The sequence below is a fragment of the Neisseria sp. genome, from assembly GCF_030530745.1.
Taxonomy (GTDB): Bacteria; Pseudomonadota; Gammaproteobacteria; order Burkholderiales; family Neisseriaceae; genus Neisseria.
Genome location: NZ_JAUMUI010000008.1, coordinates 1 through 90,555, shown reverse-complemented (window position 1 = coordinate 90,555; position 90,555 = coordinate 1). Strand labels below are relative to the sequence as shown.

Below are 90,555 nucleotides of genomic sequence, written 5' to 3'. Positions count from 1 at the left end.
TTTCTTCCATCAGGTGCAGCTGCGTGGGCAGGCGGCCGGCGGTGTCGGCCAGCACGATGTCGATGCCGCGCGCTTTGGCGGCTTCAACGGCGTCGAAGCACACGGCGGCGGAATCGCCGGTGGTTTGCGAAATCACGGTAACGCCGTTGCGCGCGCCCCATTCCTGCAGCTGCTCGCGGGCGGCGGCGCGGAAAGTGTCGCCCGCAGCCAGCAGCACCGATTTGCCCTGCGATTGGAAATATTTGGCGAGTTTGCCGATAGAGGTGGTTTTGCCCGCGCCGTTGATGCCGGCCAGCATAATCACGAAAGGTTCGCCTCGGTTTTCGGGCAGGATTAAGGGCTGCTCCAGCGGTTTGATGAGGTCGTAAAGCGCGTCTTTGAGTGCACCGCGCAACTCGTTGCCGTCTTTCAGGCCTTTGAGCGAGACGCGGTTGCGCACGTCTTTCATCAGTGCCTCAGTGGCTTCCATGCCCATATCGCCGGTGATCAGCACGGTTTCAAGCTCTTCGTATAAATCTTCGTCGATTTTGCCGCCGCCGAACACGCCCGCCAGAGATTTAGCCATTTGGTCGCGCGATTTGGTAAGACCTTTCTTCAGGCGCGCCGCCCAGCCGGGTTTGGCGGGTTCGCCCTCTTCGGCGGTTGCGGCAGCAGCTGCGGCGGCTGGCACGGGCGCAGTAACGGTGTCGGTGTTGTCGGGCTGTTTCAGGATTTCAGCCGCTTCGGCAGGCGCGGCTTCGTTTTCAGACGGCCTGATGTGGATTTTGTCCGCCGGCGCGTCCGGATTATATTGATCGGGCAGGCCGGCTTCGGGGTTGACAGTGTTTGCCGCCGGTCGGCCGACAGGGTTGTTTTGCAGGTGTGTTTCAACCGCATCGGGTTGCGCTTCGGCGGGAGGGGGCACTGCCAACGGGGAGCCGCTTTCCGCCTCGGGTGCGGCCTCCTCTTCTTCGGGCGCGGCAGGCGTTTGCACAGGCTCGGCGGCGGGTTCGGCGTTATCCTGCTTTTTTTTGCGTTTAAAGAAACTGAACATGGGTTTGCCTTGTTTTGAAAATGGTTGCAGGGGCGGATTGTAACGTATTTTCAAATAATGGCTATGCCCCTAAAGTACAAGATGCGGCGGGAAGAAACACTGTTTCGTCAGGCCGCCTGAAAACAAGTGCCGTTGCCGCTGAAAAAAGTACGCACGTCATACTCGGGCTTGACCCGAGTATCTCATGTTGCTGGAAACCAAGATACTCGGGTCAAGCCCGAGTATGACGAAGCTGTTGTTGGGGAAGCGGTTTAACTGCAAAAGCGTTCAGACGGCCTTAAACCTTGTTTAATCAGCGGGCAAAAGTTATCATGCCCCGCAACCCGTTTTTTTAAGGAGCCAGCCATGTTGCACCGAACCGTTTTCCTGATGCTGCTCGCCGCCGCCCCCGCGTGGGCGCAAACGCTTTCGCAAACGCTGCCCAACGGCATGAAGGTTATTGTGAAAGAAGACCGCCGTGCGCCTGTGGCCGTGTCGCAGCTTTGGTATAAAGTGGGCAGCGTTGACGAACAGCAAGGCAAAACCGGTCTGAGCCACGCGCTCGAGCACATGATGTTTAAAGGTACGCCTTCCGTTCCTTCCGGCGAATTCAGCCGCCGCGTGTCGGCTCTGGGCGGCCAGAACAATGCCTACACCAACCGCAGCGAAACCGTTTATTTCGAAAACGTGGCAGCCAAAAACCTGCCCGAAGTGCTGAAAATGGAGGCCGACCGCATGGCCAACCTCAATTTCAGCGACAAAGAATTTACCAATGAAATGAGCGTAATACGCGAAGAGCGCCGCCAGCGCACCGAAGATACCCCCATCGGCAAGCTGTGGGAGCACGTTTACCTCAACAGCTACCAAACCCCCGCCCTGCGCGCGCCCGTTATCGGCTATATGAACGATTTGCACACGCTCAAAGCCGACGATTTGCGCCAATGGTACCGCCAATGGTATGCCCCCAATAACGCCGTGCTGGTAGTGGTGGGCGACGTTGACGCACGGCAGACCCTCAAAACTGCCGGTGAGCTGTTCGGCGCGGTTCCCGCCAAGCCCCTGCCGCCCCGGAATACCGTAAGCGAGGCCGCCGAAACCCGCCCCGTAAGTGCGCAAACCGAATCGGCCGTAACCCGCCAGCCCATACTCGCCCTTTCCTACCGGGTGCCCAAACTTAACCGCATCAGCGACAAAACGCCTTATGCGCTCGACGTGCTGTCCGACGTGCTCGGCGGCAACGCCTCCAGCCGCTTCCATAAAAACCTGGTGCGCGGCAAACAGGCTGCGCTCGACATCGGAGTGAACTACGATATGTTCAGCCGCGAGATGCCCCTGTTCAGCATTATCGCCATGCCGGCCGGCAGCACGGACGATAGGCAGCTGCTGGAGCTGATACGAGGCGAAATCGACGACATCGCCCGAAACGGCATCAGCCGTGCCGAATTGGAACGGGTGCGCACGCAGGCGGCCGCTTCCGAAATCTATGCCAAAGATTCGATGAGCGCCCAAGCCTCGCTGATGGGCAGGTTGGAAACCCGCGGCTTCCGATACGGCGATGAGGCAGAGCTGCGCCGCCGCCTGCAAAGCGTTACCGCCGCCGACGTACAGGCCGCCGCCCGCCTGCTCACCCCGGAGCGTTCCAGCACAGTGGTGGTGCAGCCTGCACAGGCACATCAGGGATATGTGAAGAAGCCTTAGCCTGCCGTGCAGGGTTTGTTCCGGAAACCGTTAAAATTGAAAGGCCGTCTGAAATGCTCCAGACGGCCTTTTTGTATCGGTTATCTTTGTATCAAACAAACTATTTATTGCTGCCGACTTTGGTTAAATCGCGCTGTAAAAGCTCTTCCAGCGGCATTTCAAGCGCATCGGCAATCCGCCCCATAATATCGATGGATACCGCCCTGCTGCCTCGTTCGATTTCACAAACATAGGTTTTGCTGATGCCTGCCGAAAATGCAAGCTCTTCTTGGGAGATTTCTTGCAGACGGCGGATTTGGCGCATGTTTTGAGCAAAAATCAAACGGTAGGGGTGTGGTGTGTTTGTTTTTTCCATAGTGGGCAGTATGGAAAAGCACCGTTCACCAAACAATTAATTATAATGGTATATTTATCAACTATAGTTGAATATTATTTAATTTTAATATATATTTGTTTTTCCTTTTCAGGAATTTTTTCAACAACCGATATTAAGGAGATAATGATGTCGACAGGTAGTACAAGCAATCCGAATCCCAATTGGCCGAGCAAAACAGGTAATCCGTCGGGAGGCGGAAGAGGTAATAATCCGCCGTCCGGCAAGGGCGGCTCAAATAAGAAGTAAATTTCCGATTAATTTGAAATTGCGATGAAAACCATGAAAGTTATCCTTTCCGTTTTCTCTGCCGTTGCGCTGGCCTCATGTGCAGTCCCGCAACCGCAGCCGAAACAGCAACCACAGCGGCAGTTGCAGGCATACCGCTACTGGGGTAAAGAGGGCGTATCCAGGCAGGCTGCTAAAGATCAGTTGGGCTTTTGCCGCCATGAAGTCCGTGCCAGCGATTTGTCGCAAGCGCAGGCTGCCAAGCTGATAGGGTACTGTATGCGGTCTAAGGGCTATGTTGTCATGACCGGTTACCGTTAATCGGGAGAGTAAACATGATTGAAGGCCGTCTGAAACAAATCGTTTCAGACGGCCTCAAAGCATTCGACCGTTGTTATTTAAACCACGATTTGATTTTTTGAAACAGCGACATGCTTTGCCTTTCAAAACCATCGTCCAAATCCTGCGAAGCGGGCGGCGGGGCTTCGCGGTGTACGGGCAGCGCGCCGAAGCTCTGCGCCACCGGCATGATTTCGATGCTGTTCACATTCATATGGGCGGGGCGCCGGTAGAGCCACAAAGCCGTGTCGGCGATATCCTGCGGGCGGATAAACTGCACGTTTTCATACAGCTTGGCCGCGCGTTCGCCGTCGCCCTTAAAACGCACGTTGGAAAACTCGGTATCGCCGCACAAGCCCGGCTCGATGTTGCTCACGCGCACGCCCGTGCCCGCCAAATCGGCGCGCAGGTTGAGGCTGAACTGGCGCACATAAGCTTTGGTGGCGCCATACACATTACCGCCCGGATAAGGGTAAGTGCCCGCAATCGAGCCGAGGTTGATGATATAGCCGTTTTTGCGCGCCACCATCTGCGGCAGCACTTGGCGGGTTAAATAACTCAAGCCGATGATATTGGTTTGGATCATGGTTTCCCAATCGTTGAAATCGGCTTTGTCGGCCCCGTCGAGGCCGAGCGCCAAACCGGCATTGTTGATCAGGCAGTCGATTTCGGCGAAGTTTTCCGGCAGGCTCTGCAAAGCATGATAGATGGATTCGGTGCGGGTCATATCCATTTCCAGCGGGTAGAAACGCTCGCCCAACTCCGCCTGCAAGGCTTCCAGCTTGTGCAGCCGCCGCGCGGCGCCTACCACTTTGTAGCCCGCCGCAACAAAGCTGCGGCACATGGCTTCACCGAAACCGGCCGATGCGCCGGTGATTAAAATCGTCATATCCTTCTCCTCGATAAAATGCAAACGGTTTGATGCACGCCGCTTGCAGAACACCCGCCGCCGCGCGGTTTCGGGTATGATAACGGAACCATTAAGAACCATAGTAGCATAAGGAAACACCGGCATGAAAACCAAACTGACTGCGGCTTGGGCCGCCGCCGCATTGGCTCTCGCTTCCTGTGGCGGCGCGCCCGCCGATGCGTCCAAAGGGCCGCTGTCCGAAGCGCGCACCACCGCGTTCAAAACCATGATGCCCAATTTCAGCAGCATGGGCAAAATGGTGAAAGGCGACGAGGCTTACGACATTGAAAAATTCAAAGCCGCCGCCGCCGCGTTTGCCGAAGAGAGCAAAAAACCGTTTGAATATTTTCAGAAAGACGGACAGGGCGACGGCGACACGCTGCCGGTAACGTGGGAAAAACCCGATGCCTTTAAAGCCGAACAAGAAAAATTCTACGCCGCCGTGGCCGAACTGAACGCACAGGCGCAAACCGGCAAACTTGAAGCCATTAAAACCGCTTATGACCAAGTGGGTGCAAGCTGCAAATCCTGCCACGATACGTTCCGCAGGCCGAAATAGGCGGGATTTTTACATCCGGCCCCTGCTCGCGTCAGGCAAACAGTTGTCTGACTTCATCCAGATCAAACGATTTCTTTTCTTCGTCTACGCTGACAATGCTGTCGGCAATGCTTTGTTTCTTCTGCTGCAAAGCAAGGATTTTTTCTTCGATGCTGTCGCGGCAGATTAGGCGGTAGGCCATAACGTGTTTGGTCTGGCCGATGCGGTGGCTGCGGTCGACGGCTTGGTTTTCGACTGCAGGGTTCCACCACGGATCAACGATAAACACATAATCGGCTTCGGTGAGGTTCAGTCCGGTGCCGCCCGCTTTGGTGCTGATCAGAAACACACGGATGTGCCCGCTGTTTTGGAAATTTTCCACTTTTTCCTGCCGTTTTCGGGTGCGGCCGTCGAGGTATTCGTAGGCAATGCCCTCGTCTTTCAGACGGCCTTCAATCAGCGACAGCATTTTGACAAAGCTGGAAAAAACCAGGATTTTATGCTTTCCGGTTTTTTCTTTAATGTTTTCGATCAGGATATCGAGTTTGGCCGACTCTCCGCTGTAGCCGGAATCCTCAAGCATGGCCGGGCTGTTGCAGATTTGGCGGAGCTTGGTCAGGCCTTCGAGAATCGGAATTTGCGATTTTCCGATGCCCTCGGTGCCGATTTTGTCCAACAAATACTCGCGGTATTCTTTTTTCACCGTTTCATACACTTTGCGCTGCTTTGCGCCCATTTCGCAATAAATCACGCTTTCGGTTTTCGGCGGCAGCTCGGCTGCCACCTGCCCTTTGGTTCGGCGCAGAATAAACGGATTGACGAGTTTGGCCAGCAGCGCGGCGCTGCCGGCATCTTTGTTTTTATCGACGGCGTCGGCAAACTCTTTTTTGAAACGGGCACTGCTGCCCAGCAGCCCGGGGTTGAGGAAGTTAAATTGGGCGTATAAATCAAAGGTATTGTTTTCGATCGGCGTGCCGCTCAAAATCAGGCGGTTGTATGCTTTTAACAGGCGGCAGGCTTTATAGCGTTGCGACAGCGGGTTTTTAATTGCCTGGCTCTCATCGAGTATCACATAATAAAAATCGTATTCTTTCAATAAATCAATATCTTGAACCAGCGTGCCGTAAGTGGTCAGCACCACGTCGCAGGCGGCGGAGGCCGCACTGCCTTTCAGACGGCCCTGCCCGGTGTAGTCCAGCACTTTCAAACCGGGGCAGAATTTGGTGATTTCGGCCTGCCAGTTGAACACCAAGGTGGCCGGCGCCACAATCAGGCTGGGAAGGCCGGGTTGCTGCGTGGTTTTCAGATAATGCAGAAACGCAATGGTTTGCAGGGTTTTTCCCAAGCCCATGTCGTCGGCCAGACAGCCGCCCAAACGGTTTTGATGCAGAAAGACAAGCCAGTTGAGGCCGTATTGCTGGTAGGGGCGCAAGGTGGCCTTGAGGCCGTCTGAAAGTTTGACGTCGGGCTGTGCCGACAGGTTTTGCAGCCGCTGTTTGCGTTCGTACATTTCTTGCAGGAACCTTGGCTTTTCTTCCAAATGTTCATACAGCCGGTCGATGATGCCGAATTGAAGGCCGTTCAGGCGGATGCGGTCTTTTCTCACCTCGCCGGCCTGTAAATAGGGGGCGATTCCGGCCAGCCAGCTTTCAGGCAGCATGCCGATGCTGCCGTCGGAGAGGGTAACGAAATCCTGTTTTTTCACCAAGGCCTGCCGGATGTCTTTCAAGGCGGCGGTCTGACTGCCGTAGTGCAGCTCGATTTTCAAATCAAACCAGTCTGCCCCCTCTTCGGTGTTCATGCTCAGTTTGGGCTTGTTGAGGTTGTAGTGCCATGATTTCAAGCTTTTCGCACCCAAAAGCTCGATGCCCTGACGTTTTAATGCATCGGCAAATTCGATAAACCAGAAATCTTCGGCCAACTGTTCGGGCGCAAGCAGGTAAAGGCCGTCTGAAACATTTTGAAAATCAGGATGCAGGCTTTCAAAAAATGCTGCAAACTCCCGCTCCGCCGCTTCATTGCGCGGCAGCTTGGTAAAATTGCCCGCCCCGTCTGTCTGCAGGCGCAGGGCGCGGCTGCCGATAGCGATGAGCTGTCCGGAATACTGCGCTGCAGGCAGAAAGCGCACCATGCCGCCTTCTTCGCGGACATACACCTGTTTTTCAAAAGAAATATCAGTTTCAGACGGCGTTGCCGCCTTTGCGAAGCTGCGGCTTTCGATTTCATAATGCTCGGCCAGCGGCGAGACAATGTTTTGCCGGAAAATTTCGGCATGGCGTTTGAGCACGGCCAGATCCGGCCGTACCACTGCGCGCATGATGTCGGCCGCCGTTTTCGCATCGGGGTAGCGCGTAACTGTGTCGGAAAGGTAAATGAAAAACGGGTTGGCCGTGCGGCGCAGGCGTTCGGGCTTCACTGCCTTGCCGTTTAAAACAACAGACGCTTCAAGGAGGTGGAGCGCACCTTTGCTTTTGAGGCGGTAGCGCAACTGCGCCGGCCGGTCAGACACGCTGATTTCATATAAGTGGTTCAGGTTAAGGTTGGCGGCATGGAGGCCTTCTTCACTTTTATCGGCAAACAGCGGCAAATCGGGAAAGCTGTCGAGCAGGCGGTTGAACGCATCCACCGTTTTTCCCAAGCCCCCCGCATCCTGCTGCCGCACGAACCGCCGGTATTGTGCCGATAAATCCTGCACTGCATACCATATGTCTTTGGCGTTGTCGGGCAGCATGCCGTCAAACAGAATATCGCCCGCATTGTAAATATCCACCGCTTTCAAATTTGCCGCAGGGGCGCCGTTTTTCTTGCGCTTGGCATAATAAAGGCCGAAGCCGGCAAAAATGCCTCCGGTAAAGTGCAAAACCAACACCACATCCGCTTTCGCCCCTTCTGCCTTGCCCGGTCGGGCAGGCTGCGGTATGGTGCGGTTTGCCAGCGAAAAAGAAAGCGGCACCAAGCCGGGCTCTTTCAAAGTAATCTGAAGGCCCTGCCCTTCAAAGCCAAACTCAAAAAATGCCGCGTAATCGTCTTGCAGCGTCATTCCGTAATCGGCCAAAACCTCAGATATGCGCCGTTCGGAATAATCCGGCAGTAGGCAGTCCGCCCCCAGGTTTTCTTCCGCCAGCTTTAACACTGAAAGCAGATGGGCGCAATAATGCTTTGCCTGTTTGCTTTTGCAGTTGCACGATAATTCGGCTTCATATTCAGACGGCCTCGTTAAACTTTGGCGCGAACGCCCCTGCCAGTCGTGCGTTTCAAATGTCCATGCACCCGCCTCAAAACCGATAATGCGGCTTTCCATGCCGTAAACCGAAAAATGCTGCCGCCGCCCGATATCTGCCTTCATCGCGTCAAAGTCCAGCAAACCGTCTTCCGGCAAAGCATAACGCAAAGGGCGGGCCGCTGTTTCGGCCGGTTTTTTGGCAGCCCCGGCCGGTGTTTTCCGAGCAGGTTTCCGCCGGACATTTTCCAACCCTTTGTCTCCCAAATCAGCCAAAACCCGCAAAGCCGCCACTATGTGCTTGCAGATGCCGCCCCTGTTATACGGGCAGGAACACGAAGCCGCCACCGGCGCGGCATCATCAAACACCACTGTCTGCCGGTATACCGCCCCGTGCGATCCGCCGCAAAGAAATCCGGCCCGGCCGTCCCCCGATTCCACCAATTCCGCCCTATACTTACGCGCCCGTTCCACACTGGCAGGCAGTGCATTGCGGGCGATAAAGGCTTCAACGGCATCACGTGGCGGAATCATGGTAAATCCAGTGTTTATCGGGGTAATGATGGGAATGACAGCAAGTTTTGCAAACGGATACGGGTTTCTCAACCCCCTCCTAACGGCGCTTTATCGGGCGGTAGCTTCCCGCTGAGGCTGCGCCCTGTTCCGCACCTACCACCACGATATTCATGTTTTCCACTTTCACGCGCCGCTGCCAGGCCGATTTAACCTGTTCGGCGGTGAGGGCGGAAACGGCTTTCGGATAGGCTTCGAGATAATCGTCGGGCAGGTTGTAGAAACCGATCAGGCTCAGATAGCCCAACAGCTTGGCGTTGGTGTCGAAACGCAGCGGGAAGCTGCCGGTGATATTGGCTTTGGCCTGTTGCAGTTCTTCTTCGGTGGGGCCTTCCGCTGCAAAGTCGGCCAGCACTTTGCGGGCTGCGGCCAGTGCGGCGGCGGTGTTGGCTTTTTGGGTGGAAAGGCCTATGGTCAGCGGTCCGGCTTCAGAGGCAGGGGCGAGGCTGCTGGACGCTCCGTAGGTGTAGCCGTGTTTGTCGCGCAGTTCTTTCATCAGGCGGCTGTCGAAACCGCCGCCGCCGAGGGTGTAGTTGCCGACTACCAGGGCGTAATAATCGGGGTCGTGGCGTTTGATCAGGGGCATGCCCATCACGATTTGCGCCTGTTCGCCCGCAAACGGGATATTCTGATGCTCTGCACGGTGCGCGGGCACGGCGGGCACGGCACTGCTTTGGCCGCTGCGGGCCGGCAGTCCGTTTAACGCCTGCCGAACCAGAGCTTCGGTTTGGCGGCGGTTGAGGTCGCCCACCACGGCTACGACGGCGTTGTTTTTACCGTAGCGGCTGCGGTAAAACGCGCGGATGTCGTCGAGCGTTACGCGGCGTATGCTTTCCACGCTGGTTTGCGCGGGGCGGCCGTAGGGGTGGCCGCCGTAGTTCAGGCGGGTGAGTGCGCGGCCGGCGATGAAGCCGGGATCGGTTTCCTGCTGCTGCAGCGCGGTGATGCTCTGTTTGCGTATGCGCTCGAATACGGCGGTATCGAAACGCGGCTGCGTGAGTGCCTGATTGAGCAGGTTGACGGCGGGTTTGAGTTTTTCGGGGCTGCTCAGGCTGCGCAGGGTAACCGATGCGCCTTCGTCGCTGCTGTTGCTGCTGATGCTGGCGGCCAGGCCGTCAACCCGCTCCTTAAAGGCTTCTTCGTCGAGCCGTTTCGTGCCGCCTGTCAGCAGCGCGGCGGTAAATTCGGAAACTTCGCCTTTGCCTTCGGGGTTGAAAGCGCTGCCGGCACCTTTAAAGCTGATCTGCACATCGACAATCGGGTTCTGGTGCCGTTCCACCAACAGCACCCGGGTGCCTTCCGGCATCTGCCAGCGCTGGATATTCACGGCGGCGCGGGCGGCAAGCGGCAGCAGGGTTAACATAATCAGGATTGCGGTCGTTTTCAAAGGCATGACATACTTTCTGATCGGGTGGAAAACCCAAGGTTAAACGTTTTTGAATGCGGCTGTAAAGGCAGAGGCCGTCTGAACATGTTTTCAGACGGCCTCTGCGGGTTTGGCTATGCCGCTTCTTTGCGGCGGTAATACGCGTGTTTCAAACCCAGCAGCACAGCCACGGCGGCGGCGGGCACGGTCAGGGCGGCGGCCACGGTGGCAAAACCCCAACCGAGGTTCAGCATCCACGCGCCAACGAAAGCGGAAAGAATCGCGCCGATGCGCCCCAGCCCGTGCATCCAGCCGTTGCCGGTGGCGCGGGCGGAGAGCGGGAAAAACATGCTCGACAAGGCGTTCATGCCCGTGCCGCCGCCGTTGAAGGCTGCGCCGACCACAAATGCCAACACGCACAACAGTATATATTGCTGGCCGGCATTGCTGACGGCCACCAACACCACCGCGCCGGTGAGATACGACAAACCCAGCACGCGGTGCGGCTCGAACCTGTCCATCAGCCAGCCCAACATCACCGAGCCGAGCGGGCCGCCGAGCTGGAACATGGCCGAAATAATGCTGGCCTGCGAGGCGGTCATGCCCGATTCTTTAATCATGGTGGGCATCCAGCTGCCCAAAAGGTACACCAAAAACAGGTGCATGAAATAGCCCGACCACAACATGATGCTGCCGAAGCGGTAATGCGGGTTGAGCACGGTTTTAACCGATGCTTCTCCGGCGGCGGCTTCAGCGGGCAGCGGTAATACGAAAGTGCTGTGTTCGTCGGTGGAGCCGGGAGCACAGCGCTCCACCAGTTTGCGTATGCGTTCGGGCTTGTGTTTTTTGTGCGCCAGAAAACCGATGGATTCGGGCAGCACCCAAACCAAAAGAATGCTCAACACAATCGGCGCAATCCCGCCCACCCAAAACACGCTGTGCCAGCCGTAATGCGGAATCAGTGCGGCGGCCAGAAAGCCGCCGCCCGCCGCGCCCACGGTAAAGCCGGCAAACACCACCGTTACCAGAAACGCGCGGCTGCGGGCGGGCGAAAATTCGGCAGCCAGCGTGGCCACACTCGGCATAATGCCGCCCATCGCGCAACCGGCGATAAAACGGTAAACAATCATATGGTTGAGAGAGTTTGCCGAGGCCACCAGCAGCGTGAACAAGCCGAAAGTAAACACATTGGCAATCAACACTTTGCGCCTGCCGAATTTATCGGCCAGCGGGCCGGTAATCATCGCCCCCACCGCCAGGCCCGCCAGCGCGGCACTCAACACGGGCGCCAGCGCGTTATTGCTCAGCTGCCAGTCTTCTTTCAGCGAGGGCGCCACAAAGCCCATAATGGCCACATCGAAGCCGTCCATCACCACAATCAGAAAACATAAAAAAACCACCAGCTTCTGATAGGCGCCTACGGGGCGGTGGTCGAGCAGTTCGCGCACATTGATTTCGTTGGTTGTTGTCATAAGCAGTTACTCTGATCGGGTTGTTTTCAGACGGCCTGCCGCCGCCGCAAGGTTGTTTGGGAGGAATACGGGTTTTCAATCCGACTGTGCCAGACGGCGCAGGTTTTCGGGCGTGGTTGGGGGCAGGCCGAAATATTCGAGATAGGCGGGAATCTGCTCGAACAGCATGTCTTCTCCCGCAAGCACAGTGCAGCCCGATTTCTGCGCCGCACGCATAAACGGCGTGGTTTCGCGCAGCACCACTTCGCCCACAAACGTTTTGGGCGACAGGTGCGATACGTCGGCAGGCAGCGGGTCGCCGTCATACATACCCAGCGGCGTGGCGTTAACCACCAGATCGAAACCGCGCACATCGTTGCCGCCGGTTTCCACCGCCAGTGCCGGATAATGCTTGTTCAGACGGCCTGCCAGCGCTGCGGCCGATTCCGCGCGCGTGTCGGATAGTGCCAGCCTTGCCGCCCCCGCTGCGGCCAGCGAAGCCGCAATCGCCGAGCCTACGCCGCCGCAGCCCAAAATCAGCGCCGACTTTCCCTGCGGCGCAAAACCTTTGCGGCGTATGCCGCGCACAAAGCCCTCGCCGTCGAACATGTCGCCTTCGAGCCTGCCGTCCGCCCCCAGCCGCACGGCGTTGCACGAGCCGGCGATTTCCGCCGCCGGCGCAACGCGGTCGATTAACCCCACGGTGGCCACTTTATGCGGCATGGTAATCAGCGCCCCTGCGGTGTTGGTATTGCCGAACACAGCTTTCAAAAACGCCGGATAGTTGTGCGCCTCGCACGAAAACGGCACTACCACCGCATTGATGCCCGCATCGGCGAAATAAGGGTTGTAAATCATCGGCGATTTAAAGGTTTGGGTGGGGAAGCCGATATGGGCGATGACACGGGTTAGCCCGTTGATGGTTAAAGAAGACGGCATAAGGCGGTTTCCGGCAGAAAAAACGGGCTTATTCTAACCGATGTTCCCCCGCCCGCCCTGCCGCCGCCGCAACGGGCGGCGGGAAAAGCAGGATTATGGGCAGGTTTGCAAGAGTGTTGGAAGTTTGCGGCTTAAATTTTACTGTTTAAAACATTTATATTTTATTTTTATATTATTTTAATAATAAATTGTGAATTTTCGACAATCGGTTTTTTGGCAGCCTGATTTTTGCAAGATGTTGCAGGGGAGGGATAGATGAGGCCGTCTGAAAACGGGGTTCGGCTTTCAGACGGCCCGATTGTTTTTCTAATCCCAAAGAACTAGCCCGCTAATTCAAACGCCCTCTTTTTCCTAGCCTTTTGCTGCGGCGGCAAACCCTTTCGGTGCATATTTTCCGGCGAGAGGCTGTTTTATATTCCAAAGCGTAAAAAATTATTTTTCAGAGAGGCGCCGCCTGTCTGAGACGACAAGCTAAAGGAATACATCATGAGCCACTTTTTAGACCGCCTGAAATTCTTCAGCAAACAACACGAACCGTTTGCCAACGGGCACGGTGTGTTAACCACGGAAGATCGCAAGTGGGAAAATGCCTACCGCAGCCGCTGGCAGCACGATAAAGTGGTGCGCTCCACCCACGGCGTGAACTGCACCGGTTCGTGCAGTTGGAAGGTGTATGTGAAAAACGGCCTGATCACTTGGGAAACCCAGCAAACCGACTATCCGCGTACCCGCCCCGACCTGCCCAACCACGAGCCGAGGGGCTGCCCGCGCGGGGCTTCTTACAGCTGGTATGTGTATTCCGCCCAGCGCGTGAAATACCCGATGATGCGCGGCGTGCTGGCCGAAATGTGGCGGCAGGCGCGCAAAACCATGAACCCGATTGAAGCGTGGGCGTATATCGTGGAAGACGAAGCGCGCGCCAAATCCTATAAAACCCAGCGCGGCTTGGGCGGCTTCGTGCGCGCTTCTTGGGAAGAGGCCAACGAGATGGTGGCGGCGGCCAATGCCTACACCATTAAAAACTACGGCCCCGACCGCGTCATCGGCTTCTCGCCGATTCCGGCGATGTCGATGGTGAGCTATGCGGCGGGCGTGCGCTACTTAAGCCTGCTCGGCGGCGTGGCCTTATCGTTTTACGACTGGTATTGCGACCTGCCGCCCGCCAGCCCGCAGATTTGGGGCGAACAAACCGACGTGGCCGAATCGGCCGACTGGTATAACTCGAATTATCTGATGGTGTGGGGTTCCAACGTGCCGATGACGCGCACGCCCGACGCGCACTTCTACACCGAAGTGCGCTACAAAGGCACTAAAACCGTGGCCGTTTCTTCCGATTTCGGCGAAATGGCCAAGTTCGGCGACATCTGGCTCGCCCCCAAACAAGGCACCGACGCCGCTCTGGCGATGGCGATGGGCCATGTGATTCTGAAAGAATTCCACCTCGAAAACCCCTCGCCCTATTTTACCGACTATATCCGCCGCCTCACCGATATGCCGATGCTGGTGCGCCTGGAAGCCGACGGCAAAGGCTATGCGCCCAAATATTTCCTGCGCGCCTCCGAATTGAGCGGCAATTTTGGCGAAGAACAAAACCCCGAATGGAAAACGCTGGTGTGGGACGAGCTTTCAGACGGCCTCGCCGTGCCCAACGGCTCCATCGGCTTCCGCTGGGACGGCAGCCGCAAATGGAACCTCGAAACCCAGGCGCAGGGCAGTGAGGTGAAAGCCGCGCTGTCGCTGAAAGACAGTGCTGATGAAACCGCCAGCGTAGGTTTTACCTATTTCGGCGGCGAACACGACGACATGATCTACCGCAAAGTGCCCGTCAAACGCATTCCGCTGGCCGACGGCGAAACCGCGCTGGTGGCCACCGTGTTTGATTTGATGGTGGCCAACTACGGCATCGACAACGGCTTGGGCTGCGAAAACTCGGCCAAAGACTACAGCGAAGACAAACCCTACACCCCCGCCTGGCAGGAAAAACACACCGGCGTAAACCCCCGCCTGGTGGTTCAGGTAGCCCGCGAGTTCGCCCAAAACGCGCACGACACCGAAGGCCGCAGCATGGTGATTGTGGGCGCCGGCCTCAACCACTGGTATCACATGGACATGACCTACCGCGGCATCATCAACATGCTGATGATGTGTGGCGCCATCGGCAAATCCGGCGGCGGCTGGTGCCACTACGTGGGGCAGGAAAAACTGCGCCCGCAATCCGGCTGGATTCCGCTCACCTTCGCCACCGACTGGCACCGCCCGCCGCGCCAGATGAACGGCACCTCGTTCTTCTATGCCCACACCAGCCAATGGCGGCATGAAAAAGTGGGCGTCGACGAAATCCTCGCCCCCAATGCCGACGGCGGCATTGGCAGCATTTCGATGATCGACTACAACGCCAAAGCCGAACGCATGGGCTGGCTGCCCAGCGCGCCGCAACTGGGCGCCAACCCGCTCGACATTGCCGACGAAGCCGCGCAAGCCGGCGCCGATGCCGCGCAATACGTGGCAGGCCGTCTGAAAGACGGCTCGCTCGACATGGCCTGCAACGACCCCGACAACCCGAAAAACTTCCCGCGCAACCTGTTTGTGTGGCGCTCCAACCTGCTCGGCTCATCAGGCAAAGGCCACGAATATTTTCTGAAATACCTGCTCGGCACCCAAAACGCCGTGTTGGGCGACGAAAACGACGAAGACTGCATCAGGCCGTCTGAAATCACCGTGCGCCCCGCCGCCGAAGGCAAGCTCGACCTGCTCACCGTGCTCGACTTCCGCATGTCCACCACCTGCCTCTACGGCGACATCGTCTTGCCCACCGCCACCTGGTATGAAAAAGACGACCTCAACACCTCGGATATGCACCCCTTCATCCACCCCTTAACCGAAGCCGTGCAGCCCCTGTGGCAGAGCAAAACCGACTGGGAAATCTACAAAGGCTTCGCCAAAAAATTCAGCGAGCTGGCCAAAGACTACCTCGGCGTGCGCAAAGACATCGTCTTAACCCCCCTCATGCACGACAGCCCGCAGGAACTCGGCCAGCCCTTCGACCCGAAAGACTGGAAACACGGCGAATGCGACCCCGTTCCCGGCAAAACCATGCCCGCCGTTACCGTGGTTGAGCGCGACTACGGCGCCGTTTACGAAAAATTCACCAGCATCGGCCCCCTGCTCGAAAAAGTGAACAACAACGGCAAAGGCATGGCGTGGGACACCAAACACGAAGTCGAATTTCTGCGCAAACTCAACGGCGTGCGCGAAGAAGGCGTGGGCAAAGGCCAGCCGAAAATCGACACCGCCATCGATGCCTGCGAAATGGTACTGACCCTCGCGCCCGAAACCAACGGCCACGTGGCCAAAAAAGCCTGGGAAGCCTTGGGCAAAACCACCGGCCGCGACCACACCCACCTGATCAACAGCAGCGAGCACACCGCCATCCGCTTCCGCGACATCGTCGCCCAGCCGCGCAAAATCGTAACCTCGCCGATCTGGTCGGGCGTGGAAAGCGAAGAAGTGTGCTACAACGCCGGCTACACCAACGTGCACGAACTGATTCCGTGGCGCACCCTTACCGGCCGCCAGCAGTTCTACCAAGACCACAAATGGATGCGCGATTTCGGCGAACACCTGTGCGTGTACAAACCTGCCGTCGATTTCAAAACCACCCAAAAACTGCTGGGCAAATACCCCAACGGCAACAAAGAAATTACCCTTAATTTCTTAACGCCGCACCAAAAATGGGGCATACACAGCACCTATTCCGAAAACCTGCGTATGCTCACCCTCTCGCGCGGCGGGCCGCACGTTTGGATTAGCGAAATCGATGCCAAAAAAGCCGGCATTGTCGATAACGACTGGGTGGAAGTGTTCAACGCCAACGGCACCATCGCCTGTCGTGCCATTGTGAGCCAGCGCATCCCCGAAACCATGATTTTGATGTATCACGCGCAGGAAAAAATCGTCCACACCCCTGCGGCCGAAGTGTCCAAAAAGCGCGGCGGCATCCACAACTCGGTAACCCGCGCTATTCTGAAGCCCACCCACATGATCGGCGGCTACGCCCAATTGGCCTACAGCTTCAACTACTACGGTACGGTAGGTTCTAACCGCGACGAATGGGTGATTGTGCGCAAAATGAAAAACATCGATTGGATGGATACGCCGGTGAAATAAGGCCGTCTGAAAAACAGGCGCCTGTCTGGAAAGGATTTCAGACAGGCGCCTGTTTTTCAGACGGCCCGAATGGTTTTACCAAGGCTTCGGGCTGATCGGGATGCGCGTGCAAGGTTTAATGTGTTTCTACAAAATCTGTCAACAACCGTGCAAACTCCCCGGCCTGAGTGAGAAACGGCGCATGGGCGGCTTTTTCTATAATATGCAGCTCGCTTTGCGGCAGGTGGCGGTGCAGGTATTCGCCCATACGGGGAGGGGTGATGGAATCTTTGGCACCGAAAATCAGCAGGGTGGGGGCATGGATGTGCGGCAGGAAGGAGCGGGCGTCGGCGACTGCAACGGCATCGAGCGCGGCCTGCATGGCGGCGGGTGCGCCGTGTTTCACGATGTCGGGCAGCACTTTTTCTAAAACCGGGTGTTGGTCTTTTGCATACAAAAATTGCAACTGAAGAAACTGTTTCATATATTTGTGATAGTCTTGCTCAAACAAAACAATCATTTTCGCCAGCGCGGGGTTGCTCAACCCTTCGGGATAGTCGGGTGCGGCCTGAAAGCGGGCGAAGCTGGCGGTCAGGCACAGTGCGCGCACTTTTTCAGGGTGGCGGTGCGCGAGATAAAGCGCCACCAGCCCGCCGAGCGACCAGCCTACCAAATAGGCGGGTTCGCTGATTTGTCCGGCGAAAGCGTCGGCTGCGGCGGCCACGTCGAAACCGCCGTTAAACGGCGCACCGCCGTGGCCGGGCAGGTTGAGGGCGCGGATATGCCAGTTTGCAGGCAGGCGCGGGGTTAAATCGTCGAAAATATGGCGGTTGGCCGCCCAGCCGTGTATCAGATAAACATTTTTCGGGGAATGCGTCATGAATGTGCTTTCTTGGTGGCGGAAACGCCGGGACGAAAAAGACTGCCTATTATGCCACGGCCCGGCGGCTTCAGACGGCCTGTGTGCAGGCTGTGCGGCCGATTTGTCGGTTTTGCATACCGATGCCGGCCATGTCTGCCCGTGTTGCGGTGAAATCAGCGCGGGCGGCACGGTATGCGGGCGCTGCCAGAAAACACCGCCGCCGTTCGAGCGGTTGTGGGCTTCGGCATATTATGAAGCACCCGTCAGCAATATGCTGCATGCATTCAAACACCGTGCCGACAGAAGTATGCTGCGGCCGTTGTGCGCCGTGATGCTGAACCACCCGCCGCCGTGGCTGGAAAGTGCAGAAGCTGATTGTGTATTGGCCATGCCTTTGAGCAAACGGCGGCGGTTGTTCCGCGGTTTCAATCAAAGCGACGGCTTGGCCGAAGCAGTGGGAAAACGCTACAGTTTGCCCGTGCTGCCGCACACGGCCGTTTTCAGACGGCATCATGCGCCGCAAAGCACGCTGAAACAGAACGAACGGCGCAAAAACGTAAAAAATGCTTTTGTATTAAATAATCAATATGTTAAGAACCGTAAGATATTACTGGTTGACGACGTTACTACCACGGGCGCAACGTTTGAAGAATTGGCACGAACGCTAAAACAGGCGGGCGCTTCAGCGGTTTTCTGCTGGGCGCTTGCACATACTCAATTGAAAAAATAACGAAATTTTTTTGACGCACGCCGCTGCTTACGGCATAGTGCGCAGGTTAGGGCAAACAATCCATATGTTTACCGTAGTTTTATACCAACCCGAAATTCCCCCCAACACGGGCAACATTATCCGCCTCTGCGCCAACACCGGCGCCGATTTACACCTAGTGAAACCGCTCGGTTTCCCGTTGGATTCGAGCAAAATGAAGCGGGCAGGGCTGGATTACCACGAATTTGCCGAACTGACCGTGCATGAAAACTTTGCAGACTGCCTGAAAGCCTTGGCGGGCCGGCGCATTTTCGCGCTTACCACCAAAGGCAGCGCCCGCCCGGATGAGGCGGCGTTTCAGGAAGGTGATGTGTTTCTGTTCGGCCCCGAAACCCGCGGCCTGCCTGCGGAAATTCTGGCAAGCCTGCCGGCGGAACAGAAACTGCGACTGCCCATGCTGCCCGGCAGCAGAAGCATGAACCTTTCCAACACTGTTGCCGTGATGTTGTTCGAAGCATGGCGGCAAAACGGTTATGCAGGCGGTGTTTAACCGTTCCATCAATATAAATTGTTTGTTTATATGAGTTGATATTGATGAAATGGTTCCGGCCGTCTGAAAATATTTTTTATTCACTCAAGAACTGGAACCTGTTTTGACACAAGCCAAACGAAATTTCTTTACCGCCGCTTTCGCCGCCCTTGCGCTGGCCTTCGCCGCCGCGCCTGTTCAGGCCGACGCCGTAGTGAAAGCCGAAAAACTCAGCCCTTCGGCCAATCTGAGCTACAAAGTGGCCGGCAAGCGCTACAACCCTTTGAAAAAAGTTTCATCGTTCAGCCAAACCGGCAGTGCTTCATGGTATGGCAGCCAGTTTCACGGCCGCAAAACCGCCAGCGGCGAGCGCTACAATATGCACGCGATGACCGCCGCCCACAAAACCCTGCCGATTCCCAGCTACGCCCGCGTAACCAATCTGGCTAACGGCAAAAGCGTGGTGGTGCGCATCAACGACCGCGGCCCCTTCCACGGCAGCCGCGTGATGGACGTGTCGAAAGCCGCCGCCGCCAAGCTCGGCTTTATCAACAAGGGCACGGCCAAAGTGCGCGTCGAGCAAATCGTGCCGGGCAGCGGGCCTGCCGAGAGCCCGGCTCAAAACGAAGCCCGCAATATTTATGTGAACCTGAAAAGTTTCGGCACCAAGGCCGAGGCGCAGCAATACCTGAAACGCACGGGCAATCATTTGAAGTCGTCCGATATCGACCAAAAAGTATCTGTGGTGAAGCAAGACGGCAATTATGTGGTGAGAATGGGCCCGTTCCAACGTCAGGAACACGCCGATACGGTAAAAGGCCGTGTGCTGACCGCCATTTGATTAAAACCGTTCGGTTTGTTTCAGACGGCCTGCCTGAGTGCAGGCCGTTTTGTTTTGGGCGGGAGATGTGATGAAGGGTTATAATGCAGGCCGTCTGAAAAATAACGAAAGAATGCCATGATTAGCAGGCTCAGCGGCAGGCTGGTTGAAAAAGCCCCGCCGCAGATCGTGATTGACGTGAACGGTGTGGGGTATGAGGTGGATGTGTCGATGCAGACCTTCTACCTGCTGCCGCCGCCGGGTGAAACCGTGCAGCTTTACACGCAGCTGGTGGTGCGAGAAGACGCGCACCTGCTGTTCGGCTTTGCCACCGCCGCCGAGCGTGCTACCTTCCGTCAGTTGGTAAAGGTAAGCGGTATCGGCGCTAAAACCGCGCTGGGCATTTTATCGGCCATGAGCGCCGACGAATTGGCGCAGGCGGTGGCGCAGGAAGACGTGAAACGCCTCTCGTCCGCCCCGGGCATCGGCAAGAAAACCGCCGAGCGCATGGTATTGGAGCTGCGCGGCAAGCTGGTGCCGGAAAATGCGGCCGCCGGTCTGCCGGCACCTGCCGCCGATAATGAAACCGACGATATCGTCAGCACGCTGCTGGCGCTGGGCTATAACGAACGCGAAGCCAAAGCGGCGGTAAAAGGCATTCCCGCCGGCACCGACGTGGGCGAGGGCGTGCGTTTGGCATTGAAGAATTTGTTGAAATAAAAGCGTTTCAGACGGCCTGCAAATGTTTTGCAATAAATGAGGCCGTCTGAAATGCTTTGCAGCCGAAAAGTCAGAGTAACCGATATGATTAACCGAATTTTCAACTGGTTTGAATCGCGCATCGAGCCGTATCCCGACGATGCACCGAAAACGCCCGAAAAAGGGCTGTTCCGCTTCATTTGGAGCAACCTTAACGGTATGCGCGGCTGGATTGCGGCGCTGGCCGTGTTTACCGCCGGTATCGGCATCATGGAAGCGCTGGTGTTCCAGTTTATGGGCAAAATCGTCGACTGGCTGGGCAAATACACCCCTGCAACGCTGCTGGCCGAAAAAGGCTGGGCGCTGGCCGCCATGCTGGCGATGATGCTGTTTGCGGTGTTGTGGCAGTTTGCCGCCTCGAATTTGCGCCTGCAAACCCTGCAAGGCGTGTTTCCCATGCGCCTGCGCTGGAATTTCCACCGCCTGATGCTGGGGCAGAGCCTGGGGTTTTATCAAGACGAATTTGCCGGCCGCGTATCGGCCAAAGTTATGCAGACTGCACTGGCAGTGCGCGATGTGGTGATGACCATCGCCGATATGGTGGTGTATGTGATAGTGTATTTTATTACCTCGGGCGTGATTCTGGTGGCGCTGGATTCTTGGTTGCTGCTACCGTTTGTCGGTTGGATTGTCGGTTTTGGTGCGGTGATGGTGATGTTGATTCCCAAGCTCGGCAAAACCGCACAGCGGCAGGCCGATGCCCGCAGCCTGATGACCGGCCGCATCACCGATGCCTATTCCAACATCGCCACCGTCAAACTGTTTTCACACGGTGCACGCGAAGCACGCTATGCCAAGCAGTCGATGCAGGAATTTATGGTTACCGTGCACGCGCAGATGCGGCTGGCGACCTTGCTGCAAACATGCAGCTTTTTGGTGAACACCTCACTCACCGTTTCCACCGCCGCCCTGGGGATTTGGCTGTGGTACAACGGCCAGGTGGGCGTGGGCGCGGTAGCCACCGCCACCGCCATGGCGCTGCGCGTGAACGGCCTGTCGCAATATATTATGTGGGAGTCGGCGCGCCTGTTTGAGAACATCGGCACGGTCAACGATGGCATGGTAACGCTGTCGAAACCGCACACCATCGTCGATAAACCTCAGGCGCTGCCGTTGAAAGTGGAAGAGGGCGACATCCGTTTCGAGCATATTGATTTTTCTTACGAAACCGGCAAACCGCTGCTCAACGGCTTCAACCTGCATATCAAACCCGGCGAAAAAGTCGGCCTGATCGGCCGCAGCGGTGCGGGTAAATCCACCATCGTCAACCTGCTGCTGCGTTTTTACGAGCCACAGAGCGGCAAAATCCTTATCGACGGCCAAAATATCAACGACGTTACCCAAGAAAGCCTGCGCGCCCGAATCGGACTGGTTACGCAGGATACCAGCCTGCTGCACCGCTCGGTTCGCGACAATATCGTTTACGGCCGCCCGGATGCCACCGAAGAAGACATGATAAACGCCGCCGGACGCGCCGAAGCCGCAGGATTTATCCCCGATTTATACGACGCCAAAGGCCGCCGCGGTTATGATGCCCATGTGGGCGAGCGCGGCGTAAAACTTTCAGGCGGCCAGCGCCAGCGCATCGCCATCGCCCGCGTGATGCTGAAAGACGCGCCGATTCTGCTGCTCGACGAGGCTACCAGCGCTTTGGATTCCGAAGTGGAAGCCGCCATTCAGGAAAGCCTCGATAAAATGATGGAAAACAAAACCGTGATTGCCATCGCCCACCGCCTCTCTACCATCGCTGCGATGGACAGGCTGATTGTGCTCGACAAAGGCCGCATCGTCGAAGAGGGTAGTCATGCAGAGCTGTTGGCAAAAGGCGGTCTGTATGCCAAATTGTGGGCGCGTCAGAGCGGAGGTTTTTTAAACAGCGAAGGCTGAAAATGGCGGCACGGCACAAACTTGCCGTCTGAAAATCACCGCAGCCTAAATGTAGTTTGATGTAATGATTGAGTGTGATAATGAACTGCTGCAGGAAAAACAACCGGCCTTTTATGATTCGGCTAAGGCGTATTTCCGGCACTGCTCAATTAATGAGAATCGTTCTCTAAAATGATTGAAATTATTGGTTTTTTTTCGACATTTTGGGCGGGCGAACTTTAAAACGCGTCTTAAATTGGATAAAATCATCAAATATTTATCGGTATTTTATGTTAACGGAACCAGGTGCAGCTAATGTTGGCAAACTATTTCCCCGTATTGGTATTCATCCTTGTCGGCCTGACAGCGGGTATTGTGTTCTTGGCGCTGGGCAACCTGCTCGGGCCAAAACGCCATTATGCAGAAAAAGACACGCCTTTCGAGTGCGGTTTTGAGGCTTTTGAAAACGCACGCATGAGGTTTGACGTGCGCTATTATTTGGTGGCGATTCTGTTTATTCTGTTCGATTTGGAAGTAGCGTTTATGATTCCGTGGGCGGTGGTGTTTAAAGATCTGGCTGCCGAGCACGGACAGTATGCTTTCTGGTCGATGTTTGTGTTTATTGCGGTGCTCACCGTAGGCTTTGTTTACGAATGGAAAAAGGGTGCGTTGGAATGGGAATAGAAGGTGTTTTGAATAAAGGCTTCGTAACCGCCAGCGCGGATACGGTGCTCAACTATGTGCGAACAGGTTCTTTGTGGCCGGTAACCTTCGGTTTGGCCTGCTGTGCGGTTGAAATGATGCAGGCCGGTGCCGCACGTTATGATTTGGACCGCTTCGGTATCATTTTCCGCCCCTCGCCGCGTCAGTCGGATCTGATGATTGTGGCCGGCACGCTGTGCAACAAAATGGCGCCTGCGCTGCGCCGCGTATACGACCAAATGGCCGAACCGCGCTGGGTGCTTTCTATGGGCTCTTGTGCCAACGGCGGCGGTTACTACCATTATTCTTATTCGGTGGTGCGCGGCTGCGACCGCATTGTGCCGGTAGATGTTTACGTGCCCGGCTGCCCGCCCACTGCAGAAGCCTTGATTTACGGCCTGATCCAGCTTCAAGGCAAGATAAGGCGAACCGCCACGATTGCACGGGATTAGGAGGACACTGTGGCCGATATACAGACATTGCACGAAACCGTTGCCCGCATTCTTTGGGACAAAGCCGCCAAAGTAATTTCAGCCTTGGGCGAAATCACCGTCGAATGCCTGCCTGAAAACTATCTGGAAATTATGACCACCCTGCGCGACCATGCCGATTTGCATTTCGAATCTCTGGTTGATTTGTGCGGCGTGGATTACAGCACCTATAAAAACGAACCGTGGGAGGGCAAGCGCTTTGCCGTGGCGAGCCAACTGGTTTCCGTGAAAAATAACCAGCGCATCCGTGTGCGCGTATGGTGTCAGGACGACGACTTTCCCGTGGTGGATTCCGTAACCGAAATCTACAACAGCGCCGACTGGTACGAACGCGAAGCCTTCGATCTTTACGGTATCCTGTTCAACAACCACCCCGACCTGCGCCGCATCCTCACCGATTACGGTTTTGTCGGACATCCTTTCCGCAAAGATTTTCCGATTTCCGGTTATGTCGAAATGCGTTACGACGAAGCCGAAAAACGCGTTATCTACCAACCTGTAACCATCGAGCCGCGCGAAATCACCCCGCGCATCGTCCGCGAGGAGAACTACGGTGGCTAACAAATTAAGAAACTACACCATCAACTTCGGCCCGCAACACCCCGCTGCCCACGGCGTATTGCGCATGATTCTGGAATTGGACGGCGAAACCATCGTCCGCGCCGATCCGCATATCGGCCTCTTGCACCGCGGTACTGAAAAACTGGCCGAAACCCGCACTTATCTGCAAGCGCTGCCTTATATGGACCGCTTGGACTACGTTTCCATGATGGTGAACGAGCAGGCTTATTGCCTGGCGGTGGAAAAGCTAACCGGCATCGAAGTGCCCATCCGCGCCCAATATATCCGCGTGATGTTCGCCGAAGTTACCCGTATTTTGAACCACCTGATGGGCATCGGTTCGCACGCGCTTGATATCGGTGCGATGACCGTATTCCTGTATGCCTTCCGCGAGCGCGAAGAGCTGATGGACTTGTACGAAGCCGTATCCGGTGCCCGTATGCACGCGGCTTATTTCCGCCCCGGCGGCGTGTACCGCGATTTGCCCGACTTTATGCCCAAATACGAATCGAGCAAATTCCGCAACGCCAAAGTGCTGAAAAAACTGAACGAATCGCGCGAAGGCACCATGCTCGACTTTATCGAAGCCTTCACCGAGCGCTTCCCAGGCTGCGTGGACGAATACGAAAGCCTGCTCACCGACAACCGCATCTGGAAACAGCGTACCGTCGGCATCGGCGTGGTTTCGCCCGAGCGCGCCCTGCAAAAAGGCTTTACCGGCGTGATGCTGCGCGGTTCTGGCGTGGAGTGGGATATCCGCAAAAAAGCCCCTTATGATGCTTATGCCAACGTAGATTTCGATATCCCCGTCGGCGTGAACGGCGACTGCTACGACCGCTACCTGTGCCGCATCAACGAAATGCGCGAATCCAACCGCATCATCAAACAATGCGTGCAATGGCTCAAAGCCAACCCCGGCCCCGTGATTACCGGCAACCACAAAGTCGCCCCGCCTAGGCGCACCGAAATGAAAATGGGCATGGAAGACCTGATCCACCATTTCAAACTGTTTACCGAAGGCATGCACGTGCCCGAAGGCGAAACCTATACCGCCGTGGAACACCCCAAAGGCGAGTTCGGCATCTATATGATTTCAGACGGCGCCAACAAACCCTACCGCCTGAAAATCCGCGCCCCCGGCTTCGCCCACCTGCAAGGCATGGACGAAATGGCGCGCGGCCACATGCTCGCCGACGTGGTGGCCATCATCGGCACGCAAGACATCGTATTCGGGGAGGTAGACCGCTAATGTTATCCGCTGAATCTTTAAAACTGATTGATGTCGAGCTGACCAAATACCCGGCCGACCAGCGCCGTTCGGCGATTATGGGCGCGCTGCGCATCGCGCAGACCGAATTGGGCTGGCTGAGCGCCGAAACCATCGAGTATGTGGCCGACTATGTCGGCATCGCCCCTGCCGCCGCCTACGAAGTCGCCACGTTCTACAATATGTACGACCTCGCCCCCGTCGGCAAATACAAACTCACCGTCTGCACCAACCTTCCCTGCGCCCTGCGCGGCGGCGTGGACGCGGGCGAATACCTGAAGCGGAAACTCGGCATCGGCTACGGCGAAACCACTTCAGACGGCCTCTACACGCTGGTAGAAGGCGAATGCATGGGCGCATGCGGCGATGCTCCGGTAATGTTGGTAAACAACCATAAAATGTGCAGCTTTATGACCGAAGAGGCGATTGAAGCGAAACTGGCGGAGTTGAGATAAAGGCCGTCTGAAAAACGCGTAGGCCGGGCATTGATGCCCGACGATAATGGTTCAGGATATTTTGTCGGGCATCAATGCCCGACCTACAAGCAAAAGCAAGAGTAGGTTGGATTGAAAACCCAACACAAATCCAGGCCGTCTGAAAACAAAGAAAGGAAGCAGCAATGGAAGCAAAATGCCTGTGCGGTGCCGTATCGCTGAAAGTCGAAGCCGAGCGCAAACTGCATGCCTGCCATTGCGGCAAATGCCGCACTTGGGGCGGCGGTGCGGGCTTTACCCTAACGGCCAAAACGCCTGAAATCAGCGGCGGCGGACACATCGGCCGTTACCGCTCGTCCGAGTGGGCGGAGCGCTGTTTCTGCAAACAATGCGGCACGCATTTGTTTGTGCAGGTGGGCGACGATTATTACATCAACGCCGGATTGTTTGCCGACAATGCCGGTTTCGAGTTGGAAAGCCAAATTTTTATCGATTGCAAGGCACCTTATTACGAGTTGGCCAACGATACGCCCAAGCTGACCGAAAGCGAATTTTTGGCGATGGTAGGTGGGCAAGAGTAGGTAGGGTTGAAAACCCAACACAAATACAGGCCGTCTGAAAACAACAGTAGGTCGGGCATTGATACCCGACGAATGGTTAGAGATATTTTGTCGGGCATCAATGCCAGACCTGCGAAACCGAATAAAACCGAGATAGATTAAAGCAAAAGTTAACCGACAGGGCACACAAATGGCTATTTACCAATCAGGCGTCATTTTTGACCGAGTGGACACCCAAAACCCGAACTGCTGGACGCTGGAAGAATACGTGAAGCGCGGTGGCTATCAGGCCTTGCGCAAAATCCTCAGCGAAAAAATCTCGCAAGACGACGTGATCGCCGAAGTGAAAACGTCCGGCTTGCGCGGCCGCGGCGGCGCAGGCTTCCCCACCGGCCTGAAATGGAGCTTTATGCCCCGTTCGTTCCCCGGCGCCAAATACGTTGTCTGCAACACCGACGAAGGCGAACCCGGCACGTTTAAAGACCGCGACATCATCAACTTCAACCCGCACGCCCTGATCGAAGGCATGATTATCGCCGGCTACGCCATGGGCGCCGAAGCAGGTTACAACTATATCCACGGCGAAATCTTCGAAGGCTACCAACGCTTTGAAGCCGCGCTGGCCGAAGCGCGCCAAGCCGGTTATCTGGGTAAAAACATCATGGGCTTGGGCTTCGATTTCGAGCTGTTCGCAGCCCACGGCTACGGCGCCTACATCTGCGGCGAAGAAACCGCGCTGTTGGAGAGCTTGGAAGGCAAAAAAGGCCAGCCGCGCTTCAAACCGCCGTTCCCCGCTTCATACGGCCTCTACGGCAAACCCACCACCATCAACAACACCGAAACCTTCGCCTCCGTGCCGTTTATCATCCGCGACGGCGGCAAAACCTTTGCCGAACAAGGCATCGAAAACGCCGGCGGCACCAAGCTGTTTTCCATTTCCGGCCACGTTAACCGCCCCGGCAACTACGAAGTGCCGCTGGGCACGCCGTTTGCCAAGCTGCTGGAAATGGCCGGCGGCATGAAAGACGGCAAAAAACTCAAAGCCGTGATTCCCGGCGGCTCGTCCGCCCCCGTGCTGCCCGCCGACATCATGATGAGCCTGAATATGGACTACGATTCCATCGCCAAAGCCGGTTCCATGCTCGGCTCCGGCGCAGTGATCGTGATGGACGAAGACGTGTGTATGGTGAAAGCGCTGGAACGCTTAAGCTATTTCTACCACGAAGAATCCTGCGGCCAATGCACCCCCTGCCGCGAAGGCACCGGCTGGCTCTACCGCATCGTGCACCGCATCGCCAGCGGCAAAGGCAAACCCGAAGATTTGGAACTGCTCGATTCCATCGGCAATAACATGGCCGGCCGTACCATCTGCGCCTTGGCCGACGCCGCCGTGTTCCCCGTGCGCAGCTTTACCAAACACTTCCGTCATGAGTTTGAACATTATATTGAGCATGGCAAGCCGGCTAAAGAGCATAAGTGGTGTTGAGTTTCAGACGGCTTTGGGGTCGAATAGGCCGTCTGAAAAAGATAATAAATTAATTAAGATAAAATAATAATTTGCATCACAGGGGCATTTAACGGTGGAAAGAAATAAGCCCAATATTTTTAATATTGCCACTAAAGAGCTTAGCCAAGACGCTTTTATTACTTGGTTGTTATTATTTGGTGATGAAGCGTGGGAAGAAGATTATCCTGAGCTTAATCAGTGTAGCTGTGAGTTTATTACTGCATTATTGCGCAAACATCATCCTGATTTTGACGGCATCATTACTTCCGTTGAAGCGAAACGGCAGCATGAGGGTATTGATATTTGGGTATTAGTTAATCAACATTACCGTTTGATTATTGAAGATAAAACCAATACAGCGCAACACAATAACCAGTTGAGACGCTACCGTGAAATTGCGGAAAAAGATTGCCTTAAGCATAACTATGCCAATCCGGTATGTATTTATCTGAAAACAGGCAATCAAAGTGCAGGCAGTTTGGAATATGTCAAACGAGATGGTTTCCATACATTTTTACGGCAAGACTTTTTAAAAATTTTAGAAAAATACCAACAGATTGAAAATGATATTTTTCAAGATTTTTTAGTACGTTTGCGTATGCTCGAAGGTAGAAATCAAACATTTAAAGACAAAGAAATCGGTAAATGGAATAAGTATGATTGGCAAGGTTTTTTTGTTTTTTTAGATGAAAGAGAATTGTTAAAAAATTGGAATTATGCTGCCAATGCGGCAGGCGGATTATGGTGGGGTGTTTTGGCAGCTCATCAGTTGGTTTATGTGCAGATTGAAAGTAAAAATGCGAAATTGTGTTTCAAAATAAGAGATACAAACCAACAATCTAGCAAAGCTAAATCATATTTTAAATATTTATCAGAGAAAGCTCGAGAAAGTAATTTTTCTCTTCACAAGCCAAAAAGATTCGGTTCAGGTAAAACCATGACGGCTGCTGTTATTGCTTGCGAAGATTGGCTTGGAAATAAAGAAGATAAGTTAAATCCTGAAGATGTGGTATTGAGGTTAAAGAAGGTTATTGCCTTTTTTGAACAAACTGCCCAACAATTCAGCGAGTAGTTAAGAGTAACAAGCGTAGGGTGTGTGCCCCCGGCACGCACGCGTTGCTTGAACTTAAACCGCACAATCCCGTGCGTGGCTGCGCCACACACACTACAACGGGCGGATATAAGCTAGCTGCATAAGAATGAAGCAACGGAAACGGTGCAGTAAACATTAGGCTACCTGAAAGTAACAAAATGCCTGTCTGAAAAACTTTTTTCAGACGGCCTTAAGCAAAAACCTTTAAAAATCCGTAACTAGGAAACACACCATGTTACAAATCGAAATCGACGGTAAACAGATTGCAGTCAAGCAGGGCGCGACTGTGATGGAAGCGGCGCACGAATTGGGCACCTATATTCCGCACTTCTGCTACCACAAAAAATTGTCTATCGCCGCCAACTGCCGCATGTGTTTGGTGGAAGTGGAAAAAGCCCCCAAACCGCTGCCTGCCTGCGCCACGCCGGTAACCGACGGCATGGTGGTGCACACCCATTCGGCCAAGGCCAAACAGGCGCAGGCCGGGGTGATGGAGTTTCTGCTCATCAACCACCCGCTCGACTGCCCGATTTGCGACCAGGGCGGCGAATGCCAGTTGCAGGATTTGGCCGTGGGCTACGGCAAATCGGCCAGCCGCTACACCGAAGAAAAGCGTTCGGTGGTCGGCAAAGACATGGGGCCGCTGGTTTCCGCCGTCGAGATGAGCCGCTGCATCCACTGCACCCGCTGCGTGCGCTTCACCGAAGAAATCGCGGGCGTGCAGGAAATCGCCATGGCCAACCGCGGCGAGTTTTCCGAAATCATGCCGTTTATCGGCAAAGCGGTGGAAACCGAATTGTCGGGCAACGTGATTGATTTGTGCCCCGTCGGCGCGCTCACCAGCAAACCGTTCCGTTATGACGCCCGCTCGTGGGAATTGAGCCGCCGCAAATCGATTTCCGCCCATGACGCGCTGGGCAGCAACCTGATCGTGCAAACCAAAGACCACACCGTGCGCCGCGTGCTGCCGCTGGAAAACGAAGCCATCAACGAATGCTGGATTGCCGACCGCGACCGTTTCGCCTATGAGGGCCTGTATCACGAAAGCCGTCTGAAAACGCCGAAAATCAAACACGGCGGCGAATGGCACGAAGTGGACTGGCAAACCGCGCTGGAATATGTGAAGAAAACATTGGAGTGCATCGCCAAAGAAGACGGCCAAGACCAAATCGGCGTCTGGGCCAACCCGGCGAACACCGTGGAAGAGCTGTATCTGGCGAAAAAACTGGCTAACGGCTTGGGCATCAAACATTTCGACACCCGCCTGATGCAGCAGGACAACCGCCTTGCCGGCAGCCTGCAAGGTGCACAATGGCTGGGCCAGAGCATCGAAGATTTGGGCAACGCCGACGCCGTATTGGTGGTGGGTGCCAACCTGCGCAAAGAACAGCCGCTGCTAACCGCCCGTTTGCGCCGCGCCGCCAAGTCTTATATGGCTCTGAGCGTGATTGCCAGCAGCAGGGAAGAGCTGCATATGCCGCTGTTCGCGCACGAAGTATTGCATCCCAACGATTGGGCGGACTTCTTGAGCAAACTGGCGCAAGACACGCAAAGTGCCGTTTCAGACGGCCTCAAGCAGGCTGAAAAAGCCGCCGTGATATTGGGCGCGGAAGTGCAGAACCATCCCGATTACGCCGCGATTTACGCCGCCGCGCAACAACTGGCCGCAGCCACCGGCGCCGTTTTGGGCATCCTGCCGCAGGCTGCCAACAGCGTGGGCGCAGACGTGTTGGGCGTGAACGGCGGCCAAACCGTGCAGGAAATGCTGGCACAGCCGAAAAAAGCCGTGCTGCTCTTGAACGTGGAGCCGGAAATCGACGTGGCGGGCGGCGCCAAAGCCGTGGCCGCGCTGAAACAGGCGCAAAGCGTGATGGCGTTCACTCCGTTTGAAAGCGAAACCTTGCGCGAAGTGTGCGACGTGATGCTGCCGGTTGCGCCGTTTACCGAAACGTCGGGCAGCTTTATCAATATGGAAGGCCGCCTGCAATCGTTCCACGGCGTGGTGAAAGGCTTGGCCGACAGCCGCCCCTTGTGGAAAGTATTGCGCGTGTTGGGCAATGTGTTCGGCTTGGACGGTTTTGAATACGACAGCAGCGAACAGGTGCTGAAAGAAGCCGTTGGGCAAGAAGGCCTGTCTGAAAAATTAAACAACCAAAGCACTTGGCAGGGCGCAAGCGTTTCCCGACAGGGACTTTCTGCGGTCGCAGACGGCAATCATGTACTGATGCGCGTGGGCGGCGTCGGCATTTACCACACTGATGCGCTGGTGCGCCGTTCGGCACCGCTGCAAGCCACCAGCCATGCGCAAACCCCCGCCGCCCGTGTGCATCCGAACACGCTGGCTGCGCTCGGCCTGCAAGACGGCGAACGTGTGCAGGCCGTGCAAGGCGGTGCGCGCGTTGACGTGAGCGTGGCGGCCGATGTGTACCTGCCCGAAAACGTGGTGTATCTGCCGCTGCATACCGTAAATGCCGCGCTGGGTGCGTTAATGAACCGCATTGAATTGGAAAGGGCATAATCATGCAAGAGTGGTTCCAAGCCTTGTTTGCCATGCAGCTCGGAATGGGCGCGCTGGGCAACGATGTCGGCCTGGTGGTGTCGATTATCGTAAAAATTGTGATTATCCTGATTCCGCTGATTCTCACTGTGGCCTACCTCACTTATTTCGAGCGCAAGGTAATCGGCTATATGCAGTTGCGCGTCGGCCCCAACGTAACCGGCCCGTTCGGCCTGATTCAGCCGTTTGCCGACGTGTTCAAACTGCTGTTTAAAGAAGTAACCCGCCCCAAGCTGTCGAACAAAGCCCTGTTCTATATCGGCCCGATGATGTCGCTTGCCCCTGCGTTTGCCGCATGGGCGGTGATTCCGTTCAGCAGCGAATGGTGGCTCACCAACGTTAACGCCGGCCTGCTGTTTATTCTGATGATTACTTCGCTGTCGGTGTACGGTGTGATTATCGCCGGTTGGGCATCCAACTCGAAATATTCGTTTTTGGGCGCGATGCGTTCTTCGGCGCAAACCATTTCCTATGAAATCGCCATGGGTGCGGCTTTGGTGGGCGTGGTGATGGTGTCGGGCAGCCTGAACTTTATCGACATCGTAGAGGGGCAGAGCGAGGGCATTGCCGGCGGCTCGATTTTTTCTTGGAACTGGCTGCCGCTCTTTCCGCTGTTTATCGTTTACCTGATTTCCGCCGTGGCCGAAACCAACCGCGCCCCGTTCGACGTGGCCGAGGGCGAATCGGAAATCGTGGCCGGTTTCCACGTGGAATATTCCGGCTTCGCGTTTGCGCTCTTCTTTTTGGCAGAATATATTTTCATGATTCTGATTGCTGCGCTCACTTCGCTGATGTTTTTGGGCGGCTGGCTCTCGCCTTTTCCGCAAAGTTGGGGTTTTATCGGCACGCCGGGCGCATTCTGGATGTTTGTGAAAATGGCCTTTATTCTTTACGGCTATTTGTGGATACGCGCCACTTTCCCGCGCTACCGCTACGACCAAATCATGCGTTTGGGTTGGAAGGTGCTGATTCCTATCGGCTTTGTCGGCATCGTGGTGATCGGCTTGTGGATGATTTCGCCGCTGAGTTTATGGAAATGACAGGCCGTATGAAACCCCGGACAAACAGTTAATAAACACAAACCCCTATCCAAAAGGGTAATCGATATGGCAAACCTAGTAAAAACCTTCCTGCTCGGCGAATTGGTAAAAGGCATGGGCGTAACGCTCAAAAACTTCTTCGCCCGCAAAGAAACGATTATGTTTCCCGAAGAGAAAACGCCGCAGTCGGTGCGTTTCCGCGGCCTGCACGCACAGCGGCGGTATCCCAACGGTGAAGAGCGCTGCATCGCCTGCAAACTGTGCGAAGCGGTTTGTCCGGCGATGGCCATCAATATCGAATCGGAGCAGCGCGAAGACGGCACCCGCCGCACCACGCGTTACGATATTGATTTGACCAAGTGCATTTTCTGCGGCTTCTGCGAAGAAGCCTGCCCGGTGGACGCGATTGTGGAAACCCATATTCTCGAATACCACGGCGAAAAACGTGGCGATCTGTATTACACCAAACCCATGCTGCTGGCCATCGGCGATAAATACGAAAACGAAATCGCCAAACGCAAAGCGGCCGACGCGCCCTACCGATAAGGATAAGAGCGATGACTTTTACTGCAATCCTGTTCTATATTCTGGCGGCCATCGTGTTGTTCGGCGCGCTGAAAACCGTAACCGTAAAAAACCCCGTACACGCGGCGCTGTATCTGGTGCTTACTTTCTGCGTGAGCGCGCTGATGTGGATGCTGATGCAGGCCGAATTCTTGGGCATCACGCTGGTGTTGGTGTATGTGGGCGCGGTGATGGTGCTGTTCCTGTTTGTGGTGATGATGCTGAACATCGACATCGAAGAAATGCGCGCGGGCTTTTGGCGTCATGCGCCGGTAGCCGGTTTGGTGGGCGTGTTGATGTCGGTGGCGCTGATTCTGATTTTGGTGAACCCGAAAACCAATCTTGCCGCGTTCGGCGCGATGAAAGAGATTCCCGCCGATTACAGCAACGTGCGCGATTTGGGCAGCCAGCTCTACACCACCTACCTGCTGCCGTTCGAGCTGGCGGGCGTGTTGCTGGTGTTGGGCATGGTGGCGGCGATTGCGCTGGTGCACCGCAAAACGTTTAACCCCAAAACCGTCAACCCTGCCGATCAGGTGAAAGTCAATGCCAAAGAAGGCCGTTTGCGTATGGTGAAAATGGAAGCCGTCAGGCCGTCTGAAACGGCAGACGAAACGGATTCGGACGGCAAAGAGGAGGGCAAAGCATGATTACCTTAACGCATTATCTGGTTTTGGCCGCACTTCTGTTCGGCATCAGCGCCATGGGTATTTTTATGAACCGCAAAAACGTGCTGATTCTGCTGATGTCGATCGAATTGATGCTGCTGGCGGTAAACTTCAACTTTATCGCGTTTTCGCAATACTTGGGCGACACGGCCGGGCAGATTTTCGTGTTTTTCATCTTAACCGTGGCCGCCGCAGAATCCGCCATCGGCTTGGCGATTATGGTGCTGGTGTTCCGCAACCGCAATACGATTAACGTGGCCGATTTGGATACGTTGAAAGGCTGATTTTCAGACGGCCTGCGTGAATATCAGGCCGTCTGAAAGCGGATAAACCATGAAATCGATAGACGGAAAAAGCCTGCAAAATGCCTACCGCCTGTTTGAAAGCGGCGACATTCACCAAATCGAAGTAGGCACCACGCGCGGCCTGCAACAGATACACGCTTATCTGTTTAGCGGTTTGTATGAATTTGCGGGCGAAATCCGCGAGCAGAATATTTTCAAAGGCGGTTTCCGCTTTGCCAACGCGCTCTATTTGAAAGAAGCACTGGCAAAAATCGAGCAGATGCCGGAAACCACGTTTGAAGAAATCATCGCCAAATATGTGGAAATGAACATCGCCCACCCGTTTTTAGAGGGCAACGGCAGAAGTACACGCATCTGGCTGGATTTGGTGTTGAAGAAGAATTTGAAAAAAGTGGTGAACTGGCAACACGTCGACAAAACCCTGTATTTGCAGGCGATGGAACGCAGCCCGATTAACGATTTGGAATTGCGTTTCCTGCTGCAAAAACACCTCACCGGCGATGTGGACAACCGCGAAATCATCTTCAAGGGCATAGAGCAGTCGTATTACTACGAAGGTTATGAAAAAGGCTGAAAGGCCGTCTGAAAACGTCAAGCCTCATGAAAAACGCCAAATTATTTTTATTTCGGGAGTTTCATCATGGCAGAAGTAACACACAAAGTTGTATCGGGCGACACCTTATCGGCATTGGCGAAAAAATACGGCACGACCGTGGCAGGGTTGAAATCGCTTAACGGTTTGAAGAGCGATTTGATTAAAGTCGGGCAGGTGCTGAAAGTTTCCGTATCGGCGCATACCGTCGTATCGGGCGATACCCTTTCGGGTTTGGCGAAGAAATACGGTACGACCGTGGCAGAATTAAAATCGCTCAACGGCTTGAAGAGTGATTTGATTAAGGTTGGGCAGGTGTTGAAGCTGCCTGCCGCGAAATACGGTGCGGCCTTTGTTTTGCAAGACGAACAAGGAAACCCGCTGAAAAACCTTGCCTATGAAATAGAGCTTTCAGACGGTTCCGTTTACAGCGGTACAACCGATGCGGCGGGCAGCACTTTAAACATCGAAAACGACAAACCTTTACAGGTAAGCGATATACGGGTATTTGCCGCGCTGGAAATAGCCTGTTGTGCTGCGCCTACCGTGTCGGCCGCAAAAAACAATGCTGCCAACCGTTTTGCCGACTTATTGAAGCTGCCCGGCCTGCCGAATGATGTGGTCACTTATTTGAAAGAGATGGCGGCAAACTATGTGAAAGACCAAACCAGACGTACGGTTGTGTCATTTAAAAATAGTTTGAAGCAGTCGGCATCCTCATTCTCATTGGTTAAAAATGCCCAAGGGAAAATCACGTTGAAGAGAATCGTGCAGACACGTTCTTTAACGGCAGGGGAAAAGAAAATTGTACAGGCGGTTTTTAAAAATGCGGTAAATCCGGATTTGGTTAAAGTACACGAAGGGGAGTTTCTCGGCTGGCTTCAGGACAATACAACCGCGATGACACCGGACGGCACCATATATTTCCCTTCGGAAATTTATCGGGCTGATTTTTCGGATATTAAAAATAGTAATATGGAAAAAGATTTAGTAAATCTACATACGTTTGTTCATGAAATGGTACATGTTTGGCAGTATCAGATGGGATATGCCGTAAAAACTGCAGGTGCGGCAATTTCAGGACAATTGGGGTATTTTCAAGGATATGCGTATGAATATAAGTTTGTAATAAATAAAAGAAAAGAATTATCTGATTTTAATATGGAACAACAAGGTAATATTATTGCTGATGACTATATGTATACAACACATGGCCGTAACTATAGGCAAGATTATGGAAGGGATATTTATATACATTGGCTAAGGATATTGAAGGATTTTAAAAATAATCCTAAAAACTCTAATTTGATGCCCAAAAGTTCTAATTTAAATTTGACAGTATTAGGTGTGGATAACAAAAATTTTCCTGAGTTTTTGAAATGAGGTATAGGAAATGAAAAGAATAATTTTACCTCTTGTTTTATTGGTATTTTCATTCCCTGCATTTTCTGTTTCTACCGTTAGGGAAGGTAGGGATGGTATCGGACGTGTTACGCTGAAAAATGGCTTTCCTTGTCTTTATGTGAGTCATGGTAAAAGAATAGTAAATATTCAGTTTTCAGGCCAAAAAAAACCTGAAGGTTTTGCTCCGCAAGAGCCTGATGGCAGCAGTAGAGATAAATGTGTTCCATTTTTTGATGGAAATAACGGAGAATTGAAGTATAACGAACCCATAAGTGCTTCTATAATAGATGAAAGTACCCGTGGTGGGTTAAAGAATGCACACCATATTTATTTCTGTTTGGAAAAGCAAGAAGGAAACTTGCGCTTGGTTCAAACGGGGCAGGAAGGCGGCTGTTCCACAGAACCTTGGAAACCCGTGAAAAAATACGGCAGCGGATTTTTCGGTAAACTCGAACAGATGTGGGACAAATTTTTTAAGTTAAACGGTTATACGGAAGAAGCGTTTTAACCATATGAAGGCCGTCTGAAAAGGCCGGAAACATTTTTAAATTAAAAGGTTCGTTTCTATGAACGACATGACTCTATATCTCGCCATCGCGTTGGCTCCCTTGGCAGGCTGCCTGCTGGCGGGCCTGTTCGGCAAGCAGATCGGCCGTGCGGGCGCGCACACGGTTACCATTTTGGGTGTGGCCGTTTCCACCGTGTTGTCGGCCTATGTGCTGTGGGGCTTTATCGACGGCTCGCGCGCCAAGTTCGACGAAAACGTGTATACCTGGCTCACTATGGGCGGTTTGGATTTCTCGGTGGGCTTTCTGGTTGACAGCCTAACCGCCATGATGATGGTGGTGGTAACGTTTGTGTCGCTGATGGTGCATATCTACACCATCGGCTATATGCACGATGAAAAAGTGGGCTACCAACGCTTTTTCAGCTATATCTCGCTGTTTACCTTCTCCATGCTGATGCTGGTGATGAGCAACAACTTCGTCCAGCTCTTCTTCGGCTGGGAAGCCGTGGGCTTGGTGTCTTATCTGCTTATCGGTTTCTATTTCAAACGCGAAAGCGCGGTTTTCGCCAACCTGAAAGCGTTTTTGGTGAACCGTGTGGGCGATTTCGGTTTTATCTTGGGTATCGGTTTGATTTTGGCCTATTTCGGCGGCAGCTTGCGCTATGCGGATGTGTTTGCTTATCTGCCCAATGTGCAACACGCCACCATCCAGCTTTTCCCCGGTGTGGAATGGAGCCTGATCACCGTTACCTGCCTGTTGTTGTTTGTGGGCGCAATGGGTAAATCGGCACAATTTCCGCTGCACGTTTGGCTGCCCGACTCCATGGAAGGCCCGACGCCGATTTCGGCTTTGATTCACGCGGCCACCATGGTAACCGCCGGCTTGTTTATGGTGTCGCGTATGTCGCCGATTTACGAGCTTTCCACCACCGCTTTGAGCGTGATTATGGTGGTGGGTGCGATTACCGCACTGTTTATGGGCTTTTTGGGCACCATTCAAAACGATATCAAGCGTGTGGTGGCTTATTCCACCCTGTCGCAATTGGGCTATATGACCGTGGCTTTGGGCGTGTCGGCCTATTCGATTGCGATGTTCCATGTGATGACCCACGCTTTCTTCAAAGCCCTGCTGTTCTTGGCTGCGGGCAGCGCCATTATCGGTATGCACCACGATCAGGATATGCGCCATATGGGCAACCTGAAAAAATACATGCCGATTACTTGGCTGACCATGCTGCTTGGCAACTTGGCGCTGATCGGCACGCCCTTCTTCTCCGGTTTCTATTCCAAAGATTCGATTATCGAAGCCGTGCATTTCAGCGATTTGCCGGGTAGCGGTTTCGCCTATTTCGCCGTGCTTGCCAGCGTGTTCGTTACCGCTTTCTATGCTTTCCGCCAATATTTCATGGTGTTCCACGGTAAAGAAAAATGGCGTGAAATCGAGCATGACCATCATTCAGACGGCCACGACGAACATCATCACGGCTTGGGCAAAAACGACAACCCGCACGAAAGCCCGTGGGTGGTTACTTTGCCGCTGATTTTGTTGGCCATTCCGTCGGTGGTTATCGGCTATATCGCCATCGAACCCATGCTCTACGGTGATTTCTTCAAAGATGTGATTTATGTGAACCACGAAGCCCATCCCGTGATGGCGAAAATGGCCGAAGCCTTCCACGGCCCGCTGGCCATGGTTTCCCACAGCCTGCACACGCCCGTGCTCTATCTCGCCATCGCGGGCGTGGTAACGGCATGGCTGCTGTATGTGAAAGCTCCGAACCTGCCGGCCAAGATTGCTGCCGCCTTCAAGCCGGTTTACACCCTGCTCGACAATAAATACTACTTAGACGTGATTTACTTCAACGTGTTTGCCAAAGGCAGCCGCGCATTGGGCAATTTCTTCTGGAAAGTGGGCGATACCGCCATTATCGACAACGGTATCGTCAACGGCTCGGCCAAAGCCGTCGGCGCGCTGGCCGCCCAAGTGCGCAAAATGCAAACCGGTTTTATCTACACCTACGCCGCCGCCATGGTGTTCGGCGTGCTGGTGCTGATTGTGGCGTTTTTCTGGGGGCTTTGGTTTCAGTAAGGCCGTCTGAAAGGCTTGCAAGAGGGCAGGGTGGCAAGCCGCCGTTACAGACATTCAGACGGCCTCTGTCTTGTTTGCTGTCTGTCGGTAAGGTAAAATAAACCTTACCGACAGATTCCCAAAAGAGTAACGATATGGCAACCACCTTACGGCTGAGCAGCAAAAGCCAAGTAACTTTTAAACAAGAGTTCCTGCACCATTTGGGCATCAGTGCGGGCGACGAAATGGAAGTGTCCAAGCTGCCAAACGGTGAGTTACGGATTAGGGCCAAAGCAAAACCTGCGCAAACCAAAAGTATCCGCGAATTCGCAGGCCGTCTGAAAAACGAGGCGGGCGTACATTTGAGCGTGGAAGACATGAATCAGGCCGTTGCCGAAGCCGCCGTAGCGGGCGCGGGTATGGAGCGTAAGCCGTGAGCAGCATTGCCATTGATACCAACGTGTTGGTGCGGCTGTTTGTGAATGACGACGAAGCGCAGCAAAACGCCGCCGTCGAATTGCTGGAGCAGGCCGAAAGCGTGATTATCCCCACCACCGTTTTGATTGAAACCGTGTGGGTATTGAACCGAAGCTACAAAATCCCGCTTGCCGACATCTTGGCGCTGTTACGTGATTTCGTCTCGTCCGTGCCTAAGCTGGTGGTGCAGGAAAACGAAATTGAAGCAGGCTTCGCCATGATGGAGCGTAACGGTGATTTCGCCGACGGCATTAATGCGTTCTGCGGCGCCATGCTCGGTGCGGATCAGTTTGTTACTTTCGACAAACAGGCCGCAAGAATATTGCAGGAAACGGGTGTGAAAACCCTGTTGCTGAAGTAGTAGCCACTACTGAAGGCAAAGGCATAAAGTAAAAACCGTCCTATATAAATTTCAGACGGCCTATCGCTGCAGGTTGTATGAGAGGCCGTCTGAAACCTGCACCGCATAAAAACACACAACAACTTTTGATTTACAAAACCACAGGAAAAAACCATGTTTTCCAACCACCTACTCAGCTTGGCAATATGGGTGCCGATTATCGCCGGCGTGCTGGTTCTGGCCACGGGCGGCGACAAGCGTGCGCCCTTGGCGCGCATTTTGGCCTTGATTGGTGCACTGGCGGGCTTTTTGGTTACGCTGCCGCTGTTTACGCAATTCGACCGTTTGAACGGCGGCTATCAGTTTGCCGAATTCCACCAGTGGATTCCCGCGCTGAATATCAATTATGCGCTGGGTGTGGACGGTATTTCGGTGCTGTTCGTCATTCTGAACGCCTTTATCACGCTGATGGTGGTGCTGGCGGGGTGGGAAGTGATTCAGAAACGCCCCGCGCAGTATATGGCGGCTTTTTTGATTATGTCCGGCCTGATTAACGGTGCGTTTGCCGCGCAGGATGCGGTTCTGTTTTATGTGTTCTTCGAGGGCATGCTGATTCCGCTCTACCTGATTATCGGTATGTGGGGTGGCCCGCGCCGCGTGTATGCCTCGGTGAAGCTGTTTCTCTACACCCTGCTCGGCTCGCTGCTGATGCTGGTGGGTTTGGTTTATCTGTCTAATCAGGCCGGCGGCAGCTTTTCGATTGCGGACTTTCAAAACCTGAAGCAGATTCCGCTGGGCGTGCAGCAATTGCTGTTTATCGCGTTTTTCCTGTCTTTCGCGGTGAAAGTGCCGATGTGGCCGGTGCACACCTGGCTGCCCGATGCCCACGTTGAAGCGCCAACGGGCGGTTCCATGGTGTTGGCTGCGGTTACGCTGAAAGTGGGTGCCTACGGTTTCCTGCGTTTTATCCTGCCGATTCTGCCCGACGCGTCGCGCTATTTCGCGCCCGCAATTGTGGTGCTGAGCCTGATTGCGGTGATTTATATCGGCATGGTGGCGTTGGTGCAGACCGATATGAAAAAACTGGTGGCTTATTCTTCTATCAGCCACATGGGTTTCGTTACTTTGGGTATGTTTCTGTTTGTTGACGGCCATCTGAACGACTGGGCGTTGAAAGGTGCGGTTATCCAAATGATTTCACACGGTTTTGTTTCTGCCGCAATGTTTATGTGCATCGGCGTGATGTACGACCGCCTGCACAGCCGCAATATCGCCGACTACGGCGGCGTGGTAAACGTGATGCCGAAGTTCGCCGCTTTTATGATGCTGTTCGGCATGGCTAATGCCGGTTTGCCCGCCACTTCGGGTTTCGTGGGCGAATTTATGGTGATTATGGGCGCGGTGGAAGTGAATTTCTGGGTAGGCGCGCTGGCCGCGCTGACGCTGATTTACGGTGCTTCTTATACCTTGTGGATGTATAAGCGCGTGATTTTCGGTGAAATCACCAACCCCGAAGTGAAAGAAATGCAAGACATCAACTGCCGCGAGTTCGCCGTTTTGGCTATTCTCGCCGTGGCGGTGTTGGGCATGGGCTTGTGGCCGAACCCGATAATTGAAGTAGTTCATCAGGCGGCCAACGATTTAATCAGCCAAGTGGCGCAAAGCAAGATTTGAGGTGTGCGAATGAATTGGACCGATTTGAATTTAATCCCCGCCATGCCTGAAATCGTGCTGGCATCGGCATTATTTATCGTGCTGCTGGCAGATTTGTGGGTGAAAGACGAAAACCGCTTCATCACCCATATCCTGAGCCTGCTTTCTTTGGCGGCGGTGGCGGTTACGCAATGGCTGGTGTGGACGCCCGACAGCGTGTACACGTTCGGCGGCATGTATATCGCCGACGGCATGTCGCGCCTGTCGAAAATGGTGATGTATGCCGGCTTGTTCGCCTTGTTTGTGTACAGCAAGCCCTATAACCGGGCGCGCAATATCTTTAAAGGCGAGTTTTACACCTTGTCGCTGTTCGCCCTTACCGGCATGAGCGTGATGGTGAGTGCGGGAAATTTTCTAACTGCCTATATAGGTTTGGAGCTGCTGTCGCTGTCTCTGTATGCCATGATTGCCTTGCGCCGCGATTCGGCCAAAGCTGCCGAGGCCGCGCTGAAATATTTCGTGCTGGGCGCGCTCGCTTCGGGCTTGCTGCTGTACGGCATTTCCATGGTGTACGGCGCCACCGGTTCGCTGGAGTTCGCCACCGTGCTGGCAACGGCCTACGACGGCCAGGCGCAGGAATGGCTGCTGAAGCTCGGTGTGGTGTTTATCGTGGTGGCGGTGGCGTTCAAGCTGGGAGCGGTGCCGTTTCATATGTGGGTGCCCGATGTGTATCAGGGTGCGCCCGCTTCGGTGGCCGCTTTTGTGGGCAGCGTGCCTAAAATCGCCGCCGTGGTGTTTGCTTTCCGCATTTTGGTAACGGGTTTGGGCACGCTGAACCAAGATTGGACGCAGATGCTGGCGGTTCTCGCAGTGGCCTCGCTGCTGATCGGTAATCTGGCGGCGATTATGCAAACCAATATCAAGCGTATGTTTGCCTATTCCACCATTTCCCATATGGGCTTTATCCTGCTGGCGTTTATGGCCGGCGCGCTGGGTTTTACCGCCGGTTTGTATTACGCCATCGCTTATGTGGTGATGGGCTTGGTGGGCTTCGGCGTGTTGATGCTGTTGTCTGACGAGGCCGTGGAATGCGAAGAAGTCAACGATTTGGCCGGCTTGAACCAGCGCAATGCCTGGTATGCCTTTCTGATGCTGCTGGCCATGTTTTCAATGGCCGGCATTCCGCCGCTGATGGGTTTTTATGCCAAGTTTGCCGTGATTAAGGCGTTGTTGTCTCAAGGTTATATCTGGCTGTCGGTGTTTGCTGTGGTGATGAGCCTGATTGGCGCGTTCTACTACCTGCGCGTGGTGAAAGTGATGTATTTCGATCCCGCTGCCAACGGGCAGCCCGTCGGCGGCAATGCGGCGGCGAGAGTGTTTTTATCGGTTAACGCCGCGCTGCTGCTGGTTTGGGGCGTGATGCCGCAAAGCGTGATGGACTGGTGTTTGAAAGCGCTGGAGAATACCCTGTAAGCCCCTACAGGCTTATGCAAACCGAACGGCAACCCCACGGGCGTTGCCGTTTTTGCTAATATGGCGGCCGTGCCGAAAATCTTTCAGACGGCCTTAAGGGCGGCAGGGTATTTTCGGATTCCGCGCCGCCTTTTAGGGAGTGTGGTCAGAAGGCTTGCGAAGCGGTTTTTTGAGGGAAAATTCGCAGATGCAAGGCAAAAAGCGCAGCAAGGTTGGACACCTTGCGAGCATTTTTAACGCTGCAGACGGGGATTTTTGACCAAAAACACCGCCGTTGCGTTAATTGTCAACAGACCCTAATCAAAACCAAAGAATAAAGACTTCAGGCCGTCTGAATCAACACAAGGTTTCCATATGACCGAATCTATGTATATTTTATTGCTGCTGGCATTTATTTTCGCCAACACCCCGTTTCTTACCCCGCGCCTGCTCGGTATTTTCCCGCTCAAGCGCAAGCATTTCGGCCACCACCTGTTCGAGCTGTTTGTCGGTTTCGGTATCACCGCCGGTTTGGCCCGTTTGCTTGAATCGCGGGCGGGCAGCGTACATCCGCAGGATTGGGAATTTTATGCGGTGGTTGTGTGCCTGTATCTGGTTTTCGCGTTTCCCGCCTTTGTGTGGCGGTATTTCTGGCACGGCCGCAACCGTGAATAACTCCAACCGTTTTTTCATACGGCTCCGATAAGGTTTGAGGCCGTATGAAAGAAAAATCGAAAGAACAGCATGCAAACTGAAAATTTATCCCAAGCCAAACTGATTGTAGTAAAAGTCGGTTCCAGCCTGGTAACTGCCGAAGGCAAGGGCATAGACCAAGCCGCCCTCAACCTGTGGGCGGCACAGATTACAGCCTTGAAACAGAACGGGGTAGGCGTGGTTTTCGTATCCAGCGGGGCGATTGCCGAAGGCATCAAGCGTTTGGGTTGGCCGAAACGCCCCAAAGCCCTCAACGAATTGCAGGCCGCCGCCGCCGTGGGGCAGATGGGCATTGCGCAGGCCTATGAAAGCGCGTTCCGGCCGCATCATATACATACTGCACAAATCCTGCTCACCCACGAAGATTTGAGCAACCGTACCCGTTACCTCAACGCCCGCAGCACCCTGCTGACGCTGCTAGAAAAAGGCATCGTGCCGATTATCAATGAAAACGACACCGTTACCACCGATGAAATCAAACTCGGCGATAACGACACTTTAGGCGCATTGGTTACCAATCTAGTTGATGCCGACGCCCTGATTATCCTCACCGACCAGCAAGGCCTGTACGACAGCGACCCGCGCAAAAACCCGCAGGCGCAGTTTATCGGCCGCATTGCCGCCGAACATCCCGATTTGGAAAACATGGCAGGCGGCGCGGGCAGCGGCGTCGGCACCGGCGGCATGTACACCAAAGTGCTGGCCGCCAAACGCGCCGCCTTGAGCGGGGCGGCCACCGTGGTGGCATCGGGCCGAGAACCGGACGTATTGCTGCGCCTGCATCGCGGCGAAAGCATAGGCACACTGTTTACCAGCGGCCACAGCCGCGTTGCCGCCCGCAAACAATGGCTGCTCGGCCATGTGCAGATGGTGGGCAGCCTGGTGGTGGACGACGGGGCGGAAAAAGCGCTCACCGCACACCACCGCAGCCTGCTGCCCGTGGGCTGCGTGCGGGTGAACGGTCATTTCCACCGGGGCGAGCTGGTGGCGGTGTTGAACACCGAGGGCAGGGAAATCGCCCGCGGTTTGGTCAATTACAGCAGCGGCGAAATCGGAAAAATCTTAAAAACGCCGTCTGAACAAATTGCGGCCAAGCTCGGCTACATCAACGAAGAAGAGCTGATACACCGCGACAATATGGCGCTGCACCGTTAAAGACGGCCTCAATATATTCCAATACCCTATAAGTTGACAGATTCGGAAAAAGCATGATTTCCCTGACCACATTAATCATAGCAGGCGTATTGCTGGCCGTTGCGCTGATTGCCTCAGTGTCAGTGCCGAACCCGGTTACCTGGCTGGCAACATTGGTGTTGGGCGGTTTGTTTTTCTTCATATTGCTGCCGAAATATCAAGGCGGACAGCAAGCCGTGAAAAGCGGGGAGGAGGTTCAGGCTGCCGTGCAGGAAGTGCGGCAGTGGAGCCGTAAAGCCGGTGGCGGCAACTATATCGACCAATATGAAATTATTGCCACTGCGACAAACCCGCATAACGGCAAAGTCCAAACGTTCGTCAGCCCGCCGATGGCGGAAGACCCCGGGCCTTATTTGGACGGCAGCGTTAAGGTGAGGGTAGACTGGTCCAATCCGAAAGCTTATGTGATGGATCTGTCGTTTCTGCCGTTTAAGGTGTATTGATAATATTGATAAAGCAGGACAGGGCTTCTGCCTGTGCGGCCGAACACAATATCCGATACAATTAAGGCCGTCTGAAAAAAAGGAACCCCACATGGCAAAACCCAAAGGCGGCTTAGGCCGCGGTTTAGATTCACTGATTTCCAACAATATCGGCGACGGCGGTAACGACCGCCTCACCACGGTGGCCGTATCCGACATACAGCCCGGCCGCTACCAGCCGCGCGTGCAGATGGACGACGAAGCCCTGCATGAGTTGGCCGAATCTATTAAAGCACAAGGCGTTATCCAGCCCGTTATCGTACGCGAACGCGGCCTGTCGCAATACGAACTGATTGCCGGAGAACGCCGTTGGCGCGCCAGCCAGCTGGCCGGATTGTCCGAGATACCTGTTGTTATCAAAAGCATCAGCGATGAAACAGCTCTGGCCATGGGGCTGATTGAAAACCTGCAGCGCGAAAACCTCAACCCCATTGAAGAAGCACGCGGGCTGAAGCGTTTGGCCGACGAATTCAGCCTGACACACGAAACCATCGCTAAGGCAGTCGGCAAAAGCCGCAGTGCTATTTCCAACAGCCTGCGCCTTTTGGGTTTGCCCGAGCCGGTTCAGGATATGCTTTATCAGCGCCGTTTGGAAATGGGACACGCCCGCGCCCTGTTAACCCTACCGGTGGTCGATCAACTGCTGCTGGCCCAAAAAGCCGTGAAAAACGGCTGGTCGGTGCGTGAAGTCGAACGCCGCAGCCAACTGCTGCATCAAGGCCAAGGTAAAAAAGCGGAAACCGTCAAAAAAGCCAACCCCGACATCCGCCGTTTGAGCGATGCCATTACTGACAAACTGGGCGTGAATGCCGAAGTGCAGACCCGAAACCAGAAAAAAGGCAAAATCGTTTTGTATTTCGATACCCCTGAAACGTTGGAAAACCTGTTGCAGCAACTCGGGGTGGAATATGATGCTTAAACTGTTGTAACTGCCCGGGCAGGCCGTCTGAATTTTCAGACGGCCTCTGTTTTGATATAAACAACTTATAAAAGCCGGGGAAAAAAGCAGATTATGCACAAATAGGCAGAGATTCCGCCGTTTAATTTTTACTGTAATGTAGTATCATGTAGTGGTTTTCAGGCGGCATACGGCACGGTACGAAATAAAATGAAACCGAAATATATCTTTGATTTACAAAGATTAATAATTATCTTGACGCCTAAACACATCTTGATTATAGTAAGCCCGCTTAATCTGCCTTCGGCTTAACGTTTATGAATAAGATTGTGCGTGCGCAATTTGCGGTATTGGCGGTAACGGCTGTATTGTGTGCCCTTGTAAGCGGTAGTAGCGGGTTTTGGTCTGCGCTGGCAGGCGGGGCGAGTTACCTGCTGCCTTCGGCAGCCGCGGTATTACTTTTAAAAATTTTCAGGCCGTACCCGCAATGGGCGGGAAAGATATTTATGTTGGGAGAGGGTTTAAAAGTAATGCTGGCTTTGGTGTTGATGCTGACTGTTTTCACCGTCTGGCATGAAACACTGAAATTCTTTCCCTTTATCACAGGGTTGTTTGTGGTCAGCCATTTGGTTTTTTTAGCATTGTTGAGAGTTAGAAATTATGGCAGGTGAAACGATGACTGCTGCCGACTACATCAAGCACCACTTACAGAGCTTGACAAGTCTGCAGGATGTAACCCAAGGGCAAGGCCTGAAAAATATCGCAGATTTTTCATTTATCAATTTGGATGCTGTCTTTTTTGCCGTAATTTTAGGTGTAATCGGCAGTTTTTTTCTGTGGCGCGGTGCCCAAAAAGCAACTTCCGGCGTTCCCGGTCGTTTTCAGGCGGCTGTAGAAATACTTTTCGAATTTGTAGACGATATGTGTAAAAGTATCGTGCACAACGAACAGTCGCGTAAATCCGTGGCGCCGTTGGGTTTGACGCTGTTTGTGTGGATTTTTCTGATGAATGCGATGGATTTGCTGCCGGTGGATTTACTACCCTTGGGCTGGCAGGCGGTAACTGGCGAGCACCATGCATTATTGCGCGTTGTGCCTACTGCGGATTTAAACATCACTTTGGCACTGGCTATCGGCGTATTGTTGATTTGCCTTTACTACAATGTCAAAATTAAAGGATTCGGCGGCTGGGTTCACGAAATGTTTACGGCACCTTTCGGTCCGTGGCTGGCTCCTGTCAACTTTATTCTGAATATCGTAGAATTTTTGTCTAAAACAATATCGCACGGCATGCGGTTGTTCGGCAATATGTATGCCGGAGAGCTGGTGTTTCTGTTGATTGCATTGCTGGGTGGCGCATGGGCGGTATCCGGCAGTGTGGGCGTAATGGATCCGGTTATGTTCGTATTCCACATCCTTGCAGGTATGGTGTGGGCTATTTTCCATATTTTGGTTATTACCCTTCAGGCATTTATCTTCATGGCTTTGGCTTTCGTGTATATCGGCCAGGCGCATGACGCACACTAAAATTTAATGATGTTTGCCGTTTTTTAAGTAAGTAGTTTTTCCAACGTAGTTTTAACCTTTGTTTTTTATTAAGGAGTTTTAAAATGGGTTTGATTGCTATCGCATGTGGTCTGATTGTTGCTTTGGGCGCTTTGGGTGCATCCATCGGCATCGCCATGGTGGGTTCTAAATATTTGGAATCTTCTGCACGCCAGCCTGAGCTGATTGGCCCGCTGCAAACCAAACTGTTCCTGATTGCCGGTTTGATTGACGCCGCATTCCTGATTGGTGTGGCGATTGCCCTGCTGTTTGCCTTTGTTAACCCGTTTGCAGGCTAATCCTAACGGCAAGCTGCTTTCATGCAGATGAAACACCGTTTGTTTGATTAACCCTAATACGAAGGTTAAGTAAAGTGAATATCAATGCAACCTTATTTGCGCAGTTAATCGTATTTTTCGGTCTGGTATGGTTTACCATGAAATTTGTGTGGCCGCCGATTGCAAAAGCGTTGGACGAGCGCGCCGACAAAATTGCCGAAGGTTTGGCGGCAGCCGAACGCGGTAAGAGCGATTTTGAGCAGGCGGAAAAGAAAGTTGCAGAACTCTTAGCCGATGGGCGTAACCAGGTTGCCGAAATGGTAGCCAACGCCGAAAAACGTGCGGCCAGAATTGTAGAAGAAGCCAAAGAACAGGCTTCTCATGAGGCTGCCCGCATTGCAGCGCAAGCCAAAGCCGATGTGGAACAGGAAGCTAACCGTGCCCGTGAGGTATTACGCGAACAGGTTGCCGCATTGGCCGTTAAAGGTGCAGAATCTATTTTGCGTAGTGAAGTTGATGCCGACAAGCATGCGCAAATGCTTAGTGCCCTGAAACAGGAGCTGTAATCTATGGCTGAGTTCGCAACGATTGCCAGACCCTATGCAAAAGCATTGTTTGGTTTGGCTCAAGAGAAAAACCAAATAGAGTCTTGGTTGGGCGGACTGAAAGAGCTAGCGTCTGTTGTACAGCAGGAAAAAGTTGCGGCATTTATCGAACAGCCCGAAAAAAGCGCTTCAGAGAAAGTTGAAGCACTGGCCGGTTTGGTAGGCTTAAGCAACCCTAATCTGAAAAATTTTGTATCGGTGCTGGCCGAGCAAAAGCGCTTACAGATTCTCCCTGAAGTTTATGCACAATTTCAAGACTTAACTTTGGCACTGAATCACTCTCAACAGGCTGTCATTTACAGCGCTTATCCGCTGAGCGACTCCCAGTTGAAAGATTTGACTGCCGACTTGCAAAAACGCTTTGGTACCAATTTGGAGGCAGTTACCAAAGTGGATTCCGGATTAATCGGCGGAGTTAAAGTGGAAATCGGTGACCAAGTACTGGATTTGTCGTTGCAAGGCAAATTAAATGCCTTGTATACGGCTATGACAAATTAGGAGAGTTTCCATGCAGCTTAATCCTGCAGAAATTAGCGATTTGATTAAAGCTAAAATCGAAAATCTGTCGGTAAATGCAGAGATCCGCACCCGCGGTACTGTTATTTCCGTAACCGACGGTATTGTTCGTATTCACGGTTTGTCAGACGTTATGCAAGGCGAAATGCTCGAGTTTCCCGGCAATACTTTCGGCTTGGCAATGAACTTGGAGCGCGACTCCGTAGGTGCCGTAGTGTTGGGTGAGTACGAGCATATTAAAGAGGGCGATGAAGTCAAATGTACTGGCCGTATCTTGGAAGTACCCATCGGTCGCGAACTGATAGGTCGCGTTGTAAATGCGCTGGGTCAGCCTATTGACGGCAAAGGTCCGGTTAACACGACCTTAACCGCTCCGATTGAGAAAATTGCACCGGGTGTGATTGCGCGTCAATCGGTAGACCAACCAATGCAAACAGGTTTGAAATCTATCGATTCGATGGTACCTATCGGCCGTGGTCAGCGTGAGCTGATTATTGGCGACCGCCAAACCGGCAAAACAGCCGTTGCATTGGATGCCATCGTTAACCAAAAAGGTACCGGTGTTGTTTGTATTTATGTTGCTGTCGGTCAAAAAGCATCTTCTATTGCCAATGTAGTGCGCAAATTGGAAGAGTATGGCGCAATGGAGCATACGATTGTTGTTGCCGCAACAGCCTCTGAAGCTGCCGCCTTGCAATTTATTGCACCGTATGCCGGCTGTACGATGGGTGAGTTTTTCCGGGACCGCGGCGAAGACGCACTGATTGTATATGACGATTTGTCCAAACAGGCTGTTGCCTACCGCCAGATTTCCTTGCTGTTGCGCCGCCCTCCCGGCCGTGAAGCTTATCCTGGCGACGTGTTCTATCTGCACAGCCGTTTGTTGGAGCGTGCGGCACGTATCAATGCAGATGAGGTTGAGCGTCTGACCAACGGTGAAGTAAAAGGTAAAACCGGTTCGCTGACTGCGCTGCCGATTATCGAAACCCAAGCGGGCGATGTATCTGCATTTGTGCCTACCAACGTTATTTCTATTACAGACGGCCAGATTTTCTTGGAAACCGATTTGTTCAACTCAGGTATCCGTCCTGCGATCAACGCCGGTATTTCCGTATCGCGCGTAGGCGGTGCGGCACAAACCAAAGTGATTAAGAAATTGGGCGGTGGTATACGTTTGGCATTGGCTCAGTATCGCGAATTGGCGGCATTCTCGCAGTTTGCTTCCGATTTGGACGAGGCAACCCGCAAACAGCTGCAGCACGGGGAAGTGGTTACCGAGTTGATGAAGCAGAAGCAATTCAGCACCCTTAACACTGCTGAAATGTCTTTGACCTTATGGGCGATTAACAACGGCTCATATGAAGATGTTCCGGTTTCGAAAGCATTGGCTTTCGAATCAGATTTTCTGAGTTATGTGAGAACCCAGCATCCCGCTGTTTTAGATACCATTAATGCTTCAGGTGCCATGTCTGATGAAAACGAACAGGCACTGGATCAGGCAATGAAATCCTTTAAATCTTCTTACAGCTACGCGTAAGCATTCTAAAAAGAAAGATGAAAGGAGTCTGAAATGGCAGTAGGGAAAGAGATTCTCACCAAAATCCGTAGTGTTCAAAATACTCAAAAGATCACTAAAGCGATGCAGATGGTGTCAACCTCTAAAATGCGGAAGACTCAGGAACGGATGCGCTTGGCTCGTCCGTACGCTGAAAAAGTGCGTTTGGTAATGAGCCACTTGGCACAAACCTATGCAGATCACGGCATCAGGTTTTTGGAATCCCATAAAGAAGTAAAACGTGCGGGTTTCATTCTGATTACCACAGATAAGGGTTTGTGCGGTGGTTTGAACGCCAACGTTTTGAAGAAATTCTTGGCACAAGTTCAAGAGTATCAACAGCAGGGTATTGAAGTTGATGTAGTCTGCTTGGGCAGTAAAGGTTTGGCAGCCTGCCAGCGTATCGGTTTGAATGTAATTGCCAGCGTTACCAATTTGGGGGATACGCCCCGTATGGAAAAACTGCTGGGCGCATTAACCGAGATTTTCCAGAGCTACGGTAAAAAGCAGCTTGATGCTGTTCATTTGGTGTATTCGGGTTTTGTGAACACTATGCGCCAAGAACCACGCATGGAAACTTTGTTGCCCATCGGCCAAAACACAATTGAGAGTGTCAGTGAGAGCGGTGATTTTAACTGGGATTACCGTTATGAGCCCGACCCTGTTGCTGTTTTGGAGTATTTGGTTCGCCGTTATTTGGAGTCTGTGGTTTATCAAGCGTTGTGTGACAATATGGCATCAGAACAAGCTGCGCGCATGGTGGCAATGAAAGCTGCCACCGATAATGCCGGTAATGCCATTAAAGAGTTGCGCTTGGTGTATAACAAATCTCGCCAAGCTGCAATTACCACAGAGTTGTCAGAAATTGTTGCAGGTGCGGCGGCTGTTTAAGGCCGCAATGCCGTGCATTTAAAATAGGATACGATAATGAGCCAAGGCAAAATCGTACAAATCATCGGTGCGGTAGTTGATGTGGAGTTTCCCCGTGAAACTGTTCCGCACGTTTACGATGCCCTTCAACTGGTCGATACCGATTTGACTTTGGAAGTTCAGCAACTTCTGGGTGACGGTGTGGTACGCACCATTGCAATGGGTAGTTCAGACGGCCTCAAACGCGGTATGGCTGTAACCAATACCGGCTCGCCGATTACCGTGCCTGTGGGCAAAGCCACATTGGGCCGTATTATGGACGTGCTCGGCAATCCGGTTGACGAAGCTGGTCCCGTAGGGGCGGTTGAAAAACGCGCTATCCACCAAGAAGCCCCGAAATTCGACGAGCTTTCAAGTGCGACCGAGTTGCTCGAAACCGGTATCAAGGTGATCGACTTGCTGTGTCCGTTTGCCAAAGGCGGTAAAGTAGGTCTGTTCGGCGGTGCGGGTGTGGGTAAAACCGTAAACATGATGGAATTGATCAATAACATCGCCAAAGCGCACAGCGGTTTGTCTGTGTTTGCCGGCGTAGGTGAGCGTACCCGCGAAGGTAACGACTTCTACCACGAGATGAAAGATTCCAACGTATTGGATAAAGTGGCTATGGTTTACGGCCAGATGAACGAACCGCCGGGCAACCGCTTGCGCGTAGCCCTGACCGGTTTGACTATGGCCGAATTCTTCCGCGACGAGAAGGACGAAAACGGTAAAGGCCGTGACGTATTGTTCTTCGTAGACAATATCTACCGTTATACTTTGGCCGGTACCGAAGTGTCCGCATTATTGGGCCGTATGCCTTCGGCAGTCGGTTACCAGCCTACATTGGCTGAGGAGATGGGCCGTTTGCAAGAGCGTATTACCTCCACACAAACCGGCTCGATTACTTCCATCCAAGCCGTATATGTACCTGCAGACGATTTGACCGATCCGTCTCCGGCAACCACGTTCGCCCACTTGGATGCAACCGTGGTATTGAGCCGTGATATTGCTTCTTTGGGTATTTATCCCGCAGTAGATCCGTTGGATTCCACCTCACGCCAGCTTGATCCGATGGTTTTGGGTCAAGAACACTACGATGTGGCTCGCGGTGTGCAGTCAACCTTGCAAAAATACAAAGAATTGCGCGATATCATCGCCATTTTGGGTATGGACGAGTTGTCTGACGAAGATAAGCTGACAGTAATGCGCGCACGTAAAATCCAGCGCTTCCTGTCGCAACCCTTCCATGTGGCAGAAGTATTTACCGGTTCTCCGGGCAAATATGTTTCTTTGCGGGACACTATTGCCGGCTTTAAGGCTATTTTGAGCGGCGAATACGACCACTTGCCCGAGCAGGCTTTCTATATGGTTGGCGGTATCGAAGAAGCCGTAGAGAAGGCGAAAAGCTTAAACTGAGGAGGCCGGCATGAATATCATGCAAGTTGAAGTGGTAAGTAACGAGGAGCATATCTTTTCGGGCGAGGCCGGCTTTGTGGTGGTGCCGACCCTGACGGGTGAACTTGGTATTTATCCGCGACATGAGCCGATTATGAGTTTGATCCGTCCGGGAGCGTTGCGTCTGACCGTACCGGGGGAGCCTGAAGAATTGCTGGTGGCTGTTTCAGGCGGCCTGCTGGAAGTCCAACCCGACAAGCTGACCGTATTGGCCGACGTGGCCGTGCGTAGCGAAGAGATGGATCAGGCGCGTGCCGAAGAGGCGAAAAAAGCCGCAGAAGCACGTATTTCCCAAGCTCAGGACGATGATTCGCTGGCCAAAGCACAAGCAGCGTTGGCTGCAGCGATTGCACAACTCAAAACATTGGATTACCTCCGTGCGCAAAAAAACAAATAAGGATTTGCCCGCAAATCCGGCAAAGCACAGCTTTAGGCTGTGCTTTTTATTTGCCTGCTGCTGAAATATCGGCAACTCTCTTGAGTTTCAATGTTCTGCCCTTATTTTAAAAACCAATTTTCATACCATTACCGAACATTTATCATGAGCAATAAAGATTTTTATGAAATTCTGGGCGTGGCCCGCAGCGCAAGCGACGATGAAATTAAAAAAGCCTACCGCAAACTCGCTATGAAATATCACCCCGACCGCAATCAAGGTGATGCCGAGGCGGAAGAAAAATTTAAAGAAGTGCAGAAAGCCTATGATATTTTGTCGGACAAACAAAAACGGGCATCTTATGATCAATTCGGCCATGCCGGTGTCGATCCGAACATGGGTGGCGGCGGCTTCGGTGGTTTCGGCGGTTTTGGAGGAGCACAAGGTTTTGATTTCGGGGATATTTTCAGCCAGATGTTCGGAGGAGGTGCTGGCGGCGGCCGCCAACAGAACTACCAAGGTGCCGATTTGCAATATGCGGTAGAAATCACATTGGAAGAAGCGGCCAAAGGCATTAAAAAGCGCATTACCATTCCGACTTATGAAGAATGCGATGTGTGCCACGGCAGTGGAGCGAAGCCCGGCACATCGGCCAGCACTTGTTCCACCTGCCACGGCAGCGGCACCATTCATGTGCGCCAGGCCATTTTTCAAATGCAGCAAACCTGCCCCACCTGCCACGGCACGGGCAAAGAAATCAAAGATCCGTGCGTGAAATGCCGCGGCGAAGGCCGGGTGAAAACCAGCAAAACCGTTGAAGTGAATATTCCGGCAGGTATCGATAACGGCCAGCGCATCCGCCTGAGCGGGGAGGGCGAGCCGGGTATGCACGGTGCGCCGAGTGGCGATTTGTATGTTGTGGTGCACGTTACAGAACACAAAACATTCGAGCGCAACGGTTTGGATCTGCATTGCGAAATGCCGATCAGTTTTGCTATTGCCGCACTGGGTGGTGAGGTGGAGGTGCCGACGCTCGACGGCAAGGTGAAGCTGAGTATCCCCAAAGAAACCCAAACCGGTCGCCGTATGCGCGTAAAAGGTAAAGGCATCAAGTCGTTGCGTTCGAGTGCGGTGGGGGATTTGTATTGTCATGTGGTAGTGGAAACGCCGGTTAACTTAACCGAGCGTCAGAAAGAATTGCTGGAAGAGTTTGAAAAAATCTCTACCGGCATGGAGCGTTCGCAAACCCCCCGCCAGAAATCGTTTTTCGATAAAGTCCGCGACATTTTCGATTGATGCGGGCATGGGCGAAGTATGGTTTCAGACGGCCTGAGAAACCTAAGGCCGTCTGAAACTTTATGGGGGCAGGCGGATAGGACTGTTTGCCGGCAGCCTGCCGCAAACCGTTGAATATGAAAGCAGCGTATGCAAAAGATCACTCTAATTGCCGCTTGTGCGGAAAACGGCTGTATCGGCATCAATAACACCATGCCGTGGCATTTGCCTGAAGATTTTGCTTTTTTCCGTTCCTATACCACCGGCAAGCCCGTGATTATGGGCCGCAAAACATGGGAATCGCTGCCGAAAAAGCCGTTGCCGGGCCGCCGCAATATCGTGGTCAGCCGTCGGGCGGATTATCCGGCGGAGGGGGCGGAAGTTATGCCCGATTTGCCGGCCGCGCTGGCGGCTTGTGCCGAAGATGCCGAAGTCATCATTATGGGCGGGGCACAGATTTACACCGAAGCACTGTCGGCCGCTACCGATTTGCGGATTACCGAAGTCGGGTTGAATGTGGAAGGCGATGCGTTTTTCCCAACAATCAGTAGCAGCGATTGGCAAGAAACAAGCCGTGAAGCTCATACGGCGGCAAGCGGCACGGATTATGCGTTCGTGCATTACGAGCGTTTGCGGTAGTTTGGTTGTTTTGCATATGAAGGCCGTCTGAAAAACACCGTCCGGTTTTCAGACGGCCTTCATACATTTCCGCAGGGTTTTACGGCCAAGCTGTTATAATTCTGCTTTATCTTTAATTATCTTCAAATACAATATTAAAGCTTTCATGATGCAAGAACATTACCAACCGTCTGCCGTCGAGCCGGCGGCGCAAGCCAAGTGGGCCGAAGCCCGTATTTTCAACGTGGCCGAAGACACTTCCAAACCCAAATACTACTGCCTCTCCATGTTCCCCTATCCCAGCGGCAAGCTGCACATGGGGCATGTGCGCAACTATACTATCGGCGATGTGCGCAGCCGCTTCAAACTGTTAAACGGTTTCAACGTGTTGCAGCCCATGGGCTGGGACGCCTTCGGTATGCCCGCCGAAAACGCCGCTATCGACCGCAAAGTCGCCCCCGCCAAATGGACGTATGAAAACATCGCCTATATGCGCAACCAGCTCAAAAGCCTGGGTTTTGCCATCGACTGGGAACGCGAATTCGCCACCTGCACCCCCGAATATTACCGCTGGGAACAATTGTTCTTCACCAAACTGTTCCAAAAAGGCGTGATTTACCGCAAAAACGGCACGGTCAACTGGGATCCGGTCGACCAAACCGTATTGGCCAACGAGCAGGTTATCGACGGGCGCGGCTGGCGTTCCGGCGCGTTGGTGGAAAAGCGCGAAATCCCGATGTATTACTTCAAAATCACCGACTACGCCGAGCAGCTTTTGAACGACTTGGAAGGTTTGGACTGGCCTGAGCAGGTGAAAACCATGCAGCGCAACTGGATCGGCAAATCGCGCGGTATGCAGGTGCGCTTTGCCGTGGCCGAAGACAGCAAAGCCGGTTTGAGCGGCGGTTATGCCGAATTTTTGCAGGTGTATACCACCCGCCCCGACACGCTGATGGGTGCCACTTATGTGGCCGTGGCCGCCGAGCACCCGCTGGCCGCAGCCGCTGCGGAAAACAGCCCCGAACTGCAAGCCTTTATCGCCGAATGCAAGGCCGGCAGCGTGGCCGAAGCCGATATGGCGGTGATGGAGAAAAAAGGCATGCCCACGGGCCGTTATGTGGTGAACCCGCTCAACGGTGAACGGCTGGAAGTGTGGGTGGCCAACTATGTTTTGTGGGGTTACGGCGACGGCGCGGTGATGGCCGTGCCCGCGCACGACGAGCGCGATTTTGAGTTTGCCGACAAATACGGCCTGCCGGTTAAACAGGTAATCGAGCAAGACGGCCAAAGCTTTGATCCGCACGAATGGCAGGAATGGTACGGCAGTAAAGAAAACATCCGCTTAGTGAACAGCGGCGAATTCGACGGACTGGACTTTCAGACGGCCTTCGACAAAATCGGCGCCAAACTGCAAAGCCTGAACGCGGGCGAGCCGAAAACCCAATACCGCCTGCGCGACTGGGGCGTATCGCGCCAACGCTACTGGGGCTGCCCGATTCCGATCATCCACTGCGAAAGCTGCGGCGACGTGCCCGTGCCCGAACAGGATTTGCCCGTGGTGCTGCCCGAAAACGTCGTGCCCGACGGCTCCGGCTCGCCGCTGGCGAAAATGCCCGAGTTTTACCAAACCACATGCCCCTGCTGCGGCAAACCCGCCAAGCGTGAAACCGACACCATGGATACCTTTATGGAATCGAGCTGGTATCAGTTCCGCTATATGTCGCCCAAGTTTTCAGACGGCATGGTGGCACCCGCAGCACAAGCCTACTGGCAGCAGGCCGACCAATACATCGGCGGCATCGAACACGCCATTCTGCACCTCTTGTACGCCCGTTTCTTCACCAAACTGATGCACGAAGAAGGCATCGTGGGCGTGAAAGAGCCGTTTCAAAGCCTGCTCACGCAGGGCATGGTGTTGCAGGCCACCTATTACCGCGAGCCGGAAGGCGGCAAAAAACAATGGTTCAACCCCGCCGAAGTGGACGTGCAAACCGATGAAAAAGGCCGCCCCGTGGCAGCCGTACTACATTCAGACGGCCTGCCCGTTACCATCGGCGGCGTGGAAAAAATGTCGAAATCAAAAAACAACGGTGTTGACCCGCAGCAAATCATCGATGCCTACGGCGCCGACACAGCCCGCCTGTTTATGATGTTCGCCAGCCCGCCCGAGCAATCGTTGGAGTGGAGCGACGCCGGCGTGGAAGGCGCGCACCGCTTCCTGCGCCGCCTGTGGCGCACCGTTTACGAGTTTAAAAACAGCGGCGGACCCGTGGCAGCCTTTAATGGCAGCCAAGACACATTGGGCAAAGAGCTGAAAGACCTGCGCCACAAGCTGCACAGCACCATCGCCAAAGTGGGCGACGACTACGGCCGCCGCCAGCAGTTCAACACCGCCATCGCCGCCGTGATGGAGCTGCTCAACCAATTCGATAAAACCGACACCTCCGGCGGTCAGGGCCGTGCCGTGGCGCAGGAAGTGCTCGAAGCCGCCGTGCGCCTGCTGTGGCCGATTGTGCCGCACATCTGCGAAGCCCTGTGGGGCGAGCTGAGGCCGTCTGAAACCTTATGGGTGGCAGGCTGGCCCGCAGTTGACGAAGCCGCGCTGGTCAAATCGGAAATCGAAATCATGGTGCAGGTAAACGGCAAGCTGCGCGGCAAAATCACCGTTTCCGCCGATGCGCAGAAGGGCGATATCGAAGCCGCTGCGCTGGCCACCGAAGGTGCGGTGAAGTTCATGGAAGGCAAACCGGCGAAAAAAATCATCGTCGTGCCGGGGCGCTTGGTGAACATCGTGGTTTGACGCCGGCGCTTTTCCAACATGGCAAAGGCCGTCTGAAAGATTTGTTTTCAGACGGCCTTTGGTTTTGATGTGGTAAACAGATGAGCCACTATGGCCAACCAACTTAAGAAGAAGTACATTCGTCATACTCGGGCTTGACCCGAGTATCTTGAGTTTCAGAAAAATTTGGGATACTCGGGTCAAGCCCGAGTATGACGGAACTGTTGCTGAAGTGGTTTAACTATACCCCTCTTCCGTACACACCGCCGCCTTGCCCACTTTCGCCATATCCCAATGTTTCACCGCCCAAGCCAATAATTCAGACGGCCTACCGGTTGCGGGGGCGGGGGGTAGGTTCAGATAGCCCATCACCTGCCGCAGCAGTTGTTCGCGCTGCGTTAAATCCAGTGCGGGGGCGAGGGTTTGTTTCGACCATTTCTGGCCGTGGCGGTTGACCAAGAGCGGCAGGTGGGCGTAGTGCGGGGTGGTAAACCCCAAACAGCGTTGCAGCCAAATCTGGCGCGGAGTGGAAACCAGCAAATCCTGCCCGCGCACGATGTGGGTGATGCCTTGTTCGGCATCATCGGCCACTACGGCCAGTTGGTAGGCCCAAAAGCCGTCGGCGCGCAGCAGCACGAAGTCGCCGATGTCGCGGGCGAGGTTTTGGGCGTAGCGGCCGACCACGGCATCGTGAAAAGCAATGGTTTCATCGGGTACGCGCAGCCGCCAGGCAGGCTGTTTCGCCAAATCTTGTTCAGACGGCCTGTAATCCGCCCGGCCGCATTTGCCGTTATACACAAAACCGTCGGCGCCCATGACGGCGGCGGCCTGCCATTCTTTGCGGCTGCAATGGCAGGGATAAACCAGCCCCGCCGCTTTCAGACGGCCTAAGGCTTCGCAGTAAAGCGCGTGGCGGCGGCTCTGATACACGACTTCGCCGTCCCATTCGAAACCGAAGGCTTCAAGCGTGCGCAGGATATGGCTTGCCGCGCCTGCCGTTTCGCGCGGCGGGTCGAGGTCTTCCATGCGCACCAGCCAGCGCCCGCCGTGTGCTTTGGCATCGGCGTAGGAAGCCAGCGCGGTGAGCAGCGAGCCGATGTGCAGCAGGCCGGTGGGGCTGGGGGCGAAACGCCCGATGTAGACGGGGGTGTGCATGGCGGGTTGACGGATGGGGTGTTACGGACAGAGCGGTTTCAAAGTCGAAAAATATCAAAAACTAATGATGCCGGGCAGGTGTTTTCAGACGGCCTCAGATTAACATTTGTGTTATACCCGGGCTTAACCCGGGTATCTTTGTGTTTTAAAAACAGCGGCAGATACCCGGGTTAAGCCCGGGTATAACGGGCAATCAGATTATTCCGCCAACCCGAAACGGTTGCAGATGCGTTCGGCCAACGCCGCCGCACTCAGGCCCAGATCGTCGAGCAGCTGTTGCGGGTCGCCGTGTTCGGTAACGGTGTCGGCCACGCCCAACAGCAGCACGGGTTTGCAGATATTGTGTTTGGCCAGCACTTCCAGCACCGCGCTGCCCGCACCGCCTTGTTCGGCGTTTTCTTCGGCGGTTACCAGATAATCGTGGGTTTGCGCCAGCCGCACAATCAGCTCTTCGTCTATAGGCTTCACAAAACGCATATCGGCCACGGTGGCGTTCAGCGTTTCGGCGGCGGCCAGTGCGGGCTGTACCATGCTGCCGAAAGCGAAAACGGCGGTGCGGCTGCCTTCGCGTTTCACCACGCCTTTGCCCACGGGCACGGTTTCGAGGCCGTCTGAAACGGCGGCGCCGCAGCCCGAACCGCGCGGATAGCGCACCGCCGAGGGCGCGTCTGACCGGTAGCAGGTGGAAAGCAGCAGGCGGCATTCGTTTTCATCGCTGGGGGCGGCCACCACCATATTGGGAATGCAGCGCAGAAAGCTCAAATCATACAGGCCGGCATGGGTGGGGCCGTCGGCGCCGACGATGCCGGCACGGTCGACAGCAAACAAAACGGGCAGGTTTTGCAGGGCAACGTCGTGGATAAGCTGGTCGTAGGCGCGTTGCAGAAAGGTGGAATAAACCGCCACCACGGGCTTGGCGCCTTCGCAGGCCAGGCCGCCGGCAAAGGTTACGGCGTGCTGCTCGGCGATGCCCACGTCGAAATAGCGGTCGGGGAATTTCTGTTCGTATTCCACCAGCCCGCTGCCTTCGCGCATGGCGGGGGTAATGGCGATCAGGCGCGGGTCGGCGGCGGCCTGGTCGCACAGCCAGCGGCCGAAAATCTGCGTGTAGGTAGGTTTGGTGGCGGGTTTGGGCGGAAATTTTTCGGTTTCTTTGCCGCCTTCCTGCGCCAAAGTGGAAACGGCGTGATATTTCACGGGGTCGTTTTCGGCGAGTTTGTAACCTTGGCCTTTTTTGGTGATCACATGCAGGATTTGCGGGCCTTTTTTGCCGCGCAGCTCTTTTAAAACGTGAACCAGCTGTTCGACGTCGTGGCCGTCGACGGGGCCGGTGTAGTGGAAGCCGAAGTTTTCAAACAGAGACAGCGACTGCTTGGCGTGCTCGGCTTCGCCCGCAATGGTTTTGATTTTGTGTTCGACCTTTTGGGCGATTTCGAGTGCGCCGGGCAGTTTGTCGAGCACTTTGGTCGATTGCGCCTTGATGGTGGAGAGCAGGCCGTGCATATCGCGCACCACGTTGCGCGCCAGATATTTGGGCAGAGCGCCGACATTGGGCGAAATCGACATTTCGTTGTCGTTCAGAATCACCAACAGGTCGATATCCATATCGCCCGCGCAGTTCAAGGCTTCGAAAGCTTGGCCGGCAGTCATCGCGCCGTCGCCGATTACCGCCACACTGCGGCTGGTTTTGCCCGCCAGTTTGTCGGCCACCGCCATGCCCAACGCCGCACCGATAGATGTGGAAGAGTGCCCCACGCCGAAAGCGTCGTATACCGATTCGCCGCGTTTGGGAAAGCCCGCCAGCCCGCCGTATTTGCGCATGGTATCCATGCGGTTTTTGCGGCCGGTGAGGATTTTGTGCGGATAGCTCTGGTGGCCAACGTCCCACACCAGATGGTCTTCGGGAGTGTGGTACACATAATGCAGCGCCACGGTCAGCTCCACAGCGCCGAGATTGCTGGCGAAATGGCCGCCGGTTTTGCCTACCGATTCCAGCAGAAAAGCGCGCAGTTCGGCAGCCAGTTGCGGTAACTGCTTGGTGTCGAGCCGGCGCAAATCCTGCGGCAGGTCGATGGTGTCGAGTAATGGGGTTTGGCTCATGGCGTGGTCTTTGTTATCTGAAACGGCGTGTAATGGGCGATTATAGCAAGAGATTGTGGAAACCGCCGTGCAGATTTGGGGAACAGTTCAATCCTTTTCAGACGGCCTTGCCCTGGCTGTCATAAAAAAATAATTGCGCCTGCCGGGGTGAAAATTCCGACGGTTTCTTTTACACTAGCGGCTGTTGGTATTTTTTGGAACATTCCCATGAAATTTCGCACATTATCTTTAATGGTTGCGGCATTGCCGGCATTGTCTGCCTGCAAGCCGGAGCAGGCGGCGCAAGCGCCCGAGGTTTCAGCGGCGAGTGCCGCACCCGCGCCTGCGTCCGCAACGGTGGAAACACCGGCAGCCGAAACGGCATCGGCGCCCGCCGATATTCCTTTGGGCGGCAATTTGGGCACGGCCAAAGATGCGGCTTGGCAGTCTTACCAATGCGACGGGGGCAAAACGCTGGATGCGCGTTATTACCGCGAAACCGACGAACCCACTGCAGAAGTGCGCGTTGGCGGCCAAACGCTGACGCTGCCCTACAGCGGGGAATACAGCAACGAAGATTTGACCGCATTCGGCAACGGCACTTACACCTGGACTGTCGGCAACCAGTATCAAAGCGATTTTTATAAAGAAGACAACGGCTTTCTGGTGCGGCACGAGCAGCAGAAAGTGGACGGCGAAACGCTGCCGGTGGATTCGATTGTGATGAAAAACTGTCTGCCCGCATAGTTAAAAACAGGCGGAAAATGCAAGCGTAAGGCCGTCTGAAATTTTCAGACGGCCTGTTTGTTACGCGTTACGCCGGCTGCACAAAATAAAAAAGACTGCCAGTTGCAGCCTTTTCTATTCCAAAACATCCGCCAATCAGCGTTTGAACATATTGCCGAATTTTTGGTTGAATTTGTCCACGCGGCCGGTGGTGTCGACGATTTTTTGCTGGCCGGTGTAGAACGGATGGCATTGCGAGCAAACCTCGATGTTGAAGCTCTCTTTAGCCATGGTGGATTTGGTAACGAATTTGTTGCCGCAAGAGCAAGTTACGTTAACTTCGTGGTAATCGGGGTGGATATCTTGTTTCATTTTATTTCCTTTCGGTGAGCGGGCATAGGGGTTGTGCCTATGCTTCAAAGACAAGCTGCGCAGTATTGCCGTTTGCCGCCGTTTTGTCAAGCCTGTGTTGCGGCTTGCGGTTTAATTTGCAACAGTTTTTTGCTAAAATCGCGCCATGCCGACACACGCAAAGAAAGCAACCCCGCATGGCCTACCAGCAAATCACCATCGCCGTTAACGACCACACCGCAGAGCGCCTTGCCGATGCGTTAATGGCGCACGGCGCACTTTCCGCCGCTATCGAAGACGCCTACGCAGGCACCGCCAACGAGCAGGCGATTTTCGGCGAGCCGGGTATGCCTGCCGAACAAATCTGGCAGCAGAGCAAAGTAATCGCCCTGTTCGACGAACAAACCGATGCTGCGCCGGTTATAGCCGCCGCAGCCGACGACTGCAACATCGCCGTGCCCGACTACGACACCGAATACCTGCCCGAGCAGGATTGGGTGCGGCTCACGCAGGCGCAGTTCGAGCCGATTCAGATTTCGGAGCGTTTGTGGATTACCCCTTCGTGGCACGAAGCGCCCGGCGGCGGCACCGTCAACCTGCAACTCGATCCCGGCCTTGCGTTCGGCACCGGCAGCCACCCCACCACCCGCCTGTGCCTGCAATGGCTTGACCGCCATTTGCAAGGAGGTGAAGCCGTGCTGGATTACGGCTGCGGCTCCGGCATTCTCGCCATCGCCGCCTTGAAATTGGGGGCAGGCAGCGCCGTTGGTGTGGATATCGACGAGCAGGCCATCCGGGCCAGCAACGACAACGCCGCCCAAAACGATGTGCCCGCGCGCTTCTATCTGCCCGATGCCCTGCCCGAAGGCCGGTTCGATGTTGTGGTGGCCAATATTCTCGCCAACCCCCTGCGCCTGCTCGGCGGCCTTTTGGCCGACCGCACCAAGCAGGGCGGCCGCATCGTGCTTTCGGGCATCCTCGACGAACAGGTTGAAGAAATGAGCGGTATTTACAGCGAATGGTTTGATTTGTCGCCCGCACAAACCGACGAAGGCTGGGCGTGTTTGAGCGGTGTGAAGCGCTGACGGGTGTCCGTCCGGTAAACGGCCGGAGCTTCCCTGCCAAGCCTCAGGCCGTCCGAACGTTCAGACGGCCTTTTATCCTGCAGCCCCAACCCAGGTAATGGGTTGCTATAAAATGCCGTCCGGCCGGTAAATCCTGTATAAAAAAGCTGTTGGCCGCTTTTTTCGGCCGTATTCAGCACGGCATGTTTGGGTTGGCCGAACTGCCGCTGTTTTGCGATACAATGTTTCTATTTTTTCAATCCGCTACGCACGAAAATGACCCAAGCAACTCCCGAATCACTGTTCCAGCAAGGGCACGAGCTGCTGCTGAAAAACCCGGACGACTGTGCCGCCGCCGTCCCCCTGCTGCTGGAGGCCGCCCAAGCGGGGCATATCGAGGCCGCATTCCAGTTGGCAGGCTGCCTGCTCAACGGTGCGGGTGCACGCCCCAATTACAGCGCCGCCCGCCATTGGCTCAAGGTGGCGGCGGAAGGAGGCCATCCGTATGCCCGTTACAACCTTCTGCAGCTGCGCGCCGCCGACGGCGAACACTTCGAGCAGCAGATCGGCGAGTATACCGACTTGGCTGAAAGCGGCGTGCTGCATGCCCAGCTGCGGCTGCTGGAATATTGTGCCGACCAAAAAGACCCGCAGGCCGTGCATTGGGCCGAACTGGCCGCCGCGCAGGGCAATGGCGATGCTCAGCTTTATCTTGCCAAATACTGGCAGCAGGCACCCGAACCGGATCTGGCACGGGCACACGAACTGTTTACGCAGGCCGCCGCACAAGGCGTTACTGCGGCCCATTGGCTGCTCGGCAACCAATACCGCTATGGCCAGCATGTTGAAAAAAACCTGCAAAAAGCCATAGAACATTTCATTCCTGCTGCCGAACACGGGTTTGGTGCCGCGCAGGCCGCACTGGGTGAGGTGCTGTTTGAGCAGAATAACGGTGAATCCATAAACTGGCTTGAAAAAGCTGCAGCGCAAGGTGATGCCGATGCTTTGGCGACACTGGCCGAGGCTTATCTGACCGGCAGGTTTGTGGAGCGCGACCATCAGCAGGCCCGTAAATATGCTTCTGCGGCCGCCCGCCGCAACCATCCCAAGGCCCTGCGCCTGCTCGGTGATATTTTCCGCTACGGTTTGGGTGTCGAAGCCGATACCGGTACCGCCCGCCGACAATACCGGCGGGCTGCCGAGTTGGGCGATATGGCGGCACACAAAAAACTGCTTACCGATACCGCGCTTACCTCTAAAGAAGATTATGAAGAAGCCAAGCAGGCGGCGCTGATGTTCCAAAAAGCCGATCAGGATTACCAGGCCGCTTTCGCCTGCCACTACGGCTTGGGGCGCGATCAGGATTATTTTCTGGCGCGCAAACTCTATCTTCAGGCGGCCGAGCTGCACCACCGCAAGGCGCAAACCAACCTCGGCATGATGTATTACAACGGACAGGGCGTGGATGCCGATCCCGATCAGGCCGCCTATTGGTTCGAGCAGGCCGCCAATCAGGGCGATCCTATGGCCCAATACAATCTCGCCTGCCTGTACTACCACGGCCTGGGTGCGCCGCAAAGCACCGCCACCGCCTGTACCTGGCTGCAAAACGCCATCGACAGCGGCCACGAACATGCCGACCAGCTGCGGCAGCTGCTGCAGCAGTGGCAGCGGGAAATTCCGGGATAGGGCAGTCTGCCGCCGGTCGGTTTTAAGGCGGATTCTGCTTTGCAGCAATTTTTAATTAATGTCTGTATTATTTTGATTTAACAAGGTTTCCGGTTATTTTTCCAACCGGTTCGGCAGATCGCGAGAGGGTTTTATCGTTCTTCCGCCCGAAACGGCAAAGGCCGTCTGAAAATTGTTTTCAGACGGCCTTTATGTTCTTTTTTATCAGCGGATAATACCGCGCGAAGAGGTGTCGAAAAAGTTTTTAAACACCGCCAGCTCAGGGGCGGTTTCGGCCATTTTCAGCACTTCGGCCTTGGCTTCTTCCAAACCCAAGCCTTGGCGGTAGAGGATTTTATACACGTCTTTCACGCGGGCGATTTGTTCGGGCGAAAAACCGTTGCGGCGCATGCCTTCGCTGTTGAGGCCGGCCGGTTCGGCGCGGTAGCCCGAAGCCATCACATAGGGCGGCACGTCTTTATGCACGCCGGCGGCGAAGGCGGTCATGGCGTAATCGCCGATTTGGCAGAACTGGAACACCAGCGTGTAGCCGCCCAACACCACATAATCGCCGATGGTAACGTGCCCGGCCAGCGAGGCGTTGTTGGCGAAGATGGTGTGGCTGCCGATTACGCAGTCGTGCGCCAGATGCACATAGGCCATAATCCAGTTGTCGTCGCCGATGCGGGTTTCGCCGATGCCGGTAACGGTGCCGGTGTTGAAGGTGGTGAATTCGCGGATGGTGTTGCCGTTGCCGATAATCAGGCGGGTGGGTTCGCCGCGCCATTTTTTATCCTGCGGCTGGGCGCCGAGGCTGGCAAACTGGAAGATTTTGTTGTTTTCGCCGATGGTGGTGTGGCCTTCGATTACGGCGTGCGGCCCGATTTCGGTGCCTGCGCCGATCTGCACATTCGCGCCGATAACGGTGTAGGCGCCGACTTTAACGCCGGAATCCAACTCGGCCTTGGGATCGATGACGGCGGTGGGGTGGATTAAGCTCATTGAGGCTTTCCTTTGTTGACAGGCCGTCTGAAAACCATTTGCCGGGTTTCAGGCGGCCTCTGCGGAATTACTTACCGACTACGCGTTTGGCGCACATAATCACGGCTTCAACGGCAACCTGGCCTTCAACTTTGGCCACGGCGTTGAATTTGCCGATACCGCGTTTGTTGGTAATCAGCTCCACTTCAAACACGAGCCGGTCGCCCGGAATCACTTGGCGTTTGAAACGGGCGTCATCGATGCCGGCGAAGAAGAAGAATTCGTCGTCTTTGCGGCCGCCTTCGCTCAGAATCGCCAGTGTGCCGCAAGCCTGCGCCATCGCTTCGATAATCAGCACGCCGGGCATCACGGGCAGGTCGGGGAAGTGTCCCTGAAACTGCGGCTCGTTCATGGTAACGTTTTTAATCGCGGTGAGGCTTTTCATGCTCTCGAACGCGGTGATGCGGTCGATCATCAGAAACGGGTAGCGGTGCGGAATCAGTTTGTGGATGTCTTTGGCTTCGATGGGGAGGTTGATTTCCATGGTTATTCCTTATTATTTTCTGCGGATTGCAGGGAAGGTAAGGCTTTTTCAAGCTGCTTGATGCGTTGGTTCATTTCGCTCAGCCGGCGGATATGGACGGCGTTGCGCGCCCATTCTTTATGGGTTTGCATCGGATACGGGCCGGCAATGTGCTGGCCGCTTTCTTTGATGCTGTGGGTGATGCTGCTGCCGCCGCCGATGGTGGTTTTGTCGGCGATTTCGATGTGTCCCACCGTGCCGACGCCGCCGCCGATAATGCAGTAGCTGCCGACGGTTACGCTGCCGGAAATACCGGTTTTGGCGGCAATCACGGTGTGCGGACCGATTTTGCAGTTGTGGCCGATTTGCACCTGGTTGTCGATTTTGGTGCCGTTGCCCACCACCGTGTCGCTCATCGCGCCGCGGTCGATATTGCTGTTGGAGCCGATTTCCACATCGTCTCCCAACGTTACGCCGCCGGTTTGCGGAATCTTAAACCACGAATCGCCTGCAAACGCCAAACCGAAGCCGTCGGCGCCGATAACCGCGCCGGAATGGATTTCCACACGGTGGCCCAGCGTGCAGCCGTGATAAACCACGGCATTGGGGTGGATAACGACTTCGTCGCCCAATCTGCAGTTGTGTTCGACCACTGCGCCGGCCAGAATGCGGCAGCCTTCACCGAGCACGGTACCGGCGCCGATATAGGCGTGCGCGCCGATTTCGCATCCGGCGGGAACGGTGGCGCTTTCTTCGATAACGGCAGTCGGGTGGATGAGGCCGCTGGCTTTTTCAACCGGCGAAAACAGCCGCGCCACTTTGGCAAAATAAAGATAGGGGTCTTGCGCCACAATCAGGTTGCGGCCTGCAAATTCATCTGCCGCTTTGGGCGAGACAATCACCGCGCCTGCCGCACTGGCGGTTACGTCGGCTTTGTATTTGGGGTTGGCCAGAAAGCCGATATGCCCTGCCTGAGCTTGCGAAAGCGGTTTTACGGCGTGTACGGCAACATCTTCGCCGTGCCATTCTCCGCCGAGTTCGGCGGTAATTTGCGATAAGGTGTAGGAAGTTCGGGTGGTCATGGGGAAGCTTGCTTTATGAACAGGTTATGAGGCCGTCTGTATTCGGTTACGGCACTGCACCCGCAGCCTGTTTGTAACAGGCGTAACAGGCCGTCTGAAAACAGCCGGTGTCAGCGGCGTGCGTTTAAGGCCTTGATGACGCGGTCGGTAATATCGTATTTGCTGCTGACGTAGACCACGTCTTTCAAAATCAGATCGTAGCCTTCTTTTTTGGCTAAATCTATAATCACCCGGTTGGCGTTTTGCTGCAAGGCGGCGAATTCTTCGTTGCGGCGAAGGTTGTATTCTTCGGCCAGTTTTTCCTGTTGCAGGCGGAATTTCTGAACAAGTTCGCCAAGTTGGCGCACGGTGGCTTCACGCTCGGCTTCGGTGAGTTTGCCCGAAGCCAGTTTTTTCTCTAAAGCCGCTCCTTCCTGTTGGATTTTCTGCAACGCTTTATGTTTGCCGCTGAATTCTTTTTCCAGCGTTTTCTGAATGCCTTGGGCCTGCTTTGATTCCAGATACAGCCTCTCGGCATTAATAAAGCCGATTTTCTGCATGCTTTCGGCGGCGGCATTGCCCATCAGGCACAGGCCCAATACGGCGGCGGCGCACCAATGCGCCCAATGTGATGTCCGGTTCATATAAAGTCCTTCTGCTTATCCCCTGAAGCCGAAAAGGCGGCATCTTGCGCCAAACGGGCAAGATGCCTTCACGTTTTAGAATGTGGTGCCCAGTTGGAACTGGAAGCGTTGGATTTCATCGCCCTGCTTTTTCTTGATCGGATAGGCATAGCTGAATTTCATCGGACCCAGGGGTGAAAGCCAGGTTACCGCTGCGCCGGCGGAATAGCGCAACTCCTCTTTAAAGGTGGATTTATGGGAGGTTCCGGTGCCGTAAACGTTTTGCGCACCGCCACTGGTGTAATGGGTGTCGCTGCTGCCGTCGTTATAGGTTTTGCCGTCCCACACGCTGCCTGCGTCGGCAAACAGGCTCAAGCGCACGGTGCGCGAATCTTTAATGCCGGGCATCGGGAACAGCAGTTCGGCACTGGCGTTGGCTTTTTTGTTACCGCCGTAACTGATAACGTCGCCGTAACGGTCATACACTTTCGGACCGAGTGTGCCGCTCTCAAAGCCGCGCACGGAGCCTAGGCCGCCGCCGTAGAAGTTTTCAAAAAACGGCATTTCTTTGGTTTTGCCGTAGCCGTTGCCGTAGCCCACCTCGCCGCCGAGCATCAGCGTAAGGTTCTTATTCAGGGGGAAGAACCACGTTTGGTTGTGGGTTAGGGTGTAATATTGCAAATCGCTGCCCGGCAGGCCGATTTCGCCGTTGACGTTGGTCAGGTAGCCGCGGGTCGGCCACAGGGCGTTATCCGTTTTGTTGCGCCCCCAGCCGATGTTGCCTTTGTAAACCCAGCCTTTGAATTTGCCGATGCCGCCGTTACCCTCTCCGTGATCGTTGATGAAGTCGCGGTAGCGTTTCGGTGCGCCGTCATAAGTGTTTACAGTCAGATGTTCGGCTCCCAAACCGAAATTGACGCGGTCGTATTCGGTTACCGGCACCCCCATGCGGATGCCCGTACCCATTGTGGTGGTTTTGTATTGCTGTGTGCTCGAGCTTGCTTTGCGCGGATCGTATTCCCTGCCGTAAATATCGTAGCCCAAGCTCACACCGTCGGGAGTGAAATACGGCTCGGTAAACGACAGCGACGCGTTTTTGGTGGTTTTACTGCGCGAAATGCGGGCGGATGCGGACTTACCTGTGCCGAACAGGTTGTCTTGCGCCACACCTACCGACATCACCAAACCAGTATCCTGCACCCAGCCGGCGCTCAAATCAAGAGAGCCGGTGGAGCGCTCTTTCAGCGACATGTCCAAATCCACCTGATCGGGCGTGCCTTCTACGGGTTTGGCTTCAAACTGTACATCGTCGAAATAGCCCAAAAGTTCTACCCGTTCTTTGGAGCGCTGCAGTTTGGAAACATCGTAAGGGGCGGCTTCCATTTGACGCAGTTCGCGGCGGATAACTTCGTCACGGGTTTTGTTGTTGCCGGAAATATTGATTTCGTTTACATAAACTTTGCGGCCGGGGTCAACCGTGAGCACGAAATCAACAATTCCGGTTTCGGGATTGGGCACGGGCTGCACGTTGATTTCGCTGAAGGCATAACCGGCGCTGCCCATGGCCGTCTGCATGGCTTGCAGGCTGTCGACCATTTTCTGGCGCTCGTAGCGTTTGCCTTCTTTCATCTTCAGCATCTTATACAGATTTTCTTTCGGCACTTCGCGGGTGTCGCCTTCAATCTGCACTTTTCCCCAGCGGTAGCGCGGGCCTTCATGTACTTTCACATGAATGGTCTGGCGGGTTTTGTCTTCGTTGGTTTGGATATAGGTGTCAAGTACGCGGGCTTCGAAGTAACCGTTGTTTTGGTAGAAATCGGTTACTTTTTCCATATCCTGGGCAAATTTCTGCTCGTTGAAACGGTTGTTGCGGGTGAGCCAGCTCATCGCGCCGGTTTCGCTCAGCGACATCTGGCGGCGCAGTCTGCGGTCGGAATATTGTTCGTTGCCTTCAAATTTGATATCGGTGATTTTGGTGGTGGCGCCTTCGTCGATTTTTACGTCGATGGCTACGCGGTTACGCGCCAGCTTGGTAACGGCGGGGGTGATTTGCACCGACTGCTTGCCGCGGGTGATGTATTCCTGCTTCAAGCCGGCCAGTGCTTCGTTGAGTTTGGCTTGGTCGAACGGCTGCGACTGCATCAGGCCGAAAGCATCGAAATTTTTCTTGATGGCTTCGTTTTGCAGCATTTTCGCGCCGGTGATGTTGACGCTGCTGATGGTCGGGCGTTCCACTACGGTGAGCAGCACCTGGTTGCCGAGGGTTTCTACGCGCACATCATCGAAAAAGCCTGTGGCATACAGGTTTTTGATGATTTCTTCGCTTTTGGCGTCGGTGAACGTATCGCCGATTTTTACCGGCAGATAGTTGAACACCGTGCTCGGTTCGGTGCGTTGGAGGCCTTCTACGCGGATATCCTGAATGGTGAAGTCGGCCATAGCCAGCGGCGAGAGGCCGACTAACATCAAAGTTGCAGCAATCTGTTTCAATTTCATAACATTATCCAAACAAACGGGTTATATCGTTAAAGAAGGCCACCATCATCAGCATCAGCATGACGGCAAGGCCGAAGCGCAGGCCGGCGGCCTGAATGCGCTCGCTCAGCGGTTTTCCGCGTATCCATTCGGCGACATAATACACCAAATGCCCTCCGTCCAAAACCGGAATGGGCAATAAATTCATGATTCCTAAGCTGATACTGACCAGGGCGAGAAATTCTATATAGCTTTGCAGGCCGTATGAAGCGGTTTTACCCGCCATGTCGGCAATGGTTACCGGGCCGGAAATATGGCTCAAAGATGCCTGTCCGGTCAACAGTTTGCCGAAAAATTTCACCATCATCACCGAATAATCGGCGGTTTTCTGCCAGCCCATCTCAAATGCCTGAGGCACGGTGGGGGTGTATTCGTGGCGGATTTTCTCCATCCACGCCTGATCGCTCTGCGGGGCAACGCCCGCCTTGCCGATCAAGGTGCGGTCGGGCAGCTCTTCCGAATCGGGGCGTAAGCGGGTTTCTAAGGTTCGGCCGTCGCGCAGGTATTGTATGGTCAGGCTTTTTCCGGGATTTTGGCGGAACAGCGCCGACCAGTCCGACCAATAGTGCAGCTGCCTGCCCTCGGCGGCCACCAGCGTATCGCCTTTTTTCAGACCGGCGGCGGCGGCGGGGCTGCCTGGCAGCACCTCGCCCAATGTGTTGGTGATTTTAAACGGCAACAGGCCGATGTGCCCCTGCTGTTTGATGACCTGCCCGGCATCCGGGGTGCCGGCGATGTCGATGGTGCGCACGGCGTTTTGGCCGCTTTGGGTTTCTACGGCCACGTTTACCTTAACCGATTCGAGGTTGAGCACGATTTCATTGCGGGCGGCCGACCAGTCGTTTACGGCCACGCCGTTAACCGACACGATTTTGTCGCCGGGCACGAAGCCTGCGCGAGCGGCGATGCTGGCCGGTTCTACCGTGCCCACATACGGGCGCAGCTCGGTAACGCCCATCGAAAAGCTCAGCCCGAACAACAGCACGGCCAGCACCAGATTGGTGAGCGGGCCGGCCGCCACGACGGCAATGCGCTTGGCGGGATGCTGTTTGTCGAAAGCATACGGCAGATCGGCTTCGGCCACGTTGCCTTCGCGGGTATCGACCATTTTCACATAGCCGCCCAGCGGTATCGGCGCCAGGCACCATTCGGTGTCGCCGCGCTTTTTCTTCAGAAACGGCTTGCCGAAGCCCACCGAAAAGCGCAGCACCTTCACGCCGCACCAACGCGCCACGATATAGTGGCCGAATTCGTGCAGGCTGACCAAAATCAAGATGGCGGCGATAAAGGCCGCAACTGTAGTTAACATGGGTTCCCCAAAGTTTTGTTTTCTTTCGTTTGAAACAGTGTTTTCAGACGGCCTGCCGCTTTATCGGGCCGTCTGAAAAGGTTTTGATTTTACAGCAGTCTGTACGGCTTATTACAAGAGGGTTTGCACAATGGTTACAGAACTTTAAACACCGGCCGCCGCCGCCGGTTGTCAGACGGCCCCTCTACCGCGCCAGCGCGGCAATACCGTTTTGTGCCTGCGCGCGTGTTTGCGCATCTTGCGCCAGCAGGCTGCCGACATCGTTGAGGCCGTCTGAAAAACCTTGTTCCAAGCAGTGCGACACCACGCGGGCGATGTCGGTAAAGCGGATTCTGCCTGCCAGAAAGGCGGCTACGGCTTCTTCGTTGGCGGCGTTCAACACGCATGGTGCGCCGCCGCCCGCGTGCATGGCATCATAAGCCAGTTTCAGGCAGGGATAGCGGGCAAAATCGGGCTCGCGGAAGGTTAGGGCCGACAAGGCGCCGAAATCCAGCGCGCCCACGCCCGATTCGATGCGTTCGGGCAAACCCAGGCAATAAGCAATCGGCGTGCGCATATCGGGGTTGCCCATCTGCGCCAGCACCGAGCCGTCGCGGTAGCGCACCATGCTGTGGATAACGCTTTGCGGGTGTACCACCACTTCGAGTTTTTCGGGCGGGCAGTCAAACAGCCAGTGCGCTTCAATCAGTTCCAAGCCTTTGTTCATCATGGTGGCGGAATCCACCGAAATTTTCTGCCCCATCGCCCAGTTGGGGTGTTTGACCGCCTGCGCGGGCGTGATGCAGTCGAATGCGGCCAAATCCGTATCGAGAAACGGCCCGCCCGAGGCGGTGAGGATAATCGACTCGATGCCGTGCGCGTTCAGACGGCCTGAATAATCCTGCGGCAACACTTGGTAAATGGCGTTGTGTTCGCTGTCCACCGGCAAAATTTCCGCACCGTTTGCGCGGGCGGTTTCCATAAACAGTGCGCCCGACACCACCAGCGTTTCTTTATTGGCCAGATAAACGGTTTTACCTGTGGCTGCAGCGGCCAGTGCCGAAGGCAGTCCGGCCGCACCCACGATGGCCGCCATCACGCCGTCAACCTCGCCCGCGCTTGCTACGTCAGTCAGGGCTTGCGCGCCGTAGAGCACTTCGGTGCGGCAGCGGGCGGATTCCAGCAACTGCTCCAACGCGGCGGCGTGTTCGGCATCGGCCACTACGGCAAACTGAGGGTTGAAGCGTTCGCACTGCGCGGCCAGCTTCTGCACCTGTTTGTGCCCGGCCAGCGCGAAAATACGGAATTTTTCGGGGTGGCGCGACACCACGTCGAGCGTGCTTTCGCCTATGCTGCCGGTGCTGCCCAAAATAGTTAAGACTTGTTGTGTCATGGTTTGGTTCTTTTGATTCAGGCCGTCTGAAAACACGATGCGGCCTACGTTTGGTTTCAGACGGCCTATATATAGCGGATAAACAAAAGCCGAAACAAGGCGCATCAACGCCGTATCAGCTTGGGTTTATTTCAGCCAAGCAACGCCATCATGGCCGCATACACGCTCAACACGGCAATCAGGCTGTCCACACGGTCGAACACGCCGCCGTGGCCGGGCAGCAGGTTGCTGCTGTCTTTGATGCCCGCCGAGCGTTTGAACCAGCTCTCGAGCAGGTCGCCGCCTATGCTCACGGCGGTCAGCACCCAGCCGGTGAGCACGGCGCCGAACCATGAAACGTCGAAAGCCAGCCAGCCTGCGCCGTTCACCCAAATCATATAAACGGCCACGCACAATGCGCCGCCGAGCGCGCCTTCCCAGCTTTTGCCCGGGCTGATGGCGGGGGCGAGCTTGTGTTTGCCGAAGGCTTTGCCGCAGAAATAAGCGGCGATGTCGGCCACCCACACCAAGCCCATGATGGCCAGCAGCGATACGGCCGATTCGGCACCCGGGCGCAGCGAAACCAGTGCAAACCAAAAAGGCAGCATCAGCATCAGGCCGGTGGCGTAGGCTTTCCAATCGGCTTTGAGCGGCCATTTCTTATACAGCCACAAAGGCATCAGCAGCAGCCAAAACGCCAGCACCGCCAGCCACGAAACCGCGGGAAGCTGCCAGCCGCCGGCATAGGCGGTGATGCCGAACACGGCGGTGGCGGCAAGATAGTGGTGGTTTTGCGTTTTTTCCATGCCGCTCATGCGGGCGTATTCCCACAGCGCCAACAAGGCGATCAGGCCGCTGAAAGCCGCCCACAGGCCGTCTGAAGCCCAAAACAGCATGCCCAACATCAAGGGCAGCAAAACCAGGGCCGTGATAACGCGTTGTTTCAGCATCATTCGCTCCGTTGCTGTTCGGGGGGGAGCTGGTCGCTGGTGCGGCCGAAGCGCCTTTCGCGGGTTTGGAAAGAACGTATGGCCTTATCCAGCTCGGCATCGTCGAAATCCGGCCACAGGGTGTCGGTGAAATACAGCTCGGTATAAGCTATCTGCCACAGCAGGAAATTGCTGATGCGGGTTTCCCCCGCAGTGCGGATAAACAGATCCGGCTCGGGCGCCCCGGCCAGCATCAGGTGTTTGGCCAGAGCATCTTCGGTTACTTCGGCCGCACCTTCAGCCACCAGCTTGCCGACGGCCTGCAGGATATCCCAGCGGCCGCCGTAATCGGCCGCCACGGTGATGGTGAGGCCGGTGTTGGCCGCAGTCAGCGCCTCGGCCGCCTCGATACCCTGCCGTATCGGTTCGCTGAAGCGGCTGCGGTTGCCGATCACTTTTACGCGCATATTGTTTTCATGCAGGCGCTGCACCTGTTTTTGCAGGGCCTGCAGAAACAGCCCCATCAGAAACGACACTTCGTCTTCTGGGCGGCGCCAGTTTTCGGTAGAAAAAGCAAACACGGTTAAATATTGCACCCCCAGTTCCGCACAGCGCCTAACCATGTTTTCCAGCGCATCAAGACCGCGTTTGTGCCCCATCACGCGGGGCAGGAGGCGCTTTTTCGCCCAGCGGCCGTTGCCGTCCATAATCACGGCGATATGGCGCGGGATGCGGGTGTATTCCAAGACGGTTTGCGTGCTGCTTTTCATGTGCATTCCTTGCGGCAGGCCGTCTGAAAATAAGGCAAAAGGCTTCGCCCGGCTTTCAGACGGCCTTGGGGCATTAAATCGCCATCAGGTCTTCTTCTTTGGCCGAGAGCATTTTATCGGCTTCGGCAATGTATTTGTCGGTAAGCTTCTGGATCTGCTCCTCGCCGCGGCGCGCATCGTCTTCGGAGATTTCTTTGTCTTTCAGCAGGCGTTTGAAGTCGTTGTTGGCATCGCGGCGCACGTTGCGGATGGCCACACGGCCTTCTTCGGCTTCGCCGCGCACCACTTTGATTAAATCTTTGCGGCGCTCTTCGGTAAGCATGGGCATGGGCACGCGGATAACGTCGCCCATGGCGGCGGGGTTCAGGCCCAGGTTGGAATCGCGGATGGCTTTTTCTACCGCGGCGGCCATATTGCTCTCATATACCTTCACACCGATGGTGCGCGCGTCGATCAGCGTAACATTGGCCACCTGGCTCACGGGCACGGGGCTGCCGTAGTATTCCACTTCCACTTGGTCGAGCAGGCCGGTATGGGCGCGGCCGGTGCGCACCTTGGCCAGGTTTTCGCGCAAAACTTCAAGCGAACGCTGCATTTTGCCTTCGGCGGTTTTTTGAATGTCGTTAATCATTGTTTCACTTTCAAATATAATAAAATCAATCAGATAAAGGCAAAGGCCGTCTGAAAGCCCCAGCCGGGGCGGCCTGTGTTTGAGAATAACGGGTCATAGTACCGCGCTTGGCGGTTTCCGACAAGTTTGCCGGGCGGCGGGCAGGGGGGCGCCGGTTTGAACCGAAGGGGGAGGCCGGATATTGAAAGGCCGCCTGAATATGTTTTTTCAGACGGCCTTTGCGGTTTTATTTCGGCAATGCTTCAATCAACCGCTTTAATGCCGCAATTTCATTGTCTTTCTGGATGATGATTTGATCTTTGTAGCCCACCACTTCGAGGGTGTGTTTCAATTCGAGTTTTACCTTTTCGATCTCAAGCATCAGATTTTCAGAAGCGGTGTTTATATAGTAACTGGCATGATTGCCGCTGTTTTCCCCATTCAGGCAAATCAAACCCTTGCCGTCTGAAGCGACCAGTTCGCCGATGTCTATTTTAAAAATAGCGGCCAGTTTTTCCAATTTGGCCAAATCCAGCCTGCTTTCCCCACGCTCCAAACGCGAGTAGCTGCTTTCCGAAATATTCATCCGCTCCGCCATTTCTTCCTGCGACCAATTATTTAATTCGCGCAAAGCGCGCACCTTGTCGTTGACTGCCATAATTTAAACATCTCATGTGCCGAATACCGGTTATTAAAACCGCAAAAAGAGATTTATAACCGGTTTTCATAATGGAATTCCTAAACTTCGACGGATATTATCCCAGCTGCCGATTCTTGGCAAACACCCTTTCTTTTTCCATGGTAAAGGAAATATTATGGCAGTCAGTCAAACAGGTAACTCTAACCCCAATCGGCCGGGCAAAACAGGCAATTTTTCAGGAGGCGGGAAAAAATGAAAAAACTTATCATGTTCTCCTTGATGCTGTTTGTTTTGCAAGGCTGCGTTATTCACGCTCCGACTATTTCATCGAATTTTATCGAAACAAATGAGAAAGGTGATCTGGTTCAAATCACCGGCAACTATTGCGGTATGATGTGTGAAAGAATGGCGATACAAAAGGCCCAGGAAGTTTGCCCGTCCGGATACGTTACCCACAATACCAGTACCCCGGATTTTCGTACCATCAGCATGATAGTCCGCTGCCAAAAAGCAAATTAACCTAACCGAATATAAAGCCGTCTGAAAATCTTTCAGACGGCTTTTGCTTTATCTCAAACTGAATCTCAAACTCAAAATCAGCAATGCACCAGCGTGCCTTCGTCTTCGCCGGCAATCACGCGTTTGAGGGCGCCTTCTTTGGCGATGGCGAACACGACGATGTTCAGCTTCTGCTCGCGGCAGAGGGCGAAAGCGGTGGCGTCCATCACGCGCAGGTTTTTGCTGATGGCTTCGTCGAAGGTGATGGTTTGATAGCGGGTGGCGGAGGGGTCTTTTTTCGGATCGGCGGTATATACGCCGTCGACATTGGTGGCTTTGAGCATGATGTCGCAGTTCATTTCGGCGCCGCGCAGCGAGGCGGCGGTGTCGGTGGTGAAGAAGGGGTTGCCGGTGCCGGCGGCGAAAATCACCACTTTGCCTTCTTCGAGATATTGGATGGCTTTGGGGCGTGCGTAGGTTTCGGCGATTTGCTGCATGGAAAGGGCGGATTGCACGCGGGCTTTGATACCGAGCGATTCGAAGGCGTCTTTCAGGGCCAGCGCGTTCATCACGGTGGCCATCATGCCCATATAGTCGGCGGTGGCGCGGTCCATGCCCTGCGCCTGGGTGGCCACGCCGCGGAAGATGTTGCCGCCGCCGATAACCACGGCCACCTGCACGCCCATATCGGCCACTTCTTTCACTTGGCCGACAATCTGCATGATGGTGTCGCGGTTGATGCCGAAGGCGTCTTTGCCCATCAGGGCTTCGCCGGAAAGTTTCAATAAAACGCGCTTGTATTTGGTGGTTTGCTGTGTCATGGGATACCTTGCTTTCTTCGGGTTTGGGGAGGCCGTCCGAACGGTTTCAGACGGCCTTTTCGATATTCGGCGGCAACGTTTTCCGCAAACAATGTGATTGTAGTGTGTTCTTATTGGTTTTCAAAGTGTTGTGCAAAACTGCTTTCAAAAAAAAGCACCCCGATTCTGCATGAATCCGAGTGCTTTTTTGTTACGCGGCGGTTTACACCTTGGCGGCGGCGGCTACTTCGGCGGCGTAGTCGACTTCTTTTTTCTCGATGCCGTCGCCCACTTTATAACGCACGAAACGCACAACTTCGGTGCCGTTCTCTTTCAGGAACTGGGAAACGGTTTGGTCGGGGTTCATCACGAACGCTTGGCCGTTGAGGGTGATTTCGGCCAGGAATTTTTTGATGCGGCCTTCAACCATTTTGGCCGCGATATCGGCGGGTTTGCCGGATTCGATGGCTTGCTGGGTGTAGATGTGGCGTTCTTTTTCAACGGTTTCGGCATCTACTTCGGCTTCGCTCACGCATTGCGGTTTGGCGGCAACGATGTGCATGCCTACTTTGCGGGCGATGTCTTCGGATCCTTTGTATTCGACCAAAACGCCTTCGGTAGCCAGCGCGCCGTGGATATAGGCGGTGAGGCTGTTGGGGGTTTCGATAACTTCGAAACGGCGCACGGACATATTTTCGCCCAGTTTGGCGATGATGGCTTTGCGTTCTTCTTCAACCAGCGCGCTCAGCTCTTCAACGGTGGCCGGTTTTTTGGCGGCGGCGGTTTTGGCTACGGAGTTGGCGAAAGCCACGAAGCCGGCGTCTTTGGCAACGAAGTCGGTTTCGCAGTTCACTTCCACCAGCGCGCCGGTGCTGCCTTCGATGGCGAACGCCAACACGCCTTCGGCGGCGGTGCGGCCTGCCAGTTTGCCGGCTTTGGCGCCGGATTTGATGCGCAGGATTTCTTCGGCTTTTTCCATGTTGCCTTCGGCTTCAACCAGCGCTTTTTTGCATTCCATCATACCTAAACCGGTGGCGGCGCGCAGGTCGGCAACCATTTTTGCAGTAATTTCTGCCATTTTGAATCTCCTAGAATTTTTGAGGGCGCGGCAATCGGGCCGCGTTTGGGAACCTTGGGGCCGTCTGAAAAAGTTTGCGGTGTTTCTGAAAGCATGTTCAGGCGGCCTGTTTCAGAAAAAGGGGCATGCCGCCCCTTGTTTCAATGAGCCTTATTCGGCAGCGGCTTGGGCGGCTGCCACGGTTTCCTGCAAGGCCTGGTTTTTGCCTTCCAAAACGGCATCGGCGATGCCGCGGCAGTAGAGGCGGATGGCTTTGGCAGAGTCGTCGTTGCCGGGGATAACGTATTTCACGCCGTCGGGGCTGTTGTTGGTATCTACCACGGCAATCACGGGGATGCCCAGTTTTTCGGCTTCTACCAGCGTGCCTTTCTGATAGCCGGTGTCAATCACGAAAATGGCGTCGGGCAGGCCTTTCATGTTTTTGATACCGCCCAAAGAGCGCTCCAGTTTTTCAACGTCGCGCTGCATTTCGAGGATTTCTTTTTTGCTGTAACCGCTCTCGGCAGCGTTTTCCAAGGCTGCGGTTTTTTCTTCGAGGCGTTTGATCGACTGCTTCACGGTTTTGTAGTTGGTGAGCATGCCGCCCAGCCAGCGCTGGTCGACGAAAGGCATACCGGCGCGGACGGCTTCTTCGCGCACGATTTCGCGGGCCTGGCGCTTGGTGCCCACAAACAGCACGGTGCCTTTGTTGGCAACCAGACGGCGAACGGCTTCTTGGGCCTCTTGGAACAGCGGCAGGGTTTTTTCAAGGTTGACGATATGGATTTTGTTGCGCGCGCCGAAAATGTATTGCTCCATTTTCGGGTTCCAGTAGCGGGTTTGGTGGCCGAAGTGGACGCCTGCTTCGAGCATCTGGCGCATGGTGATTTGAGACATGTTTTTCCTTTAAAGGGTTAAGGCATACACTTTCACGCATAGAACCGCCTTGCGGCGGCACCCTTTCGCGTAAAGTGCGGGCGTTGTTGAAAATAAAAAAGTGTTTTCAAAAACGAAAACCTGCGGATTATATAGCAACGGAGGCCGTCTGAAAAGGGTAATCAGGAATGGGGCGGGCTGCCGGATTCGGGTGGCTGCTTCTGCTTTTCCTGCAGTTTCGCCAAACGGTTGCGGCGGCTGATTTTAACCGCCCAAAATGCAAACAGTGTGGGCAGCACCGACCAAAACACGAGATAAACCAGTGCCCGCGCCATATCCGGCTGGGCGGCAGAAAACAGGACGGTAACGAATAAGTAGCCGATAAATATGATGTAGCGCACGGGTGCCTCCTTCGAAACGGGCGGTTCTGCTGTCCGGGCGGCCTTCGGGGCGGGGCTTTCCTGTGCCGCCGCTTTTTCGGCTACAATGCCGGAACGGTTTGATTTTACACCATTGCCGCATGCCGTCTGAAACGGCGTTTCCGCAAATTGCCGAAGGAGAAAAACATGAATATCCGCCCTTATTTGGAACACCGCCCCGTTATTGATGAAAGCTGCTATATCGACCCGGCCGCCGCCGTTATCGGCGAAGTGTCGCTGGCCGGGAGCGTGTCGGTGTGGCCGTTTGCGGTGCTGCGCGGTGATGTGAACAGCATCACCATCGGTGCGCGCAGCAATGTGCAGGATTTGAGTATGCTGCACGTTTCGCACAAAACTGCCGCCAAGCCCGAAGGCTCTCCGCTGGTTATCGGCGAAGACGTTACCGTCGGCCACAAGGTGATGCTGCACGGCTGCACCATCGGCAACCGCGTGCTGGTGGGTATGGGCACGATTATTCTTGACGACGCGGTAATCGAAGACGATGTGATGATAGGCGCGGGCAGCCTGGTTCCGCCGCGCAAACGGCTTGAAAGCGGTTATCTTTATGTGGGTTCGCCGGTGAAGCAGGTGAGGGCGCTCACCGATGAAGAAAAGGCATTTTTGGTGTATTCGGCCGAACATTATATGCGGGTGTCGGCCAACCATAAAAAAACGCTGCGGGAAGCCGTCTGAAAGCGGGCGGCAAACGCAATGATGGCAGGATTTTTTTACGCAATCCGTATCCGATATATTAGAATGCGCCTTTTCAGACGGCCTTATAATTGGCTAACTTGCTGAAAAAACAGTTAAAACATATGAAAGAGAGAGCTTTTTTATGACCGAAACTCTGCACGAATGGGTTAATGCCGTCAGCGGCCCGCTGTGGGACATATTGATTTTCCTGCTGCTCGGCACAGGTTTGTTTTTTACGCTGGCAACAGGCTGCGTGCAACTGCGCCTGTTCGGCCAAAGTGTGCGGACCATGCTGGGCGGCCGCCGTTCGGGCGACGACCCCCACGGCATCACGCCGTTTCAGGCCTTTGTTACCGGGCTGGCCAGCCGCGTGGGCGTGGGCAATATTGCCGGGGTGGCGATTGCCGTTTCGGTGGGCGGCCCCGGTGCGGTGTTCTGGATGTGGGTAACCGCGCTTATCGGCATGAGTTCGGCCTTCGCCGAATCTTCGCTGGCGCAGCTTTTTAAAATCCGCGACCGCGAAAACGGCCATTTCCGCGGCGGCCCCGCTTATTACATCACGCAGGGTTTGGGGCAGAAATGGATGGGCGTGCTGTTTGCGCTCAGCCTGGTGTTCTGTTTCGGCCTGGTTTACGAGGCCGTTCAGGCCAATTCGATTGTGGCGGCCGCCGAAACGGCCTGGGGGTGGAACAAACACGCCATCGGCGTGGCGCTGGTTATTTTGACCGCGCCGGTTATTTTCGGCGGCATCCGACGCGTGTCGAGGGTGGCCGAAACGGTGGTGCCGGTTATGGCGGTGCTCTACCTGCTGATGACGGTTTACATAATGGCGGCGAATATCGGCGAAGTGCCGCGCGTGTTCGGCCTGATTTTCCAATCGGCATTCGACTTTAAAGCCGCAGGCGGCGGCCTGCTCGGCTCGATGATTTCTGCGGCGATGATGAACGGCATCAAACGCGGCCTGTATTCCAACGAAGCGGGTCAGGGTTCCGCGCCGAATGCGGCGGCGGCGGCCGATGTGAAACACCCCGTGTCGCAGGGCATGATTCAGATGCTGGGCGTGTTTATCGACACCTTGGTGGTATGTTCGTGCACGGCGTTTGTTTTGCTGCTCTCCGATGTGCACACGGCAGAATCCGCACTCAGCGGCGTGCAGCTTACCCAGGCGGCGCTGGTGCACCATGTCGGCACCTGGGGGGCCGATTTCCTGGCCGTTTTGCTGTTTATGTTTGCGTTTTCTTCGATTATCGGCAACTATGCCTATGCCGAATCGAATGTCCAATACCTCAACAACCACTGGCTGGTGATGGCCGTTTTCCGTATGGCCGTGCTGGGCATGGTGTATTTCGGCGCGGTGGCCAAAGTGCCGCTGGTGTGGGATATGGCCGATTTGTCTATGGGCATGATGGCCCTAATCAACCTGATAGCGATTCTGGTGCTCAGCCCGCTGGTGTTTTTAATGCTGAAAGATTATCTGGCTAAACTGAAAATGGGCAGGGAGCCCGAATTCAAATTATCCGAACATCCCGGCCTCAAACGCCGCATCAAATCCGATATCTGGTAAGGCGGCGGTGTAATGCCGCTGCGTTGAATACCCCCTAAGGGTTTCAGCCTGAAAACCGCCCGCAAACGGGCGGTTTTTTTAATCCGTATCGGGTTTTTAACGCCCGCCGGACCTTTCAAAGGCCTCAGGCCGTCTGAAACGTTCAGACGGCCTTTTTTATTTCGGAAAAACCGTCCGCACGCTTCGGATTACGGCTGTAGGGTGCAACTTGTTGCACCAGCTAGTGCGAATCTGAAAACGGTGCATCAAGATGCACCCTACGGAACTGAAATGTTCAGACGGCCTTTTTTATTTCGGAAAAACCGTCCGCACGCTTCGGATTACGGCTGTAGGGTGCAACTTGTTGCACCAGCTAGTGTGAATCTGAAAACGGTGCATCAAGATGCACCCTACGGAACTGGCCAAACTGAAAATGGGCAGGGAGCCCGAATTCAAATTATCCGAACATCCCGGCCTCAAACGCCGCATCAAATCCGATATCTGGTAAGGCGGCGGTGTAATGCCGCTGCGTTGAATACCCCCTAAGGGTTTCAGCCTGAAAACCGCCCGCAAACGGGCGGTTTTTTTAATCCGTATCGGGTTTTTAACGCCCGCCGGACCTTTCAAAGGCCTCAGGCCGTCTGAAACGTTCAGACGGCCTTTTTTATTTCGGAAAAACCGTCCGCACGCTTCGGATTACGGCTGTAGGGTGCAACTTGTTGCACCAGCTAGTGCTGAAAACGGTGCATCAAGATGCACCCTACGGAACTTGTTGCACCGGTTAGTGCGAATCTGAAAACGGTGCATCAAGATGCACCCTACGGAACGATATTTCAGACGGCCTTTTTTGTTAAAAATAAGCAAGTCATTTTTCATATGGCACGCTAATTGCATGGATAGTGTTTATATTTGAAAAGATATGAAAAAAAAAGCTGATTTTTGATAGCAGCGGTTTTTATAATCGGCTGATTTATATTGCAATATTAAAAAATATCAACCTCAATACTATAAATTAAGATATAGATTGGGTTTGTGTATTTTGCCAATAAGTGACAATAAATGTCAGCTTTATTTTCTTATAGATGGGGTGCTGCCCGAGCATCGGCCCGGGGAGTATTTAACAGTTTGAATCCACAGGAATAAAACTTATGAACAAAAGTTACCGCAGTATTTGGAACGAAGCATTGGGCGCATGGGTTGCCGTGTCTGAAATCGAGAAGGCCAAAGGCAAGCCGGCGGGGAGCAGCGTGCAGAAGGCAGGGGAAATGTCTTCGCGCGTGCGGTTGCTGCTGCGCGTGATTCCGCTGATGCTCGGGGCGGCATTCGGCCTGAGCAGCCAGGTGGCGTATGCGCAGGCGGATACCTGCACCAACAGCCGTTCGGATCGATTTACCAATATCACGTGCGGCTTCGGTGCCACCGCAGCCAACAACCAGTCGATCGCCATCGGTGCGACGGCTCAGGCTACCGGTGCGCAAGCCGTAGCGTTAGGTGCTGATGCGGATGCTCTCGGTGCTTCGTCTATTGCCATCGGTGGTGATGATTTGGTTCAGACTGCGGTTAGCACAAAAGAGCTCTATAAAGCACTGACAGGCGATGATTTGGTTGGGCCTGCGGGCAGTGCCAACAGATATATGAGAACCACTGCCCTAGAAGGCTCGGTAGCGGTGGGTGTTGCTTCGCAGGCCACCGGCGTGCTGTCGACGGCGTTCGGCTCGCGTGCCGCTGCAATGGGAGCCGTTTCCGTTGCCTTGGGCGTGGGTGCAACCGCCGACAAACAAAACTCCGTGGCCATCGGTGCGGGCTCTTCTACTGCGGGCATCAGTGCCGAAGATATGACCGGCACGCCGCTGAACGCATCCAAACAAACCGTGGGTGCAGGAGAAGAAGTTGCCTATTACCGCGTTACCGCCAACGGGGTGGATTTTGATTTCAAAGCGGGCAACAGCGTAGAGGCGGGAGACATCGTATCGTTCGGCAGCCCCGGCTTCGAACGCCAACTGAAAAACGTTGCGCCCGGCAAAGTATCGGAAGACAGCACTGATGCTGTGAACGGCAGCCAGCTTTATTCTGTGATCGATGCTTTAACCGCAGTGAGCAGTGAAGTAAACACGCTTGAAGCGGAAAAAACTCGTTATTTCAGCGTCAACAGTTCTGCAACGGGTAACCGCAACAACGACGGTGCCAGTGGTAATGAGGCTTTGGCGGTGGGTGCAGGTGCGAATGCTACCCATCTGCATTCGGTAGCCATGGGTTACAACACCAGTGCTGCTGCCGACGGCGCCCTTGCTGCCGGCGACAGGAGCACCGCATCCGGTGGTGCGGCGGTTGCCTTGGGCATGCAGGCTTCGGCATCCGGCGGCCAATCTATTGCAATAGGCCAAAGTGCCAAAGCCGATTCGGCTTGGGATATTTCTATCGGCCGCAATGCCGGCGCCACCAACGCGAGCGCCAACGGCCGCAACCTGGCCATCGGCGACGGCGCGCTGAACACGGCAACCGGAACCGGAGTAACCAACAACGTCGCCTTCGGTACCAACGCGCTTTACGGTACCACGGGCGGCAACAATGTGGCCATCGGCGCCTATGCGGGCAGCCCCACTGCCGGCGGGGCGGCCACAACCGCCAGCTACACCGTTGCCATCGGCGAGCGCGCCTATGCCAGCGGCCAGTCGAGCAATGCCATCGGTAACAGATCCTCGGCTTCGGGTATATCGGCCGTTGCCATCGGCAGCAATGCCGCTTCTTCTTCAACCGCAACGGTTGCCATAGGTTCTCAGGCAACCGCCAGCGGCAGCCAGGGCATAGCCATCGGCGGTGCAACGGCAGCCGCCGCGCGGGCATTGGCCAGCGGTGCCAACAGTATTGCCATCGGCAATTCCGCCAACGCCATTACTACCCGCACCACCGCCGTGGGCAATAACGCCAAAGCAACCGGTCAGGATTCGGCCGCTTTCGGTGCCAACAGCACCGCATCAAACACCAATGCCGTGGCGGTAGGCAACGGTTCGCAGGCCTCTGCACAAAACACCATCGCCGTCGGCCATAATGCGCAGGCTTCAACCAGCAGCGGCGCGATTGCCGTAGGCGTGGATACCGCTTCTACCGGCACCAGCAGCGTGGCCGTCGGCACACGCAATGTCGGCTCGGGCCAAAGCGTGGTGGTGCTCGGCACCGACAGCAGCGCCACGGCGCAAAACGGCGTGGCCATCGGCAACAAGGCCGTTTCTGCCAATTCGGGCAATATTGCCATCGGTGAAAATGCAGGCAAAGCCCATGCTTCGCAGGCACAAGGGCAGAATACCGTGGTTGTCGGCGTTCAGGCGGGTGCAGAATCTGCAAACAACCAAGGCCAGGTGGCCGTGGGCTGGCAGGCAGGCCAAGGCTCGCTCGGTGCCTATAATGTGGCCTCGGGCTATCAGGCGGGGCAGTATGTCAACGGCACCAACAACGTAGCCATCGGCTATCAGGCAGGCCAAGGCACAGGCGCATCATCGCGCGCGGCCATCAATAATACCGTGGCCATCGGCGCCAATGCGGCCACCACTAAAGACAACGCCATCGCCATCGGCACGGGCGCGCAGGCCACTGCAGAAAAATCCATCTCCATCGGCTACGGCAATGTGGTCAGCGGCGAAGGATCCGGCGCGTTCGGCGACCCCAACACCGTTTCGGGCAGCGGCTCGTATGCTTTCGGTAACGACAATACCGTGGCGCAAAACAACACGTTTGTATTGGGCAGCAGTGTAACAACCACCCAGGCCAACAGCGTGGTGTTGGGCAACGGCTCGGCAGACCGTGAGGCTTCGGCGGTAAACAGTGCCGAAGTGGGCAGCATCACCTATTCGGGCTTTGCCGGAACGGGCAGTGCCGCCAACGGCGTGGTAAGCGTGGGAGCGGCGGGCAAAGAGCGCCAGATTATCAATGTGGCGCCGGGCGAGGTTTCCGCTTCCAGCACCGATGCGATTAACGGCAGCCAGCTTTACGCAGCGCAGGCCGCTACCGGAAACCTGGCCGGTTCGGTGGCTGCTGCTTTGGGCGGTACCTCGGCCGTAGAGGCCGACGGCTCCCTGAGTGCCCCCGTTTACAGCATCAACGGCAACACTTATACGAATGTGGGTGATGCCTTAACCGCCCTTGCATCTTCTTCGTCTTCAGGCGGCGTAAACTATTTCAGCGCAAACAGTACGAAAGCAGGCAACAGAGACAATAACGGCGCCACCGGATCGGATTCTTTGGCCGTCGGCCCTGATGCTGTCGCAACGGCACCTGAAGCCGTGGCTTTGGGCAGTGATGCAGAAGCTTCGGGCAACCAGTCGTTGGCGGTGGGCAATAAAGTTGCCGCCTCAGGTTTGGGTGCTACGGCAGTGGGCAATAATGCCAAAGCCACAACGGAAGGCGCGCAGGCATTCGGCCAAAGCTCGGAGGCTACGGCGAAAAATGCCGCCGCAATGGGACGCTACGCGCGTGCTACTGCCGAGCGCGCTACGGCATTGGGCGTGGGCGTGCTGGCGTCAGGAACTTCGTCTCTTGCCGCAGGTGACGGCAGTACCGCCTCAGGTTCTTACAGTTTGGCTGTGGGCCGTTCGGCTCAGGCGCAAGGCAGCGAATCCGGCGCAATCGGCAATAATGCCAGAGTGTTGTCTTCATACACGGATACCAATACAAATACCGCCTACACGGGTACCGACGGCAGCTCCAATTCGCTGGCCGTAGGCCGCAATGCTTTGGTGGTGGGCAAATCTTCGACCGCCCTCGGTGTGAATGCCTCCAGTTTGGCAGACAATGCGTTTGCTGCCGGTGTGAATTCTTTGGTTACCGGTGCAAGTTCCATCGCCATCGGCGTGAACAGCCGCTCTACCAACACCAATTCGGTTTCTTTGGGCAGCTCTGCGGTTTCTTCCGGCCAAAACAGCACGGCTTTGGGCCAAAGCTCGCAGGCTTTGGGCAAATCTGCCGTGGCATTGGGCGACGGTGCCGTATCGAATAACGACCAGACCGTTGCAGTGGGTGCGTCTGCACGTGCGGCCGGCTCCACCGCCGTGGCGGTGGGCGTGAATTCCGCCGCTTCTGCAGACAATGCCGTTGCCTTGGGCAACACGGCCAAAGCCGAAACAGAAAAAGGTATGGCTTTGGGCAATGAGAGCCTTGTAACCAGCCTGAGCGGTATCGCTATCGGCTCTGCCGCCCAAGCGTTGGGCGGAACCGGTGCAACCACCAAAGAAGGCAATATCGCCATCGGTAATGCCGCCAAAACCGAATCTAACGATTCTGTGGTTATCGGCACCGCCGCGCAAGCTTCGGAGAGCGCGGAAAACGCCGTGGTTATCGGCAAAGATGCCCAAGCTAACGAGGGAGGCGGAAATAATTCGGTTGCCATCGGTAAAGGAGCAGTCGTTACTGCCGACGGCAGCATCGCCTTGGGCGAAGATGCCAAAGCCACTGCAATTACCGTCGGCGGCACGAGTGTGCCCGCAGCAGGCATGATTACCGCCATCGGCTATAAGGCTGATGCAGGCGGCATGGGCTCTGTAGCCTTGGGCGGCACGGCCTCCACAGCGCACAGTGCCATATACAGCACGGCACTCGGCTACGGCGCGATCACCGGGCAGGACGGCAGCGGCGGCAGACATGCCGTAGCCGTAGGCAGTAAAGCGCAGGCTTGGGCTGATAATTCGGCCGCTGTCGGCGCAAGTGCGCAGGCGCAAAACACCGGCTCTCTGGCGCTCGGCAATTCTGCAACCGCCAAGGTTGACAACGGCGTGGCCTTGGGCTCTAACAGCACGGCTGTCAGGACAGGCGGCGTAACCGGAGCCGACCCCCTCTCTGCCGCTGCCGACAAAGACAACAACACTTGGACTTCCAGTGCGTTATACGGTGCCGTTTCCGTAGGCAGCGATGAGCACGGCATCACCCGCCAAATCACCAACCTTGCCGCCGGTTCGGAAGATACCGACGCGGTAAACGTTGCCCAGTTGAAAGCAGCAGGCTTCAACCTGACCACTTCGGCTTCTGAAGGCGAAGCGGCCGACAGCAGCGTGGAAAAAGTGCAAAACGGTGCCACCGTAACCGTTGATGCGGGCAAAAACATCAAGCTTACCCAAGACGGCGGCAAAATCACCGTGGCCACTCAAGACGAGGTTGAGTTTGCTTCTGTTACCGCAGGCAACACCGTTTTGAACGGCAGCGGCGTAACCGTGCAGGAACCGGGCAGGGAAGCCGTGAGCCTCACTTCAAGCGGCCTCGATAACGGCGGCAATGTGATCAGCAATGTGGCCAACGGCCAAGTGGCCGAAGGCAGCAAAGAAGCCGTTACCGGCGACCAGCTTTATGCCGTGCAGCAGCAGATTGAAGACAGCGCGGGAGCGGTGGCCAAAGGTTTGGATTTCGCCGGCAACAGCGGCAACTTCAACCGCAAACTGGGTCAGACCGTAACCGTGAAGGGCGGTTTGGAAAACACTGAGGCGGCTTCTTCCGACAATATCCGCACCGTGGCCGACAGCAGCGGCAATATTGAGATTCTGCTTGCCGACGCGCCTGTTTTTAAAGGTAAAGTATCTGCCCAAGGGCTGGATGCGGGCGGCCGGAAAATTACCAACGTGCTCCAGGGCGACGATGATGCCGATGCCGTTAACGTGCAGCAGTTGAGAGATGCGATTCAGAATGTGGCGGTTACCACCCAAAATGTGATTGACGCCAATTCGCCCGTGTCTTATGTGGGCGCTAACGGCGAAATGCTCCACCGTTCGGTAGAAGCTGACGGCACCGTGAAGTTCTATAAATCTTCAGACGGCACAGAATACACCGGAGGCGGTGTCCATATTGCCGCGCTGAATGCTGCCGATCCGCAGTCGGCCGTGCCCGTGCGCATGAGCAATATCGCCGCAGGCACCGACGGCAGCGATGCCGTTAATGTGAGCCAGTTGCAAAGCACGTTGAACGCATTGGGCGGCGGCGCGGCCGTGAATGACGACGGCACGCTGAAAGCCCCGTCTTACAGCATCACCGGCACAAGCGGCGCGGTAAGCACGGCGGGCAATGTGGGCGATGCCTTGACGGCGCTGAACAATGAAGTGCTGAAACCGCTGAGCTTCAGCGGCGACAACGGCGATACCGTCGGGCGCAAGCTGGGTGAAGAGCTGGCCATTACCGGCGGTGCCCAAGGTAATTTAACCGAAGGCAATATCGGCGTAACCGGCAGTGCGGCTGACAACAGCTTAACAATCAAACTGGCCGAAAACGTCGATTTGGGCGAATCGGGCAGCGTAACCGCGGGCAACACCGTTGTGAACAACGGCGGCGTAACCGTGCAGGAGCAGGGCAAACAGGCCGTAAGCCTCACTTCAGACGGCCTCAACAACGGCGGCAACGTGATTGCCAATATCGCTGCAGGCAAAGATGCCGCCGATGCCGTTAACGTGTCGCAGCTGACCCCGCTGGCACAGGCATTGGGCGCAAGCGTCGATCCCGCAAGCGGAACCGTGGCCGCACCGCTCTTTACCGTAACCAAAGCCGACGGCAGCCAATATGCAGGCGCAACCACCATGCAGGGCGCGCTCGACAATATCGGTGTTGAAATCCAGAAACCGATTACCTTTGCAGGCAACGAAGGCAGCGTGGCCAAACGCCTGAGCGAAATGCTCACCATCAAAGGCGGGCTGGACACTGCCGCCGCCGCTTCCGGTAAAAACATCCGCACCAAAGTTGAAGACGGCGTGATGAACATCGAGCTGGCCGAAAGCCCGGTGTTCGGCAACATCGCCATTAACGACAACGGCAAAATCAGCGGCGTAGAAGCCGGCGAAAACGAAAAAGACGCCGTTAACAAAGGCCAGTTGGATGCCGTGCAGAACGTTGCCGCAGTGAAAACCGCAGTGAGTGCGGGCGAAGGCATCAGCGTTGCCAACAAAGGCACCGCCGAAGCGCCTGATTACGAAGTGGCGTTGAACGGCGCAACCCAAGCCAGCCTGGCCAAAGCCGACAGCGCACTGCAGGGCTTTACTGCCAGCGTTAACGGCACGGTTGCCGAAACCATTAACCAAGACAACAACGATGTGAACTTTGTTAACGGCACCGGCACCACCGCCCGCGCTTCAGACAGCGGCATCACCTTCGACGTGAACAAAACCGGCCTGACCGTTGCCGGAGGCACGGTAAGCGCCGACGAAGCGGGCGACAACTTCGCCACTGCCGAAAACGTGGCAGCAGCCATCAACAGCGCCGCCGCCGCCGCAACCAACAAAGTGGCAGCGGGCGACAACATCGAAGTTGGCGAAACGCAGAACGACGACGGCAGCACCACCTACACCGTGGCCACCGCCAAAGACCTGAAAGTTGACAGCGTAACTGCGGGCAATACCGTGCTGAACGCCGACGGCGTAAAAGCGGGCGACAGCGTGGCGCTGACTTCAGACGGCCTCAAAGCGGGCAACGTAACCGTTGACGCCGCCAGCGGCAAGATCAGCGGCGTAACCGACGGCACCGTAGCCCAAGGCAGCAAAGAAGCCGTCAACG

General features: G+C 55.0%; 79 protein-coding genes. 53 read left to right on the top strand and 26 right to left on the bottom strand.

Annotated elements, in window-relative coordinates; genetic code table 11:
- On the bottom strand, window positions 1-1,033 hold a 1,033-nt coding region (locus Q3970_RS04805; RefSeq protein ID WP_303099465.1), incomplete at its 3' end, for a signaling recognition particle receptor family protein.
- Between the two features lie 345 nt (window positions 1,034-1,378).
- Here Q3970_RS04805 and Q3970_RS04800 point away from each other — a divergent pair.
- Window positions 1,379-2,710: a pitrilysin family protein gene (locus Q3970_RS04800; RefSeq protein WP_303099464.1), complete on the top strand. Its 1,332-nt coding sequence runs from the start codon at window positions 1,379-1,381 to the stop codon at window positions 2,708-2,710.
- Window positions 2,711-2,810: 100 nt separating this feature from the next.
- Here Q3970_RS04800 and Q3970_RS04795 read toward each other — a convergent pair whose 3' ends face one another.
- On the bottom strand, window positions 2,811-3,065 hold the full coding sequence (locus Q3970_RS04795) for a helix-turn-helix domain-containing protein (protein WP_303099463.1): 255 nt from the start codon (window positions 3,063-3,065) through the stop codon (window positions 2,811-2,813).
- Between the two features lie 291 nt (window positions 3,066-3,356).
- Between Q3970_RS04795 and Q3970_RS04790 the strand changes: the two genes are divergently transcribed.
- Window positions 3,357-3,632, top strand: a complete 276-nt coding sequence (locus Q3970_RS04790; RefSeq protein WP_303099462.1) for a hypothetical protein — start codon at window positions 3,357-3,359, stop codon at window positions 3,630-3,632.
- A gap of 73 nt (window positions 3,633-3,705) precedes the next feature.
- Here Q3970_RS04790 and Q3970_RS04785 read toward each other — a convergent pair whose 3' ends face one another.
- Complete coding sequence (locus tag Q3970_RS04785) at window positions 3,706-4,539, bottom strand: SDR family oxidoreductase (protein ID WP_303099461.1); 834 nt, start codon at window positions 4,537-4,539, stop codon at window positions 3,706-3,708.
- A gap of 124 nt (window positions 4,540-4,663) precedes the next feature.
- On the opposite strand from Q3970_RS04785, the gene Q3970_RS04780 reads away from it, so the two are divergent.
- Complete coding sequence (locus Q3970_RS04780) at window positions 4,664-5,119, top strand: cytochrome c (RefSeq protein WP_303099460.1); 456 nt, start codon at window positions 4,664-4,666, stop codon at window positions 5,117-5,119.
- Between the two features lie 31 nt (window positions 5,120-5,150).
- On the opposite strand, the gene Q3970_RS04775 is transcribed toward Q3970_RS04780, so the two are convergent.
- From Q3970_RS04775 to Q3970_RS04760, 4 genes are all read right to left on the bottom strand, one after another.
- Complete coding sequence (locus tag Q3970_RS04775) at window positions 5,151-8,852, bottom strand: DEAD/DEAH box helicase (protein WP_303099459.1); 3,702 nt, start codon at window positions 8,850-8,852, stop codon at window positions 5,151-5,153.
- 79 nt (window positions 8,853-8,931) lie between these two features.
- Window positions 8,932-10,284 carry a pitrilysin family protein gene (locus Q3970_RS04770; protein WP_303099458.1) on the bottom strand — a complete coding sequence of 451 codons (1,353 nt, stop codon included), beginning with the start codon at window positions 10,282-10,284 and terminating at the stop codon, window positions 8,932-8,934.
- A gap of 107 nt (window positions 10,285-10,391) precedes the next feature.
- Entirely contained in the window at window positions 10,392-11,729 is a 1,338-nt protein-coding gene (locus Q3970_RS04765; protein WP_303099457.1) for an MFS transporter, read from the bottom strand.
- A gap of 75 nt (window positions 11,730-11,804) precedes the next feature.
- Entirely contained in the window at window positions 11,805-12,647 is an 843-nt protein-coding gene (locus tag Q3970_RS04760; RefSeq protein WP_303099456.1) for a shikimate dehydrogenase, read from the bottom strand.
- 486 nt (window positions 12,648-13,133) lie between these two features.
- On the opposite strand from Q3970_RS04760, the gene Q3970_RS04755 reads away from it, so the two are divergent.
- Window positions 13,134-16,814 (top strand): nitrate reductase subunit alpha, encoded by a 3,681-nt coding sequence (locus Q3970_RS04755; RefSeq protein ID WP_303099455.1) that lies wholly within the window; start codon window positions 13,134-13,136, stop codon window positions 16,812-16,814.
- 115 nt (window positions 16,815-16,929) lie between these two features.
- Here Q3970_RS04755 and bioH read toward each other — a convergent pair whose 3' ends face one another.
- A complete protein-coding gene (bioH, locus tag Q3970_RS04750) occupies window positions 16,930-17,673 on the bottom strand; it encodes a pimeloyl-ACP methyl ester esterase BioH (RefSeq protein ID WP_303099454.1) in 744 nt (247 codons plus the stop codon).
- On the opposite strand from bioH, the gene Q3970_RS04745 reads away from it, so the two are divergent.
- From Q3970_RS04745 to leuS, 42 genes are all read left to right on the top strand, one after another.
- Window positions 17,672-18,385 (top strand): ComF family protein, encoded by a 714-nt coding sequence (locus Q3970_RS04745; RefSeq protein ID WP_303099453.1) that lies wholly within the window; start codon window positions 17,672-17,674, stop codon window positions 18,383-18,385. The two genes, bioH and Q3970_RS04745, sit on opposite strands and share 2 nt — an antisense overlap.
- A 64-nt stretch (window positions 18,386-18,449) precedes the next feature.
- A complete protein-coding gene (gene trmL, locus Q3970_RS04740; RefSeq protein WP_303099452.1) occupies window positions 18,450-18,914 on the top strand; it encodes a tRNA (uridine(34)/cytosine(34)/5-carboxymethylaminomethyluridine(34)-2'-O)-methyltransferase TrmL in 465 nt (154 codons plus the stop codon).
- 154 nt (window positions 18,915-19,068) lie between these two features.
- The gene (locus Q3970_RS04735) at window positions 19,069-19,734 is read left to right on the top strand and encodes a septal ring lytic transglycosylase RlpA family protein (RefSeq protein WP_303099469.1); all 666 of its coding nucleotides are present in this window, start codon (window positions 19,069-19,071) and stop codon (window positions 19,732-19,734) included.
- Between the two features lie 117 nt (window positions 19,735-19,851).
- The gene (ruvA, locus tag Q3970_RS04730; RefSeq protein ID WP_303099451.1) at window positions 19,852-20,433 is read left to right on the top strand and encodes a Holliday junction branch migration protein RuvA; all 582 of its coding nucleotides are present in this window, start codon (window positions 19,852-19,854) and stop codon (window positions 20,431-20,433) included.
- Between the two features lie 84 nt (window positions 20,434-20,517).
- The gene (locus Q3970_RS04725; protein WP_303099450.1) at window positions 20,518-22,359 is read left to right on the top strand and encodes an ABC transporter ATP-binding protein; all 1,842 of its coding nucleotides are present in this window, start codon (window positions 20,518-20,520) and stop codon (window positions 22,357-22,359) included.
- 294 nt (window positions 22,360-22,653) lie between these two features.
- Window positions 22,654-23,022 (top strand): NADH-quinone oxidoreductase subunit A, encoded by a 369-nt coding sequence (locus Q3970_RS04720; RefSeq protein ID WP_303099449.1) that lies wholly within the window; start codon window positions 22,654-22,656, stop codon window positions 23,020-23,022.
- Window positions 23,013-23,492, top strand: a complete 480-nt coding sequence (locus Q3970_RS04715) for an NADH-quinone oxidoreductase subunit B family protein (protein ID WP_303099448.1) — start codon at window positions 23,013-23,015, stop codon at window positions 23,490-23,492. The genes Q3970_RS04720 and Q3970_RS04715 overlap by 10 nt, the downstream gene beginning before the upstream one ends.
- Before the next feature lie 9 nt (window positions 23,493-23,501).
- Window positions 23,502-24,092, top strand: coding sequence for an NADH-quinone oxidoreductase subunit C (locus Q3970_RS04710; protein ID WP_303099447.1), 591 nt, complete (start codon window positions 23,502-23,504; stop codon window positions 24,090-24,092).
- Entirely contained in the window at window positions 24,085-25,341 is a 1,257-nt protein-coding gene (gene nuoD / locus Q3970_RS04705; RefSeq protein ID WP_303099446.1) for an NADH dehydrogenase (quinone) subunit D, read from the top strand. The genes Q3970_RS04710 and nuoD overlap by 8 nt, the downstream gene beginning before the upstream one ends.
- Window positions 25,341-25,814 carry an NADH-quinone oxidoreductase subunit NuoE gene (gene nuoE, locus Q3970_RS04700; protein ID WP_303099445.1) on the top strand — a complete coding sequence of 158 codons (474 nt, stop codon included), beginning with the start codon at window positions 25,341-25,343 and terminating at the stop codon, window positions 25,812-25,814. Before nuoD ends, nuoE begins: the two co-directional genes overlap by 1 nt.
- A gap of 164 nt (window positions 25,815-25,978) precedes the next feature.
- Window positions 25,979-26,374, top strand: coding sequence for a GFA family protein (locus Q3970_RS04695; protein ID WP_303099444.1), 396 nt, complete (start codon window positions 25,979-25,981; stop codon window positions 26,372-26,374).
- Between the two features lie 169 nt (window positions 26,375-26,543).
- Entirely contained in the window at window positions 26,544-27,839 is a 1,296-nt protein-coding gene (gene nuoF, locus Q3970_RS04690; protein WP_303099443.1) for an NADH-quinone oxidoreductase subunit NuoF, read from the top strand.
- Window positions 27,840-27,933: 94 nt separating this feature from the next.
- Window positions 27,934-28,932 carry a PD-(D/E)XK nuclease family protein gene (locus Q3970_RS04685; protein WP_303099442.1) on the top strand — a complete coding sequence of 333 codons (999 nt, stop codon included), beginning with the start codon at window positions 27,934-27,936 and terminating at the stop codon, window positions 28,930-28,932.
- Window positions 28,933-29,185: 253 nt separating this feature from the next.
- Complete coding sequence (gene nuoG / locus Q3970_RS04680) at window positions 29,186-31,471, top strand: NADH-quinone oxidoreductase subunit NuoG (RefSeq protein ID WP_303099441.1); 2,286 nt, start codon at window positions 29,186-29,188, stop codon at window positions 31,469-31,471.
- Between the two features lie 2 nt (window positions 31,472-31,473).
- Window positions 31,474-32,550 (top strand): NADH-quinone oxidoreductase subunit NuoH, encoded by a 1,077-nt coding sequence (nuoH, locus tag Q3970_RS04675; protein ID WP_303099440.1) that lies wholly within the window; start codon window positions 31,474-31,476, stop codon window positions 32,548-32,550.
- Window positions 32,551-32,616: 66 nt separating this feature from the next.
- Window positions 32,617-33,096 (top strand): NADH-quinone oxidoreductase subunit NuoI, encoded by a 480-nt coding sequence (nuoI, locus tag Q3970_RS04670; RefSeq protein ID WP_085365827.1) that lies wholly within the window; start codon window positions 32,617-32,619, stop codon window positions 33,094-33,096.
- Window positions 33,097-33,107: 11 nt separating this feature from the next.
- Window positions 33,108-33,764 (top strand): NADH-quinone oxidoreductase subunit J, encoded by a 657-nt coding sequence (locus Q3970_RS04665; RefSeq protein ID WP_303099439.1) that lies wholly within the window; start codon window positions 33,108-33,110, stop codon window positions 33,762-33,764.
- Window positions 33,761-34,066 carry an NADH-quinone oxidoreductase subunit NuoK gene (nuoK, locus tag Q3970_RS04660; protein WP_085365830.1) on the top strand — a complete coding sequence of 102 codons (306 nt, stop codon included), beginning with the start codon at window positions 33,761-33,763 and terminating at the stop codon, window positions 34,064-34,066. Before Q3970_RS04665 ends, nuoK begins: the two co-directional genes overlap by 4 nt.
- A gap of 49 nt (window positions 34,067-34,115) precedes the next feature.
- Window positions 34,116-34,661 (top strand): protein adenylyltransferase Fic, encoded by a 546-nt coding sequence (gene fic, locus Q3970_RS04655; RefSeq protein ID WP_303099438.1) that lies wholly within the window; start codon window positions 34,116-34,118, stop codon window positions 34,659-34,661.
- A gap of 66 nt (window positions 34,662-34,727) precedes the next feature.
- Window positions 34,728-36,062: a LysM peptidoglycan-binding domain-containing protein gene (locus Q3970_RS04650; protein WP_303099437.1), complete on the top strand. Its 1,335-nt coding sequence runs from the start codon at window positions 34,728-34,730 to the stop codon at window positions 36,060-36,062.
- A gap of 10 nt (window positions 36,063-36,072) precedes the next feature.
- Window positions 36,073-36,591 (top strand): hypothetical protein, encoded by a 519-nt coding sequence (locus Q3970_RS04645; RefSeq protein WP_303099436.1) that lies wholly within the window; start codon window positions 36,073-36,075, stop codon window positions 36,589-36,591.
- A gap of 58 nt (window positions 36,592-36,649) precedes the next feature.
- Window positions 36,650-38,680, top strand: a complete 2,031-nt coding sequence (gene nuoL / locus Q3970_RS04640) for an NADH-quinone oxidoreductase subunit L (protein WP_303099435.1) — start codon at window positions 36,650-36,652, stop codon at window positions 38,678-38,680.
- A 134-nt stretch (window positions 38,681-38,814) separates the two neighbouring features.
- Window positions 38,815-39,096: an AbrB/MazE/SpoVT family DNA-binding domain-containing protein gene (locus Q3970_RS04635; protein ID WP_303099434.1), complete on the top strand. Its 282-nt coding sequence runs from the start codon at window positions 38,815-38,817 to the stop codon at window positions 39,094-39,096.
- A complete protein-coding gene (locus Q3970_RS04630) occupies window positions 39,093-39,497 on the top strand; it encodes a type II toxin-antitoxin system VapC family toxin (RefSeq protein WP_303099433.1) in 405 nt (134 codons plus the stop codon). Before Q3970_RS04635 ends, Q3970_RS04630 begins: the two co-directional genes overlap by 4 nt.
- 153 nt (window positions 39,498-39,650) lie before the next feature.
- Window positions 39,651-41,150, top strand: a complete 1,500-nt coding sequence (locus Q3970_RS04625) for an NADH-quinone oxidoreductase subunit M (protein WP_303099432.1) — start codon at window positions 39,651-39,653, stop codon at window positions 41,148-41,150.
- Window positions 41,151-41,159: 9 nt separating this feature from the next.
- Window positions 41,160-42,602: an NADH-quinone oxidoreductase subunit NuoN gene (gene nuoN, locus Q3970_RS04620; protein WP_303099431.1), complete on the top strand. Its 1,443-nt coding sequence runs from the start codon at window positions 41,160-41,162 to the stop codon at window positions 42,600-42,602.
- Between the two features lie 354 nt (window positions 42,603-42,956).
- Window positions 42,957-43,256: a DUF2818 family protein gene (locus Q3970_RS04615; protein ID WP_303099430.1), complete on the top strand. Its 300-nt coding sequence runs from the start codon at window positions 42,957-42,959 to the stop codon at window positions 43,254-43,256.
- Between the two features lie 69 nt (window positions 43,257-43,325).
- Window positions 43,326-44,450, top strand: coding sequence for a glutamate 5-kinase (gene proB, locus Q3970_RS04610; RefSeq protein WP_303099429.1), 1,125 nt, complete (start codon window positions 43,326-43,328; stop codon window positions 44,448-44,450).
- A gap of 53 nt (window positions 44,451-44,503) precedes the next feature.
- Entirely contained in the window at window positions 44,504-44,932 is a 429-nt protein-coding gene (locus Q3970_RS04605; RefSeq protein ID WP_303099428.1) for a hypothetical protein, read from the top strand.
- 91 nt (window positions 44,933-45,023) lie between these two features.
- Entirely contained in the window at window positions 45,024-45,890 is an 867-nt protein-coding gene (locus Q3970_RS04600; protein WP_303099427.1) for a ParB/RepB/Spo0J family partition protein, read from the top strand.
- 296 nt (window positions 45,891-46,186) lie between these two features.
- A complete protein-coding gene (locus Q3970_RS04595) occupies window positions 46,187-46,540 on the top strand; it encodes an ATP synthase subunit I (protein ID WP_303099426.1) in 354 nt (117 codons plus the stop codon).
- Window positions 46,530-47,396 carry a F0F1 ATP synthase subunit A gene (atpB, locus tag Q3970_RS04590; RefSeq protein ID WP_303099425.1) on the top strand — a complete coding sequence of 289 codons (867 nt, stop codon included), beginning with the start codon at window positions 46,530-46,532 and terminating at the stop codon, window positions 47,394-47,396. Before Q3970_RS04595 ends, atpB begins: the two co-directional genes overlap by 11 nt.
- Window positions 47,397-47,479: 83 nt before the next feature.
- The gene (gene atpE / locus Q3970_RS04585; protein WP_004284425.1) at window positions 47,480-47,713 is read left to right on the top strand and encodes a F0F1 ATP synthase subunit C; all 234 of its coding nucleotides are present in this window, start codon (window positions 47,480-47,482) and stop codon (window positions 47,711-47,713) included.
- Window positions 47,714-47,787: 74 nt separating this feature from the next.
- Entirely contained in the window at window positions 47,788-48,258 is a 471-nt protein-coding gene (locus Q3970_RS04580; protein ID WP_303099424.1) for a F0F1 ATP synthase subunit B, read from the top strand.
- 3 nt (window positions 48,259-48,261) lie between these two features.
- Window positions 48,262-48,795 carry a F0F1 ATP synthase subunit delta gene (locus tag Q3970_RS04575; protein ID WP_303099423.1) on the top strand — a complete coding sequence of 178 codons (534 nt, stop codon included), beginning with the start codon at window positions 48,262-48,264 and terminating at the stop codon, window positions 48,793-48,795.
- A 10-nt stretch (window positions 48,796-48,805) separates the two neighbouring features.
- Window positions 48,806-50,350 (top strand): F0F1 ATP synthase subunit alpha, encoded by a 1,545-nt coding sequence (gene atpA, locus Q3970_RS04570; RefSeq protein WP_303099422.1) that lies wholly within the window; start codon window positions 48,806-48,808, stop codon window positions 50,348-50,350.
- 33 nt (window positions 50,351-50,383) lie between these two features.
- Window positions 50,384-51,259 (top strand): F0F1 ATP synthase subunit gamma, encoded by an 876-nt coding sequence (gene atpG / locus Q3970_RS04565; RefSeq protein ID WP_303099421.1) that lies wholly within the window; start codon window positions 50,384-50,386, stop codon window positions 51,257-51,259.
- A gap of 36 nt (window positions 51,260-51,295) precedes the next feature.
- A complete protein-coding gene (gene atpD / locus Q3970_RS04560; RefSeq protein ID WP_303099420.1) occupies window positions 51,296-52,693 on the top strand; it encodes a F0F1 ATP synthase subunit beta in 1,398 nt (465 codons plus the stop codon).
- A gap of 10 nt (window positions 52,694-52,703) precedes the next feature.
- On the top strand, window positions 52,704-53,129 hold the full coding sequence (locus Q3970_RS04555; RefSeq protein WP_303099419.1) for a F0F1 ATP synthase subunit epsilon: 426 nt from the start codon (window positions 52,704-52,706) through the stop codon (window positions 53,127-53,129).
- Between the two features lie 144 nt (window positions 53,130-53,273).
- Window positions 53,274-54,404: a molecular chaperone DnaJ gene (dnaJ, locus tag Q3970_RS04550; RefSeq protein WP_303099418.1), complete on the top strand. Its 1,131-nt coding sequence runs from the start codon at window positions 53,274-53,276 to the stop codon at window positions 54,402-54,404.
- A gap of 129 nt (window positions 54,405-54,533) precedes the next feature.
- On the top strand, window positions 54,534-55,022 hold the full coding sequence (locus tag Q3970_RS04545; RefSeq protein WP_303099417.1) for a dihydrofolate reductase: 489 nt from the start codon (window positions 54,534-54,536) through the stop codon (window positions 55,020-55,022).
- 148 nt (window positions 55,023-55,170) lie between these two features.
- On the top strand, window positions 55,171-57,801 hold the full coding sequence (gene leuS, locus Q3970_RS04540; protein ID WP_303099468.1) for a leucine--tRNA ligase: 2,631 nt from the start codon (window positions 55,171-55,173) through the stop codon (window positions 57,799-57,801).
- A 216-nt stretch (window positions 57,802-58,017) separates the two neighbouring features.
- Here the strand turns inward: leuS and gluQRS are convergent, their stop codons facing one another.
- The gene (gene gluQRS, locus Q3970_RS04535; protein ID WP_303099416.1) at window positions 58,018-58,935 is read right to left on the bottom strand and encodes a tRNA glutamyl-Q(34) synthetase GluQRS; all 918 of its coding nucleotides are present in this window, start codon (window positions 58,933-58,935) and stop codon (window positions 58,018-58,020) included.
- 198 nt (window positions 58,936-59,133) lie between these two features.
- On the bottom strand, window positions 59,134-61,035 hold the full coding sequence (gene dxs / locus Q3970_RS04530; protein ID WP_303099415.1) for a 1-deoxy-D-xylulose-5-phosphate synthase: 1,902 nt from the start codon (window positions 61,033-61,035) through the stop codon (window positions 59,134-59,136).
- Window positions 61,036-61,242: 207 nt separating this feature from the next.
- Here dxs and Q3970_RS04525 point away from each other — a divergent pair, with 207 nt between their 5' ends.
- Window positions 61,243-61,761 carry an MliC family protein gene (locus Q3970_RS04525; protein WP_303099414.1) on the top strand — a complete coding sequence of 173 codons (519 nt, stop codon included), beginning with the start codon at window positions 61,243-61,245 and terminating at the stop codon, window positions 61,759-61,761.
- A gap of 135 nt (window positions 61,762-61,896) precedes the next feature.
- On the opposite strand, the gene rpmE is transcribed toward Q3970_RS04525, so the two are convergent.
- Window positions 61,897-62,112 carry a 50S ribosomal protein L31 gene (gene rpmE / locus Q3970_RS04520; protein WP_303099413.1) on the bottom strand — a complete coding sequence of 72 codons (216 nt, stop codon included), beginning with the start codon at window positions 62,110-62,112 and terminating at the stop codon, window positions 61,897-61,899.
- A 176-nt stretch (window positions 62,113-62,288) separates the two neighbouring features.
- Here rpmE and prmA point away from each other — a divergent pair, with 176 nt between their 5' ends.
- Together prmA and Q3970_RS04510 are read left to right on the top strand one after the other, a co-directional pair.
- On the top strand, window positions 62,289-63,176 hold the full coding sequence (prmA, locus tag Q3970_RS04515) for a 50S ribosomal protein L11 methyltransferase (RefSeq protein WP_303099412.1): 888 nt from the start codon (window positions 62,289-62,291) through the stop codon (window positions 63,174-63,176).
- Window positions 63,177-63,431: 255 nt separating this feature from the next.
- Window positions 63,432-64,844 (top strand): tetratricopeptide repeat protein, encoded by a 1,413-nt coding sequence (locus Q3970_RS04510; RefSeq protein WP_303099411.1) that lies wholly within the window; start codon window positions 63,432-63,434, stop codon window positions 64,842-64,844.
- Window positions 64,845-65,048: 204 nt separating this feature from the next.
- Here the strand turns inward: Q3970_RS04510 and lpxA are convergent, their stop codons facing one another.
- From lpxA to Q3970_RS04455, 11 genes are all read right to left on the bottom strand, one after another.
- Complete coding sequence (gene lpxA / locus Q3970_RS04505; protein WP_303099410.1) at window positions 65,049-65,825, bottom strand: acyl-ACP--UDP-N-acetylglucosamine O-acyltransferase; 777 nt, start codon at window positions 65,823-65,825, stop codon at window positions 65,049-65,051.
- 67 nt (window positions 65,826-65,892) lie between these two features.
- The gene (fabZ, locus tag Q3970_RS04500; protein WP_303099409.1) at window positions 65,893-66,348 is read right to left on the bottom strand and encodes a 3-hydroxyacyl-ACP dehydratase FabZ; all 456 of its coding nucleotides are present in this window, start codon (window positions 66,346-66,348) and stop codon (window positions 65,893-65,895) included.
- Between the two features lie 2 nt (window positions 66,349-66,350).
- Window positions 66,351-67,409 carry a UDP-3-O-(3-hydroxymyristoyl)glucosamine N-acyltransferase gene (lpxD, locus tag Q3970_RS04495; RefSeq protein ID WP_303099408.1) on the bottom strand — a complete coding sequence of 353 codons (1,059 nt, stop codon included), beginning with the start codon at window positions 67,407-67,409 and terminating at the stop codon, window positions 66,351-66,353.
- Window positions 67,410-67,519: 110 nt separating this feature from the next.
- Window positions 67,520-68,032: an OmpH family outer membrane protein gene (locus Q3970_RS04490; RefSeq protein ID WP_303099407.1), complete on the bottom strand. Its 513-nt coding sequence runs from the start codon at window positions 68,030-68,032 to the stop codon at window positions 67,520-67,522.
- Between the two features lie 75 nt (window positions 68,033-68,107).
- The gene (gene bamA / locus Q3970_RS04485) at window positions 68,108-70,507 is read right to left on the bottom strand and encodes an outer membrane protein assembly factor BamA (RefSeq protein ID WP_303099406.1); all 2,400 of its coding nucleotides are present in this window, start codon (window positions 70,505-70,507) and stop codon (window positions 68,108-68,110) included.
- Window positions 70,508-70,511: 4 nt separating this feature from the next.
- A complete protein-coding gene (gene rseP, locus Q3970_RS04480; RefSeq protein ID WP_303099405.1) occupies window positions 70,512-71,855 on the bottom strand; it encodes an RIP metalloprotease RseP in 1,344 nt (447 codons plus the stop codon).
- A gap of 184 nt (window positions 71,856-72,039) precedes the next feature.
- The gene (gene ispC, locus Q3970_RS04475; protein ID WP_303099467.1) at window positions 72,040-73,227 is read right to left on the bottom strand and encodes a 1-deoxy-D-xylulose-5-phosphate reductoisomerase; all 1,188 of its coding nucleotides are present in this window, start codon (window positions 73,225-73,227) and stop codon (window positions 72,040-72,042) included.
- Between the two features lie 131 nt (window positions 73,228-73,358).
- The gene (locus tag Q3970_RS04470) at window positions 73,359-74,156 is read right to left on the bottom strand and encodes a phosphatidate cytidylyltransferase (RefSeq protein WP_303099466.1); all 798 of its coding nucleotides are present in this window, start codon (window positions 74,154-74,156) and stop codon (window positions 73,359-73,361) included.
- Window positions 74,156-74,905 (bottom strand): isoprenyl transferase, encoded by a 750-nt coding sequence (locus tag Q3970_RS04465; protein ID WP_303099404.1) that lies wholly within the window; start codon window positions 74,903-74,905, stop codon window positions 74,156-74,158. Before Q3970_RS04465 ends, Q3970_RS04470 begins: the two co-directional genes overlap by 1 nt.
- Window positions 74,906-74,978: 73 nt before the next feature.
- Window positions 74,979-75,536 carry a ribosome recycling factor gene (gene frr, locus Q3970_RS04460; RefSeq protein ID WP_303099403.1) on the bottom strand — a complete coding sequence of 186 codons (558 nt, stop codon included), beginning with the start codon at window positions 75,534-75,536 and terminating at the stop codon, window positions 74,979-74,981.
- A gap of 226 nt (window positions 75,537-75,762) precedes the next feature.
- Window positions 75,763-76,173 carry a helix-turn-helix domain-containing protein gene (locus tag Q3970_RS04455; protein ID WP_303099402.1) on the bottom strand — a complete coding sequence of 137 codons (411 nt, stop codon included), beginning with the start codon at window positions 76,171-76,173 and terminating at the stop codon, window positions 75,763-75,765.
- Between the two features lie 234 nt (window positions 76,174-76,407).
- Between Q3970_RS04455 and Q3970_RS04450 the strand changes: the two genes are divergently transcribed.
- Window positions 76,408-76,674 carry a hypothetical protein gene (locus Q3970_RS04450; protein WP_303099401.1) on the top strand — a complete coding sequence of 89 codons (267 nt, stop codon included), beginning with the start codon at window positions 76,408-76,410 and terminating at the stop codon, window positions 76,672-76,674.
- A 77-nt stretch (window positions 76,675-76,751) separates the two neighbouring features.
- Here Q3970_RS04450 and pyrH read toward each other — a convergent pair whose 3' ends face one another.
- From pyrH to Q3970_RS04430, 4 genes are all read right to left on the bottom strand, one after another.
- On the bottom strand, window positions 76,752-77,474 hold the full coding sequence (pyrH, locus tag Q3970_RS04445) for a UMP kinase (RefSeq protein WP_303099400.1): 723 nt from the start codon (window positions 77,472-77,474) through the stop codon (window positions 76,752-76,754).
- 202 nt (window positions 77,475-77,676) lie between these two features.
- The gene (tsf, locus tag Q3970_RS04440; protein WP_303099399.1) at window positions 77,677-78,531 is read right to left on the bottom strand and encodes a translation elongation factor Ts; all 855 of its coding nucleotides are present in this window, start codon (window positions 78,529-78,531) and stop codon (window positions 77,677-77,679) included.
- A 150-nt stretch (window positions 78,532-78,681) separates the two neighbouring features.
- The gene (gene rpsB, locus Q3970_RS04435; RefSeq protein ID WP_303099398.1) at window positions 78,682-79,407 is read right to left on the bottom strand and encodes a 30S ribosomal protein S2; all 726 of its coding nucleotides are present in this window, start codon (window positions 79,405-79,407) and stop codon (window positions 78,682-78,684) included.
- Between the two features lie 161 nt (window positions 79,408-79,568).
- Complete coding sequence (locus Q3970_RS04430; RefSeq protein ID WP_303099397.1) at window positions 79,569-79,787, bottom strand: hypothetical protein; 219 nt, start codon at window positions 79,785-79,787, stop codon at window positions 79,569-79,571.
- Window positions 79,788-79,952: 165 nt separating this feature from the next.
- On the opposite strand from Q3970_RS04430, the gene Q3970_RS04425 reads away from it, so the two are divergent.
- The 3 genes from Q3970_RS04425 to Q3970_RS04415 all read left to right on the top strand — a co-directional run.
- Window positions 79,953-80,498 (top strand): gamma carbonic anhydrase family protein, encoded by a 546-nt coding sequence (locus Q3970_RS04425; RefSeq protein ID WP_303099396.1) that lies wholly within the window; start codon window positions 79,953-79,955, stop codon window positions 80,496-80,498.
- Between the two features lie 142 nt (window positions 80,499-80,640).
- On the top strand, window positions 80,641-82,062 hold the full coding sequence (locus Q3970_RS04420) for a sodium:alanine symporter family protein (RefSeq protein ID WP_303099395.1): 1,422 nt from the start codon (window positions 80,641-80,643) through the stop codon (window positions 82,060-82,062).
- 1,127 nt (window positions 82,063-83,189) lie between these two features.
- Window positions 83,190-90,555: ESPR-type extended signal peptide-containing protein (locus Q3970_RS04415; RefSeq protein ID WP_303099394.1), on the top strand; the 7,366-nt coding region annotated here is incomplete at its 3' end.

Coding starts and splice junctions, on each gene's coding strand:
- Q3970_RS04765 (WP_303099457.1), bottom strand. CDS start 11,729: ATGACAACAACCAACGAAATCAATGTGCGCGAACTGCTCGACCACCGC.
- frr (WP_303099403.1), bottom strand. CDS start 75,536: ATGATTAACGACATTCAAAAAACCGCCGAAGGCAAAATGCAGCGTTCG.
- atpG (WP_303099421.1), top strand. CDS start 50,384: ATGGCAGTAGGGAAAGAGATTCTCACCAAAATCCGTAGTGTTCAAAAT.
- Q3970_RS04575 (WP_303099423.1), top strand. CDS start 48,262: ATGGCTGAGTTCGCAACGATTGCCAGACCCTATGCAAAAGCATTGTTT.
- trmL (WP_303099452.1), top strand. CDS start 18,450: ATGTTTACCGTAGTTTTATACCAACCCGAAATTCCCCCCAACACGGGC.
- Q3970_RS04470 (WP_303099466.1), bottom strand. CDS start 74,156: ATGCTGAAACAACGCGTTATCACGGCCCTGGTTTTGCTGCCCTTGATG.
- Q3970_RS04510 (WP_303099411.1), top strand. CDS start 63,432: ATGACCCAAGCAACTCCCGAATCACTGTTCCAGCAAGGGCACGAGCTG.
- Q3970_RS04785 (WP_303099461.1), bottom strand. CDS start 4,539: ATGACGATTTTAATCACCGGCGCATCGGCCGGTTTCGGTGAAGCCATG.
- nuoG (WP_303099441.1), top strand. CDS start 29,186: ATGTTACAAATCGAAATCGACGGTAAACAGATTGCAGTCAAGCAGGGC.
- Q3970_RS04625 (WP_303099432.1), top strand. CDS start 39,651: ATGTTTTCCAACCACCTACTCAGCTTGGCAATATGGGTGCCGATTATC.
- Q3970_RS04545 (WP_303099417.1), top strand. CDS start 54,534: ATGCAAAAGATCACTCTAATTGCCGCTTGTGCGGAAAACGGCTGTATC.
- Q3970_RS04800 (WP_303099464.1), top strand. CDS start 1,379: ATGTTGCACCGAACCGTTTTCCTGATGCTGCTCGCCGCCGCCCCCGCG.
- Q3970_RS04755 (WP_303099455.1), top strand. CDS start 13,134: ATGAGCCACTTTTTAGACCGCCTGAAATTCTTCAGCAAACAACACGAA.
- Q3970_RS04525 (WP_303099414.1), top strand. CDS start 61,243: ATGAAATTTCGCACATTATCTTTAATGGTTGCGGCATTGCCGGCATTG.
- rpsB (WP_303099398.1), bottom strand. CDS start 79,407: ATGTCTCAAATCACCATGCGCCAGATGCTCGAAGCAGGCGTCCACTTC.
- proB (WP_303099429.1), top strand. CDS start 43,326: ATGCAAACTGAAAATTTATCCCAAGCCAAACTGATTGTAGTAAAAGTC.
- lpxA (WP_303099410.1), bottom strand. CDS start 65,825: ATGAGCTTAATCCACCCCACCGCCGTCATCGATCCCAAGGCCGAGTTG.
- ispC (WP_303099467.1), bottom strand. CDS start 73,227: ATGACACAACAAGTCTTAACTATTTTGGGCAGCACCGGCAGCATAGGC.
- Q3970_RS04425 (WP_303099396.1), top strand. CDS start 79,953: ATGAATATCCGCCCTTATTTGGAACACCGCCCCGTTATTGATGAAAGC.
- atpD (WP_303099420.1), top strand. CDS start 51,296: ATGAGCCAAGGCAAAATCGTACAAATCATCGGTGCGGTAGTTGATGTG.
- Q3970_RS04725 (WP_303099450.1), top strand. CDS start 20,518: ATGATTAACCGAATTTTCAACTGGTTTGAATCGCGCATCGAGCCGTAT.
- bioH (WP_303099454.1), bottom strand. CDS start 17,673: ATGACGCATTCCCCGAAAAATGTTTATCTGATACACGGCTGGGCGGCC.
- Q3970_RS04455 (WP_303099402.1), bottom strand. CDS start 76,173: ATGGCAGTCAACGACAAGGTGCGCGCTTTGCGCGAATTAAATAATTGG.
- ruvA (WP_303099451.1), top strand. CDS start 19,852: ATGATTAGCAGGCTCAGCGGCAGGCTGGTTGAAAAAGCCCCGCCGCAG.
- nuoH (WP_303099440.1), top strand. CDS start 31,474: ATGCAAGAGTGGTTCCAAGCCTTGTTTGCCATGCAGCTCGGAATGGGC.
- Q3970_RS04555 (WP_303099419.1), top strand. CDS start 52,704: ATGAATATCATGCAAGTTGAAGTGGTAAGTAACGAGGAGCATATCTTT.
- dxs (WP_303099415.1), bottom strand. CDS start 61,035: ATGAGCCAAACCCCATTACTCGACACCATCGACCTGCCGCAGGATTTG.
- atpB (WP_303099425.1), top strand. CDS start 46,530: ATGGCAGGTGAAACGATGACTGCTGCCGACTACATCAAGCACCACTTA.
- Q3970_RS04775 (WP_303099459.1), bottom strand. CDS start 8,852: ATGATTCCGCCACGTGATGCCGTTGAAGCCTTTATCGCCCGCAATGCA.
- nuoE (WP_303099445.1), top strand. CDS start 25,341: ATGTTATCCGCTGAATCTTTAAAACTGATTGATGTCGAGCTGACCAAA.
- Q3970_RS04665 (WP_303099439.1), top strand. CDS start 33,108: ATGACTTTTACTGCAATCCTGTTCTATATTCTGGCGGCCATCGTGTTG.
- rseP (WP_303099405.1), bottom strand. CDS start 71,855: ATGTTAACTACAGTTGCGGCCTTTATCGCCGCCATCTTGATTTTGGTC.
- Q3970_RS04595 (WP_303099426.1), top strand. CDS start 46,187: ATGAATAAGATTGTGCGTGCGCAATTTGCGGTATTGGCGGTAACGGCT.
- Q3970_RS04745 (WP_303099453.1), top strand. CDS start 17,672: ATGAATGTGCTTTCTTGGTGGCGGAAACGCCGGGACGAAAAAGACTGC.
- Q3970_RS04760 (WP_303099456.1), bottom strand. CDS start 12,647: ATGCCGTCTTCTTTAACCATCAACGGGCTAACCCGTGTCATCGCCCAT.
- Q3970_RS04490 (WP_303099407.1), bottom strand. CDS start 68,032: ATGAACCGGACATCACATTGGGCGCATTGGTGCGCCGCCGCCGTATTG.
- Q3970_RS04650 (WP_303099437.1), top strand. CDS start 34,728: ATGGCAGAAGTAACACACAAAGTTGTATCGGGCGACACCTTATCGGCA.
- Q3970_RS04615 (WP_303099430.1), top strand. CDS start 42,957: ATGACCGAATCTATGTATATTTTATTGCTGCTGGCATTTATTTTCGCC.
- Q3970_RS04720 (WP_303099449.1), top strand. CDS start 22,654: ATGTTGGCAAACTATTTCCCCGTATTGGTATTCATCCTTGTCGGCCTG.
- Q3970_RS04790 (WP_303099462.1), top strand. CDS start 3,357: ATGAAAACCATGAAAGTTATCCTTTCCGTTTTCTCTGCCGTTGCGCTG.
- Q3970_RS04715 (WP_303099448.1), top strand. CDS start 23,013: ATGGGAATAGAAGGTGTTTTGAATAAAGGCTTCGTAACCGCCAGCGCG.
- Q3970_RS04645 (WP_303099436.1), top strand. CDS start 36,073: ATGAAAAGAATAATTTTACCTCTTGTTTTATTGGTATTTTCATTCCCT.
- Q3970_RS04795 (WP_303099463.1), bottom strand. CDS start 3,065: ATGGAAAAAACAAACACACCACACCCCTACCGTTTGATTTTTGCTCAA.
- tsf (WP_303099399.1), bottom strand. CDS start 78,531: ATGGCAGAAATTACTGCAAAAATGGTTGCCGACCTGCGCGCCGCCACC.
- Q3970_RS04770 (WP_303099458.1), bottom strand. CDS start 10,284: ATGCCTTTGAAAACGACCGCAATCCTGATTATGTTAACCCTGCTGCCG.
- nuoK (WP_085365830.1), top strand. CDS start 33,761: ATGATTACCTTAACGCATTATCTGGTTTTGGCCGCACTTCTGTTCGGC.
- prmA (WP_303099412.1), top strand. CDS start 62,289: ATGGCCTACCAGCAAATCACCATCGCCGTTAACGACCACACCGCAGAG.
- Q3970_RS04420 (WP_303099395.1), top strand. CDS start 80,641: ATGACCGAAACTCTGCACGAATGGGTTAATGCCGTCAGCGGCCCGCTG.
- nuoL (WP_303099435.1), top strand. CDS start 36,650: ATGAACGACATGACTCTATATCTCGCCATCGCGTTGGCTCCCTTGGCA.
- rpmE (WP_303099413.1), bottom strand. CDS start 62,112: ATGAAACAAGATATCCACCCCGATTACCACGAAGTTAACGTAACTTGC.
- fabZ (WP_303099409.1), bottom strand. CDS start 66,348: ATGGAAATCAACCTCCCCATCGAAGCCAAAGACATCCACAAACTGATT.
- nuoI (WP_085365827.1), top strand. CDS start 32,617: ATGGCAAACCTAGTAAAAACCTTCCTGCTCGGCGAATTGGTAAAAGGC.
- nuoF (WP_303099443.1), top strand. CDS start 26,544: ATGGCTATTTACCAATCAGGCGTCATTTTTGACCGAGTGGACACCCAA.
- fic (WP_303099438.1), top strand. CDS start 34,116: ATGAAATCGATAGACGGAAAAAGCCTGCAAAATGCCTACCGCCTGTTT.
- Q3970_RS04695 (WP_303099444.1), top strand. CDS start 25,979: ATGGAAGCAAAATGCCTGTGCGGTGCCGTATCGCTGAAAGTCGAAGCC.
- leuS (WP_303099468.1), top strand. CDS start 55,171: ATGCAAGAACATTACCAACCGTCTGCCGTCGAGCCGGCGGCGCAAGCC.
- atpE (WP_004284425.1), top strand. CDS start 47,480: ATGGGTTTGATTGCTATCGCATGTGGTCTGATTGTTGCTTTGGGCGCT.
- Q3970_RS04450 (WP_303099401.1), top strand. CDS start 76,408: ATGAAAAAACTTATCATGTTCTCCTTGATGCTGTTTGTTTTGCAAGGC.
- bamA (WP_303099406.1), bottom strand. CDS start 70,507: ATGAAATTGAAACAGATTGCTGCAACTTTGATGTTAGTCGGCCTCTCG.
- pyrH (WP_303099400.1), bottom strand. CDS start 77,474: ATGACACAGCAAACCACCAAATACAAGCGCGTTTTATTGAAACTTTCC.
- Q3970_RS04780 (WP_303099460.1), top strand. CDS start 4,664: ATGAAAACCAAACTGACTGCGGCTTGGGCCGCCGCCGCATTGGCTCTC.
- nuoN (WP_303099431.1), top strand. CDS start 41,160: ATGAATTGGACCGATTTGAATTTAATCCCCGCCATGCCTGAAATCGTG.
- lpxD (WP_303099408.1), bottom strand. CDS start 67,409: ATGACCACCCGAACTTCCTACACCTTATCGCAAATTACCGCCGAACTC.
- Q3970_RS04600 (WP_303099427.1), top strand. CDS start 45,024: ATGGCAAAACCCAAAGGCGGCTTAGGCCGCGGTTTAGATTCACTGATT.
- Q3970_RS04605 (WP_303099428.1), top strand. CDS start 44,504: ATGATTTCCCTGACCACATTAATCATAGCAGGCGTATTGCTGGCCGTT.
- dnaJ (WP_303099418.1), top strand. CDS start 53,274: ATGAGCAATAAAGATTTTTATGAAATTCTGGGCGTGGCCCGCAGCGCA.
- atpA (WP_303099422.1), top strand. CDS start 48,806: ATGCAGCTTAATCCTGCAGAAATTAGCGATTTGATTAAAGCTAAAATC.
- Q3970_RS04465 (WP_303099404.1), bottom strand. CDS start 74,905: ATGAAAAGCAGCACGCAAACCGTCTTGGAATACACCCGCATCCCGCGC.
- Q3970_RS04635 (WP_303099434.1), top strand. CDS start 38,815: ATGGCAACCACCTTACGGCTGAGCAGCAAAAGCCAAGTAACTTTTAAA.
- gluQRS (WP_303099416.1), bottom strand. CDS start 58,935: ATGCACACCCCCGTCTACATCGGGCGTTTCGCCCCCAGCCCCACCGGC.